Origin of the sequence: Mycolicibacterium grossiae (assembly GCF_008329645.1) — a bacterium.
Lineage (GTDB): Bacteria > Actinomycetota > Actinomycetes > Mycobacteriales > Mycobacteriaceae > Mycobacterium > Mycobacterium grossiae.
Window position 1 is genome coordinate 2,347,327 of the sequence record NZ_CP043474.1, and the last position, 114,268, is coordinate 2,461,594.

Consider the following 114,268-nt stretch of genomic DNA (forward strand, 5'->3'; position numbering starts at 1 on the left):
GGCGGGCGCCGGCCGTCGGACGCGTGAAACGGACGTATTCCTGACGTCTGCGTCAGCGCGGTGTCCGCCCGCGCCGCGGACGCGCTACATTCCGCTCGTGTGGTCCAGACGGGGGCTCTACGGGTTGGCGACCGTGGTCGCCGGAGGCTGCATCGCGCTCGGCGCCGGACACGGGGTCGCCGCCGCCGACGAGGGCGGTGGGTCATCGGCGTCCTCGGATTCGAAATCGACGTCCGCGGGATCGTCGGTCGGGTCGTCACCGGGAGCATCGGCAGCAGGGGCGTCGGCAGCAGGAGCGTCGCCGGCGACTGTCTCGTCGAGCATTGTGTCCGCCACTCCTTCGGGTTCGGAGTCTTCGGGTGCGGGGCCTGCAGAACCGGCAGCGTCACCGGCGTCCGCGGAGGCCGGCCGCGGGGGAGTGGCGAGCGAGGCGTCGGCCCGCGTCGACGGGCCGACGACGGCGGTCAGCGCCGCCACCGTCACCGTGCGCCGCGACGACGCCGAAACCTCGACGTCCTCGAGCACCCCGGCGGCCGGCGTGGATGCCGAGCCCGTCACCGAACCCGACGCCGCGCCACCGGCCGAGAAGCCGGTCATCGCACCCGTCGCCGCCGAGGAGCACGTGCCGGCCACCCAGCACGCCGCCGAGCCCGGCGACGCTGCGCCCGCCGCGGTCGCCGCATCCGAGCCCGTCGACGTCATCACCGTGGCCGCCACGACTGCCACGGCCGCCCGGTCCGCCGCCGCGGCACCCGCGGCCGCGCCGACCGCGTCCGCCCGGCCCGCACCGGGCCCCGTGGCGACGGCGATCATCAGCATCCTGTCGATCTTCGGCCTGCTGCCGAACGGCCCGCCGGTGCCCGTCGACGTCGTCGGGCTTCCCGTGCAACCGCAGCCCGGCACGTCGGCCACCGCGGGCGTCACCGGCGTCGTGGTCGGCAGTTCCAGCGTGGCGATCCCGGTCGGGTCGTCGACCTACACCGGCGGCGCCGACTGGTACTTCCCCACCCAGGCCGACGGCACGGTGCGCGCGCAGGGCGTGACCTGGCTGCAGCACGGCTTCCTCGGCTCGCGGACCTGGTACTCCGCGCTCGCGCAGCAGTTGGCCCAGCAGACCAACAGCGTCGTCGTCGTGACCGACGTCCCCTCCTTCGGCTTCTTCACCTGTGGTGGCTGCACGCTGAACTCGTCGGCTCTGCAGCAGGGCGTGGCGACGCTGTTCGCCGATCCGGATCGCGCCGCGTTGACCGCGAGCGCCGCCGCAGCGGGCTACCACGGCGTGCTTCCCGAAAGCTTCGTCCTCGCGGGGCACTCGGCCGGCGGCGGCCTCGCCACGGCCGCCGGCGGCTTCTACGTCGACGCCGTGCCGCCGAACGATGGCCGGCTCCTCGGCGTGGTGATGTTCGACGGGGTGTCGTCCAACGGCACCTTCGCCGACGCGGTGACCCGCCTGACGGCCCGGAACATCCCGGTGTACCAGATCGCCGCGCCGCCACAGCCGTGGAACGCCTTCGGTCAGACCACCAAGGATCTCGTCGCCGTGCGCCCCGGCGCCTTCGTGGGGACGGTGCTGGCCAACGGGTCGCACGTGGACTCGCTGATCGGCGGGTCGCCGATCGTGGACTTCGTCAGCCAGCTGCTCATCAGGCCCTCGCCGCCCGGCAACACGCAGGCGGTGTACACGCTGGCCACCGGATGGATCAACGACATGTACGCCGGCCGCGGGCCGGCCGACGGCGTGTACGGCACCTACGGCCAGCCCGGTCAGTACGTCACGCTCGGCCAGGCGGCCGGCGTCGTGCTCGGGCCGCCGCCGGTGGTGGACGTCGCGTCCTATCTCGGCACCTGGTACGAGGTGGGCAGCGTCAAGCAGTTCTTCTCGTTCGGCCTGGTGAACACGACCGCGCGCTACGACGCCAACCCCGACGGCTCCATCCGCGTCGAGAACTCCGGCGACGTCCTCGTCGACGGAGGACCGCCGGTCCGCATCGTCGGCACGGCGCTGCCGGTGGACGCCACCAACGCCAAGCTGAACGTGACCTTCTTCGGGCCGCCGTCGGCCACGCCGCCGGGCAACTACTGGATCGTCGACCTGGCGCCCGATTACCGATGGGCCGTGGTGACCGACTCGAGCGGTGGCAGCGGCTTCCTGCTCAGCCGCACGCGGACGGTGTCCGCTCAGCTGTACCGCGAACTGCTCGACCGGGCGTCGGTCGCGGGCGTCACGGGGCCGATCACCCGCACCGCGCAGCCGGCCGCCGAGCGCGAGGTCACCGCGGGCGCGTCGCCGCTCGTCGCAGTTCTCTGACCCCAGCGGCCACGCACCGAAGTCGACCCGAGGGGTTTGCGGCGACACTCCACAGGCAACAGGGCCTTAAGTCTTGACGGAAGGGGCTGCAGGGGCCACTCTGTTGGGCAGCATGTGTGATTGGTCGGAGGATGCCAGCCAGCATCTCGGAGCCGCTGCATGCCATGTTGAGGAATGCGCCGCGCTGCGCTATCGTTGGACGTTGCGCTGGCTGCATCCTGCCCACCTCACTCGCACCTGACACCGACTGGCCTGAGTTCTACTCAGCGACCTCGACGTGTGCCGTGTGTTCGAGTTGGTCGGTTTCAGTCAGCCGAACCGACGCAGATGAGCGGCCACGGTCCGGTTCTCCGGCATCGATAGTCGCATGAGGTGCTGGAAGGACGCATCTTGGCAGTCTCTAGCCAGAGCAAGTCAGTCGACAACAACAACTCCGTTCCCGGAGCACCCAACCGAGTCTCCTTCGCCAAGCTCCGCGAACCCCTCGAGGTTCCGGGGCTTCTCGACGTTCAGACCGACTCGTTCGAGTGGCTCATCGGGTCCGAGGCGTGGCGTCAGAAGGCCATCGAGCGTGGCGAGCCCAGCCCCAAGGGCGGCCTCGAAGAGGTGCTCGAGGAGCTGTCGCCGATCGAGGACTTCGCGGGCAACCTGTCGCTGACCTTCTCCGATCCGCGCTTCGACGAGGTGAAGGCCTCGGTCGACGACTGCAAGGAGAAGGACCAGACCTACGCGGCGCCGCTGTTCGTCACCGCGGAGTTCATGAACGCCGAGAGCGGCGAGATCAAGAGCCAGACGGTCTTCATGGGTGACTTCCCGATGATGACCGAGAAGGGCACCTTCATCATCAACGGCACCGAGCGTGTCGTCGTGAGCCAACTGGTCCGTTCGCCGGGCGTGTACTTCGACAAGACGAAGGACAAGGCCACCGAGAACGACCTCACCAGCGTGAAGGTCATCCCGGGCCGCGGCGCCTGGCTCGAGTTCGACGTCGACAAGCGCGCCACCGTCGGCGTGCGCATCGACCGCAAGCGCCGCCAGCCGGTCACCGTGCTGCTGAAGGCGCTCGGCTGGACCAACGAGCAGATCGTGGAGCGCTTCGGCTTCTCCGAGATCATGATGAGCACGCTCGAGAAGGACAGCACCGCGGGTCCCGACGAGGCGCTGCTGGACATCTACCGGAAGCTGCGTCCGGGCGAGCCGCCGACCAAGGAGTCCGCGCAGACCCTGCTGGAGAACCTGTTCTTCAAGGAGAAGCGCTACGACCTCGCCCGCGTCGGCCGCTACAAGGTCAACAAGAAGCTCGGTCTCAACCCCGATGCCCCGATCACCAGCTCCACGCTGACGCCGGAGGACATCGCGGCCACCATCGAGTACCTGGTGCGCCTGCACGAGGCGCCGCCGGACCAGACCCCGATGATGACCGCCCCCGGCGGCGTCGAGGTGCCGGTCGAGGTGGACGACATCGACCACTTCGGCAACCGTCGTCTGCGTACCGTCGGCGAGCTGATCCAGAACCAGATCCGCGTGGGCCTGTCCCGCATGGAGCGCGTGGTCCGCGAGCGCATGACCACGCAGGACGTCGAGGCGATCACGCCGCAGACCCTGATCAACATCCGTCCCGTCGTGGCGGCGATCAAGGAGTTCTTCGGCACCAGCCAGCTGTCGCAGTTCATGGACCAGAACAACCCGCTGTCGGGTCTGACCCACAAGCGCCGCCTGTCGGCGCTGGGCCCCGGCGGTCTGTCCCGTGAGCGCGCCGGCCTCGAGGTCCGTGACGTGCACGCCAGCCACTACGGCCGCATGTGCCCGATCGAGACCCCCGAGGGTCCGAACATCGGTCTGATCGGCTCGCTGTCGGTGTACGCGCGGGTCAACCCGTTCGGCTTCATCGAGACCCCGTACCGCAAGGTCGTCGACGGCGTCGTCACCGACGAGATCGTGCATCTGACCGCCGACGAGGAGGACCGCCACGTCGTGGCGCAGGCCAACTCGCCGCTGGATGGGACCGGCCGCTTCACCGAGGACCGCATCCTGGTCCGCCGCAAGGGTGGCGAGGTCGAGTACGTGTCGTCCGGCGAGGTCGACTACATGGACGTCTCGCCGCGCCAGATGGTGTCGGTCGCGACGGCGATGATCCCGTTCCTCGAGCACGACGACGCCAACCGCGCCCTGATGGGTGCCAACATGCAGCGCCAGGCGGTTCCGCTGGTGCGCAGCGAGGCGCCGCTGGTCGGCACCGGCATGGAGCTGCGTGCCGCGATCGACGCCGGCGACGTGGTGGTGTCCGCCAAGGCCGGCGTGGTCGAGGAGGTCTCCGCCGACTACGTCACCGTGATGGCCGACGACGGCAGCCGGCACACCTACCGGATGCGCAAGTTCGCCCGCTCCAACCACGGCACGTGCGCCAACCAGCGCCCGATCGTGGACTCGGGTCAGCGGGTCGAGGCCGGTCAGGTGATCGCCGACGGTCCGTGCACCGAGAACGGTGAGATGGCGCTGGGCAAGAACCTGCTCGTCGCCGTCATGCCGTGGGAGGGCCACAACTACGAGGACGCGATCATCCTCTCGCAGCGCCTGGTGGAGGAGGACGTCCTGACGTCCATCCACATCGAGGAGCACGAGATCGATGCGCGTGACACGAAGCTGGGCGCCGAGGAGATCACCCGGGACATCCCGAACGTCTCCGACGAGGTGCTGGCCGACCTCGACGAGCGCGGCATCGTCCGCATCGGCGCGGAGGTCCGCGACGGCGACATCCTGGTCGGCAAGGTCACGCCGAAGGGCGAGACGGAGCTGACTCCGGAGGAGCGCCTGCTGCGTGCCATCTTCGGCGAGAAGGCCCGCGAGGTCCGCGACACGTCGCTCAAGGTGCCCCACGGTGAGTCCGGCAAGGTCATCGGCGTCCGGGTGTTCTCCCGCGAGGACGACGACGAGCTGCCCGCCGGCGTGAACGAGCTGGTCCGCGTCTACGTGGCTCAGAAGCGCAAGATCTCCGACGGCGACAAGCTCGCCGGACGCCACGGCAACAAGGGCGTCATCGGCAAGATCCTGCCCGTCGAGGACATGCCCTTCATGCCCGACGGCACGCCGGTCGACATCATCCTGAACACCCACGGTGTCCCGCGTCGTATGAACATCGGCCAGATCCTGGAGACCCACCTCGGGTGGGTGGCCAAGGCCGGCTGGAACGTCGACGTCGCGAACGGCACCCCGGAGTGGGCGGGCAACATGCCCGAGCACATGCTCTCGGCGCCCGCCGACAGCATCGTCTCCACCCCGGTGTTCGACGGTGCGCGCGAGAACGAGCTGCAGGGCCTGCTGGGCTCGACGCTTCCGAACCGCGACGGCGACGTGATGGTCGACGCGGACGGCAAGTCGCAGCTGTTCGACGGACGTAGTGGCGAGCCGTTCCCGTACCCGGTGACGGTCGGCTACATGTACATCCTGAAGCTGCACCACCTGGTGGACGACAAGATCCACGCCCGCTCGACCGGTCCGTACTCGATGATCACCCAGCAGCCGCTCGGTGGTAAGGCGCAGTTCGGTGGTCAGCGGTTCGGTGAGATGGAGTGCTGGGCCATGCAGGCCTACGGCGCGGCGTACACGCTGCAGGAGCTCTTGACGATCAAGTCCGACGACACCGTCGGCCGCGTCAAGGTCTACGAGGCAATCGTCAAGGGCGAGAACATCCCCGAGCCGGGCATCCCCGAGTCGTTCAAGGTTCTGCTCAAGGAACTCCAGTCGCTGTGCCTCAACGTCGAGGTGCTCTCCAGCGAGGGCACCGCGATCGAGATGCGCGACACCGACGACGAGGACCTGGAGCGCGCTGCGGCGAACCTCGGAATCAATCTGTCCCGCAACGAGTCTCCGTCGGTCGAGGACCTGGCCTGACCTCATCGAGGTCGCGGCCAGCCTCCGTCCAGCCATAGATAGTTAGTTCCAAAATCCCGCAAGGGGAAAGGGAGTTACGTGCTAGACGTCAACTTCTTCGATGAACTCCGCATCGGTCTGGCGACCGCGGACGACATCCGCAACTGGTCCTACGGCGAGGTCAAGAAGCCGGAGACCATCAACTACCGCACGCTGAAGCCGGAGAAGGACGGCCTGTTCTGCGAGAAGATCTTCGGACCGACTCGCGACTGGGAGTGCTACTGCGGCAAGTACAAGCGCGTCCGCTTCAAGGGCATCGTCTGCGAGCGCTGCGGCGTCGAGGTCACTCGCGCCAAGGTGCGCCGCGAGCGGATGGGCCACATCGAGCTGGCCGCGCCGGTCACGCACATCTGGTACTTCAAGGGCGTGCCCAGCCGGCTCGGCTACCTGCTCGACCTGGCGCCCAAGGATCTCGAGAAGATCATCTACTTCGCGGCCTACGTCATCACCGACGTGGACAACGAGATGCGGCACAACGAGCTGTCGACGCTCGAGGCCGAGATGGTCGTCGAGAAGAAGGCCGTCGAGGACCAGCGTGACCTGGACCTGGCCGAGCGGAGCCAGAAGCTCGAGGCCGACCTGGCCGAGCTGGAGCGCGACGGCGCCAAGAGCGACGTGCGGCGCAAGGTGCGCGACGGTGGCGAGCGCGAGATGCGTCAGCTCCGGGACCGGGCCCAGCGCGAGCTGGACCGGCTCGACGAGATCTGGACGACGTTCACCAAGCTGGCTCCCAAGCAGCTGATCGTCGACGAGGTGCTCTACCGCGAGCTGCAGGACCGCTACGGCGAGTACTTCACCGGCGCCATGGGTGCGGAGTCGATCAAGAAGCTCATCGAGACCTTCGACATCGAGGCCGAGGCGGAGTCGCTGCGCGACACCATCAAGAACGGCAAGGGGCAGAAGAAGCTCCGTGCGCTCAAGCGGCTCAAGGTCGTCGCGGCGTTCCAGCAGTCCGGCAACTCGCCGCTCGGCATGGTGCTCGACGCCGTCCCGGTGATCCCGCCGGAGCTGCGCCCGATGGTGCAGCTCGATGGTGGCCGCTTCGCGACGAGCGACCTGAACGACCTGTACCGCCGCGTGATCAACCGCAACAACCGGTTGAAGCGACTGATCGACCTCGGCGCGCCCGAGATCATTGTCAACAACGAGAAGCGCATGCTGCAGGAGTCGGTGGACGCGCTGTTCGACAACGGCCGCCGCGGCCGTCCGGTCACCGGACCGGGCAACCGTCCGCTCAAGTCGCTGTCCGATCTGCTCAAGGGCAAGCAGGGCCGGTTCCGCCAGAACCTGCTCGGCAAGCGCGTCGACTACTCGGGCCGTTCGGTCATCGTCGTCGGCCCGCAGCTCAAGCTGCACCAGTGCGGTCTGCCGAAGCTGATGGCGCTCGAGCTGTTCAAGCCGTTCGTGATGAAGCGTCTGGTCGACCTGAACCACGCGCAGAACATCAAGAGCGCCAAGCGCATGGTGGAGCGTCAGCGTCCGCAGGTGTGGGACGTCCTCGAAGAGGTCATCGCCGAGCACCCGGTGCTGCTGAACCGCGCACCGACGCTGCACCGCCTGGGCATCCAGGCCTTCGAGCCGCAGCTGGTCGAGGGCAAGGCCATCCAGCTGCACCCGCTGGTCTGCGAGGCGTTCAACGCGGACTTCGACGGTGACCAGATGGCCGTGCACCTTCCGCTGAGCGCGGAGGCGCAGGCCGAGGCGCGCATCCTGATGCTGTCGTCCAACAACATCCTGTCCCCGGCGTCCGGCAAGCCGCTGGCCATGCCGCGTCTGGACATGGTGACGGGCCTGTACTACCTGACCACCCTCATCGAGGGCGACACGGGCGAGTACACGCCGGCCGCCAAGGATGCTCCGGAGGAGGGCGTCTACAGCAGCCCGGCCGAGGCCATCATGGCCCGCGACCTGGGTGCGCTGTCGGTGCGGGCGAAGATCAAGGTGCGCCTGACGCACCTGCGTCCGTCGGCCGCCAAGGAAGCCGAGCTGTTCGGCGACGAGGGCTGGAAGCCGGGCGACGCCTGGACCGCCGAGACCACGCTGGGTCGCGTGCTGTTCAACGAGCTGCTGCCGAAGGGCTACCCGTTCGTCGACGAGCAGATGCACAAGAAGGTCCAGGCCCGGATCATCAACGACCTGGCCGAGCGCTACCCGATGATCGTCGTGGCGCAGACCGTCGACAAGCTCAAGGACGCCGGCTTCTACTGGGCGACCCGCTCGGGTGTCACCGTGTCGATGGCCGACGTGCTGGTGCCGCCGCAGAAGCAGGAGATCCTGGAGCGGCACGAGGCCGAGGCCGACTCGATCGAGAAGCAGTACCAGCGCGGCAAGCTCAACCACGAGGAGCGCAACGGCGAGCTGGTCAAGATCTGGCAGAAGGCCACCGAAGAGGTCGGTGAGGCGCTCGAGGCGTACTACCCGTCCGACAACCCGATCATCACGATCGTGAAGTCCGGTGCCACGGGCAACCTGACCCAGACCCGCACGCTCGCAGGCATGAAGGGTCTGGTGACCAACCCGAAGGGCGAGTACATCCCGCGTCCGATCAAGTCCTCGTTCCGCGAGGGCCTGACGGTGCTGGAGTACTTCATCAACACCCACGGTGCCCGCAAGGGTCTGGCCGACACCGCGCTGCGTACCGCCGACTCGGGTTACCTGACCCGTCGTCTGGTGGACGTCAGCCAGGACGTCATCGTCCGCGAGACCGACTGCGACACCGAGCGCGGCATCGCCGTCACGCTCGCCGAGCAGGACGCCACCGGCGCCCTGATCCGGGACGCGCACGTCGAGACCGCGGCGTTCGCCCGCACCCTGGCCAGTGACGCGGTCGACGAGAACGGCACCGTGATCGTCGAGCGTGGCCACGACCTGGGCGACCCGGCGATCGACGCGCTGCTCGCGGCGGGGATCTCGCAGGTGCGGGTGCGTTCGGTGCTCACGTGCGCCAGCGCGGCCGGCGTCTGCGCGATGTGCTACGGCCGCTCGATGGCGACGGGCAAGCTCGTCGACATCGGCGAGGCCGTCGGCATCGTCGCCGCGCAGTCCATCGGTGAGCCCGGTACGCAGCTGACCATGCGTACCTTCCACCAGGGTGGCGTCACGGGCGGCGCCGACATCGTCGGTGGTCTGCCCCGTGTGCAGGAGCTGTTCGAGGCCCGCGTGCCGCGCAACACCGCGCCGATCGCGGACGTCTCGGGCCGGATCCGGCTGGAGGAGAGCGACAAGTTCTACAAGATCACGATCGTGCCGGACGACGGTGGCGAGGAAGTGGTCTACGACAAGATCTCTCGCCGCCAGCGCCTGAAGGTGTTCAAGCACGACGATGGCAGCGAACGCCTCCTGGCCGACGGTGACCACGTCGAGGTCGGCCAGCAGCTGATGGAGGGTTCGGCCAACCCGCACGAGGTTCTCCGCGTGCAGGGTCAGCGGAGCGTCCAGCAGCACCTCGTCAACGAGGTGCAGGAGGTCTACCGCGCCCAGGGTGTGTCGATCCACGACAAGCACATCGAGGTCATCGTCCGGCAGATGCTGCGTCGCGTCACGATCATCGACTCGGGCTCGACGGAGTTCCTGCCCGGCTCGCTGACCGAGCGTGCGGAGTTCGAGTCGGAGAACCGTCGCGTCGTGGCCGAAGGTGGCGAGCCCGCCGCCGGACGCCCGGTGCTGATGGGCATCACGAAGGCATCGCTGGCCACCGATTCGTGGCTGTCGGCGGCGTCGTTCCAGGAGACCACCCGCGTGCTGACCGATGCGGCGATCAACTGCCGCAGCGACAAGCTGCAGGGTCTGAAGGAGAACGTGATCATCGGCAAGCTGATCCCGGCCGGCACCGGCATCGACCGGTACCGGAACATCCAGGTGCAGCCGACCGAGGAGGCTCGGGCCGCCGCGTACACGATCCCGTCCTACGAGGATCAGTACTACAGCCCGGACTTCGGTCAGGCGTCGGGCGCTGCGGTGCCGCTGGACGACTACGGTTTCAGCGACTACCGGTAGCGACGACCGCTAGTTCGACGAGGAGGGCCCCCGCTTTCGAGCGGGGGCCCTTTCTCATTGGTGGGGTGTCACCGGGGCCGGCGACGGTGTCGGCGACCCGCCCTAGACTGGGCGGCGTGTTGATCGGCTCGCATGTGCACAACGACGACCCGCTGGCGGCCGCGGCCGCCGAGGACGCCGACGTCGTCCAGTTCTTCCTCGGCGACCCGCAGAGCTGGAAGAAGCCGAAACCGCGGGAGGACGCGGCGGCGCTCAAGGCGTCGTCGACCCCGCTGTACGTGCACGCGCCGTACCTGATCAACGTGGCGTCGGCCAACAACCGGGTGCGCATCCCGTCGCGAAAGATCCTGCAGGACACGTGCGATGCAGCGACCGAGGTCGGCGCCACCGCGGTGATCGTGCACGGTGGGCACGCCGACGACAAGGACACCGAGGCCGGTTTCGAGCGCTGGGTCAAGGCGCTCGACGCGCTGCAGACCGACATGCCGGTGTACCTGGAGAACACCGCGGGCGGCGATCACGCGATGGCCCGGCACTTCGACACCATCGCCCGGCTGTGGGACCGCATCGGCGACATGGGCATCGGCTTCTGCCTCGACACGTGCCACGCCTGGGCGGCGGGCGAGGCGTTGATCGACGCCGTCGAGCGGATCAAGGCGATCACCGGACGAATCGATCTGGTGCACTGCAACGACTCCCGCGACGCCTCCGGCTCGGGCGCCGACCGGCACGCCAACTTCGGCATGGGTCAGATCGACCCGCAGCTGCTCGTCGCGGTGGTGCGTGCGGCCGAAGCGCCGGTGATCTGCGAGACCTCCGACGAGGGCCGCAAGGACGACATCGCGTTCCTGCGGGACCACCTGGGCTGAGCGGACCTACAGCACGCTCTGGTTGCGGGCCGCTTCGATGGCGTCGTTCTCGGCGATGACGGTGACGACCGTCGACGCCGACGGCTTGGGCGTCCAATCCGGGTGGAAGAGGCCGAACGATCCCTCGACCGGATCGCCGTCGGCCCGGTCGACGAGCGTGTGGATGAACGCCGGGCCGGCGAAGCTCAGCGTCCGCCAGCCGCGCAGGAAGTCGCCGAGATAGGCCGCCTGGTTCTCGTCCGAGGCTTGCGAGGACGGCTGCCCGTACTCGGTCGCCCAGATCTTCTTGTGACCGTCGCCGTTGGCCACCATCAGCGCGTAGATGCGGTTCACCTGGTTGAGCGGTGACTCGTAGAGGTAGCCGCCCTGGGTGAACGGCGTCGTGTACTGGTACGGGTGGAACGACAGCGCGTCGAAGTACCCGGCCGCGCCCGCGGCGTACATCTCCGAGACGAAGCGCACCGGGTTCACCAGCAGGTTGCCCCAGTCGATCACCGAGCCGACGGACGCCGCGACGACGACCGCGTCCGGGTCGGCGGCCTTGATCGCCGGGTAGGCGGCCTTCAGCAGTTCGGTGTACTGCGCGGCGTTGGGCCCGGGCTGCCAGAAGTTGAACCCGTTGGGCTCGTTCCACACCTCCCAGGCCGTCACCTTGCCCTTGTAGCGGGCGGCCGCAGCGCCGGCGAATGCGGCGAACTGAGCGTTGTCCTTCGGCATTCCGGCCAGCGGCCAGGTGTTGTCGACGGCAGCCCACGTCGGCGTCGAGTTCAGCACGCCGAGCACCTTGATGTTGCGTGCCGCGGCGCTGGTGATGACGCGGTCGACGGCGCTCCAGTCGTTCCAGCCCTGCAGCGGTTGCACCGCGGCCCACGGCACCAGCACCCGCAGATCGGTGATGCCCAACGACTGCAGGGCGTCGAGCGCCGTGTCGATCTGCGCCTGGTCGTAGAACAGCAGATCGGGCACGTGGATCGCGACGCTGGTGGCGCGCTGGTCGACCGCGTTGGCGGCCGGCGGCACGATGGTGACCGACACCGTGGTCGTCGTCGACGCCCCGAGCTCGTCCTTGACCGCCACGGTGAAGGCGTCGGTGTCGACGCCGGGGGTGACCAGCGCGGTGTACCGGGCGTCGACGGTCGGGGTGTAGGTGAACGCGCCCGTCGCCGCGTCGACCTTGACGACGCCCTTGCTGGGACCGCTCGTCACGGTGTAGGTGAGCGCATCGCCGTCGGGGTCGGTAGCGGTGACTGTGCCGGTGACGGTACCGATGGCCGACGACGAACTACCCACGGCCGCAACGCCGGTGACCGGCGGCCGGTTGCCGACGGGGTTCGGCGTGATCGGAGCGGTCAGCGTGAAGGTCGCCGAGCCGCCGTAGCCGTCGGTCACGGTGACGGTGATGGCCTCCGCCTTGCTCGCCGCCGTGGCGTTCGGCGCCGACGCGGCATCGCGCGCCGCGGGCGTCGGCGTGTAGCTGAAGGTGGAGCCGTTGATCGACAGCGTGCCCTTGGTGGCGGTGGCCGCGGTGAACGTCAACGGGTCGCCGTCGCGGTCCACCGCGGTGAGGGTGCCCGTCACCGTCCCGGTCGAGGTGTTCACCTGGGTCACGGTGGCTGCGCCGCCGGTGGGTGCGGCGTTGGTGGGGCTGATGGCGACCGTCAGGCGGGTGGCGAGGGTTCCGCCGTGCCCGTCGGCGACCGTGACGGTGAAGGTGTCCTGCTTGTCGGCGGCGGTGGCGCCGAGCTTCTGCGCGGCGTGCCGGGCCGCGGCGGTCGGCGTGTAGGTGAACGCCCCGGTGGCCGTGAGGCTCACCGTGCCCTTGGTGGGTGCGACGGACTGGGTGTAGGTGAGGGCGTCGTTGTCGAGGTCGGTGCCCGTCACCGTGCCGGTGACGACGCCGGTGGTGGTGTTGGGGGCGCTCACGGTGGTGGTGACGGTGGGCACGCGGTTGGTCGGGCTGATGCCGACGGTGACGGTGGTCGTGACGACGCCGCGACGGCCGTCGTTCACGGTGACGGTGAACGCGTCGGTGGTCAGCGACGCCGGCGCACCGACCGTGGCCGCGTCGTGCCGGGCGGCGGCGGTCGGGGTGTAGGTGAATCCGCCGGCAGCCGTGAGGGTCACGGTGCCGCGGACGGGCTTGCCGGTGAGCGCGTAGGAGAGCGGGTCGCCGTTGGGGTCGGTGACGCCGAGGCTGCCGGTGACCGCACCGGTGGTCGGATTGGGGGCGCCGATCGTCGCGGTGCCGGCCACCGGCGCGGTGTTGCGGGCGGTCAGCGAGACGACGCGCAGGACGCCGGCGGCGCGGTCGGTCACGTACATCTCGGTGCCGTCGGCGCTGACGGCGCTGCCGGGGCGAGCACCGAGGTCGATCGTCGAGCTGGTCGCGACGGCGTTGAGGATGCCTCCGGTGGCCGTGGCGAATGCGCCGACGCGGCCGGCGGAGTCGGTGACGAACAGTGTGGTTCCGTCGCTGCTGACGGCGAGACCGACGGCGGCGAGCCCGCCGACCGGCATGACGCCGACGGTGGCGCGGGTCCTGGTGTCGACGACCGAGACCGTGCCGTCTTCGCCGCCGACGTAGAGGCGTGCGTTGTCGGGGCTGACGGTGAGCGAGGCGGCCCTGCCCGCCAGCCGCGTCACGGTGCTGGTCGTCGTGGCGGTGGGAGCGAAGGTCAGGATCGCGGTGCCGCCGGTGGGCGTGTCGGTGGTGACGTACACGCGGGTGTCGTCGGGGCTCGCGGCGATGCCGGTCGGGCGGTAGCCGGTGGGCAGCGTCGTCGTGGTGGCGACGGTGTTGGTGGCGGTGTTGACGCGGAGCACCCGGGCGCCGTCGTAGCTGGCGACGTACAGCGAAGCGCCGGTGCGGCTCAGCGTCATCGCGGTGGGCTTCGCCACGGCGAGGGTGGCCTTCACCGCGCCCGTCGCCGCGTCGAGCACCGTGACGGTGTTCTTCGTCGAACTCGACACGTAGAGCCGGGTGCCGTCCTGCTTGACCACCACGCCGTCGGGCGCGGCGCCGGCGGCGTAGGTGCCGAGCACCGTCGAGGTGACGGTGTCGATGACGGTGACGGTGCCCGCGTCCCGGTTGGTCACGAACGCACGGGTGCTGGTGGCGGCGACGGCGCCTGCGGGGACGCCGCGGACGTCGGTGCGCACCGCCAACGGCACCTCGCCGACCGGGATGTCGATGCGAACCGGCACCTTGTTGACGCCGTCGGAGACGGTGACCGTCATGGCGATGGTGTCGGCGTCGGGCGTGGCACCCGCGAGGATGCGCTGCGCCGCGGTGGGTGTGTAGGTGAAGGTCGCCGTGGTGGCGTCGAAGGTCAGCGTGCCGGCCGTCGGCCGGGTGGTCAGTGCAACCGTCGGCTTGACGCCCTCGGGATCGGTGGCCACGACCTTGCCGGTGATGGCGCCGGTCTGCGGGTTCACGGTGCCGAAGGTCCCGACGGCCGTCGGCGCCTGGTTGACGACGGCCGCGGCGACGACCTGCGTGGCGGCCACCCGCGCGGTGGGCGCCACGGTCGCGGTGGCGTCCGTGCCGACCTCGCGGCGGGCGGCGGCCAGGAACAGCCATGCGAGGGGCGATTCGGTCCAGCCGCGTTGCAGCGCCGAGAGCCACGACGACAGGGCAGGCGCGACGACGGCCTCGATCACGGAGACCTCGCGCACGGGGGCAGCGGCCACGACGGGAGCGGGAGTGGGGGCGGGTGCCACGGCGAGCGTGACCGGCGCGGTGGCGGCCGGGTTCGCCGCGGCCGTGCGGGTCTGCGGGGCGGCGGTCGTCGTGCCGGCGGTGGCCGTGGGACGCGGGGACGGCGCTGGGGACGACAGTGCTGAGGAGGACGGCGCCGAGGGGTTCTGCGCCGTGGACGGTGCCGTGGAACGTGCCGTGACGCTCGAGTCGTTCGACGTCGCCGTGGTGTGGTTGGACTTGGTGTTGGCAGTCGTGGTGTCGGCGGTGCCGTGGGTAGAGGTCTGCGCGCCACCGGAGTGCGACACCGTCACCCCCGGGGCGACGTGTTCCGACGATGCGGAGCCCGCGGCCGTGGTTCCGGCGGGCATGGTTCCGTCGGCGGTGGTCTCACGCGACGAACTGGAGCCCGACGCACCGGAGCCGGTCGCAGTCCCGGTCGCGTCCGCCGTGCCGGTCGGCTGTCCGGTGGCCGGCCCGCTGCCCGTGTTTCCGGTGGTGTCCGTGTCGTTGGCGCCGGCGTCGCCGCTCTGCGTCGAACTCGTCGTGCCGCCGGTCTCGGGGCTGGCCCAGGCCACTCCGGCCGGGGTGGCGATCGCCGTTCCTACGCCCAGTGCGACGGCCAGTGCGCCCACGCGGCCCACGAAATCCTTGTATTGCATCGTCTACGACCCCCATGTGCTCAGTAAGGGACCACACGCGGTCACGAAGGCGATGGCGTGCGGTGTGATGTGCGGGAAAGCGTTGACGTCTTCGTCAGTTTATCGCGTTGTGATGGTTGCTACAGGGGTCTTTCGTCACTTTGCTGAAGCCGCACTTCATGGATTAAGTGGCTGCTCAGAGAATCATCGATCAATAGCGGCGCATGCCTGATCTTGTTTGCCCTCCACGACGCGCCTCTCGACCTGCCGTCAGTGCCCCTCCCGACGCGCCGAACCAGAGCGTCACGTTGCTGGCGGCCGCCGCGCACGACGTGACGCTCCAGTTCGGCGGAGGGGACACGGCGGCAGGGCACGATTCGGTGACGTGAACACCGTCCAACCAAAGCCTTAACGGAGGGTTGACTACGCTCGGCCGGGGAATGTGCGGCACACGGCGCCGCTGCGGCGCTCCCCGTCCGAGAGGCTCGCGTGTCCACGATCGACGACCCGACGTCGATCGTCCTGCTGCCCGCTCGGGATGACGCCGAATCCCACGGCGAGGCGCGGGCGCGCCGGCTGCGCGTCGTGCGCTGGGTCGCGATCGTCGTCTGGGTGGCCGTGGTCGGCTACCGCACCGCCACCGACGGCTTCGCCTTCAACCGGGAGCTGCTGCTGGTCTACATCGCCTCCGGACTGTTGGCGGCGAGCATCGGTCAGGGCCGGCGCATGCTGTACGTCGTCCGGGACTGGCTGCCGTTCGCGCTGGTGCTGGTGGCCTACGACCTCAGCCGCGGTGCCGCCAACATCGTCGGCCGCCCGACGCTGTGGCACTGGCAGGCCGATCTCGACCGGTGGCTGTTCGGCGGAACGATGCCGACGGTGTGGCTGCAGGAACGCCTCAAGCTGCCGCAGCCACCGTGGTGGGAAGTGGTGATCAGCACGGTCTACATGTCGTTCTTCATCGCGCCCTACGTCATCGCCGCGGTGCTGTGGCTGCGCAACCGCGACGAGTGGAAGGCGTTCGTCACACTGTTCGTGGGACTCAACTTCGCCGCGCTCGTCGTCTACGCGATCGTTCCCGCCGCGCCGCCCTGGGCGGCGGCGCGCTGCACCGCGGGCGACGTCGACGGCGGCCCCTCGGGGCCCGGGTGCATGTTCCGTTCGGCGCGCGGGGTGCCCGACGGCGGCATCCTCGGCGCGATGCAGTCCAGCCAGGACGGGGCGAATGCGTGGGTCGAGCGCATCGTCACCCGCGGCTGGGGCAACCTGAATCTGCACTCGGCCGGGGCGCTGATCGACCAGGGGCAGGCGAGCGTCAACCTGGTGGCGGCCATCCCGTCCATGCACGCCGGGATGACCGCGGCCATCGCGGCGTTCCTCTGGCACCGGGTGCGTGCGCGGTGGCGTCCCCTGCTGGTGGCCTACGTCGCGATGATGGCGTTCACGCTCGTCTACACCGCCGAGCACTACGTCGTCGACATCCTGCTCGGCTGGGCGTTCGCGGCGGTGGCCGTCGTCGCGCTCCAGCGTTGGACGGTGTGGCGGCGTCGCCGGTCAGGTCAGGTAGACCTTGCGCAGCGTCTCGGCAACGGTCCAGACGGTGCGGGCGCCGGCCGCCAATCGGACGACGTCGCCGGGCCCGATCCGCAGCGTCGGGTCGCCGTCGGCGAACTCGATGGTCGCTGACCCGGACAGCACGACGAACACCTCGTCGGCCTCCACGTCGCTCATCGTGCCGGGCGTCATCTCCCAGATGCCGACGTCGAGGCCATGCCACTGCGCCAGGGACCGCACCGCGGTGTGCGGTGCACCGGCGATCGACTGCTCGGCCGGCACCGCCTCGTGGGTGAGCGGGAGGTCGGCGGCGTGGACGGCGGAGTTCGGCTGCACCGGCACAGTATGGCCGTGTTACGCATCTTGTGCGATTGTCGAAGAAATGTAACAGTGAGGCATGGCCGATACGCACGTCGTCACCAATCAGGTTCCGCCGCTGGAGGACTACAACCCCGCGACGTCCGCCGTCCTCACCGAGGCGCTCATCCGCGAGGGCGGCGAGTGGGGCCTCGACGAGGTGACCGAGCTGGGCGCGCTGTCGGGGTCGCGTCGCGCGCAGCGCTGGGGTGAACTCGCCGACCGCAACCGGCCGGTGCTGCACACCCACGACCGCTACGGCCATCGCGTCGACGAGATCGACTACGACCCGGCCTACCACGAACTGATGACCGTCGCCGTCGGCCACGGCCTGCACGCCGCGCCGTGGGCCGACGACCGCCCCGGCGCGCACGTCGTCCGCGCCGCGAAGACCTCGGTGTGGACGCCCGAACCGGGGCACGTCTGCCCGATCTCGATGACCTACGCCGTGGTGCCGGCCCTGCGGGCCAACGCCGCGCTGGCCGAGACCTACGAGCCGCTGCTCACCAGCCGTACCTACGACCCCGAGCTGAAGGTGCCCACGTCGAAGGCCGGCATCACCGCGGGCATGTCGATGACGGAGAAGCAGGGCGGCTCCGACGTCCGCGCCGGGACCACCGAGGCGATCGACAACGGCGACGGGACCTACACGCTGCGCGGACACAAGTGGTTCACCTCGGCACCGATGTCGGACGTGTTCCTGGTGCTGGCCCAGGCCCCGGGCGGGCTGAGCTGCTTCTTCCTGCCGCGGGTGCTGCCCGACGGAACCCGCAACCGGATGTTCCTGCAGCGCCTCAAGGACAAGCTCGGCAACCACGCCAACGCCTCCAGCGAGGTGGAGTACGACGGCGCGACCGCGTGGCTGGTGGGGGAGGAGGGCCGCGGCGTTCCGACGATCATCGAGATGGTCAACCTCACCCGCCTGGACTGCACGTTGGGCAGCGCCACAAGCATGCGCACCGGGCTGGCCCGCGCCACCCATCACGCCCAGCACCGCAAGGCGTTCGGCGCATACCTGATCGACCAGCCGCTGATGCGCAACGTGCTCGCCGACCTCGCGGTGGAGGCCGAGGCCGCGACGATGCTCGCGATGCGCATGGCCGGTGCCACCGACGCCGCGGTCCGCGGCGACCAGCGCGAGACGCTGCTGCGCCGCATCGGGCTGGCCGCCGCCAAGTACTGGGTCTGCAAGCGCGCGACCCCGCACGCGGCGGAGGCCATGGAATGTCTCGGCGGCAACGGCTACGTCGAGGACTCCGGCATGCCCCGGCTGTACCGCGAGGCGCCGCTGATGGGCATCTGGGAGGGCTCGGGCAACGTCAGCGCACTGGATACGTTGCGCGCCATGGTTACTCGGCCCGAGTGCATCGACGTGCTGTTCGACGAGCTGTCGGCCACGGCAGGCCAGGACGCCCGCCTCGACGCCCACGTGAGCGGGCTGCGGCAGTCACTCGGTGACATGGCCGACCCGGCGGCCGTGCAGTACCGCGCCCGCCAGACCGCCGAGGACATCTCGCTGGCGCTGCAGGGTGCGCTGCTGGTGCGCCACGGTCATCCGGCGGTGGCCGAGGCGTTCCTCGCGAGCCGGCTCGGTGGCCAGTGGGGCGGTGCATTCGGCACGCTGCCCGTGGGCCTCGACCTGGCGCCGATCATCGAGCGCGCGCTGGTGAAGGGATGACGCACGCGATCCGGCCGGTCGACTTCGACGACCTGAAGACCATGACCTATGAGGTGACCGACCGGGTCGCCCGCATCACCTTCAACCGCCCGGAGAAGGGCAACGCGATCGTCGCGGACACGCCGCTCGAACTGTCGGCGCTCGTCGAACGTGCCGACCTCGACCCGAACGTGCACGTGATCCTGGTGTCGGGGCGCGGCGAGGGGTTCTGCGCGGGCTTCGACCTGTCGGCCTACGCCGAGGGGTCGTCGTCGGCGGGCGGCGGCAATCCCTACCGGGACACCGTGCTCTCGGGCCGGGTGCAGGGCACCAACCACCTGCCCGACCGGCCGTGGGACCCGATGATCGACTACCAGATGATGAGCCGCTTCGTGCGGGGCTTCTCGAGCCTCATGCACTGCGACAAGCCGACGGTGGTCAAGATCCACGGCTACTGCGTGGCCGGCGGGACCGACATCGCGCTGCACGCCGACCAGGTGATCGCGGCCGCCGACGCCAAGATCGGCTATCCGCCGATGCGGGTCTGGGGTGTGCCGGCCGCGGGGTTGTGGGCGCACCGGCTCGGCGACCAGCGCGCCAAGCGGCTGCTGTTCACCGGCGACTGCATCTCCGGTGCCCAGGCCGCCGAGTGGGGCCTGGCCGTCGAGGCCCCGGAGCCGACGGACCTCGACGAGCGCACCGAACGCCTCGTCGCCCGCATCGCCGCGATGCCGGTCAACCAGCTCATCATGGCCAAGCTCGCGCTGAACACCGCGCTGCTGCAGCAGGGCGTGGCGACCAGCCGGATGGTCAGCACGGTGTTCGACGGCGTCGCGCGGCACACGCCCGAGGGGCACGCCTTCGTCGCCGAGGCGCGCGAGCACGGCTTCCGGGAAGCCGTCCGCAGCCGCGACGAGCCCTACGGCGACGCGGGGCGCCGCACGTCCGGGGTGTGAGCGTGGCCCGCTCGCTGACGCGCATGACCGCCCGGTCGGTGGTCCTGAGCGTCCTGCTGGGCGCGCATCCCGCGTGGGCGTCGGCGAGCGACCTGGTCCGTCTCACCGCCGACTTCGACATCCGCGAACCGACGCTGCGGGTGGCGCTGACCCGGATGGTCAGCGCCGGTGACCTGGTGCGCTCGGCCGACGGGTATCGGCTCTCCGACCGCCTGCTGGCCCGGCAGCGCCGGCAGGACGACGCGCTCGACCCGCAGCTGCGGCCGTGGGACGGCAGGTGGACCATGGTGGTCGTGACCAGCGTCGGCGACGGTGCCCGCACCCGCGCCGACACGCGAACGGCGTTGTCGGCGAAGCGGTTCGGTGAGCTGCGGGAGGGCGTCTGGTTGCGGCCGGCGAACCTCGACGTGAACCTCACCGGCCCGCTGGCCGGCCGGGTGCGGGTACTCGATTGCCGCGACGAGGACCCCGGCGACCTCGCCGTGCGGCTCTGGGATCTCGCCGGCTGGGCCGGCACCGGGCGACGCCTGCTCGCCGAGATGTCCGGTGCGACGGCGGTTCCCGACCGCTTCGTCACCGCAGCCGGCATCGTGCGGCATCTGCTCACCGATCCGGTGCTGCCCGGCGAGCTGCTGCCGCCGGACTGGCCGGGCGCCGCCCTGCGGGCGGCCTACCACGACTTCGCCGCCGAACTGGTCGCGCGGCGCGACGAGACACGACAGATGGAGACGACGTGACCGAACCCCAGGGCTCCCGCGGCGGTGTGCGCGTCGAACGCTCCGGCGCGGTGATGACCGTCATCATGAACCGCCCCGAGGCGCGCAACGCGGTCAACGGCCCGGCCGCCGCCGAACTGCACGCGGCGTTCGAGGCCTTCGACGCCGACGACTCCGCGTCGGTGGCCGTGCTGTGGGGCGACAACGGAACCTTCTGCGCCGGTGCCGATCTCAAGGCCTTCGGCACCCCGGACATGAACCCCGCGCACCGCACCGGGCCGGGGCCGATGGGGCCCACCCGGATGGTGCTGTCCAAGCCGGTGATCGCGGCGGTGAGCGGCTACGCCGTCGCGGGCGGTCTGGAACTGGCGCTGTGGTGCGACCTCCGGGTGGTGGAGTCCGACGCCGTCTTCGGCGTGTTCTGCCGCCGATGGGGCGTGCCGCTCATCGACGGCGGCACGGTTCGGCTGCCGCGCCTGATCGGGCACGGCCGTGCCATGGACCTCATCCTCACCGGCCGCCCGGTCGACGCGAAGGAGGCACTCGACATCGGGCTGGCCAGCCGCGTCGTGGCACCCGGGCAGGCGCGTGCGGCCGCCGAGGCGCTCGCCGCCGAACTCGCGGCGCTGCCGCAGCTGTGCCTGCGCAACGACCGGATGTCGGCGCTGGGGCAGTGGGGGCTCTCCGAGGCCGAGGCGATCGACGCCGAGTTCGCCAGCCTGCACCGCGTCTCGGCCGAATCACTCTCGGGGGCACGGCGTTTCGCCGACGGCGCCGGGCGGCACGGCGCCAAGGCGTGATCAGCCCTTCGTGACCGTGTTCCCCGAGCCACGGTCCTCGACCTTGGGGTCGCCGTCGCGGTAGGTCACGGTGTTGTTCAGGCCCACCACGCTGAGGCTGTCCTCGACCCGGTCCAGGGTGATCTTGTTGTCGGCGCCGCCGATGTTGACGCTGGCGCACGAGCCCTTGATGGTCAGCGTGTTGTTCGAGCCGCCGACGTTGAGCGACTTGCCGTCCGCGCAGTCGATGTCGGCCGTGGTGCCGAACGACCCGTAGTTGATCGTGTTGCCGATCTCGACCTGGGCGCCCGACGATCCGGCGGTCGCCGACGGCGTCGTCGTGTCCGAACTCTTGGCACCGCATCCGACGAGCCCCAAGGCCGCGGCGGTGATTCCCGTCGCGGCGAGCAGCATCCGGGTCTCGGCGCGCATGCGTGCCCCCTCGAGTGGTCGTCGGTGGCGTCAATTCGACGCCGCCGACAGACTACGCGGGAACGCGGTCGATGCGGTTCACCATGCCGAGCTCGCGTCCGCGGTCCCATACCGACGGCTCGCCGGAGTGGTAGTAGACGGTCTGGTCGGTGCCGTACACGACGATGTCGTGCACCACGTTGTCTACGATGATCACGTTCGCGGAGCCCTGCACGGCCACCGCCCAGCAGGATCCCTTGGCGGTGACGTAGTTGCCGGTGCCGGTGACGAACAGCGTCGAATCGTTGCAGTCGAGCGTCTGGTTGATGCCTTGGCCGGTGACGTGGGTGTCGCCGTTCTTCGCCTGGGCGACCGGTGCGCCTGCGGCCGCCGCGGCCAGCGCAGCCGCCGAGATCACCGCGGCCGTCGTCCGTCGCCGTCCTCGCGCGTCGCCCATCGTGCACCCCTGCCCGTCGCGTGCCCGGCCGGATCGGACGGGCAATTCCCGCAGCCTACGTCGCCCGTGCAGTGCTGCGTCGGGGTTCGCCGGACACCCGCTTCGGATCCGTCGCCCGCACCCGCCGTGCTGGGTAGCGTGTGCACGATGCGACGGCGGCGACCACGGGTGACCACGGCCGTGGCGGTGTGCCTGCCGCTGGTCGCCGCGGCGTGCGCGCAGACCGTCGGCGGCGAGGCGCAGCGCGCCCGGCCCGGCGCGCCCGACCCCGACCGCAGCTACGGCTACGTCGACGACCGGTGCGGGTTGCTGCAGGACGACACCGTCGCGGAGTTGCTGGCGGCCGACGACGTGGTCCGGCCGTACAGCGGCGCGGTGTGCCAGTACGTGTTGACGCGCGGTGACGGCCTCGTCGACGTCGTGTTCAGCTGGTTCGAATCCGGGACGCTGGACCGGGAACGCGCGCTGGCCAGCGAGCGCGGTGCCCGCGTCACCGATACCGACGTCGAACGGCACTCGGCGTTCACCGCGGCGGCCTCCGGCGGCGCGGGCGCGTGCTCGGCCACCGCGGCGGCCGGGACCGGTGTCGTCAGCTGGTGGGTGCAGTACCGGCCGGTGGGTGGCTCCGACGCCTGCGCGGCCGCCGAGAAGTTGTTGGCGGCCACGCTGTCGTCGGACATGTGATGCCGCCGCGGACCGTGGTGGGCGTGCTCGCGGCCGCCGCTCTCCTCGCCGGCTGCGGACCCCACGCCGACGACGAGGCGGCATCGGCGTCGGGCCCCGGCTACCGTGCGGCGGAGTGCAACGGCGTGACCGACGCCGACGTGACCCGCGTCGTCGGCACGACGCTGTTCACCCGCGTCGTCGACGGCGAGGCCGGCTGCTTCTGGCAGGAAAACACCGCCATTGGGTCGTTCGGCGTCGGCATGGGCATCTCGACGTGGTGGTACCGCGGCAGCGACCTGGACACCGAGCGCCGCCTCGAGCGCGACGTCGGCCGGCAACTCACCGAGTTGACCATGGCGGGCAACGCCGGCTTCTCCGCCGCCGACGACAACGCCTGCAGCGTCTACGTCGCCAAGGGCGCCGACGTGGTCACCTGGTCGATCCAGACGATGAACCCGGCGATGCTGCCCGACCTGTGTACGGTGGCGACCCAACTCGCCCAACTGAGCCAGGACCGGATGAACTGACCGGCGCGGCGTTAGAGTCATTCGTCAGACGAGTGGGCAGCAGTCCGCCACACACGTCCCCCGACCGAAGGACGCGACCGCGATGGCAGCTCGACCGGAGTCGGTCGCCGCGGGCGGTCGGCAAAAGGGTGCGGTGCGCACCACCAAGCTCAGCCGCGACGCGATCGTCAACGCCGCGCTGTCGTTCCTGGACCGCGAGGGCTGGGATGCGCTGACCATCAACGCGCTCGCCACGCAGCTCGGCACCAAGGGGCCGTCGCTGTACAACCACGTGCACAGCCTCGACGACCTGCGCAGAACCGTGCGGATGCGGGTCATCGACGACATCATCGGCATGCTCAACACCGTGGGGCAGGGGCGTACCCGCGACGACGCCGTCGTCACCATGGCGAGCGCCTACCGCAGCTACGCCCACCACCATCCCGGCCGCTACTCCGCCTTCACCCGCATGCCGCTGGGCGGCGACGATCCCGAGTACACCGCTGCCACCCGCGCCGCGGCCGGACCGGTCATCGCGGTGCTCGTCTCCTACGGGCTCGACGGCGAGAACGCGTTCTACTCGGCGCTGGAGTTCTGGTCGGCCCTGCACGGCTTCGTGTTGCTGGAGATGACGGGCGTCATGGACGACATCGACACCGATGCCGTCTTCACCGACATGGTGCTGCGGCTGGCCTCGGGCATGGAACGCCGCTGAGCGCTTGCGCGAAGCGCAGACTTCTCCGCTGAGCGCTTGCGCGAAGCGCAGACTTCTCCGCTGAGTGCTTGCGCGAAGCGAAGAGCTGTCCCGCTGAGCAGCGGTCCTGCTCTACCCGGTGACCTGCACCGACGGCACCGGCTAGACTCGCTTGCGGGTACCGCTGTCGCGCTTTGACCTGCGCCATGGCAGACGGGTATCGTGGTCGCTCGTGCCTGGCCAAGGCGCAGGCGGTCGCACCACCAGCCGCAGGCACACCTGACCGCCGGGCCCATTCGCATGTCCACCGCGCATCGACGAATCGATGGGCGAGCGCGTGCGACACGCCCGGTCGCGGGGTAAGCGTCGGGGCGGAAACCGCAGTACAGAGACTTGAACACACCGAAGATCGAGCAGTAACGAAGCAACACAGAAAGCCGGTACATGCCAACCATCAACCAGCTGGTCCGCAAGGGCCGCCGCGACAAGGTAGCCAAGGTCAAGACCGCGGCGCTGAAGGGCAGCCCGCAGCGCCGTGGCGTGTGCACCCGCGTGTACACCACCACCCCGAAGAAGCCGAACTCGGCGCTTCGCAAGGTGGCGCGCGTGAGGCTGACCAGCGCGGTCGAGGTCACCGCCTACATCCCCGGCGAGGGCCACAACCTGCAGGAGCACTCGATGGTGCTGGTGCGCGGCGGCCGTGTGAAGGACCTGCCGGGTGTGCGCTACAAGATCATCCGCGGCTCGCTCGACACCCAGGGTGTGAAGAACCGCAAGCAGGCCCGCAGCCGCTACGGCGCGAAGAAGGAGAAGAGCTGATGCCTCGCAAGGGACCCGCGCCCAAGCGCCCGTTGGTCAACGACCCCGTCTACGGGTCGCAGCTGGTCACCCAGCTGGTCAACAAGGTGCTGCTGGATGGGAAGAAATCGCTGGCCGAGCGCATTGTCTATGGTGCGCTCGAACAGGCCCGCGACAAGACCGGCACCGATCCGGTCGTCACCCTCAAGCGTGCGATGGACAACGTCAAGCCCGCTCTCGAGGTCCGCAGCCGCCGCGTCGGTGGCGCCACCTACCAGGTCCCGGTCGAGGTCCGTCCGGACCGCTCGGTGACCCTCGCGCTGCGCTGGCTGGTGAGCTTCTCCAAGCAGCGTCGCGAGAAGACGATGATCGAGCGCCTGGCGAACGAGATCCTCGACGCCAGCAACGGCCTGGGTGCCGCCGTCAAGCGACGCGAGGACACCCACAAGATGGCCGAGGCGAACCGGGCCTTCGCGCACTACCGCTGGTGACCGCGTCGCCCCGCGCGCGGAGCCGCGGAGCGGCGACCTTCGGCAGAGCCGCCGGGGCGTACACGAGAACAGCAACTACCAAGCGAAAGAGATGACTTCTGTGGCACAGAAGGACGTGCTGACCGACCTGACCAAGGTCCGCAACATCGGCATCATGGCGCACATCGACGCCGGCAAGACGACGACGACCGAGCGCATCCTCTACTACACCGGTATCAGCTACAAGATCGGCGAGGTGCACGACGGCGCCGCGACGATGGACTGGATGGAGCAGGAGCAGGAGCGGGGGATCACCATCACCTCCGCAGCCACGACGTGCTTCTGGAACGACAACCAGATCAACATCATCGACACCCCGGGTCACGTCGACTTCACCGTCGAGGTGGAGCGCTCGCTACGCGTGCTCGACGGTGCCGTCGCCGTCTTCGACGGCAAGGAGGGCGTCGAGCCCCAGTCCGAGCAGGTGTGGCGCCAGGCCGACAAGTACGACGTGCCGCGCATCTGCTTCGTCAACAAGATGGACAAGATCGGCGCCGATTTCTACTTCTCGGTGCGGACCATGGAGGAGCGCCTCGGCGCCAACGTGATCCCGATCCAGATCCCGATCGGCTCCGAAGGGGACTTCGCGGGCGTCGTCGACCTGGTCGAGATGAAGGCCAAGGTCTGGAGCGCCGAGGCCAAGCTCGGCGAGAAGTACGACACCGTCGACATCCCGGCCGACCTGGCCGAGAAGGCCGACGAGTACCGCACGAAGCTGCTCGAGGCCGTCGCCGAGACCGACGACGCGCTGATGGAGAAGTACTTCGGCGGCGAAGAGCTGACAGTCGAGGAGATCAAGGCCGCGCTGCGCAAGCTGACGATCAGCTCCGAGGCGTACCTGGTGCTCTGCGGATCGGCGTTCAAGAACAAGGGCGTGCAGCCCATGCTCGACGCCGTCATCGACTACCTGCCGTCGCCGCTCGACGTCCCGCCGGCCGAGGGCCACGTCCCCGGCAAGGAGGACGAGCTGATCACGCGCAAGCCGTCCACCGAGGAGCCGTTCTCGGCGCTCGCGTTCAAGGTCGCGACGCACCCGTTCTTCGGCAAGCTGACCTACGTCCGGGTGTACTCCGGCCGGGTCGACTCCGGCTCGCAGGTCATCAACTCGACCAAGGGCAAGAAGGAGCGGCTGGGCAAGCTGTTCCAGATGCACTCCAATAAGGAGAACCCGGTCGAGACCGCGTCGGCGGGCCACATCTATGCCGTGATCGGTCTGAAGGACACCACCACCGGTGACACCCTGAGCGATCCGAACCACCAGATCGTCCTCGAGTCGATGACGTTCCCGGATCCGGTCATCGAGGTGGCCATCGAGCCGAAGACCAAGAGCGACCAGGAGAAGCTGGGCACGGCCATCCAGAAGCTGGCCGAAGAGGACCCGACCTTCAAGGTGCACCTGGACCAGGACACCGGCCAGACCGTCATCGGCGGCATGGGCGAGCTGCACCTCGACATCCTCGTCGACCGCATGCGGCGCGAGTTCAAGGTCGAGGCCAACGTCGGCAAGCCGCAGGTGGCGTACCGCGAGACGATCCGTCGTCCCGCGCAGAACGTCGAGTTCACCCACAAGAAGCAGACGGGTGGCTCGGGCCAGTTCGCGAAGGTCATCATCAACCTCGAGCCGTTCGTCGGCGAGGACGGTGCCACCTACGAGTTCGAGAACAAGGTCACCGGTGGCCGCATCCCGCGCGAGTACATCCCCTCGGTGGATGCGGGCGCGCAGGACGCCATGCAGTACGGCGTGCTGGCCGGCTACCCGCTGGTCAACGTCAAGGTGACGCTGCTCGACGGCGCCTACCACGACGTCGACTCGTCGGAAATGGCCTTCAAGGTCGCAGGTTCGCAGGTGTTGAAGAAGGCCGCGCAGGCTGCGCAGCCGGTCATCCTGGAGCCCATCATGGCCGTCGAGGTCACCACGCCCGAGGACTACATGGGCGACGTGATCGGCGACCTGAACTCCCGCCGTGGCCAGATCCAGGCCATGGAGGAGCGCAGCGGTGCGCGCGTCGTCAAGGCGCAGGTGCCGCTGTCGGAGATGTTCGGCTACGTCGGCGACCTCCGGTCGAAGACCCAGGGCCGGGCCAACTACTCCATGGTGTTCGACTCGTACGCCGAGGTTCCGGCGAACGTGTCGAAGGAGATCATCGCGAAGGCCACCGGGCAGTAGCCCGGTTGCCTCGCGGCGAACCACAACTGCAAAAATCTCAACAGCAACAGCGATCAACCCTGCTTAAGTAAGAGCACCAACACAGTCCAGGAGGACACCACAGTGGCGAAGGCGAAGTTCGAGCGGACGAAGCCGCACGTCAACATCGGGACCATCGGTCACGTTGACCACGGCAAGACCACGCTGACGGCAGCAATCACCAAGGTTCTGCACGACAAGTACCCCGACCTGAACGAGTCGCGCGCATTCGACCAGATCGACAATGCGCCCGAGGAGCGTCAGCGCGGTATCACGATCAACATCTCCCACGTGGAGTACCAGACCGACAAGCGTCACTACGCCCACGTCGACGCCCCCGGTCACGCTGACTACATCAAGAACATGATCACCGGTGCCGCCCAGATGGACGGCGCGATCCTGGTGGTCGCCGCCACCGACGGCCCGATGCCCCAGACGCGCGAGCACGTGCTGCTGGCTCGCCAGGTCGGCGTGCCCTACATCCTGGTCGCGCTGAACAAGTCCGACATGGTGGACGACGAGGAGCTGCTCGAGCTCGTCGAGATGGAGGTCCGCGAACTGCTGGCCGCCCAGGACTTCGACGAGGACGCCCCGGTCGTCAAGGTGTCGGCGCTCAAGGCCCTCGAGGGCGACCCGCAGTGGGTCAAGTCCGTCGAGGACCTCATGGAGGCCGTGGACGAGTCCATCCCGGACCCGGTCCGCGAGACCGACAAGCCGTTCCTGATGCCCGTCGAGGACGTCTTCACGATCACCGGCCGCGGCACCGTGGTCACCGGTCGTGTCGAGCGCGGCGTGATCAACGTGAACGAGGAAGTCGAGATCGTCGGCATCCGCCCGACCACCACCAAGACCACGGTCACCGGTGTCGAGATGTTCCGCAAGCTGCTCGACCAGGGTCAGGCCGGCGACAACGTCGGTCTGCTGGTCCGCGGCATCAAGCGCGAGGACGTCGAGCGCGGCCAGGTCGTCGTGAAGCCCGGCACCACCACGCCGCACACCGAGTTCGAGGGCAGCGTCTACATCCTGTCCAAGGACGAGGGCGGTCGCCACACGCCGTTCTTCAACAACTACCGTCCGCAGTTCTACTTCCGCACCACGGACGTGACCGGCGTCGTGACGCTGCCCGAGGGCACCGAGATGGTCATGCCCGGTGACAACACCGACATCTCCGTCAAGCTGATCCAGCCCGTCGCCATGGACGAGGGCCTGCGGTTCGCCATCCGCGAGGGTGGTCGTACCGTCGGCGCCGGCCGCGTGACGAAGATCAACAAGTAAGTTCGGCTGCACGAAGCGGCGTCCACCTCCGGGTGGGCGCCGCTTTCGCGTGCCACGGGTGGTTCGCCCGTCCCGCGTGACGCGGAGCCGCTACGCTGCGCAGACCACCGCAACGGGAGGACCCGCATGGGCGAACCGGCCACGTCGGCCGACGACGGCGCACCCGGGGCGCTGGGTCCGTCGGGCGCGCGGTTCACCGTCCGCGCCTTCACCGACGTGGGCCTGCGCCGGCGCCGCAACGAGGACGCCGCGCTGGTGGGCGGCTGGCTCTGCCAGGCGCAGGAGGGCTCGCTCGTCACCATGGACTTCACGCCGTCGCCACCATTCGTGTGCGCCGTGGCCGACGGGATGGGCGGGCACGCCGGCGGTGACATCGCCAGCCGGGTCGCGTTGAGCGCCATCAGCGTCGACTACCGGCAGTGGCGCAGCGAAGCCGACGTGTCCCGCGCGCTGGGCGAGGTCAACGAGCAGGTACGCGCCGTCGGTGAGGAGGCGGACCTGCGGGGACTGGGCACCACGGTCGCCGGGTTGTGCTTCCTCGGTGACGGCCTGCTGGCCTTCAACGTCGGCGACAGCCGGATCTACGGCATCGCCGACGGCGTACCGACGCAGCTCTCGGTCGACGACTCGGTGTTCGACACCAATGGCAGGCCGACCAACGTGATCACCCAGTCGTTGGGACAGCCCGCGCCGATCCGTCCGCACGTGCTGGAACTGCCGTTGCGCGAGGGCACCTACCTGCTGTGCTCCGACGGCGTCAGCGGCCTGATGTCCGACGAGGAACTGCGCGCGACGGTCGCCTCGGCGGACCGTGCCGAGTGGGGCCGGCGCATCGTCGACACCGTGCGCGCCAACGGCGCCGACGACAACTTCACCTTCCTGATCGTGGACGTCGCCGCGCACTGATCCCCGCCCCTGTCGTATACCGCCCCACCGATTCCCGCAGAGTTGGGATCGGTAGGCGCCGTCCGGTTCTACTCTGACCTCGTCAAGTCGGCGGGTCGGACGAACGGAGCGTGGGGCGATGGTGTGGCGGTACGTGAAGGCGCAGCTGATGGTGCTGCTGTGCGGTGGCCTGGTGGGCCCGATCTTCCTGGCGGTGTTCTTCGCACTCGGTCAGGACGACCTGCTGAAATGGATGTTCTGGGTCGGTCTGCTCGTCACCGCCATCGACGTCCTCGTCGCGCTGGCGCTGGCCGGCTACGGCGCGCGGGCCGACGCGAAGACCACGATGCTGGAGACCGACGGCGTCATCGCGCTGGCGCAGGTCACCGGCATCGCCGAGACCCACACCCGGATCAACGATCAACCGCTGGTGCGTCTGACGCTGCGCATCGAGGGACCGGGGCTCGCGCCGTTCGAGACGCAGGACTCCGTGGTGGCTTCCGTGAGCCGGCTGCCGATGATCACGTCCCGCAGGCTGGTGGCCCTGGTGAACCCGGCCACCCAGGACTACCAGATCGACTGGAACAGAAGCGCTCTGGTGAGCGGGCTGATGCCGGCGCAGTTCACGCTGTCCGACGACAACCGCACCTACGACCTCACCGGCCAGGCTGCGCCGCTGCTGGAGATCATGCGGATCCTCAAGGCGCACGGCATCCCGATGGACGGTTCGATCGACATCCGCTCGAATCCAGCCGTGCGCCAGCAGGTGATGGCGGTCGTCCGCCATGCCGCCACGCAACAGGCGCCGGCCCCGGCGCCGGCCGGTGCTCCCGCCGGGGCGGCAACCGCGCCGCCGGCCGCGCCGCCGGTGACCACCCCGTCGGTGTCGACGTCGCAGCGACTGCAGGAACTGGAGACGCTGCGCGCGACCGGCGCGATCTCGGAATCCGAGTACGCCGCCAAACGGCAGCAGATCATCGCCGACCTCTGAGCGGACAGTACTAGAACACGTTCCAATTCGACTGCTAGCCTGTGGCCGGGCATGACGAAAGGACCGGCGATGGCGGCAGGCAACGGAACCCTCGAGGGACGGGTGGCATTCGTCACCGGTGCGGCACGTGGCCAGGGGCGGGCCCATGCGATCCGGCTCGCTCAGGAGGGCGCCGACGTCATCGCGATCGACATCTGCGGGCCCGTCTCCGACACCATCACCTACCCGTCGGCGACGCCGGAGGAACTGGCCGAGACGGTGGCGGCCGTCGAGGCGACCGGGCGCAAGGCGCTCGCCCGCGAGGTCGACATCCGCGACCTGCCCGCGCTGCAGCAGGTGGTCGCCGACGGTGTCGAGCAGTTCGGCCGGCTCGACGTGCTGGTGGCCAACGCCGGCGTGCTCAGCTGGGGACGCATGTTCGAGATGTCGCCCGAGCAGTGGGACACCGTCATCGACGTCAACCTCAACGGCACCTGGCGCACCGTGCGCGCCGTCGTGCCCGCGATGATCGAGGCCGACAACGGTGGGTCCATCATCATCGTCAGCTCGTCGGCCGGGCTGAAGGCGACGCCCGGCAACGGCCACTATTCGGCGTCGAAGTTTGGGCTCACCGCCATCACGAACGCGCTGGCGCTCGAAGTCGGCGAGTACGGCATCCGCGTCAACTCGATCCACCCGTACTCCATCAACACGCCCATGGTCGAACCCGAGGCCATGATGGAGGTCTTCAAGAAGTACCCGACGTTCCTGCACAGCTTCTCGCCGATGCCGCTCAAGCCGCGCGACCACGACGGCAAGCCCGGACTGCAGGAATTCATGACGCCCGAGGAGGTCTCGGACGTCGTCGCGTGGCTCGCCGCCGACGGCTCGGCCACCATCTCCGGATCGCAGATCGCCGTCGACCGCGGCACGATGAAGTACTGATCGGTCCTGCAGCTACGACGCGACGCTCGACTTCCTCGCAGAGACGTTCGCCTGAGTCAGCTCGCCGAGCACGGCCGCGAACTGGTCCACCGCCCAGTCGATCTCGTCGGCGGTGATCACCAGTGGCGGCGCGAAGCGCAGCGTCGACCCGTGCGTGTCCTTGACCAGGACGCCGTGGGCGGCCAACCGTAGGCTGACCTCCTTGCCCGAGCCGAGCCGCGGGTCGACGTCCACGCCGGCCCACAGCCCGCGGCCGCGCACGGCCAGGACGCCGTGACCGATCAGCGTTCGCAGCCGTGCGTGCAGCCGCTCGCCGAGACGCGTTGCGCGATCCTGGAACTCACCGGTGGCGAGCATGGCCACCACGGTGCTGCCGATCGCCGCGGCGAGCGGATTGCCGCCGAACGTGGAACCGTGCTCACCGGGGTGCAGCACGCCCAGCACGTCCCAGTCGGCCACCACGGCCGACAGCGGCAGCACGCCGCCGCCGAGCGCCTTGCCGAGCAGGTAGACGTCGGGTCGGACGTCCCAGTGGTCGCAGGCGAAGGTCCGTCCGGTGCGGGCCAGCCCGGACTGGATCTCGTCTGCGATGAACAGCACGTTGCGGTCGGTGCAGATGCGGCGCACGCGCGGCAGGAAGTCGTCGGGCGGCACGATGATGCCGGCCTCGCCCTGGATCGGCTCCAGCAGGACGGCGACGGTGCGCTCGTCGATCGCCGCGGCCAAAGCGTCGGCGTCACCGAACGGCACCGCCCGGAAGCCGGGGGTGTAGGGGCCGAAGCCGCGCCGCGCGGTGTCGTCGTCGGAGAAGCTGATGATCGTGGTGGTGCGGCCGTGGAAGTTGCCGTGCGCCACCACGACGTTGCCCTCCCCGGCGGGGACGCCCTTGACGTCGGTGCCCCACTTGCGGGCCACCTTGAGGCCGCTCTCGACGGCCTCGGCGCCGCTGTTCATCGGCAGCACCGCGTCCTTGCCGCAGAGCTCCGCCAGCGCGCGGCAGAACGGTCCGAGCCGGTCGGAGTGGAAGGCCCGGCTCACCAGCGTCACCGCGTCGAGCTGCGCGTGCGCGGCCACGATGACGGCGGGGTGGCGGTGGCCGAAGTTCACCGCCGAGTAGGCGGCCAGGCAGTCCAGGTAGCGCCGGCCCTCCACGTCGGTGATCCACGCACCGTCGGCCGAAGCGGCGACCACGGGCAGCGGTGCGTAGTTGTGGGCGGCGTAGCGGTCGTCGGTCGCGATCGCCGCCGCGGTGGCCGCGCCGGGGGCGGCCACGTCGTCGAGCACCGTCATCGGTACACCTCCATCGTGCAGCACTTCACCGAGCCGCCACCCTTGAGCAGCTCGGACAGGTCCACGCCGATCGGGACGAACCCCGCGTCGGCGAGTTGGGTGGCGAAACCCGTTGCCGCGGACGGCAATACGACGTGCCGGCCGTCGGACACCGCGTTGAGTCCCAGCACGTCGGCGTCGGCGTCGGCGACCTCGATGGCCGAGGGGAACAGCGTCCGAAGCACCATGCGGGATTCCCAATCGAAGGCCGGCGGGTAGTAGGCGACGGTGTCGTCGTCGAGGACCGCGAGCGCGGTGTCGAGGTGGTAGAAGCGCGGATCGACGAGCCGCAGGCTCACCACCGGCAGACCCAGCGCGGCGGCCACCTCGTCGTGGGCGGCGCGGTGCGTACGGAAGCCGTGACCGGCCAGCACGATCCGGCCGGCGATCAGCAGGTCGCCCTGTCCCTCGTTGACGTGGACGGTGTGGGCGAGGTCGAAGCCGCGGGCGGCGAGGAAGTCGGCCCAGGCGGCGGCCTCGGGTGCCCGCTGGGCGAAGGCGAAGCGCGCGACGACGGCCCGCCGGCCGTCGGCGTCCTCGACCGCCAGGGCGCCGTTGGCGGCGAAGACCATGTCGGGCAGGCCGGCGACGGGGTCGACGAGTTCGACGGTGTGCCCGAGGGATTCGTAGGTGTCGTGCAGTGTCCGCCACTGCCGCAGCGCGAGGTCGACGTCGACGGGCGTGGTCGGGTCCATCCACGGATTGATGGCGTACTGCACCGCGAAGTGGGTGGGGGCGGTCATCGCGTAGTGCCGCAGCCGTGCCCGCCGAACCGGCGCCGGGTCGACGTCGAACGGCGTGACCTCGGAGATCGTCATGCCATGACGATATGGAGGGCCCGCGGCGCAAGCAATCGCCACTCATTGCGTGTCGACCGCCGAACCGTTGCGCTCATGGGCAGAATACGGTGATTCGTTGCGCTGAGTGAAGGGTGTCGCCGTGGACCGTCTCGACGAGACCGACGAGGCGATCCTCGTCGAGCTGACCGACCATGCCCGGGCGACCTTCGCCGAGATCGGCCAGCGGGTGAACCTCTCGGCGCCCGCGGTCAAGCGCCGCGTCGATCGCATGCTCGACGCCGGGGTCATTCGAGGCTTCACCACGGTGGTGGACCGCAACGCCGTCGGCTGGACCACCGAGGCCTACGTGCAGGTGTTCTGCCACGGCACCATCGCGCCGGACGAACTCCGTCGAGCGTGGGCCGACATCCCCGAGGTGATCAGCGCCGCGACGGTCACCGGCACCGCCGACGCCATGCTGCACGTGCTGGCCCGCGACATGCGCCATCTCGAGGAGGCGCTCGAGCGCATCCGGGCGAGTGCGGACGTCGAGCGCAGCGAGAGCATCGTGGTGCTGTCGAACCTCATCGAGCGCGCGCGACCGTGAAGGGTGGCGCGCAACACTTGGGGCGCATCGTGTAAGAAAGCCCACGTGACTACAAGCGCAGGCATCGTCATCGTCGGTGGGGGACTGGCCGCCGCGCGGACGGCCGAACAGCTCCGGCGCGCCGACTTCTCCGGTGCCATCACGATCGTCAGCGACGAGGAGCACCTGCCCTACGACCGGCCGCCGCTGTCGAAGGACGTGCTGCGCGGCGAGGTCGACGACGTGCTGCTCAAGCCGGCCGAGTTCTACGCCGACAACGACATCACCCTGCGCCTGGGCTCCGCCGCGACCGCGCTGGACACCGACGCCCGGACGGTGACGCTCGCCAACGGCGAGGTGGTCGGCTACGACGAACTCGTCATCGCGACCGGTCTGCAACCCAAGCGCATCCCGTCGCTGCCCGACCTCGACGGCGTGCGGGTGCTGCGGACGCTCGACGAGAGCCTGGCGCTGCGGCAGCACGCCGGTTCGGTGCGCCGCGCCGTCGTCATCGGCGCCGGGTTCATCGGGTGCGAGGTGGCCGCGAGCCTGCGCAAGCTCGGCGCCGAGGTGACCATCGTCGAACCGCAGCCCGCCCCGCTCGCGTCGGTGCTCGGCCGCCAGATCGGCGAGCTGGTGGCCCGCCTGCACCGCGACGAGGGCGTCGACGTGCGGTGCGGCGTCGGCGTCTCCGGCGTCAGCGGCGAGGAACACGTCGAGAAGGTGCAGCTGTCTGACGGCACCGAACTCGACGCCGACGTGGTGGTGGTCGGCATCGGCTCCCGGCCCTCGACCGACTGGCTCGAGGGCAGCGGCGTCGAGGTGGACAACGGCGTCATCTGCGACGTGCATGGCCGCACCTCGATGCCCAACGTGTGGGCCATCGGCGATGTCGCGTCCTGGCAGGACGCGTCGGGACACCAGGTGCGCGTGGAGCATTGGAGCAACGTGGCCGAGCAGGCCCGCGTCATCGTGCCGGCGATGCTCGGCGGCGACGCACCGGACGTCGTCGTGGTGCCGTACTTCTGGAGCGACCAGTACGACGTCAAGATTCAATGCCTGGGGGAGCCGGAGGCCGACGACGTCGTGCACCTCGTCGAGGACGACGGCCGCAAGTTCCTGGCCTACTACGAGCGCGACGGCGTCGTGGTGGGCGTGGTCGGCGGCGGCATGCCCGGCAAGGTGATGAAGGCCCGCGCCAAGATCGCCCGCGGCGCCCCCATCTCCGACGTCCTCTAGAACTGGCCGACTCTAGAACTGGCCGACTCTAGAACTGGCCCAGGTAGAAGCGGTTGCCCTGGTCGTCGGTGCACAGCGCCGACAGGCCGTAGGACTGTTGCGAGGGTTCCTCGAGCACGGTGCCGCCGGCCTGGACGACCTCGGTGACGGCCGCCCCGATGTCGGTCACGGTCCACATCGGCACGGCGGCGGGCTGGTCGCTGCCGCCGGCGGCCCCGGACATCGGGCGGGCGTCGCGGACCTCCCAGCCGTCGTCGATTCGGCCCGGCGCGAAGGACCATCCGAGGACCCGGCCGTAGAACGCGCGGAACGCCGCGGAGTCGGCCACCAGGTACGTCAGATACGACAGCTCGCCGGGCCCCGCCCCGTTCAGTGCCGGCAGGGCCTCGGTGCCGGTCGGCTCGAAGACGGCGAACGCGGTGCCCGCCGGATCGGTGGCGTCGACCGTCGGCCCGTGCGGGGTCTGCTGGACCTCGCCGGCGTCGCCACCCGCCTCGACGATCGCGCGGCGCGCGGCCTGGACGTCGTCCACCGCGTAGCAGCAGAACAGCGTGGGCGGCCCCGGCATCGCGACGATGCCGAGGGGTGCGACGGTGTTGGTGACCCGCCGTGACGCCCGGTCGACTTCCCAGCCCAGGACGCGGCCGTAGAACGCCGCGGTGCGCTCGGGATCGGTCGTCCACACCGACGCGTAGCCGAGGTCGCCGTGACGGATCCGCTCGACCACGCGGACCGGTCCGCTGAGGATCCAGCGGTGCCCGAAGGGGTCGACGACGGCGGCGCTGCGGGCGCCGTGGGCATCGGCGGCGTCGCGTTCGACGGTGGCGCCGGCCGCCGCAGCGCGGGCCAGCGCGGCGTCGGCGTCGTCGACCTCGAGCACCAGACTCACCGAGACCGCCTGCGGTGCAGGGGCACTCAGCCCCAGCTCCGGAAACTCGTCGGCGAGGTACAGCGTGCCGCCGGCCAGCGCCAGTTCGGCGTGCCCGATGCGTCCGTCCGGCATGCGGATCGGCTCGTCGGCGAGCGCCGCGCCGAACGCGTCGGCGTACCAGGCGATGGCGTCGGCGGCGCCGCGCACCGCGAGGTACGGCAGCGCGGCGGGGCGGGGCACCAGCGCGGCGGTGCGGGCGAGATCGGCGAGCGCGGCGTCGGTTCCGGCCATGGTGAGGTCTCCTGTCGTCGGGAGGGACAGCGCGGACTGCAGGCGGGCCCGCAACCGGGCGGCGAAGGCGGGGTCCGGGTCGACCGGGGTGTCACCGTCGCGCAGGACGGCGAGGGGATCGCGGCCGTCGGCGTTCATCGGTCACCTCCGGGGTATTCGTGGCGAAACGCGCGGCGCGCGCGCACCAGCAGCGCCTCGGTGGCGTGCACGGTGCGGCCGAGCAGCTCCGCGCACTCCGGCACCGAGCGGTCGTCGAGGTAGCGCAGCGACAGCACCGCCCGGTGCTGCTCGGGCAGCCGCGCCAGCACGCTCTCGGCCACCAGCCGGTCGAGTTCGGCGTCCCAGCCGTCGTCGGCGGCCGCGTCGGGTGGTTCGGCCACCGGCACGGTGAACCGGTGCGCGCCGCGGCGGTAGTGATCGGCCAGCTTGTGCCGGGCGACGCCGATCAGCCACGGGACGGTGATCGGTGGCGGCGCGGGTCTGCGGGCGGCGTCCATCGCCGCCAGGAACGTCTCGGAGGTCAGGTCCTCGGCCGTGCCGCGGTCCCGGCAGCGCCGGACGAAGTAGCCGTACACCGACGGCAGCGCCTCGTCGTACAGCGCCAGCAGGGCCCGCGGCCCGTCGGGGGAGTCCGTGTCGCCGCGCACACCCTCATCGTCGCCGCGGCGCCCCGAACTCCGACGCCCCTTTTCGCGATTTCGGCGCGCCAACCGTTCCTCAGCGACGGATAGCGCGCCGAAATCACCGGTCAGAGGTGGTCGAGGCCGTCGCCGACGGTGTCGAAGGCGTGGCCGAGGGCCTCGGGCAGCGACACCGACTCGTCGGCCAGCCAGTGGCCGTAGGCCGACAGCGCGACGCCCAGCACCGTCCACGCGACGGTCTGCGGCACCAGCGCGGACACCGGGACCTCCAGCCGGCAGGCGACGAACTCCGCCACCACGGCCCGCCAACCCGCGTACATCGTCATCGAGTAGGCCTGCAGCGCGTCGGTCTCGAGGATCACCCGCATGCGCTGTCGGTGGCGCGCGGTCTCGGCGGCGTCGAAGTCGTTGAACGCCAACAGCGTCGACCGCAGTGCGGCGCGCACCCCGACGTCGGCGGGGACGGCGCCCAGCAGGTCGCGCATGTGGTTCAGGTGGGCGTTGAAGTCGCCCCACGGGATCGCGTTCTTCGACGGGTAGTAGCGGAACAGCGTGCGCCGCGCGATGCCCGCGGCCTCGGCGACGTCGTCGACGCTGACCTCGTCGAAGCCGCGCTCGGCGAACAGGGCGAGCGCGACGTGCGTGATGTCGTCGCCCGTGGTGGAGCGGCGGCGGCCGACGCGCGGCGCCACGTCACCGGCGGCGGGGCCGCGGCGCGGCGGAGAACTCGGCACGGCACCACCCTTCCATTACGGCACTCGATGCCATATTCTTGCGATCTCGATCACAATCGTCTCGCACCGCGGTGCGGGTCACGGCCGAAAGGGTGAAAGCCATGGAGCAGGAGCAGACCACCGCCGAGCAGGACCTGGTCACCGAGAGCCTCGTCGAAGAGGTGTCGATCGACGGCATGTGCGGGGTCTACTGACCGTGTCCGCCCCCACCATCGTGGTGGACTTCGATCCCGAGGCCGGCTGGCGGCTGCACCACCAGGTGGCGGTGCGGCCGGAGCCGTTCGGGGCGCTGCTGTACCACTTCGGGACGCGCAAGCTCTCGTTCCTGAAGAACCGCACCATCGTCGAGGTGGTCCAGTCCCTCGACGACCACCCCGACGCCCGGTCCGCCCTGCGGGCCGCCGGCATCGACGACGCCGGGCAGGCGCCGTACGTGCACGCACTCGGGGTACTGGTGTCCTCGCACATGCTGGTCCGCAAGGGAGAGTCATGACCGCCGTCGTTCCGGTACCCCGCCTGGTCGACCAGTTCGAGCGCGGCCTCGACGCGCCCATCTGCCTGACGTGGGAACTGACCTACGCCTGCAACCTGTCGTGCGTGCACTGCCTGTCGGCCTCGGGCCGGCGCGACCCGCGCGAGCTGACCACCCAGCAGTGCAAGGACGTCATCGACGAACTCGAGCGCATGCAGGTGTTCTACGTCAACATCGGTGGCGGCGAACCGACTGTGCGGTCGGACTTCTGGGAACTGGTCGACTACGCGACCGCCCACCACGTCGGGGTGAAGTTCTCCACCAACGGCGTCCGCATCACGCCCGAGGTGGCGGCGAAGCTGGCCGCCAGTGACTACGTCGACGTACAGATCTCGCTCGACGGCGCCACCGCCGAGGTGAACGACGAGGTGCGCGGGCCGGGTTCGTTCGCGATGGCGATCCGGGCGCTGGAGAACCTCGCGGCGGCGGGCTTCGCCGACGCGAAGATCTCGGTGGTGGTCACCCGTCACAACGTCGACCAGCTCGACGACTTCAAGGCGCTCGCCGACCGCTACGGCGCGACGTTGCGAATCACGCGGCTGCGTCCCTCGGGCCGCGGTGCCGACGTGTGGGATGAGCTGCACCCCACCGCCGCTCAACAGAAGCAGCTCTACGACTGGCTGGTGGCCAAGGGTGAGCGCGTGCTGACCGGCGACTCGTTCTTCCACCTGTCGGGCCTCGGCGAACCGGGTGCGCTGGCCGGGCTGAACCTCTGCGGCGCAGGCCGGGTGGTCTGCCTGATCGACCCCGTCGGTGACGTCTACGCCTGCCCGTTCGCGATCCACGAGAAGTTCCTCGCCGGAAACGTCCTCACCAGCAACGGCTTTGCCGACGTCTGGCAGAACTCGGAGCTGTTCCGGGAGCTGCGCGAGCCGCAGTCGGCGGGCGCGTGCAGCGGCTGCGGCCACTACGACGCCTGCCGCGGCGGCTGCATGGCCGCCAAGTTCTTCACCGGTCTGCCGCTGGACGGGCCGGATCCCGAATGCGTGCAGGGCTACGGCGAGCCCGCGCTGGCGCTCGAACGCGACAAGCCCAAGCCGAGCGTCGACCACTCGCGTTCCGCGGGCCGCGCCAAGGGCCCGGTCCCGCTGACGCTCCTCACCGTCCCACCCAAGAAGACCCCACCCCAGAAGTTCTGCAACGAAAGTCCGATCTGACATGGCCCGCGACACCTGGTTCGAAACCGTGGCGATTGCCCAGCAGCGCGCGAAGAAGCGTCTGCCGAAGTCCGTCTACGGTGCGCTCATCGGCGGCAGCGAGGCCGGCCTCACCGTCAACGGCAACAACGCGGCGTTCAACGAACTGGGCTTCGCGCCGCACGTCATCGGCGCGCTGGAGAAGCGTGACCTCGCGACGACCGTGATGGGACAACAGGTTTCGCTGCCGGTCCTGATCTCGCCGACCGGCGTGCAGGCCGTGCACCCGGACGGCGAGGTGGCGGTCGCGCGTGCCGCGGCCGCCCGCGGCACCGCGATGGGGCTCTCGTCGTTCGCCAGCAAGCCGATCGAGGAGGTCATCGCCGCCAACCCGAAGCTGTTCTTCCAGCTCTACTGGCTCGGCGACCGCGACGCCGTCGCCGCCCGGGTCGAGCGGGCCCGCGCGGCCGGCGCGGTGGGTCTGATCCTCACCACCGACTGGAGCTTCAGCCACGGCCGGGACTGGGGCAGCCCCAAGATCCCGGAGAAGATGGACCTCAAGACGATCATCAAGCTCTCCCCGGAGGGTCTAGTGCGGCCGCGCTGGTTCGTTCAATGGGCCAAGACGCTGCGCCCGCCGGGCCTGTCGGTGCCCAACCAGGGCGCCGCCGGCGAGGCCGGCCCGGCGTTCTTCGAGGCCTACGGGCAGTGGATGTTCACACCACCGCCCACCTGGGAGGACGTCGCCTGGCTCGCCGAGCTGTGGGGCGGCCCCCTGATGCTCAAGGGCGTCATCCGCGTCGACGACGCCAAACGCGCTGTCGACGCCGGAGTCTCGGCGATCTCGGTGTCCAACCACGGCGGCAACAACCTCGACGGCACGCCGGCGTCCATCCGGGCGCTCCCGGCCATCGCCGGGGCCGTCGGCGACCAGGTCGAGGTGTTGCTCGACGGCGGCGTGCGGCGCGGCAGCGACGTGGTCAAGGCCCTCGCGCTGGGCGCCCGGGCGGTCATGATCGGCCGCGCCTACCTGTGGGGGCTGGCTGCCGAGGGCCAGACCGGCGTGGAGAACGTCCTCGACATCCTCTCCGGCGGCATCGACTCGGCGCTGCGGGGGCTCGGCAAGGCCTCGGTGCATGATCTGACCCCTGCCGACGTCCTCATCCCGGAGGGCTTTACTCGCACCCTGGGAGCGTGACGACGCGCCCCGCGTCTGGGGCGAACGAGGCGGACGGGACAGCCGTGGTGGCCTCACCTGCGGGTCGGGAAACGACCCGAAATCCGGTGGGGTCGGTACGCCAACAATCGGCGCACGACAGGTGAATTCGGCCTACCATCGGCGGGTGGCCCATCCCAGTCAACTCGGGGGAACGACGTCGAGGCAGGTCAGCACCCTGGTTCCCGCGTTGCTCGTTCCCGTCGGATCGACCGAGCAGCATGGGCCGCACCTTCCGCTGGACACCGACACCCGCATCGCGGTCGCGGTCGCCGGCGCCGTCACCGACCACCTGACGGGCGACTGGCTACTCGCCCCGGCGGTGAGCTACGGCTCGAGCGGTGAGCACCAGGACTTCGCCGGCACCGTGTCCATCGGCACCGAGGCGCTGCGGCTGCTGCTCGTCGAGTTCGGCCGTTCGGCCTGCCAGTGGGCGTCGCGGGTGGTGTTCGTCAACGGCCACGGCGGCAACGTCGAGGCGCTCGCGGCGGCCGTGGGGCTGTTGCGGGAGGAGGGCCGCGACGTCGCCTGGACGCCGTGCGGCGTCCGCGGCGGCGACGCGCACGCCGGCCGCACCGAAACGTCTGTATTGCTACATATTTCGCCCGAGGACGTCTGGCTCGACGCCCGTGTTCCCGGCAATGACGCGCCACTCGCCGAGTTGCTGCCCCGTCTGCGGCGCGGCGGCGTGGCGGCCGTCAGCCCCAGCGGCGTGCTCGGCGACCCGATGGCCGCCACCGCCGCGGAGGGCGAGGACGTGCTGGCCGAGATGGTGGCCGGCGCCGCACGCGCCATCACGGCGTGGCGGCCCGACGCGCGCGGGATGCTGGCGTGACGGGCCCTCGCCTGCCCGATGGCTTCGCCGTGCAGGTCGACCGGCGGGTCCGCGTGCTCGGCGAGGGCGCCGCGCTGCTGGGCGGTTCCCCGACGCGCTTGCTGCGGCTGGCCCCGGCGGCGCAGACGATGCTGCGCGGCGGCCGGCTCGAGGTGCGCGACGCCCAGAGCGCGCAACTGGCACGCACCCTGCTCGACGCGACCGTGGCGCATCCCCGCCCCGCCACCGGGCCGTCGCACCGCGACGTGACCGTCGTGATCCCGGTGCGGGACAACCTCTCCGGCGTGCAGCGGCTGGTGCGATCGCTGCGCGGGATGTGCGTCGTGGTGGTCGACGACGGGTCCGTGGTGCCGGTCCGCACCACCGACTTCGACGGCGTGGTCGGCGACCTGCGGGTGCTGCGGCACAGCAGCAGCAGGGGACCGGCCGCGGCCCGCAACACCGGGGCGGCGGCGTGCGGCACCGAGCTGGTCGCGTTCCTGGACTCCGACGTAGTGCCGCGGCGTGGCTGGCTCGAGGCGCTGCTGGGGCACTTCTGCGATCCGGCGGTGGCGCTGGTGGCGCCGCGCATCGTGGCGCTGCGCGAACCCGACGGCATGATCGGCCGGTACGAGGCCGTCCGCTCGTCGCTCGACCTCGGCCACCGCGAAGCCCCGGTGCTGCCGTTCTCCCCGGTCTCCTACGTGCCGAGCGCAGCGATGATCTGCCGTCGCCGGGTGCTGCACGAGGTGGGCGGGTTCGACGAGTCGTTGCGCTCCGGCGAGGACGTCGATCTGTGCTGGCGCTTCCACCAGGTGGGGGCACGGCTGCGCTACGAACCCATTGCGCTGGTGGGACACGACCACCGCACCCACGTGCGGGAGTGGTTGTCGCGCAAGGCCTTCTACGGGGCATCGGCGGCGCCGCTGTCGCAGCGGCATCCGGGCAAGACGGCACCGCTGGTGATCTCCGGATGGACGCTGCTGGTGTGGCTGCTGCTGGCGATGGGCTCCGGCGTCGGGTACCTGCTGTCGACGGTCGCGGCGGTCATCACCGGCCGGCGCATCGCCAAGGCGCTCAGCGCGGTGGACACCGAACCGCGCGAGGTCGCCGCGGTGGCGGCGCGCGGGCTCTGGTCGGCGGCGCTGCAGCTGGCGTCGGCCATCTGCCGGCACTACTGGCCGGTGGCCCTGGTCGCCGCGCTGGCGTTCCGGCGGTGCCGGCAGGTGGTGCTGGTCGCCGCGGTCGTTGACGGCGTGGTCGACTGGGCCACCCGCCACGGTGACGCCGGTGACGACGGCCAGCGGCTCGGGTTGATCACGTACCTGGCGCTCAAGCGCCTCGACGACATCGCGTACGGTCTCGGACTGTGGACCGGGGTGGTGCGCGAACGTCATTTCGGCGCGCTGAAACCTCGGATCCGCACCTGACGGACGTGGCTGCCGATGTGCTGATCGTCGGTGCCGGCAGCGCCGGTTGCGTTCTGGCCGAACGACTCTCCGCCGATCCGGACTGCCGCGTGCTGGTGGTCGAAGCCGGCCCCGGCCTCTCGGACCCGGGGGTGGCGGCACAGATCAGCGACGGTCTGCGGCTGCCGATCGGCGACGCCAGCTCCGTGGTGCGCCGGTACGCGACGACGTTGACCGAGGACCCGCTCCGCCCGGCGGTGCTGATGCGCGGGGCCGTGGTCGGCGGCTCGGGCGCAGTCAACGGCGGCTACTTCTGCCGTGGCCTGCCCGCGGACTTCGCCGCCTGGCAGATGCCGGGCTGGTCATGGGACGACGTCCTCCCGCACTTCCGGGCCATCGAGACCGACCGCGACCACGGCGGGCCGCTGCACGGCGACGCGGGGCCCATGCTGATCCGCCGGGTGACCGACCTCGAGCAGGGCGCCGTCGCGTTCGTGGAGGCGGCGCGGGCGCTCGGCTACCCATGGATCGAGGACCTCAACGGCGTCAGCCCCGATGCGCCGCCCCGGCCGGGAGTCGGTGCAGTACCGCTCAACATCGACCGCGGCACCCGGGTCGGACCCGGCGGCGCCTTCCTCGCACCGGCCGCGCACCGGCCGAACCTGCGGGTGCTCGACCGCACCGCGGTGCACCGCATCCGGATCTCCGGCGGCCGGGCGACGGGCGTCGACTGCGTCGGTCCCGACGGCGCCCGGACGCTGACGGCGGACCGCATCGTGCTCTCGGCGGGGGCCATCGGCAGCGCACACCTGCTGCTGCTGTCCGGCGTGGGGCCCGCGGCGGACCTGCGGGCCCTCGACGTGCCGGTGCATGCGGACCTGCCGGTGGGGGCGCGGTGCGTCGACCACCCCGAGTGGGTGCTGCCCGTCGACTGGCCGGCCGCCCCCGGGCGTCCGCCGCTGGAGGCCGTCCTGGTGACCGACGGTCTCGAGATACGGCCCTACACCACGGGTTTCGGTGCGATGACCGGCGGACCGGAGCACCCCGAGGACCGCCCGCACCTCGGGGTGACCCTGACCCGGCCGCGGGCCCGGGGCCGCATCCGGCTGCGCTCGGCGGATCCCGGTGTCGCGCCGCGCATCGAGCACCGCTACGACACCGAACCCGACGACGTGGCCGCGCTGACCGCCGGGGCCGACCTCGCGCACGACCTGGCCGGTACGGGTTATGCGGCGCGACAGGCGCATTGGTCGACATCGCAACACCTGTGCGGATCGGCGCCGTTGGGCGAGGTGCTCGACGAGCGCTGCCGGGTGCTCGGCGTCGGCGGGCTCTGGGTGGTGGACGGGTCGATCATGCCCGACATCACCAGCCGCGGACCGCACGCCACGATCGTCATGATCGGAAGTCGGGCAGCGGAATTCGTCAGTGCGTGACCGTGGATGACCGGCGGTCGAGCAGCCGGCGCACGAACCGCAACTGGCGGCCGTCGCGTCCGGGCGCCCACAACGCGATCACGGCGGCCGCTGCCACGATGACGCCGGCCAACACCACCAGCGACGCATTCATCGACTCGAGGAACGCCACCCGTGCCAGGTCGGCGAGTCGGGGACCGGCCGGGCCGAGCCGTTCGGACACGGCGAGCGCCTGGGCGAGCGAGTCGGTGGCCGGTCCGCGCACCGACTCCGGGAGGTCGGCCAGGCGGGGACCCAGTGCGGTGCCGTAGTGCGCGGCGAGAATGGAGCCGGCCACCGCGATGCCGAGCGCGGCGCCGATCTCGCGGGTGGCGTCGTTCACCGCCGAGGCGACGCCCTGCTTCTCATCGGGCACGGCACCCATCACCGCCGACGTGGTTGGCGCCGTGCACAATCCGATGCCGGTGCTCATGACGAGCAGCGGCCAGGCCACCGCGAGGTAGTCCGAGTCCACCTCGAGCAGCCGCATGCAGAACAGACCCGCGGCCAGCAGCACCAGACCCACCGTCAGCACCAGCCGCAGCCCCACCCGCGGCAGGTACCACTCGTTCGTGGCGCTGAGTACCAGCACCGGCCCGATCAGCGGTGCGATGGCGAACGCCGTGTGCAGTGCGCTGTAGCCCATCACCAGCTGGATGTATTGGATCGCCACGAAGAAGAAGCCGAAGTTGGCGAAGAACAGGATGGTGATGCCGACGGCTCCGGTGGCGAAGTCCGGCCGTCCGAACAGCCGGACGTCGAGCAGGGGATGGGGGAGGCGCAGCTGCACGAACGCGAAGGCCGCGGCCATCGCGACTCCCGCCGCGATGCAGCCCCACACCAGGGGGTGAGTCCACCCGCGCACCGGCGCCTCGACGATGCCGAAGACGAAGATCGCGACCGCACCCCCGATGAGCGCGGCGCCGCGCCAGTCCAGCGGCGTGGCGTTCTCGTCGCGCGACGAAGAGACGGTGAGGGTCAGTACGAAGAGCACCGCGGTGGCACCGGCGAAGGTCCAGAAGATCGACTGCCAGGCGAAGGCGTGCAGCAGCAGACCCGAGCCGATGAAGCCGAACACCGCACCCGAGCCGACCACCCCCGCCCAGATGCCGACCGCCTTGTTGCGCTCCTGGCGCGGGTAGGCCGCGGTCAGCAAGGACAGCGTGGCGGGCATGATGAACGCCGCCCCCGCACCCGCCACGGCGCGCGCGGCGATGATCTGCATCGGGCTGTCGAACACCACCGGGGCGAACGACGCGACCGCGAAGATGGCGAGGCCGCACAGCAGCGCACCGCGCCGGCCGTAGCGGTCGCCGAGGGCTCCGGCGGGCAGCAGTAGGCACGCGAGCACCAGCGTGTATCCGTCGACGACCCAGGTGAGCTGCGCCTGCGTGGCGGCGGTGTCCACGGCGATGTCGCCGAGGGCGGTGTTGAGCGCGATCATCGACGACACGACGAGGCTGACGTCGAGGCAGGCCACGATCAGCAGCCACAGCCGGGCGCGCGAGGAGAGAGCCGCCATGGCGGCGTCGGTAGGCTGGTCGGGCGGAGCGAGTGCGTCGGCCACGTGGGGATCCCTCCGCCGATGCGATACTTCCAAGACACGCCGTCTTGATGCGAGACTAACAGTCTTGTTTCCCGTCGCGAAGGGATTCAAACCGATGTCCGCTGGCCGCACCGATCCTCGGCCGGCGCGCTCCCGGGCGCGCCTGCTCGACGCGGCGACGGCACTGCTCAGCGCCGGCGGTCCCAGCGCGGTCACGGTCGACGCCGTCACCCGCGCCTCGAACGTCGCGCGGGCGACGCTCTACCGACACTTCCCGAGCGGCAACGACCTGCTGGCCGCCGCGTTCCACGCGTTGATCCCGCCGGCGCCCACCCCGCCCGACGACGGTTCGCTGCGCGACCGCCTGGTGGCGCTGGTCCGTGCCCAGGCCGCCCTGATCGCCGAGGCGCCGGTCAGCATCGCCGCGATGTCCTGGCTGGCGCTCGGCGGCGACATGGAACAGCTGCCGTGGGGACGCGGCCGGGCGACGGCGGAGAGTCGCGAGGTGCAGACGCTGCGCGAGCGCGTCGCCGAGCAGTACGCCGCGCCCTTCGACGCGATCCTGGACAGCCCCGACGCCGTCGCGGTGCTCGGCGAGGTCGACCGGACCCGTGCCGCGGCGCTGCTCCTGGGGCCGATCGTGCTGGGCAAGCTCAGCACGCTGCCCGACTTCGACTACTCCGACATCGCCGAGGTGGCCGTGGACGGCTTTCTGGCCACCCACGCCCGTCCGCGCGGCGGGACTACCGCAGCGAGTACCGAATCGGCAGGTGCTTGAGCCCACCGACGAACGTCGTCGCGGTCAGTTCCGGCTCGCCGGCCAGTTCGATCGCGTCGAGACGGGGGAGCAGCTCGGTGAAGAGGCTGTTCATCTCCATCCTCGCCAGCGCCGCGCCCAGGCAGAAGTGCACGCCGTAGCCGAACGAGAGGTGCTTGTTGGGGTCGCGGCCCACGTCGAAGCGGAACGGCTCGTCGAAGATCTCCTCGTCGCGGTTGCCCGACACGTACGCGAGGTACACCGAGTCGCCCTTGGCGATCGGCACGCCGCGCACCTCGGTGTCCTCGGCCGCGGTCCGCATGAACTCCTTGACCGGCGTCGACCAGCGGATCATCTCCTCGACCGCCGTGCCCATCAGGCCCGGGTCGCGGCGCAGCCGCTCGCGTTCGCCGGGATTCGCGATCAGCGCGTGCAGGCCGCCGGAGATGGCGTCCTTGGTGGTGTCGTGGCCGGCGCTCGCGACGATGACGTAGTAGGAGACGGTGTCCATGTCGCTCAGCGGCCCGCCGTCGACGCGGCCGTTGGCGATCGCCGAAGCGAGATCGTCGGTCGGGGTCTCCCGGCGCGACGCGGTCAGGCGGGAGAAGTAGTCGAAGAAGTCGGCCAGCACCGCGAGCATGTCCTCGGGTGTCTTGCCGCGCTGGAACTCCTCGTCGTCGCCGCCGAACATCTCCTGGGTCAGCATGTGCATGCGGCCGTAGTCCTCCTCGGGCAGGCCGAGCAGCGACATGATCACGTACAGCGGGAACTGGACGGCGATGTCGGTGACGAAGTCGCATTCCGGGCCGATGTCGCGCATCTGGTCCACGTAGCGCTTGGCCAGCTCGTCGACGCGCAGCTTCAACGCCCGCATCGCCTTCGGCCGGAACCAGTCGGCGCCGATCGCGCGCACCTTGCGGTGGTGCGGATCGTCCATGTGGATCAGCGTGCGCAGGCCGATGCCCGCCTCCAGCTGGGCCTTCAGTACGTCGTCGGCCTCGGCCGTCGCGAGCAGCGGCCGCGGCTCGGACAGGAACAGATCGTTGGCCCGCTCGACCGCCATGATGTCGGCGTGCCGGGTGATCGCCCAGAACGGCCGGTACGGCGGATTGTCCACCCACGCAACGGGTTCGTGCGCCCGCAGATGGCTCAGCGCCGCGTGCAGCCGAGCGTCGTCGGCGTACGCCGACGGGTCTGCCAGGACCTTGGCCGCTTCGTCCATCGTGGGGGTGCTCATGACGACTCCTCGCTCTGCGCCGGGGCTGTTGACGCGTGTCGAGTGGAGCTTAGGAGCCGCCCGGCGGCGCGATGGCCGGATTGCGGGAATCGCCGCCGGGCGCCGCTGGCCTAGGCTCGGCGGTCGTGACCCCACTGCGGATCGGCCGGCTCACGATGGTCGTGGCCGCCTGCGTGGCGCTGATCCTCGGCTGCGGCCGAGAGACCGCCGCGCCGGCCACGCCACCGGCCGACCCGGCCGTGGTTCAGACCGCGGGTGGGTCCGTGCGCGGCGTGGTGGCCGACGACCACCGCTTCTTCGGCGGTCTGCCGTATGCCGCACCGCCGGTGGGCCCGCTGCGCTGGCAGCCGCCCGCGCCCGCCGCCCCGTGGCCGTCCGAGCGCGACGCCACGAAGCTCGGGCCGCGCTGCATCCAGGACATCGGCGACCTCGAGATGGGCAGGCAGACCGACGAGGACTGCCTGACGCTGAACGTGTGGACCCCGCCGGTGTCGACCAACCCGCGCGCGGTCCTGGTGTGGATCCACGGCGGCGCCTTCATCAACGGCAGCGGCGGCATCTACGACTCGCGCTGGCTGGCCACCCGCGGCGACGTCGTCGTCGTGACGCTCAACTACCGGCTCGGCGCGCTGGGCTTCCTCGCCCACCCCGCCCTCGGCGCGCCCGGCGCCGTCGGCAATTACGGGCTGGCCGACCAGCAGGCTGCGCTGCGCTGGGTGCACGACAACATCGCGGCCTTCGGCGGCGATCCCGACCGGGTCACGATCGCCGGCGAATCCGCGGGCGGCATGTCGGTGTGCGCGACCACCTCGTCGCCCCCGGATCGGCGGGACTGTTCCGGGCCGCCATCATCCAGAGCGGGCCGTGCCAGGCACAGCTGGCGCTCCCGGAGGCCGAACGCATCAGCATCGACTACGCACGCGACGCCGGCTGCGCGGACCCCGCGACCGCGGCCGCCTGCCTGCGGGCACTGCCGGTCAACCGGCTGCGCGACCCGGTGCGCTACTACCGGATCGGCGAGGACGCGCTGTCCGGGCCGGTGACCGGTAGCGCCGAGCTGCCCCGGGACCCGATGGCCGCGCTCGCGGCCGGCGACGCCGCGCGCGTCCCGGTGCTGATCGGCAGCAACCGCGACGAGTTCACGCTGTTCATGGCCCTGCAGTACCTCCGCGGCGAGGAGCTGGCCGGTGCGGACTACCCGCGCGTGCTGGCCGAGACGTTCGGCGGCCGCGACGCCGGCGCGGTCGCGGCGCGGTATCCGCTCGACCGCTTCGGTGGCAGCGCGCCGCTCGCCTACTCCGCGGCGGTCACCGACGCGGCGTTCGCCTGCGTCGACGCGCGCCTCGTCGACGACCTGGCACCGCATGCGCCGGTCTACGCCTACGAGTTCGACGATCCGCGCGCGCCGGCGCCGGAACCCTTCTACACGCTGCCGTTCCCGGTGGGCGCCAGCCACTCACTGGAGCTGCGCTACCTGTTCGACGTGGGCGGCGCGCGCCCGTTCACACCGGCCCAGCAGGTGCTGTCCGACCAGATGCTCGACTACTGGAGCGCGTTCGTCCGCGACGGCGAACCCGCCGTCGACGGCCTGCCGGAGTGGCCCCAGGCCTCCGACGGGCGGCGCCTGATCCTGCGACCGGAGGCCATCGGGGTGGCCGACGACTTCGCTCGCGTGCACCAGTGCGAGTTCTGGACGGGCATTCGACGCTGACTGCCCCGCCTTTCGCTCACCGCTGACCAGGCATTGCGCGCATTCGAGGTTTGCCGATCGGCGGTTCGGGCTACGGTCCGGCGACGGCCCGGCAGTGGCGCCGGGCGACGAGGGGACGGGACACGGATGGCGGGCACGGTGGAGGCACTGTGGACCTACGTCGACGAACACCGCGCGCAGCTCCTGTTCGACAGCTACCAGCACGTCAGCGCCGTCGTGCAGAGCGTGCTGATCGCCACCGTCATCGGCGTGGCGATCGGCGTCGCCGCCTACCGCAGCCGCTGGGCGTCCGACCTCGCGACCACGACGTCGAGCGTCATCCTGACGGTCCCGGCCTTCGCGCTGCTCGGTCTGCTGATCCCGCTGTTCGGTCTCGGCGTCATCACCAGCGTCACCGCGCTGGTGCTGTACTCGCTGCTGCCGATCATCCGGAACACCATCGTCGGCCTCAATGCCGTCGACCCCGCGCTCATCGATGCGGCGCACGGCATCGGCCTGAGCCGCCTGCAGACGCTGCGCCGGGTGGAGCTGCGCCTGGTGTGGCCGTCGATCCTGTCCGCGATGCGGCTGTCCACCCAGATGTCGATGGGCGTGCTGGCGATCGCGGCGTACGTCAAGGGGCCGGGGCTGGGCAACCTCATCTTCGCCGGCCTCGCGCGGGTCGGCAGTCCCACCGCGCTGCCGATGGCGCTCACCGGCACCCTGCTCATCGTCATCCTCGCGCTCGCGCTCGACGCGGCGCTGGTCCTGCTCGGCCGCCTCACGACGTCGAAAGGCATTCAGTGACAACCTCCGCCGCGACCCTCCCCGCCCCGTCCGACGGACCCACCGGCGTCCGCATCCTGCTCGACCACGTGTCCAAGGTCTATCCCGGCTCGGACTCGCCGGCGGTCGACGACGTCTCGCTGGACATCCCCGCCGGCGAGATCGTGGTGTTCGTGGGCCCGTCGGGCTGCGGCAAGACCACGACGATGCGGATGATCAACCGGCTCAGCGAGCCCACCTCGGGCCGCGTGCTCATCGGCGACGAGGATGCGCTGTCCATCAAGCCGACCCAGCTGCGCCGGTCGATCGGGTACGCCATCCAGCAGGCGGGGCTGTTCCCGCACATGACCATCCGGCAGAACGTCGGCCTGGTGCCGGGCCTGCTGAAGTGGAGCCGCAAGAAGATCGACGAGCGCGTCGACCAACTGCTCGACACCGTCGGTCTGGAACCCCGCCAGTACGCCGAGCGCTACCCGCGGCAGCTGTCCGGCGGCCAGCAGCAGCGCGTCGGCGTGGCCCGCGCGCTGGCCGCCGACCCGCCGGTGCTGCTGATGGACGAGCCGTTCGGCGCCGTCGACCCCATCACCCGCAGCGCGCTGCAGGACGAGCTGCTGCGCCTGCAGGGCGAACTCGGCAAGACCATCGTGTTCGTCACGCACGACTTCGGCGAGGCCGTGAAGCTGGGGGACCGCATCGCCGTCCTCGGCCCGAAGTCGGCGGTGCTGCAGTACGACACCCCGCAGACGATCCTCGCCAACCCCGCCGACGAGACCGTCGCCGGCTTCGTCGGGTCGGGCGCCTCGCTGCGCCAGCTCGGACTGCTGCGGGTCGAGGACGTCGCCCTGCGGACGCATCCCTCGGTCCGCGAGGACGACGGGGTGGACGCGGTGCGCGCCGCGCTGGCAGGCAGCGAGTTCGACTGGGCCGTGGTGCTCGACGCGCGGGACCGCCCGGTGAGCTGGGTGCGCGAGAGCGAACTCGCCCACGCGAACGCGCTCGCCGACGTCACCGAGCACCTCGACGTCGTCAGCACCCGCGCCACGCTCGAGGACGCGCTGGAGGCCATCCTCGCCGAGCAGCACGCGTCGGCCGTGGTCGCCGACGCCGAGCACCGCTACGCCGGCGTCGTCACCCTGGACACGCTCATCGACACCATCACCCGGCTGCGCAGCGAGGCGACGCACGAGGAAGCCGGCCCGACGGCGGAGCAGACCGGCCCGTGACCGCCACCGACACCACCTCCGGCACCGCCACCGCGGTACGGGGCCGCGCCGAGCGGCTCCGGCTGCTGATCCAGCCCGCCCTGGTGCTGGTCGTCGGTGCCGCCGTGGTGTTCTGGGCGTTCGACCGCGACCTCACCGCCACCCAGCAGGAGAACGTCAACGCCGCGAACGTGGCCCTGTTGATCTGGCAGCACCTGCTCATCACGGCCGCGGTCACCGTGATCGTGCTCGCCGTCGGGGTGCCGCTCGGCGTCCTGGTCACCCGGCCGGGTGCCCGGCGGTTGCGGCCGCTGGTGGTCGGCATCGCCAACGTCGGCCAGGCGGCGCCGGCCATCGGCCTGCTGGTGCTGCTGTTCCTGCTCACCGCGACGACCGGCTTCTGGATCGGCGTGCTGCCGATCGCGCTGTACTCGCTGCTCCCGGTGCTCTCCAGCACCATCCTCGGCATCGACGAGGTGGACGAGGCACTGGTCGACGCCGGCCGCGGGCAGGGACTGTCGCGCCGGTCGCTGCTGCTGCGGGTCGAGCTGCCGCTCGCGGTGCCCTACATCCTGGCCGGCCTGCGCACGTCGCTGGTGCTGGCCGTCGGCACCGCCACGCTGTCGTTCCTCGTCAACGCCGGCGGGCTCGGCATCCTCATCGACACCGGCTACAAGTTGCAGGACGACGTGACGCTGATCCTTGGCAGCGTGCTCGCGGTGTGCCTGGCACTGCTGGTCGACTGGCTGGGCGGCCTGGCCGAGTACTTCCTCAACCCGAAGGGGCTGCGATGACCCGGGCGGGCCTGCGGGCGGTGCTCGCCGCGGTGTGCGCGGTGGGACTGGTGGGGTGCGGGCTGGGCTCCGGCAGCAGCGTCCCGCTGCGCGTCGGACCCGGCTCCATCCAACCGACGCCCGGCCTGAAGGGCGTCGAGATCACCGTCGGCTCGAAGGAGTACACCGAACAGGTCATCCTCGGCTACGTCCTGGAGTACGCGCTCTCGGCCGCCGGCGCCGACGTCCGCGACCTCACCGGGATCGTGGGTTCCCGGTCCACCCGGGAGGCGCAGCTGTCCGACCAGGTCGACGTCGCCTACGAGTTCACCGGCAACGCCTGGATCAACTACCTCGGCCACGAGCTGCCGATCCCCGACACCCGCAAGCAGTTCGAGTCCGTGCGCGACGAGGACTTGGCCCGCAACGACATGGTGTGGTTGGAACCGGGTCCGATGGACGACACCTACGCGCTCGCCGCCAGCACGGCGACCATCGACCGGACCGGGGTGCGCACGCTCTCGCAGTACGCCGACCTGGTGCGTCGCGACCCGGCGGCGGCACGCACCTGCGTGGACACCGAATTCCGGGCGCGCCAGGACGGCTTCCCCGGCATGGCCGCGGCCTACGGCTTCGACGCGGCCCGCGCGCAGACGCCGATCCTGCAGGTCGGCATCATCTACCAGGCCACGGCCGACGCCACGCAGTGCGACTTCGGCGAGGTGTTCACCACCGACGGGCGCATCGCCGCGCTCGACCTGACGGTGCTCACCGACGACAAGCAGTTCTTCGCGCACTACAACCCGTCGGTCACCATGAAGCGGTCCTTCTTCGAGGCGCACCCCGAGATCGCGGAGGTGACGGCCCCGGTGACCGCGGCGCTGACGAACGAGGCCATCATCGAGATGAACAAGCAGGTCGACGTCGACGGCCGGGACCCGAGCGTGGTGGCCCGGGACTGGATGGTCGCGAAGGGCTTCGTCACGGCCGAATGACGGCTCCCGGGGGCCGGCGCGCGGACGACTGCGCCGCTGGTCACGGGATTTGGCCGAGGGCAGATCGTCAGGCATACTGTTCGGGTTGCCTGCAGCCGGGACGTACCCTCACGGGTCCGCCGGGCACAGGCATGCGACCAGCACCCGTACGGGTGCATCCGGTCCCCACCTCGAGCGTGACGGATTTCCGACGCGGACGAGTGTGCGCGCGGGCGACACACCCGAGCGCGGGGGTCGGTGAACCACAGACAGGAAAACAGCGGCGGCACAGCTGCGCGCGACCGGGTTCCTCCCGGCGTGCCGGCGACACCAGGCCCATAAGGGTCCACCGAGTGTGGGCCACGAACAGTGAGGTAGGAGAAGCGTGGCGGGACAGAAGATCCGCATCAGGCTGAAGGCCTACGACCACGAGGCGATCGACGCCTCTGCGCGCAAGATCGTCGAGACGGTCACCCGGACGGGCGCGAGCGTGGTCGGCCCGGTGCCGCTGCCGACCGAGAAGAACGTGTACTGCGTCATCCGGTCCCCGCACAAGTACAAGGACTCGCGGGAGCACTTCGAGATGCGCACGCACAAGCGCCTCATCGACATCCTCGACCCGACGCCGAAGACCGTGGACGCTCTCATGCGCATCGATCTGCCGGCCAGCGTCGACGTGAACATCCAGTAGGAGAACCAGAACTCATGGCACGCAAGGGAATTCTGGGCACCAAGCTGGGCATGACGCAGGTGTTCGACGAGAACAACCGGGTCGTCCCGGTCACGGTCGTCAAGGCCGGCCCCAACGTGGTGACCCGCATCCGCACGACCGAGCGCGACGGCTACAGCGCCGTCCAGCTCGCCTACGGTGAGATCAGCCCCCGCAAGGTGACCAAGCCGGTCACCGGTCAGTACGCCGCCGCGGGCGTCAACCCGCGCCGCCACCTCGCCGAGCTGCGGCTCGACGACGAGGCCGCCGCCGCGGAGTACGAGGTCGGCCAGGAGCTGACCGCCGAGATCTTCGCCGACGGCACGTACGTCGACGTGACCGGCACCAGCAAGGGCAAGGGCTTCGCCGGCACGATGAAGCGGCACGGCTTCCGCGGCCAGGGCGCAGCCCACGGCGCGCAGGCCGTGCACCGGCGCCCCGGCTCGATCGGTGGCTGCGCCACCCCGGGTCGCGTCTTCAAGGGCACCCGCATGTCGGGCCGCATGGGTAGCGACCGCGTCACCACGCAGAACCTGAAGGTGCACAAGGTCGACGCCGAGAACGGCGTCATCCTGATCAAGGGCGCCATCCCCGGCCGCAACGGCGGACTCGTCGTGGTTCGCAGCGCGATCAAGCGAGGTGAGAAGTAATGGCCAAGTCCATCGACGTTCGTACCCCGGGCGGTTCGAGCGAGGGCAGCGTCGAGCTGCCCGCCGAGCTGTTCGACGTGGAGCCGAACATCGCTCTGATGCACCAGGTGGTGACCGCGCAGCTCGCGGCCGCCCGCCAGGGCACGCACTCGACCAAGACCCGCGGTGAGGTCTCCGGCGGCGGCAAGAAGCCGTACCGCCAGAAGGGCACCGGCCGCGCCCGTCAGGGTTCGACCCGCGCACCGCAGTTCACCGGTGGTGGCACGGTGCACGGACCCAAGCCGCGCGACTACAGCGAGCGGACGCCCAAGAAGATGATCGCCGCCGCGCTGCGCGGTGCGCTGTCCGACCGGGCCCGCAACGACCGGATCCACGCGGTCACCGAGCTGATCAGCGGCCAGACGCCGTCGACCAAGGAGGCCAAGGCCTTCCTGGGCAGCCTCTTCGCCGATCGCACGCCCGGACGGCACAAGGTGCTCGTCGTCATCGGGCGCACCGACGAGGTGGGCACCCGCAGCGTGCGCAACCTGCCCGGCGTGCACGTCATCTCGCCGGACCAGCTCAACACGTACGACGTGCTCAACGCCGACGACGTGGTGTTCAGCGTCGAGGCGCTCAACGCCTACATCGCGCGGGCGAGCAAGACCAAGGAAGAGGTGTCGGCCTGATGGCTACCGTGACCGATCCCCGCGACATCATCCTGGCCCCGGTCATCTCCGAGAAGAGCTACGCCCTGATCGAGGACAACGTGTACACGTTCGTCGTGCACCCGTCCTCGAACAAGACGCAGATCAAGATCGCGATCGAGAAGATCTTCGACGTCAAGGTCGACTCGGTGAACACGGCCAACCGGCAGGGCAAGCGCAAGCGCACCCGCACCGGCTACGGCCAGCGCAAGGGCACCAAGCGCGCCATCGTCACGCTGGCCGCGGGCAGCAAGCCGATCGACCTCTTCGGAGCGCCGGCCTGACGGGCCCGCGAAGGACTTAGGAAGACTTAGAGATGGCTATTCGCAAGTACAAGCCGACGACCCCGGGTCGCCGCGGTTCGAGCGTCTCGGACTTCGCCGAGATCACCCGGTCGACGCCGGAGAAGTCGCTCGTCAAGCCGCTGCACGGCACCGGTGGCCGCAACGCGCACGGCCGCATCACCACCCGGCACAAGGGTGGCGGCCACAAGCGTGCGTACCGCGTGATCGACTTCCGTCGCCACGACAAGGACGGCGTCGACGCCAAGGTCGCGCACATCGAGTACGACCCCAACCGCACCGCGAACATCGCGCTGCTGCACTACCTGGACGGCGAGAAGCGCTACATCATCGCGCCGCAGGGTCTGCGTCAGGGCACGATCGTGGAGTCGGGCGCCAACGCCGACATCAAGCCGGGCAACAACCTGCCGCTGCGCAACATCCCCGCCGGTACGGTCATCCACGCCGTGGAGCTGCGCCCGGGCGGCGGCGCCAAGCTGGCCCGCTCCGCCGGCGTCAGCATCCAGCTGCTCGGCAAGGAGGGCACCTACGCGGCCCTGCGCATGCCCTCGGGTGAGATCCGCCGCGTCGACGTGCGCTGCCGCGCCACCGTCGGCGAGGTCGGCAACGCCGAGCAGGCGAACATCAACTGGGGCAAGGCTGGCCGCATGCGGTGGAAGGGCAAGCGCCCCACCGTCCGCGGTGTCGTGATGAACCCGGTCGACCACCCGCACGGTGGCGGCGAGGGCAAGACCTCCGGTGGTCGCCACCCGGTCAGCCCGTGGGGCAAGCCCGAGGGCCGCACCCGCAAGCCCAACAAGCCGAGCGACAAGCTCATCGTCCGACGCCGGCGCACCGGCAAGAAGCGCTAGGTAGGAGCCACCGATGCCACGCAGCCTGAAGAAGGGCCCGTTCGTCGACGACCATCTGCTCAAGAAGGTCGACGTCCAGAACGAGAAGAACACCAAGCAGGTCATCAAGACCTGGTCGCGTCGTTCGACCATCATCCCCGACTTCATCGGTCACACCTTCGCGGTCCACGACGGCCGCAAGCACGTGCCGGTGTTCGTCACCGAGGCGATGGTCGGGCACAAGCTGGGCGAGTTCGCCCCCACCCGCACCTTCAAGGGTCACATCAAGGATGACCGGAAGGCCAAGAGGCGCTAAATGAGTACCACGATCGAATACCCGTCCGCGCAGGCCGTCGCCCGCTACGTGGGCATCTCGGCCAGCAAGGCGCGCCGCGTCATCGACCTGGTCCGCGGCAAGAGCGTCGAGCAGGCGCTCGACATCCTGCGGTGGGCACCGCAGCAGGCCAGCGAGCCGGTGGCGAAGGTCATCGCCAGCGCTGCGGCCAACGCGCAGAACAACGACGGCCTGGACCCGACGACGCTCGTCGTCGCGGCGATCTACGCCGACGAGGGCCCGACGGCCAAGCGCATCCGGCCGCGCGCCCAGGGGCGTGCGTACCGGATCCGCAAGCGCACCAGCCACATCACGGTGATCGTGGAGAGCCGGCCCGCCAAGGACGGCCGCGGCCGGGGCGCAACCGGCGCCACCGCGTCCGCCGCCCGTGCGCGCCGCGCCCAGGGCAGCAAGGCCGCCGCCAAGAAGGCGGACACCACCGCGCCCGAGACCGCCGATTCGAAGGGAGGCTCGGAGTAGTGGGCCAGAAGATCAACCCGCACGGCTTCCGCCTCGGCATCACGACCGACTGGAAGTCCCGCTGGTACGCCGACAAGCAGTACGCGGACTACGTCAAGGAGGACGTGGCGATCCGCCGTCTGCTGGCCACCGGTCTGGAGCGCGCCGGCATCGCCGACGTGGAGATCGAGCGCACCCGCGACCGGGTCCGCGTCGACATCCACACCGCGCGTCCGGGCATCGTGATCGGCCGCCGCGGCACCGAGGCCGACCGCATCCGCGCCGACCTGGAGAAGCTCACCAAGAAGCAGGTGCAGCTGAACATCCTCGAGGTGAAGAACCCCGAGAGCCAGGCGCAGCTGGTGGCCCAGGGCGTGGCCGAGCAGCTGAGCAACCGCGTCGCGTTCCGCCGTGCCATGCGCAAGGCGATCCAGTCGGCCATGCGCCAGCCCAACGTCAAGGGCATCCGCGTGCAGTGCTCGGGCCGTCTCGGCGGCGCCGAGATGAGCCGCTCGGAGTTCTACCGCGAGGGTCGGGTGCCGCTGCACACGCTGCGTGCGGACATCGACTACGGCCTCTACGAGGCGAAGACCACCTTCGGCCGCATCGGCGTCAAGGTGTGGATCTACAAGGGCGACATCGTCGGTGGCAAGCGCGAGCTGACCGCCGCCGCGCCCGCCGGCGCCGACCGGCCGCGTCGCGAGCGTCCGTCGGGCACCCGCCCGCGTCGCAGCGGTGCCTCGGGTACCACGGCGACCAGCACCGACGTCGGCCGCGCGGCCACCGAGGAAGCTCCTGCCATCGCCGAGGCGACGGTGGGCACCGAGGCGGCCGCGGGAACCGCAGAGAACACGGAGAGCTAGTCATGCTGATTCCCCGCAAGGTCAAGCACCGCAAGCAGCACCACCCCAAGCAGCGTGGGCTCGCCAGCGGCGGGACCTCGGTCAGCTTCGGTGACTACGGCATCCAGGCCCTCGGCCATGCCTACATCACCAACCGGCAGATCGAGTCGGCGCGTATCGCCATCAACCGGCACATCAAGCGTGGCGGCAAGGTGTGGATCAACATCTTCCCGGACCGTCCGCTGACCAAGAAGCCCGCCGAGACCCGCATGGGTTCCGGTAAGGGTTCGCCGGAGTGGTGGGTCGCCAACGTCAAGCCCGGCCGCATCCTGTTCGAGCTGAGCTACCCGGACGAGAAGACCGCGCGCGAGGCCCTGACCCGCGCGATCCACAAGCTGCCGATCAAGGCACGCATCGTTACCAGAGAGGAGCAGTTCTGATGGCAGTGGGAACCTCGCCTGGCGAACTGCGCGAGCTGACCGACGACGAGCTGACCAGCCGTCTGCGCGAGTCGAAGGAAGAGCTGTTCAACCTTCGCTTCCAGATGGCCACCGGGCAGCTGGCGAACAACCGTCGGCTCCGCACGGTGCGACAGGAGATCGCACGGGTATACACCGTGCTGCGGGAACGTGAGTTGGGTCTGGCCGCCGGACCCGGAGGTGAGGATTCGTAATGGCCGAGACCGAGAAGGGGCCCAAGCACACGCCCCGTACCGAGAAGCCGCGTGGACGTCGCAAGACGACCATCGGCTACGTGGTGAGCGACAAGATGCAGAAGACCATCGTCGTCGAGCTGGAGGATCGCAAGAGCCACCCGCTGTACGGCAAGGTCGTCCGCACCACCAAGAAGGTGAAGGCGCACGACGAGAACGGCATCGCCGGCGTCGGTGACCGCGTCTCCCTGATGGAGACCCGGCCGCTGTCCGCGACCAAGCGGTGGCGTCTGGTCGAGGTGCTCGAGAAGGCCAAGTAGCCACTCGACGAACGTAGAAGCCCCCGTGCGCAGTGCGCACGGGGGCTTTTCGCGCGGAGGTGACTTTGGTCCCTTTTTTGACGTATACGTCACTTCTTGAGACTTTTCGTCTCATTACAACTTTGCCAGCGGCGAACGCTCACTACCATCACGCCCTGTGAGGATGTTGACCCCGAATGTGCTGCGCGTCGTCTCCGTCGGGTGCGCGAGCGCGTTGCTGTTCGCCGCGCCATCGCTGCCCGCGTGGGCGGAACCCGCTCCGGGAGGCCAGGTTGCCGACGCCCCCACCCTGGGGTTGACGTCGCTGGGCGTCAACGCCGACCTGTCGCTCTACGGCGCCGAGGGCACCCAGACCCTGACCATCCCGGTGCCGTCCGGACTGGCGCCCGCGGCCCTCAACGCCGTCGTCGAACTCCCGCCCACGGTGGGATCCGGCGTGCTGACGGTGTCGCAGGACAACCGCACGATCTCGCGCGTGCCGCTGCCCGTCGAGGACCGCGCGCCGATCTCGATCCCGCTGGCGGGCGCGGAGGTCGAGGGCAATGCCGTCAGCCTGGTGTTGCGCAGCAACCTGCTGCCGCGCGACGGCGCCTGCCTCTACGACACGACCACCCCGCTGCGGCTCACCGAGGCGGCGGTCGGCTACACCGGCGTCGAGCAGGCGCCGCGCGCCGTCGCCGACTTCCTGCCGCCGATCCTGCAGAAGCTCACCATCTTCGTCCCCGCGGCGCCGTCGCAGTCCGAGACCGATGCGGCCGTCCGGCTCACCACCGCCGTGATCGCCCGCTACGGCCAGCAGAACACCGACGTCGACCTGCAACCGTTGCCCGCCGACGCCACGACGCCGCCCGCACCGTCACAGCCGTTCGAACGCCAGGTCGTCATCCGCGAGGGCGGTGACGTCGGCCTCGTGCTGCAGAACGGCGAGGGCGTGCCCGCCCTCGAGATCAGCGGCGGCGGCAACGAACTCATCAACCAGACCCGCCTGCTGAGCAGCAACCTGTCGACGCTGGCGCTGGCCTCCAAGGCCATCGCCGGGCCGCTGACCAGCAGCCCGCGGCTGCCCGGCAACGAGGTCACCATCCGGCAGCTCGGCCAGCCCGGGGTCAACGCGACCGCGCTGGAGCCACAGGTGTCGGTCAACCTCGACCAGACGCGGCTGGGTCGCCCGTCCGGGGACATCCGCGTGCACCTGAAGGGGTCCTACACGCCGCTACCGTCGGTCGTCGGGGGACAGGTGGTCGCCACCGTCGGCGGCCAGGCCGTCGACCGTTGGCCCACCGACGGCACCGGCATCATCGACCGCTGGGTGGCCGTGCCGAACGAGCTGCGAACCCGTTACGTCAACCTCGACGTCGCCGTCGACATCGCCGGAAACACCGGCGGCTGCGGCGAATTCCAGCCGGTCGAGCTGATCATCGACGGCGCCACCACGGTGCAGAGCGTTCCGGCCTCCCCGCCGGTGCCCGACGGCTTCGAATCCCTGCCGCAGGCGCTGCTGCCCAAGACCACCATCGGCGTCACGCCGGAATCGTTCGCCGACGCCAGCCGGGCCGTCACGATCGCCGAGGGCCTGCAGCGGCTCGGCCCGCTGCCGCTGGACACGACGGTGGTGCCCATCGACGACGCCGTGGGCACGGCTGGTCCGCTGGTGCTGATCTCGGCCGACGGCTGGTCGGATCGGCGCGTGACGCTTCCGGTGGCCGGTGACGGCAACGACGAGCTGACCGTTGCCGGCGGCGACGGTGGCGACCCGGCGACCGTGACGCTCGAGCCCGGCCTCAAGTTCGGGTCGCTGCAGACGGTCTACGACGGATCGCGGACCGTCCTCGTCGCGACGTCCAACGGCGATGCCGCACAACTCGACTCGCTGCTGGAGTACCTCGACACCGACCCGGACCGGTGGTCGGCGCTGCGCGGCGACGCCGTGGTGTCCGCCCCCGACCGCGACCCCGTCACGGTGCGGGCCGACGCCGCGCAGGCGGCCGCGCAGTCCGACGGCGGTCCGGCGACGAGCCCGCTGGTCTGGGTGGCCGTGGCCGTCGGTGTCCTCGTCGTCCTCGGGCTGCTCGCCTGGCTGCTGTCGCGCCGTCGCCATCGCCGGAATCCGGCCGCACCGTGACCGCGACGGCGTCCGAGGACGTCGAGTCAGCCGCCACCGCGGAGGAGCCGCGCACCAGCCGGTTCTACGCGTTCCTCGGACACCCGTACACCCGGGTGTCGCTGCGGTGGCTGCTCATCGTCGCGTTGACGCTCGTCGCGTTCTGGCCGTCGCTGGTGAGCCTCTACGACAGCACGCGGGGCAACAGCCTCAACGGCTACGTCTGGCTGGTGCCGCTCGCCGGCGTCCTCGCCGCGCAGGGCGTCGCGCGGCGGCCACGCACCCAACTGCCCATCCACGACCGGCAGACCGACGTGATCGTCGGCGTGATGGGTCTGGTGTTCGCCCTGCTGCTCTGCGGCGTCCTGACGCGGCGTTACGGCATGTGGTTCCAGCTGGTGCGCTTCGACCTGCTCGGCATGTGGGTCTTCGTCTTCAGTTGCGCCATCGTCCTGTTCGGGCTGCGGCCGGCCGGCCGGTACCTCGGCGTGTGGGTGCTCACGCTGATGGTCTTCACGCTGCCCTACCAGATCGTGGTGATCGTGCTCGGCGGCAGCAGGCTCGCCGCCGGCGCGGTGGCGCTGATCATCGCGGGGTGGGCGACGGCACTCGCGGTGGGCCGCACGACGCGCCGCGCCCTGGTGGGCGCCGGGCTCGCGTGGGCCGTCGGTCTGGCCGTCCTGCTGGTCATCAACTTCCGGTTCCCGTCCGCCCCGGTGTTCGTGTACCAGGCCGTCCCGACGCTCACCGCCATCGTGCTCGTCGCCTGCGTCATGTTCGCGTTCGCCCGGCGCGGCGGCCGGATGCGCACCGCGTCGCGGGCGGTGGCCTCGCCGGCCACCACCAACGTCTGGCGGGTGGTGCCGCTGCTGGTGGCGGTCGCCGCGGTGCTCACGCTGGTCAAGCTGCCTGCCCAGGGCACCCCACCGTCGATGCGATTCGACGCCCTCGAGATCACCGGCCCGCTGGTGGCACCCGCCGGCTGGCGGCTCGCCGAGACCGAGGAATACCCGTGGGTGAAGCGGCTGCACGGCAAGTCCGCGATGCTGACCCGCCAGCGCATGGTCGCCGACGTCGGAAACCCGCAGTGGGACAAGCTGTCCCGGCCGCGGACCGTGATCGTCGACAACGTCTACACCCAGCGGCCGTTCTCGTTCTTCGTCTATCCCGCCAAGGTGCTCTACGACGTGACCGCCACCCGGCTGAGTCAGGTCCGCCGCGTGGACCTCGGCTACGGCGTGATCGGCGAGCTGATGTCCGGCGTCGATGACAACCTGCACGTCACCTGGAACATGCTGCAGTGGACCTGGCTCAACCGCGACCGTGCGCAACGGATCCTCGTCTTCACCGTCGACAACCACGACGACGACGCCCCGTTCCCGGAGCCGTCGGGGGCGCTGCTCCCCACGTTGAACACGCTGCTGACGGTCCTGTTCCGAGGGAACTCCGCCGTCGACGACACCAACCCGGAATTCAAGGACGCCGACCTGCTCGAGGTCTTCGGCCGCGACATCGTCGCCGCGCAACTGCGTCCGCTGGGCCTGGCGCCCGCGAGCCAGGTCGCGGCGCCGTGACCTACGCCGTCGACGACCTCACCACCGCCGAGCAGGACCGCGCCCTGCACCGCGCGATCAACGGGCTGCGTGACGACGACCCGCTGAGTTCGGCGGCCGTGCCGATCATGGGCTGGCAGAAGGCGGCGCTCGCGGTGGTGGCCGTGGTGATCCTCGGCTGCGGGATCCTCTCGCCGATGGGCACCGTCGTCGGACTGATCGGCATCTGCACCTTCGGCTACGTGTGCACCATGGCCGACCGCGTGCTCATCTTCCGACGCGGCCTGGCGGCGCGGCCCATCGTCGTGAGCGACGAACGCGCACGGGCCATTCCGGACGCCGACCTGCCGCCGTACACGATCCTGGTGCCCGCCTACAACGAGCCGGAGGTCGTCGACGACCTGCTGGCGGCGATGGCGGCGCTGGAGTATCCGCGGGAGAAGCTGCAGATCCTGCTGCTGCTCGAAGCCGACGACGACGTCACGATCACCGCCGCGAAGCGGTGCAAGGACTCCGAGGCCATCACCATCGTGCTGGTGCCCCCGGCCGAGCCGCGGACCAAGCCGAAGGCGTGCAACTACGGGTTGCAGTTCGCCACCGGCGAGATCGTCACGATCTACGACGCCGAAGACCTGCCGGAGCCGCTGCAGCTGCGCCGGGTCGTCGCCGCCTTCGCCGACCTGCCCGAGGACGTCGCCTGCATCCAGGCCAGGCTGGCGTACCACAACGGCCACCAGAACATGCTGACCGGCTGGTTCACCGCCGAGTACGGACTGTGGTTCGGCTACCTGCTGCCCGGGCTGATGAGCACGGAGTCGCCGATCCCGTTGGGCGGCACGTCCAATCACCTCAAGCACCCGGTGCTCGACAAGATCGGCGCGTGGGACCCGCACAACGTGACCGAGGACGCCGACCTGGGGTTGCGGATCTCCGCGTCGGGCTACCACACCGCCGTCGTCGACTCGGTCACCCTCGAAGAGGCCAACAGCGACCCGATCAACTGGATACGGCAGCGCTCCCGGTGGTACAAGGGGTACCTGCAGACCTGGCTGGTGCACATGCGCCGGCCGCTGGCGCTGGTGCGCACGATCGGTGTGCGCAACTTCATCCGGTTCAACCTGGTCCTCGCCGGCACCCCGATCGTCGCCGTCCTGAACCTGGCTTTCTGGCTCATCACCGCCATGTGGTTCCTCGGGCAACCCGAACTCATCGGCGCGGTGTTCCCGGCGTTCATCTACTTCCCGGCGCTCATCGCGCTGGTCTTCGGCAACTTCGCGACGCTGTACATGAACATGATCGCGCTGCGCGAGGACGACCGCTCCGACCTGCTGGGCGCCGCGCTCACCGTGCCGCTGTTCTGGCTCATGATGAGCATCGCCGCGGCGAAGGGCACCTACCAGTTGATCCGCAATCCGTCGTACTGGGAGAAGACCTTCCACGGGCTGTCCGAGAAGCCGGCCGACGACGGCGATCCCCCCGGATGAGCGCGCTGAGCGACCGCAGGCTGAAGACGCTGGCCTATGTGGGCTCGCTGGCGGTCTACCTGGCCGTCGGGTACTGGCTGCAGGTGCGGCACGGCTTCATCCTCGGCGATGCCCTCTCCCGGGTGTCGGCCGCGCAGAGCGTGTTGTTCAGCCGCGACCCGCACCTGGCGGCCATCGGCTTCATCTTCACCCCGCTCACGGCGATGCTCCAGCTTCCGCAGATAGCGCTCAGCCCGCTGTGGCCGGCGCTGGCCGACCGCGCCTTCGCGGGCTCCATCATGTCGTCGGTCTTCATGGCCGGCGCCGTCGTGCAGGTCCTGTCGATAGGCAGCGACCGCGGCCTGCCGCGCGGCTACACCGTCGCGATCGCCGCGCTGTTCGCCCTCAACCCGATGATCGTCTTCTACGGCTCCAACGGCATGAGCGAGGCGCCGTTCGTCTTCTTCACCACCTGGGCGGTGCGACGCCTCATCGCCTGGATGATCGACGACGACGTACACCACCTGATCGCCGCGGGCGGCATCGCGATGGGCCTGTCCTACCTCACCCGGTACGACGCCGTCGGCTGCATCGCCGCCGCGGGCGTCGTCGTCTTCGTCACCACCTACCTGCGCGCGCCGGCCGCACCGCGGTGGCGCCGCGCGCTGCTCGACCTGCTGTTGGTGAGCGGACCGGGGCTCGCCGCGTTCATCGGCTGGGCCGTGACGAGCTGGCTGATCACGGGACAACCGTTCGCCCAGTTCACCTCCCAGTACGGCAACAGCGCGATCCTGCAGCAGACCGGTCAGCCGGCCGAACACTTCGGCGCCGGCCTCGTCTTCGCGGCGACGTGCGTGACGCTGCTGGCGCCGACCCTCGTGCCGCTGGCGGTGTGGGCGGGCGTCGTGCGCTGGCGACGGCCGTACGGATCGACGGTGGTGGTGCCGCTGGCGCTGTTCGGTGCGGTGCTGGCGTTCCAGGCGTACACGTATGCGTCCGGGTCGACCTTTCCGTTCCTGCGGTTCTACATCGCGGCGGTGCCGATGGCCGCGGTGTTGGCGCTGCTCGCGGTGCCCGAAGGTGCGTTCGCCCGCCCGAAGCGGCGTGGGAAATACGCACCGCCGCAGACGGTTTCGCGACCGCCACGGCGACCGTGGCTGGCCTACGCCCCGGTGGCCCTGGTCTTCGCCGTGACCGTGCCGTCCGCCGCCCACGCGATGACCCTGCCGCGGTACGCGCCGCAGGAGTACGCGCTCGCCTCGGTGCTGGCTCCCGATGCGGACGACCGCTCGGACCGCGGGGCCGTGGAGCGGCGCATCGCCGCGAGTTTCTCCACCGAGCGCGACATCGCCCGGTATCTCGACGCGCTGAACCTGCCGGACAGTTCGGTGATCGTCGACACCGTCTTCGGTTTCGCGGTCGTCGCCGCCTCGCAGCGGCCCAGGACGTTCGTCGTCCCGTCCGACCCCGACTTCACCGAGCTGCTCAACGATCCCGTTGGTCATGGCGTCGAGTACCTGCTGGCCGTGCCGCCCGAGGGGCGCGGTGTGTCGGACGCGCTCAACACGCGCTATCCCACGCTGTACGCCACCGGCGCCGACGTCTCGACGTTGGAACTGGAGATCCCCAACGACGGAGACAGCCAGCCGACGTGGCGGCTGTACCGGGTCGACGAACCGGGGCCGGCAGACGCGCGCGCCACACGTCGGTGATCCGTCGTTGATCTTGACGTCCGATGTGCACCGCGGGGCCACCTGGCCGGTGTAATCTCCGGCCATCCCGTCGAGCCCGAGGCGGGGTGGACGGGATGAGGCGTGATGACGGACGAGAAGACTCCGAAGACCTCGCGCGGCTTCGCCGGCAGGATCGCCCTCGACATCCGGGACTCCGAGCCCGACTGGGGCCCCTACGCCGCGCCGACCGCACCGCCGGGCGCGCCCAACGTCCTGTACCTGGTCTGGGACGACACCGGCATCGCCACCTGGGACTGCTTCGGCGGCCTGGTCGAGATGCCCGCGATGCGGCGACTGGCCGAGCGCGGCGTGCGGTTGAGCCAATTCCACACCACCGCACTGTGTTCCCCGACCCGGGCCTCGCTGCTGACCGGGCGCAACGCCACCACGGTCGGCATGGCCACCATCGAGGAGTTCACCGACGGGTTCCCCAACTGCAACGGTCGCATCCCCGCCGACACGGCGCTGCTGAGCGAGGTGCTCGCCGAGCGGGGTTACAACACCTACTGCGTCGGCAAGTGGCATCTCACGCCGCTCGAGGAGTCGAATCTCGCGGCGACGAAGCGACATTGGCCGTTGAGTCGCGGATTCGAGCGGTTCTATGGCTTCATGGGTGGCGAGACCGACCAGTGGTATCCCGAACTGGTCTACGACAACCATCCGGTCGCCCCGCCCGCGGGGCCCGAGGACGGCTACCACCTGTCCAAGGACCTCGCCGACAAGACCATCGAATTCATCCGCGACGCCAAGGTCATCGCGCCGGACAAGCCGTGGTTCACCTACCTGTGTCCCGGCGCCGGGCACGCCCCGCACCACGTGTTCGCGGAGTGGGCCGACCGCTACGCCGGCACCTTCGACATGGGGTACGAGCGGTACCGCGAGATCGTGCTGGCGAACCAGAAGGACCTCGGCATCGTGCCGCCGGAGACCGAATTGTCGCCGGTGAACCCGTATCTCGACGTCACGGGGCCGAACGGTGAACCGTGGCCGCTGCAGGACACCGTGCGTCCCTGGGACGAACTGAGCGACGACGAGAAACGCCTCTTCGCCCGCATGGCCGAGGTGTTCGCCGGCTTCCTGTCCTACACCGACGCGCAGATCGGCCGCATCCTGGACTACCTCGAGGAGTCCGGCCAGCTCGACGACACCATCGTCGTCGTCATCTCCGACAACGGCGCCAGCGGGGAGGGTGGGCCCAACGGCTCGGTCAACGAGGTGAAGTTCTTCAACGGCTACGTGGACACCGTCGAGGAGGGGCTGCGCTTCTTCGATTCCCTCGGCGGCCCGCAGACCTACAACCACTACCCGATCGGGTGGGCCATGGCGTTCAACACGCCCTACAAGCTGTTCAAGCGCTACGCATCGCACGAGGGCGGCATCGCCGACACCGCAATCGTGTCCTGGCCGAACGGGATTCGCGCGCACGGCGAGATCCGCGACCACTACGTCAACGTCTGCGACGTGACCCCGACGATCTACGACCTGCTCGGCATCACGCCACCCGAGGAGGTCAACGGCATCGCGCAGAAGCCGCTCGACGGCACCAGCTTCCGCGCGGCACTGGACGACGCGGCCGCCGACACCGGCAAGCGCACGCAGTTCTACTCGATGCTCGGCACCCGGGGCATCTGGCATGACGGCTGGTTCGCCAACACCGTGCACGCCGCCAGCCCGGCCGGCTGGTCGCACTTCGACGACGATCGCTGGGAGCTGTTCCACATCGCCGCCGACCGCAGCCAGTGCCACGACCTCGCCGCCGAGCACCCGGAGAAGCTCGAGGAGCTGCAGCGGCTGTGGTTCGCCGAGGCCGAGAAGTACAACGGGCTGCCGCTGGCCGACCTCAACGTGTTCGAGACGTTCCTGCGGGAGCGGCCCTACCTGGTGCGCGACCGCAAGACCTTCGTCTACTACCCGGACACCGCCGAGGTCGGCATGGGTGCGGCCGTCGAACTGCGCGGCCAGTCCTTCTCCGTGCTGGCCGAGGTAACGGTCGACGCCGCCGGCGCCGAGGGCGTCGTCTACAAGCAGGGCGCCGGGCACGGCGGCCACGTGCTGTTCCTGCGCGAGGGCCGGCTGCACTACGTCTACAACTTCATGGGCGAGGAGGAGCAGCTCGTCGCCGCCGACGATCCCGTGGCGCTCGGGGCGCACGTGCTCGGCGTCCGCTACGACCGCACGGGCACCGTCGAGGGCAGTCACACCCCGCTGGGCGACGTCTCGCTCTACGTCGACGGCCAGGTGGTGGCCACCCGCGCGGGCGTCCGCACCCACCCCGGCAGCTTCGGGCTCGCCGGGGGCGGCGTCGCGGTGGGCCGCAACGCCGGCCAGCCGGTGTCGACGGCCTACGAGGCGCCGTTCCGCTTCACCGGCGGACGCATCGCCCAGGTCGTCGTCGACGTGTCGGGGGAGCCCTACCTCGACGTCGAGGCGGAGTTCGCCCGAGCCTTCGCCAAGGACTGACCGCCGCCGACGTCGGCATTCGCGGCGAGCGCCCGGCGTCGTCGCAGGTGAGACGATTTGGTCCGCGAGGGCCGCTCACCTACTATGTAGGGGTTGCCTTGGGCAGACCTCGGCTGCCGTGGAGTTCGGTGCGTTCAGCACGGTACTCGTCGGAAGCCCTGCGTGCCCTTCGGCAACGAGAACCGCGTACGTCGAGCCGTTTCGTGCTGCCCGCCGTGCCGTGACATGCAAGTAATCGAGGAGATCGAGTGATTCAGCAGGAATCGCGGCTCAAGGTCGCCGACAACACGGGTGCCAAGGAGATCTTGTGCATCCGCGTGCTCGGCGGCTCGTCGCGGCGCTATGCCGGCATCGGCGATGTCATCGTGGCCACCGTCAAGGACGCCATCCCCGGTGGCAACGTGAAGCGTGGCGACGTGGTGAAGGCCGTGGTCGTCCGCACCGTCAAGGAGCGCCGCCGTGCCGACGGCAGCTACATCAAGTTCGACGAGAACGCGGCCGTGATCATCAAGGCCGACAACGATCCGCGCGGCACCCGCATCTTCGGCCCGGTCGGCCGCGAGCTGCGCGAGAAGCGCTTCATGAAGATCGTCTCGCTCGCCCCGGAGGTGTTGTAAGTGAAGGTGCACAAGGGTGACACCGTGCTGGTGATCTCCGGCAAGGACAAGGGAGCCAAGGGCAAGGTCATCGAGGCCTACCCGACCCGGGACAAGGTCCTCGTCGAGGGCGTCAACCGGATCAAGAAGCACACCGCCCAGTCGGCGAACGAGCGTGGCGCGTCCTCGGGCGGCATCGTCACGCAGGAGGCGCCCATCCACGTGAGCAACGTGATGGTCGTGGACTCCGACGGCAACCCGACCCGGATCGGCTACCGCTTCGACGAGGAGACCGGCAAGAAGGTCCGCGTGTCGAAGCGCAACGGCAAGGACATCTGAGATGACGACCGCAGAGAAGGTTCAGCCCCGGCTGAAGCAGCGCTACCGCGACGAGATCCGCACCGCGCTCAACGACGAATTCAAGTACGCCAACGTCATGCAGATCCCCGGCGTGGTCAAGGTGGTCGTCAACATGGGCGTCGGTGACGCCGCCCGCGACGCCAAGCTGATCAACGGCGCGGTCAACGACCTCGCGCTGATCACCGGCCAGAAGCCGGAGATCCGCCGGGCCCGCAAGTCCATCGCGCAGTTCAAGCTGCGCGAGGGCATGCCCATCGGCGCCCGCGTGACGCTGCGCAACGACCGCATGTGGGAGTTCCTCGACCGCCTGGTGTCGATCTCACTGCCCCGTATCCGCGACTTCCGCGGCCTGTCGCCCAAGCAGTTCGACGGCAACGGCAACTACACCTTCGGGCTGAACGAGCAGTCGGTGTTCCACGAGATCGACGTGGACTCCATCGACCGGCCCCGAGGCATGGACATCACCGTCGTCACCTCGGCGACGACCGACGACGAAGGCCGGGCGCTGCTGCGCGCACTCGGCTTCCCGTTCAAGGAGAACTGAGCAGATGGCAAAGAAGGCTCTGGTCAACAAGGCCAAGAAGAAGCCGAAGTTCGCGGTGCGGGCCTACACCCGCTGCAACCGGTGCGGTCGTCCGCACGCGGTGTTCCGCAAGTTCGGCCTCTGCCGGATCTGCGTGCGCGAGATGGCCCACGCCGGCGAGCTGCCGGGCGTGCAGAAGTCCAGCTGGTAACCCACCGGCGAGCGCTCGCGCCCCTGCGCTGAGCACCAAGCGAACTAGACCCCATTGAGAACAGCATTGCGGCAGGCCCCACAGGCTCCTGAGGGAACCGCCGCGAGAAAGGTGAGCCGGTTGTCATGACGATGACTGACCCGATCGCAGACTTCTTGACGCGTCTGCGCAACGCCAACTCGGCGTATCACGACGAGGTGACGCTGCCCCACAGCAAGATCAAGGCGAACATCGCCGAGATCCTCAAGGCCGAGGGCTACATCACCGACTTCCACACCGAGGACGCCCGCGTGGGCAAGTCCCTGGTGGTTCAGCTCAAGTACGGCCCGAGCCGTGAGCGCAGCATCGCGGGCCTGCGCCGGGTGTCCAAGCCCGGCCTGCGGGTGTACGCGAAGTCGACCAATCTGCCGCGGGTGCTGGGTGGCCTGGGCGTGGCGATCATCTCCACGTCCTCCGGTCTGCTCACCGACCGTCAGGCGCAACGACAGGGCGTGGGCGGCGAAGTCCTCGCGTACGTCTGGTAGCGGGATAGGGGAGTAGAGACCATGTCGCGCATTGGCAAGCAACCGGTCCCGGTGCCCACCGGGGTCGACGTCACGATCGACGGCCAGAACGTGTCGGTGAAGGGGCCCAAGGGCACCCTGGAACTGGCCGTGGCCGAGCCGATCTCGGTGACCCGCAACGACGACGGCGCCATCGTGGTGGCCCGTCCGGACGACGAGCGGCGCAACCGCTCGCTGCACGGGTTGTCCCGCACGCTGGTGGCCAACCTCATCACGGGTGTCACCGAGGGCTACACCACCAAGATGGAGATCTTCGGCGTCGGTTACCGCGTCGTGCTCAAGGGCAACAGCCTCGAGTTCGCGCTCGGCTACAGCCACCCCGTGGTGATCACGGCGCCCGAGGGCATCACGTTCGCGGTGGAGACGCCCACCAAGTTCTCGATCACCGGTATCGACAAGCAGAAGGTCGGTCAGATCTCGGCGAACATCCGCCGCCTGCGCCGCCCCGACCCGTACAAGGGCAAGGGCGTTCGCTACGAAGGCGAGCAGATCCGCCGCAAGGTCGGAAAGACAGGTAAGTAGAAATGCCCGCTACTGGAGCAAGCACGACGACCGACAAGCGCAAGCCCGTCGGTCAGAACATCTCCGAGACCCGTCGGACCTCGCGCCTCCGCCGCCACGCGCGGCTGCGCAAGAAGGTCGCCGGCACCACGGAGACCCCGCGCCTGGTGGTCAACCGCTCCTCGCGGCACATCCACGTCCAGCTGGTCGACGACTCGCAGGGCGTCACCGTCGCGGCGGCCTCGTCCATCGAGGCCGACGTGCGTGCCGTCGAGGGCGACAAGAAGGCCCAGAGCGTCCGCGTCGGTCAGCTGATCGCCGAGCGCGCCAAGGCCGCCGGCATCGAGACCGTGGTGTTCGACCGCGGCGGCTACACCTACGGCGGCCGCATCGCCGCGCTGGCCGACGCCGCGCGTGAAGGCGGGCTGAAGTTCTAATGACGATCAACGAGAGGACTGCATGATGGCCGAGCAGGCTGGCGCCGCTCCGGCGCAGGACAATCGCGGCGGCGGTCGCGGAGACCGCGACGGTCGGGGTCGTCGTGACGACCGCGGTGGCCGTAGCGGCCGCGACGGCGGCGACAAGAGCAACTACCTGGAACGCGTCGTCACGATCAACCGCGTCTCCAAGGTCGTCAAGGGTGGTCGGCGCTTCAGCTTCACCGCCCTGGTGATCGTCGGTGACGGCAACGGCATGGTCGGCGTCGGCTACGGCAAGGCCAAGGAAGTCCCGGCCGCCATCGCCAAGGGCGTCGAGGAGGCCCGCAAGGGCTTCTTCCGCGTGCCGCTGATCGGCGGGACCATCGTCCACCCGGTGCAGGGCGAGGCCGCTGCGGGCGTCGTCATGCTCCGCCCGGCGAGCCCCGGTACCGGCGTCATCGCCGGTGGTGCGGCGCGTGCGGTGCTGGAGTGCGCCGGCGTGCACGACATCCTGGCCAAGTCGCTGGGCAGCGACAACGCGATCAACGTGGTGCACGCCACCGTGGCCGCGCTGAAGCAGATCCAGCGTCCCGAGGAGGTGGCGGCCCGTCGCGGCCTGCCCATCGAGGACGTCGCCCCCGCCGGCATGCTCCGTGCACGCCGCGAGGCCGAGACGGTGGCCGCGGCCGCCGCACGTGAAGGAAGCGCATAGTCATGGCCGAACTCAAGATCACCCAGGTGCGCAGCACCGTCGGTGCGCGCTGGAAGCAGCGTGAGAGCCTGCGCAGCCTCGGACTGAAGAAGATCCGTCAGTCCGTGGTCCGCGAGGACAACCCGCAGACGCGCGGACTCATCAAGTCCGTGCACCACCTCATCGAGGTCGAGGAGGTCGCCCAGTGAGCGTCATCAAGTTGCACGACCTGAAGCCCGCCCCCGGTTCGAAGACCGCCAAGACCCGCGTCGGACGCGGTGAGGGCTCCAAGGGCAAGACCGCCGGTCGCGGCACCAAGGGCACCGGCGCCCGCAAGAACGTCCCGGTGGGCTTCGAGGGCGGCCAGATGCCGATCCACATGCGCCTGCCGAAGCTCAAGGGCTTCCGCAACCGGTTCCGCACCGAGTACGAGGTCGTCAACGTCGGCGACATCGGCAAGCTGTTCCCGCAGGGCGGCACGGTCGGCATCGACGAGCTGGTGGCTGCCGGCGCCGTGCGCAAGAACACGCTGGTGAAGGTCCTCGGCGACGGCAAGCTGTCCGTCAAGGTCGACGTCACCGCGCACAAGTTCAGCGGTAGCGCCCGCGAGAAGATCACCGCCGCAGGCGGCTCCGCCACCGAAGCCTGATTGGCGGCTCCGCCACCGAAGCCTGATTGGCGACGCTTCAAGCACTACCGAGAATGCCCCCGGCGACATCGCCGGGGGCATTCTCGTATCCGGGGCGACGAATCGCTTCCAGGGAGCGCAGCTGGAGCATCGGTAGGCTCGCGGCATGCTCAGCCTGCTGTCCGGCGTCCCCGGCATCGACGACCTCCGCGCGCTGGCGCGCAAGGCGGACACCGCCCGCCACCACGGCGTCCCCAAGGGGTGCGTGCTCGAATTCGACCTGCAGGCCGTGCCGAACGAGACCGGCGGCTTCGACCCCATGGCACTGCTGTCCGGCGGCCGCCCGCTGCTGCTGCGCGAGGCCGTGGCGGCCCTGCACCGCGCCGCCGACGACGACCGCGTCGCCGGCCTGATCGCCCGGATCCAGCTTCCGGCCGCGGCGGCGGGACCGGTGCAGGAACTGCGCGCGGCCGTCGCCGCGTTCAGCGCGGTCAAGCCGTCGCTCGCCTGGGCCGAGACCTACCCCGGCACCAAGTCCTACTACCTGGCCTCGGCGTTCTCCGAGGTGTGGATGCAGCCGTCGGGCACCGTCGGTCTCGTCGGCTTCGCCACCAACGCGCTGTTCCTGCGCGACGCCCTCGACAAGGCCGGCGTGCAGGCGCAGTTCGTGGCGCGCGGGGAGTACAAGTCCGCCGCCAACCTGTTCACCCAGGACGCCTACACCGATGCGCACCGCGAGGCCGACACCCGGCTCATCGAGAGCCTGCACGGCCAGGTCCTCGCCGCGGTCGCCGCCTCGCGCGGGCTCGCGCCGGACGCGGTCGACGCGCTCGCCGACCGGGCCCCGCTGCTACGCGACGCCGCCGTCGAGGGCCGCCTGGTCGACCGCATCGGCTTCCGCGACGAGGCCTACGGCCGCATCGCCGAGCTGGCGTCTCCCGGATCGGCCGAACCCGGAGACGGCGACTCGGGTGCCGACGTGCCGCCCCGGCTCTTCCTCGCCCGCTACGCCAGGGCGCAGGGACCGACGCCGCCCAGCCTGCCCGGAAGGGCGGGCAAGCCCACCATCGCCGTCGTGACGTTGCACGGACCGATCGTCAGCGGCCGCGGCGGCCCGCAGCTGTCGCCGCTCGGCACGTCCAGCGCGGGCGGCGACACCATCGCCGCCGCGTTGCGGCAGGCCGGCGCCGACGACGCGGTGGCCGCGGTCGTCCTCCGGGTCGACAGCCCCGGTGGCGCCGTCACCGGCTCGGAGACGGTGTGGCGGGAGGTGGCGCGGTTGACGGCCGCCGGCACCCCGGTGGTCGCGTCGATGGGCGCCGTCGCCGCGTCCGGCGGCTACTACGTGTCGATGGCCGCCGACGAGATCGTCGCCAACCCCGGGACCATCACGGGATCGATCGGGGTGGTGACCGGCAAGCTCGTCGCGCGCGACCTCAAGCGGCGTCTCGGCGTCGGGTCGGATGCGGTGCGCACGAACGCCAATGCCGATGCCTGGTCGATCGATGCGCCGTTCACCGACGAGCAGCAGGCGCACGTCGAGGCAGAGGCCGACCTCTTCTACACCGACTTCGTCGAGCGGGTGGCCGCCGGGCGCGGCATGACGGTCGAAGCCGTCGACGCGGTCGCCCGGGGCCGGGTGTGGACCGGCGCCGACGCCCTCGAACACGGGCTGGTCGACCAGCTCGGTGGCCTGCGCACCGCCGTCGACCGGGCGAAGGCGCTCGCCGGGATCGACGCCAATGCGGACGTCAAGCTCACGTACCTGCCCGGCTCGTCGGTGCTGGACGTCCTGCGGCCCAAGGCGTCCTCGCAGCCGGCGGCGGCGTCGCTGTCCGTCGCCGTCGGCGCCCTGCTCGGCCGTACCGTGGCCGGCGTCGTCAACCAGGCCGAGCGGTCACTGTCCGGCACGACGGCGCTGTGGCTGGGCGACGTGCGCTCCTAGCCGTAGGGGTTTCCCCGATTCCTCGCCCGGGCCGGGCCGCATAGTGTCGTGAACACGAGTCGTGGCGTCCGCCGGGGGGACGAGCGCCACAAGGAGTGAGTGTCGACGAACACGGCACTGCCGGACCTCGGCTCGCACGTGGGGGAGTAGCGAGCCGAGGTCCGCCTTGCGTTCGGGGGTCAGCCCAGTCGGGCGCGTACGTAGCTCAGATCACCGAACGCCGCGCTCATTGCGTCGTCGGGGAAGTCGAAGCCATTCGCCTCGTGGGCGTCGCGGGCCGCGGCCGCGGTGACCGTCCAGCCCTTGCCGGTGAGGTAGTCGATGACGTTGTGCCGGTCACCGTGGTACACCAGGTCGCCCATCTCGATGTCCGAGCCCATCTCCTTCATCCGGTCGGTCAGCGCCTTCGCGCGGTCGCCGAGGAAGGCGTCGATGTCGGGCACGTACTCGGTGGCCAGGCTGCTCCCGGGTGCGGAGAGTTCGGTGATGAGGTCGAACAACCGGTCCTGCGCGTCCGACGGCAGATAGATGAGCAGGCCCTCGGCGCTCCACGCCGTCGGCTGCGACGGGTCGAACCCGGCCTCGCGCAGGGCGGCCGGCCAGTCCTCGCGCAGGTCGATCGCCACGGTGCGATGCGTGGCGGTGGGAGAGGCGCCGAGCCCTTCGAGCGTCGCGGTCTTGAACGCGATCACCTCCGGCTGGTCCACCTCGTAGACCGTCGTGCCGGCCGGCCAGGCGAGCCGGTAGCCGCGGGCGTCCAACCCGGCGGCGAGGATCACGGCCTGGCGCACCCCGGAGGCCGCGGCGTCGAGGAACATCTGGTCGAACCACCGAGTGCGGACCGCCATGCCCTCGGCGGCGCGCCGTACCGTGAATGCCGGGTCGAGGTCGGCGAAGTCGACGTCGCCGTCGAGCATGCGGACGAAGAAGTCCGCCCCGACGGCGCGGACCAGCGGTTCGGCCCACGGGTCGTCGATCATGCCCTCGCGGTGCCCGAGTGCGCGCTGCGCGGCGACCATCGTCGCGGTCGCGCCGACGCTCGAGGCGAGGTCCCAGCTGTCACCTTCGGTACGTGCCATGGCGTGCTCCGTTCTAGTCCAGTGTCGCGGTCAGGTAGCCGGAGTTCGCACCGAGCGACTCCAGTTCGTCGGTGGGCTGGTCGAAGCCGTTGCGCGCGAACGCGTCCCGGCCGGTGAGGATGTCGGTGCGCCAGCCCTTGCCCTCGAGGTAATCGGCGGCGCCGTGGCGCTCGCCGAGGTAGAACAGCTCTGCGAGATTGATCTGCGAGCCGAGGCGGCGGGACCGTTCGGTGAGCTGTTCGGCCCAGTCGTCGGGCAGGCCGGTCATGTCCATGTGCTCGGTGGCGAGCCGGCTGCCGGGCGCCGACAGCGCGGTGATCTCGTCGAACAGCCGGTCCTGCGCCTCGGGCGGCAGGTACACTAGCAGTCCCTCGGCGATCCAGGCGGTGGGGGCGGACGGATCTAAGCCGGCCGCGCGCAGCGCCGCGGGCCAGTCCTCGCGCAGGTCGATGGCGACGGTGCTGCGCTCGGCGGTCGGCTCGGCACCGAGATCGGCCAGCGTGCGGGTCTTGAACTCGATGACCTCCGGCTGGTCGATCTCGTACACCGTGGTGCCCGCCGGCCAGGGCAGCCGGTAGGCGCGGGTGTCCAGACCGGAGGCCAGGATCACGGCCTGCCGGACGCCGTCGCGCGCGGCGTTGACGAAGAAGTCGTCGAAGAAGCGGGTGCGCACGGTGATCTGCTCGGTGACGGTGCGGTGGCTGAAGCCTGAGTCGGCATCGGTGGCCTGCAGGACGTCGCCGTCGATGAGGGCGATGAAGTGCTCGACGCCGACGGCGCGCACCAGCGGCTCGGCCCAGGGGTCGGCCAGCAGCGGGTCCGGTCCCTTCGAGGCGACGGCACGCGAGGCGGCGACGGCGGTCGCGGTGGCTCCCACGCTGGACGCCAGGTCCCAGCTGTCCCCGTCGTGTCGTGCGGTGTCGTGTCGTGCGGTGTCGGTCATGACGCTCCTTGGTCCTTGATGGCGGTGATGGCGACGGAGCCGCGCATGGTGTTCAGAACGTCGGCGTCCGTCCAGGCGCGGCCGTAGTGGGCGAAGACCTCCGGTCGCGTGCGGCCGGACACCGACCACCCCAGATCGGTGAGGTAGTCGGCGACCGGGTGGCGGTCACCGGAGTAGACGAGGCCGGAGAGGTCCACGTCGAAGCCGTGCTCGCGCCAGCGCTCGTTCATCTCCTTGGCGCGGTCGGCGAGGATGGCGCCGCCGTCGGGGTGGTACTCGGTGGCGAGCCGGCTGCCCGGCGCGGACAGCTCGGTGACGAGGTCGAAGAGCCGGTCCTGCGCGTCGGGCGGAAGGTAGATGAGCAGTCCCTCGGCGCTCCAGGCGGTGGGGACGGACGCGTCGAACCCGGCGGCGCGCAGGGCGGCGGGCCAGTCGTCGCGCAGGTCGACGGCGACGGTCCGGCGGTCGCACGTCGGAGTGGCCCCGATGTCGGCCATGGTCGCCGACTTGGCGTCGATCACTCGGGGCTGGTCGAGTTCGAAGACCGTGGTGGGCTCGTCCCACGGCAGCCGGTAGGCGCGGGAGTCGAGGCCGGACGCCAGGATGACGGCCTGCCGGACGCCCGCGCGCGACGCGTCGAGGAAGAAGTCGTCGAAGAAGCGGGTGCGCACCGCCATCACGTCGGTGATGAGCCGCGCCGCACCGCCGTCGTCCTCGCCGGCGGGGACCCTGCCGTCGATCAGCCGGGTGAAGAAGTCGTTGCCGACTGCGCGCACCAGCGGCTCGGCATAGGGATCGGTGATCAGGGCGTCGGGTTCGCGCGACGCGAGCGCCCGTGCTGCGGCCACCATGGTGGCCGTGGCGCCGACGCTCGAGGCGAGGTCCCAGCTGTCGTCGTCCTGGCGCATCGCACCGACCCCCGATCGATTAGTTAGCTGCTTTAACGACTAGTGCCGACTGTACGCCCCGAAACTGAACGTTGGCTGACTCCGGGCCGAGCGGCGTCGTGCGGGTGGGCCGAGTAGGGGTGGTCTGTTGGTGAGTCGATCACTGTTACTCTCGTAGACTGTTTGACGCGCGACTTCGCAGGCCCGTGAGCCGGTGACAGGAACGCGCAGGACGTGACCCCACAGCGCTGGTCGGACCAGCCCGTTTAGCACGCCGCGCTCGACCCGGCTGCGCAGGAGGAAGAGTGCTCTCGGCTTTCATCTCGTCGCTGCGGACGGCCGACCTCAGACGCAAGATCCTCTTCACCCTCGGCATCGTCATCCTCTACCGGGCCGGGGCCTCGCTGCCCTCCCCGGGGGTGAACTACCCCAACGTGCAGAAGTGCATCGAGCAGGTCAGCGGCGGTGATTCCGCCCAGATCTACTCGCTGATCAACCTCTTCTCCGGTGGCGCGCTGCTGCAGCTGTCGGTCTTCGCGGTCGGCGTGATGCCCTACATCACCGCGAGCATCATCGTGCAGCTGCTCACCGTGGTCATCCCGCGCTTCGAACAGTTGCGCAAGGAAGGCCAATCCGGCCAGGCCAAGATGACGCAGTACACCCGCTACCTGGCGATCGCGCTCGCCGTCCTGCAGGGCACCTCGATCGTGGCGCTGGCCGCCAACGGCGGCCTGCTGCAGGGCTGCACGCTGGACATCATTCAGGACTCCGGCATCTTCACCCTCGTCGTCATCGTCCTGGTGCTGACCGCGGGCGCGGCGCTGGTCATGTGGATGGGCGAGCTGGTCACGGAGCGTGGCATCGGCAACGGCATGTCGCTGCTGATCTTCGCCGGCATCGCGGCCCGCATCCCGGCCGAGGGCCAGACCATCCTCGAGGGCCGTGGCGGCGTCGTCTTCACCCTCGTCTGCGTCGCGGCGCTGATCATCATCGTCGGGGTGGTCTTCGTCGAGCAGGGCCAGCGCCGCATCCCGGTGCAGTACGCCAAGCGCATGGTGGGCCGCAAGATGTACGGCGGCACGTCCACCTACCTGCCGCTGAAGGTCAACCAGGCCGGCGTCATCCCGGTCATCTTCGCCTCGTCGCTGATCTACGTGCCGCAGTTGGTCACCCAGCTGATCCGCAGCGGCAGCACCGACCCCGGCAACGGGTGGTGGGACAAGTTCGTCGCGAACTACCTGACCAACCCCGCCAGCCCGGTGTACATCGCGATCTACTTCGGCCTCATCGTGTTCTTCACGTACTTCTACGTGTCGATCACCTTCAACCCCGATGAGCGCGCCGACGAGATGAAGAAGTTCGGTGGCTTCATCCCCGGCATCCGCCCCGGCAAGCCCACCGCCGACTACCTGCGCTACGTCCTGTCCCGCATCACGCTTCCGGGCTCGATCTACCTCGGCGTCATCGCCGTGCTCCCGAACCTGTTCCTCGAGCTGGGCAACTCGGGCTCGATCCAGAACCTGCCGTTCGGTGGCACCGCGGTCCTGATCATGATCGGCGTCGGCCTCGACACGGTGAAGCAGATCGAGAGTCAGCTGATGCAGCGCAACTACGAAGGCTTCTTGAAGTGAGAGAGAGTTGGGGACGTTGAGAATCGTTTTGCTGGGGCCGCCGGGGGCGGGCAAGGGCACGCAGGCCGAGAAGCTCGCCGAGAAGCTGGGCATCCCGCACATCTCCACCGGTGACCTCTTCCGCCACAACATCAGCAACGAGACCGAGCTGGGTCTCGAGGCCAAGAAGTACCTCGACGCCGGTGACCTGGTCCCCGCGACGCTGACCAACGCGCTGGTCGACGACCGGCTCGACGACGACGACGCCGGTGCGGGCTTCATCCTCGACGGCTACCCGCGCTCCGTGGAGCAGGCCGAGGCGCTCGCCGAGATGCTCGCCAAGCGCAACCTGTCCCTCGACGCGGTGGTCGAGTTCCGCGTCTCCGAGGACGAGCTGCTGAACCGGCTGAAGTCGCGTGGCCGCGCCGACGACACCGAGGACGTCATCCTCAACCGCATGAAGGTCTACCGCCAGGAGACCGCGCCGCTGCTCGACTTCTACTCCGACGAGCTGAAGACCGTGGACGCCATCGGCAGCCTCGACGAGGTGTTCGCGCGCACCCTGCAGGCGCTCGGGCGCTGACGTGATCGGCCTGCCCGGGCTGCGTGGGCGCAAGGTCGTCCCGCAGCGCACTCCCGGTGAACTCGACGCCATGGCGGTGGCCGGGGCGCTGGTGGCCGCGGCCCTTCGGGCGGTCCGAGCGGCCGCCGTGCCCGGCGCGTCGACGCTCGACCTCGACCGGGTCGCCGAAGCGGTGATCCGGGACGGCGGCGGCGTGCCGTCGTTCTTGGGCTACCACGGCTACCCGGGGTCGATCTGCTCGTCGGTCAACGACCGCGTCGTGCACGGCATCCCCACCGCCGACGAGGTCCTCGCGGCCGGCGACCTGGTCTCCATCGACTGTGGCGCCATCGTGGACGGCTGGCACGGCGACTCGGCGTTCACCTTCGGCGTCGGCACGCTGATCGACGCCGACGCCAACCTGTCCGAGGCCACCCGGCTGTCGATGGAGGCGGGCATCGCGGCGATGGTGCCCGGCAACCGGCTGACCGACGTCTCGCACGCCATCGAGAACGGCACGCACGACGCGGAGCAGCGCCACGGCCGCAGCTACGGCATCGTCGCGGGCTACGGCGGCCACGGCATCGGCCGCGAGATGCACATGGATCCGTTCCTGCCGAACGAGGGCGCCCCCGGCCGCGGCCCGTACCTCGCACCCGGGTCGGTGCTCGCCATCGAACCGATGCTCACCCTCGGCACGTCGCGCACCCGGGTGCTCGACGACGACTGGACCGTCGTCACCACTGACGGCTCCCGCGCCGCGCACTGGGAGCACACCGTCGCCGTCACCGACGACGGCCCGCGCATCCTCACCCTCTGACGACGTCCCGTGCGGTAGGACTAGGCGTGCCCACCAACGATCCGCCGGCCAAGCCGGACCCGGTCGCGCTGGCGCGGGCCAACTGGGAGCGCGCCGGCTGGGCCGACGTCGCCGACGGCATGGTCGCGGTGACCTCGGTGATGCGGGCCCATCAGATTCTGCTTGCCCGCGTGGAGAACGCGCTGCGACCGTACGATCTGAGCTTCTCCCGCTTCGAGCTGCTGCGGCTGCTGGCGTTCACGCGGTCCGGGGCCCTGCCGATCACCAAGGCGTCCGACCGACTGCAGGTGCACGTCACCAGCGTCACCCACGCGATCCGCCGGCTCGAGGCCGACGGCCTGGTCGAGCGGACGCCGCATCCCACCGACGGCCGGACGACGCTGGTGCGGCTGACCGACCTGGGCCGCTCGACCGTCGAGGACGCCACCGCGACGCTCAACGCCGAGGTCTTCGCCGACATCGGCATCCCCGACGCGTCGTCGCGCACGCTGGCCGCCGCCATCGAGGCGCTGCGCCACCACGCCGGTGACTTCTAGCCCTCGTCCTCCTAGCCCGGAGACGGCAGGGGAATCGTGGCGGTCACCGTGGTGCCGGCGCCGGGCCGGGAGCGGATGTTGAGCCTCCCGCCGACGATCTCGGCGCGTTCGGCCATCGACAGCAGCCCGTAGCCGCCCATCTCGTCACCGCCGAGCGGGTTGGCGAAGGTATCGAAGCCGACGCCGTTGTCGACGATCTCCAACCGCGCGACCGCCGGCGCATCGCCGGCCGCCACGGCGAACACCAGCCGGGCGTGCGACGCACCCGAGTGCTTCACGACGTTCTGCAGGCACTCCTGCGCGATGCGGTACAGCGCCAGCTCGACGTGGTCGGGCAGCCGGGTCTCGGCGACGTCGACCTCGACGGCCACCTGCGGGATGGACCGCGCCAGGCTGGCCAGCCCGCCGGCGAGGCCGAGGTCGTCGAGCACCGGCGGGCGCAGGCCGCTGATCGCCGCGCGTGCCTCGCCGAGCGTCAGGGCCACCAGCTCACGGGCCAGCGTCAGCTGCTCGGCGGCTGCGGGGAGGTCGCGGATCTCGTCGCTCATGGCGCGGGCGGCCGCGTCGAGGCGGTAGGACAGCGTGACGAGCCGCTGGCTGATGCCGTCGTGGATGTCGCCGGCCAACCGGCGCCGCTCGAGTTCCTGGGCCTCGATGACCTGCTCGACGAAGTTCTCGTGCGCCCGTTCCCGGGCGACGAGCTGCCGGTGCAGGCGGGCCTGGTGCATCGCACCGGCGATGAGCCGGCCGATGACCAGCAGCAGCTCCACGTCGCGCGCGGCGAACTCGCGGCGGGCCACGGTGTGCACGTTCAGCACGCCCACCAGCCCGCCGGGGTCGGTCTCCATCGGCACCGACACCATCGAGGTGAAGTCCGAGCCGCGCAGGGACTCGAACGGCCGGTATCGCGGATCGGACTCCTTGTCGGCGATGATCACCACCGGCTCGCGGTGGCTGGCCACCCACCCGGACACGCCCTCGCCCAGCGGCAGCCGGATCTTGCCGGCTTGCTCGTCGAACGGCGGCGTGGCGCCGGTCAGCGTGAGCGAGCGCTCGGTGTCGTCGAGGACGTGCACGAAGCACACGTCGGTCGCGGTCGCCGCGGTGATCATCCGCGCGGCGGCCGCGGCGAGCGGCTCCACGCCCGGCCCGCTCGACGCGGCCCGGATCAGCTCGCGCAGCAGCGCCAGTTCGCGGTCGGCGGTGAGCACCTCACCATGCACACCGGTCACTGGAAGATCCCCTCGCGCAGCGCCGTGGCGGCGGCGCCCGTGCGGTCGGCGACGCCGAGCTTGCGGTAGATCGACCGCAGATGGGTCTTCACGGTCTCGTCGCCGATCACCAGCTTGGTGGCGATGCCCTTGTTCGACAGGCCGTTCACCACGCAGGACAGGATCTCGCTCTCGCGCTGGGTGAGACCGTGACGGGCACCGGGCCAGAACTCGTCGCGCTGCAGGCGGGCCGCGGTGTCCACCGCGCGGGCCGCCATGCCGGGGTCGATGGCCGTCTCGCCGCGGTGGACGAGTTCGAGCTGGCGGACCAGGTCGTCGCTGCCGATGCTCTTCAGCAGATAGCCCGACGCGCCGACGCGCAGCGCCTGGAAGAGGTACTGCTCGTCGTCGTAGACCGAGAGCATGACGACCTTGCGGCCGGGGTTGCGGCCGCGCAGTTCGGCGCACAGGTCGAGCCCGCTGGCGCCCTGCATGCGCACGTCGCACAGCACGATGTCGGGGTCGACGTCGTCGACGACGCGCAGGGCCCGTTCGGCGCCGACGGCCTGCCCCACGACCTCCACGCGGTCGGCGAACGTCGTCAGCATCGCCTTGAGGCCCTCGATGACCATCTCGTGGTCGTCGACCAGCATGAGCCGGACCGGGGCGGACGCCATGCGATCACCCTATGGCCGCGACCACCGCCTCCGGTTCAAGATGGCGCCGGTCGGGGGGGATGGATCCACCGTCGGAATCCCCCGGATGGGGGAGGCCCGCCGGTGTGACGTACGCCACTGTGGGCGCATGGGGAGTGACTGTGCGACGCGGACGTTCTGGTGGGACGCCGGACGGCCCGCGGGTGCGGCGGCGAATGACCTCGGCGCGGTGGTGTTCGACCTCGACGGCGCGCTCGCAGACATCGAGCGTGACGGGCAGCGGGTGGCCTTCAACGCGGCGTTCGCGGCGCACGGACTCGACATCGTCTGGTCGGTGGCCGAGTACGGCCGGCTGGTCTGCATTGCCGACGAAGGACGTCGCGTCGCCTCGGCGCTGCGCCGCCGCGGCTACGGGCGGATCAGCGCCGAGATCGCCGCGCACGTCTCCCGCACCAAGAGCGAACTCTTCGAGGCGTCGGTGCTCGGCGGTGACGTCACCCCGCGCGCGGGCCTCGAGGACCTCGTCAACAGCCTGTACTTCGCCCAGATCCCGGTCGCGGTGATCAGCCGCGGTGCACGGTCGTGGGTGGAGCCGCTGGTGCGCCAGCTGCTCGGTGACGGCATCGCCGACACCGTCGTCACGCCCGACGACATGACCCGCCCCGGTCCCGAACCCGACCTGCACGGCCAGATGCTGTCCGAACTCGGGCTGGCGCCGGAGAGCGTGCTCGCGGTGGCCGGCACCGCGGTCGGCTTCCGCGCCGCCCGTGCCGCGAAGCTCGCCACCATGGTGGTGACCACCGGCTACTCTCGCGGCGCCGACTACGCCGGCGCCGCCGACGTGCGCACCGGCTACGACGGCCTGCTCGCCGCGGACTGTCAGTGGCTGCACCGCCGCTGGCAGACCAACCGCTGAGGGTCAGTTACCGCGGATCGCCTCGATGACGGCGCTGAAGTCCTTGTCCGCGTGGTCCTTGGCGAACGCCGCGTAGATCTCGGCGGCGTGCGTGCCGAGCGGCGCGGACGATCCGCTGGAGGCGACGGCGTCCATCGCGAGCCCGAGGTCCTTGTGCATGAGCGCGGTGGCGAACCCGGGCCGGAAGTCGTTGTTGGCCGGCGACGTCGGGACCGGTCCGGGCACCGGGCAGTTGGTGTGCACGGCCCAGCAGTTGCCGGTGGCGCCGGTGATCACGTCGAACAGCGACTGCGCGGGCAGGCCCAACTTCTCGGCGAGGACGAATGCCTCGCCGATCGCGATCTGTTGCACGGCCAGCACCATGTTGTTGCACAGCTTGGCGGCCTGGCCCGCTCCGGACGCGCCGCAGTGGATCACCTTGCCCGCCATGGGGTCCAGCACCGGGCGGGCGCGCTCGACCGAGGATGCCTGGCCGCCGACCATGAACGCCAGCGTGCCGGCGGTGGCGCCCTTGATGCCGCCGGACACCGGGGCGTCGATCTGCTCGACCCCGGCCGCGGTCGCGTCGGCGTTGATGGCGCGGGCGTCGTCGACCGAGATCGTCGAGGTGTCGATGAACAGTGCGCCGGCCGTCGCGGCGGGCAGCACGTCGGCGTAGCAGCGTTTCACGATGTCGCCGTTGGGCAGCGACGTGATCACCACGTCGGCGCCGGTGACCGCCTCGGTGCCGGCGTCGAACGCGGTGACGCCCTTCTCGCGGGCGGCGTCCCGAGACGCCGCCACCGGGTCGAAGCCGCGGACGGTGTGGCCCGCGGCGACGAGGTTGGCCGCCATGGGCCCGCCCATGTTGCCCAGACCGAGGAAGGCGATGGTCGACATGTCTGTACTCCCGTCTAGGACGCCCGGGCCCGGGCGGCAGCGCTGCGGCCGATGACGACGCGCATGATCTCGTTGGTGCCCTCGAGGATCCGGTGCACCCGCAGGTCGCGGACGATCTTCTCCAGGCCGTACTCGTCGAGGTAGCCGTAACCGCCGTGCAGCTGCAGCGCCTGGTCGGCGACGGTGAAGCACGCGTCGGTGACGTAGCGCTTGGCCATCGCACACAGTTCGACCTTGTCCGGATGGTCCTCGTCGAGCGCCGTCGCCGCGCGCCACAACAGGTTTCGCGACGTCTCCAGCGCGGTCGCCATGTCGGCGAGGGCGAACCGGATCGTGGGCTCGTCGAGCAGTGCACCGCCGAACGCGACGCGGTCGCGCAGGTAGCTCAGCGTCTTGTCGTAGGCGGCCTGTGCTCCGCCGAGCGAGCACGCCGCGATGTTGATCCGGCCGCCGTTGAGGCCGTTCATCGCGATGCCGAAGCCGCTGCCCGCCCCGTCGGGGCCGCCGAGCATGGCGTCGGCGGGGATGCGGGCACCGTCGAGGATCACCTGTGCGGTGGGTTGGGCGTTCCAGCCCATCTTGGCCTCGTTGGGGCCGAAACTCAGCCCCGGCGTGCCCTTTTCGACGATGAACGCCGAGATCCCGCGCGGGCCGCTTTCCGGCTCGCCGGTGCGGGCCATGACGACGTAGACGTCGGACACGCCCGCGCCGGAGATGAACTGCTTCACGCCGTCGAGCACCCAGTGGTCGCCGTCGCGGACCGCACGGGTCCGCAGCGCGCTCGCGTCCGACCCGGCGCCCGGTTCGGTGAGGCAGTAGCTCGCGATCGACTCCATCGACGCGAGTCGGGGGACCAGCGACTTCCGTTGCTCGGCAGTGCCGTAACGGTCCACCATCCACGTGCACATGTTGTGGATGGACAGGAACGCCGCCACCGTCGGATCGGCGTAGGACAGTGCCTCGAAGATGCGCACGCCGTCGAGGCGACGCAGGCCGCTGCCGCCGACGTCCTCGGCGCAGTAGACCGCGGCCATGCCCAGTTCCGCCGAGGCGCGCAACACGTCGGTCGGGAAGTGCTTGGTGGCGTCCCATTCCAGGGCATGCGGTGCAATGCGCTTGGCGGCGAAGTCCGCCGCCGTCTCGGCGATGACGCGTTCGTCGTCATCGAGTCCGTGCAGGTTCACGCGCGGGCTACTTCATGGTGGGGATCGAGAACTCGGCCCCGTCCTTGATGCCCGACGGCCAGCGCGAGGTCACCGTCTTGGTCTTGGTGTAGAACTGGATCGACGCGGGGCCGTGCTGGTTGAGGTCGCCGAAGCCGGACCGCTTCCAGCCGCCGAAGGTGTGGTACGCCACCGGAACCGGGATCGGCACGTTGACGCCGACCATGCCCACCTGGACGTTGGCCACGAAGTCGCGGGCGGCGTCGCCGTCGCGGGTGAAGATCGCCACGCCGTTGCCGTACTCGTGCCGAGACGGCAGCGCCAGGGCCTCCTCGTAGTCCTTCGCCCGCACGATGCACAGCACCGGGCCGAAGATCTCGTCGGTGTAGATGCTCATATCGGTGGTGACGTGGTCGAACAGCGTGGGCCCGATGAAGTAGCCGCCCTCGAGGCTCGCGTCACCGAACTGGAGGTCGTCGCTACCGCGGGTGCGCCCGTCGACCACGATGTCCGCCCCCGCCTCGACGCCGGCGTCGATGTAGCTGCGGACGCGCTGCAGTGCGGCCTCGGTGACCAGCGGACCGTAGATGGCCTTGGGGTCCAGGCTGTGGCCGACGCGCAGCTCGGCGACGCGCTCGGCGAGCCGGGCGCGCAGACGGTTCGCGGTCTCCTCGCCGACCGGGACGGCGACGCTGATGGCCATGCACCGCTCGCCGGCGCTGCCGTAGCCGGCGCCGATGAGGGCGTCCACGGCCTGGTCGAGGTCGGCGTCCGGCATGATGATCATGTGGTTCTTCGCGCCGCCGAAGCACTGCGAACGCTTGCCGTTGGCCGCCGCCGTCGCGTAGATGTACTGCGCGATGTCGGAGCTGCCGACGAATCCGACGGCCTGGATCTCGGGATGCTCCAGGATGGCGTCGACGGCCTCCTTGTCGCCCTGCACCACCTGGAAGACGCCCTTGGGCAGACCGGCCTCGAGGAACAGTTCGGCGAGCCGCACCGGCACCGACGGGTCGCGCTCGGACGGCTTGAGGATGAAGGCGTTGCCGCACGCCAGCGCCGGACCGGCCTTCCACAGCGGGATCATGGCCGGGAAGTTGAACGGCGTGATGCCGGCGACGACGCCGAGCGGCTGGCGCAGCGAGTACACGTCGATCCCGGTGCCGGCGCCTTCGGTGTACTCGCCCTTGAGCAGGTGCGGGATGCCGATGGCGAACTCGATGACCTCGACGCCGCGCTGGATGTCGCCCAGGGAGTCCTCGAACGTCTTGCCGTGCTCCAGGGACAGCAGTTCGGCGAGTTCGTCGCGGTGCTGGTTCACCAGGTCGACGAAGCGCATCATCACCCGGGCGCGCCGCTGCGGGTTCCAGGCCGCCCACTCCTTCTGCGCGACGGCGGCGCCGGCCACCGCCGCGTCGACGTCGGCGCGGCTGCCCAGGACCACCTGGGCCTGGACCTCGCCGGTGCTCGGGTTGAACACGTCGGCGGTGCGGTCCGACGAGCCCGCGGTGCGCTGGCCGTCGATGAAGTGCGGGATCTGCGTGGTCATGATGGGCCCCTCTCGGCGAATACTAGGAAATCCTAGTAATTGGCCGCACGCGTCCGCAAGGGTTCTGCTACCAGACGCGCACCCAGTCGATGAGCATCGTCGCGGGGTACGTACCGCCGCTGGGATCCCCGCCGCCCGAGCCCGCGACCGCGAGATCCAGGACGGGCGACAGCGTGAAGCCGGGATCGTTGAACTGCCAGTCCGGCAGCGCGTGCGCGGCGACGGTGAAGTAGGGCTGCGCGCCGTCGACGTAGTCGCGCCAGAACCGCATGCCGGCCTCGTCCCAGGTGACGCGCCAGGTGTGCCAGGCGTCGTCCACCGAGATGGTCTGGCTGACGTGCTCGCCGCCGTTGAGCTTCGCGTGCACGGCGGTGCCCGGCGCCCAGCTGCCGTTGCCGTACCACTCCATGACGTCGACCTCGCCGCCGTTGACGGGGTTGTCGTTGGACAGGTACCACGCGGGCCAACTGCCGGGGGTGAGGCAGTCGAGCTTGATCCGCGCTTCCCAGGTGTGCCCGATGCCGCCGTAGAAGGTGCTGAACACCTTGCCGCTGTAGAACGTGTCCCCGTCCTTCGCGGCGCGGAAGACGAGGTGGGAGTTGCCGTCGACGTAGACGTTGCGGCGGTCGTCGCGGTACTGGCCGACGCGGCCCGGCTGCTCCCAAAAGGTGGGGTCCTGCATCGACTCCCTGGCCTTCGCGACGAGCCACTTCGACGGATCGGGAGCCGAGCCGGCCGGACCGTCGAACTCGTCGGCGAACAGGTACTTCGGCGGTGCTGCCAGCGACCGCGGCGCGGTGGCCAGTCCCGCGGCGGCGACGAGCCCCGCCCCGGTCAACGACAGCAGGTCACGGCGATTGAGAGAGCCCACGACCTCTCATGCAAGACCGATCGCCGTTCGCGCGCAACCGGATTCGCCGCTGCCGTGTCACGGGACCGCGCCACCAACGGTCGCCGCGGGCCGTGGAACAGCGCCGATGGCTCCGCGCTGTGAATCTGCTGGGAATTCGCGCGCTACCCGCGCGGCGTCAGACCCAGCGGACCGGCCAGCTCGCTCAGCGTCGGCAGCAGCGCGTCCTCGCCGCCGAGCACCTGCACGGCCACGTGGTCGGCGCCCGCGTCGAGGTGCTCGGTGAGACGTGCCGCGATCGCCTCGGCCGTGCCGTGCGCCACCACGGCGTCGATCAGCTTGTCGCTGCCGGGCTTGTTCACGTCGTCGTCGGTGAACCCGAGCCGCTTCCAGTTGTTCACGTAGTTGCTCAGGTTCAGGTAGAAGTCGACGGTGTCGCGGCCGACCTTGCGGGCCTGCTCGACGTCGGTACTCAGGACCACCTTGTGCTCCGGGGCGAGGAACACGGTGTTGCCGAGCAGGTTTCGCGCCTGTCCGGTGTGCTCGGGCGTGGTCAGGTACGGGTGCGCGCCCGCGCTGCGGCGCGCGGACAGTTCCAGCACCTTGTGGCCCAGCGCGGCGAGCACCCGCCGGCTCGTCGGCACCTTGGCGGCGTCGAGGGCGTCCAGGTATTCGACGAGCACGTCGTAGGGCTTGCGGTACTCCTCGGTGTGCTCGGGGTGTCCGATGCCCACGCCCAGCAGGAACCTGCCGGGGTGGGCGTCCTCGACGCGGTGGTAGGACTCGGCCACCTCGCCGGCTTCGGCGGTCCACACGTTCACGATGCCGGTAGCCACCTGCAGCGACTCGGTGGCCTCCAGCAGCGGCTCCACGAAGTTCAGGTCACCGGCCGGTGAGCCGCCGACCCAGAGCGCGCCGTACCCCAGCTTCTCGATCTCGGCGGCCTGCTCGGGCGTCGGGGCCCCGAACGTCCAGACGCCGACGCGGCCGAGGTCGGGCTTGAGGGACACGGATTCGGTCACGGTGCAGTCCTCCTGGGTCAGCGGAGCCCGAGCGGTCCGGCGAGTTCCGTCAGCGCGGGCACGAGGTGGTCGGGTCCAGTCAACACCTGCACGGGCACGTGGTCGGCGCCGGCGTCGAGGTGCGCCCGCAGCCGGGCCGCGATCTCGTCGGTGGTGCCGTAGGCGATCACGGCGTCGAGCAGCGCGTCGCTGCCGGGTTTGGCGACGTCGGCGTCGGTGAAGCCGAGCCGCTTCCAGTTGTTCAGGTAGTTCGCGAGGTCGAGGTACACGGCCAGCGCCTTGCGGCCAATGGCGCGGGCCTGCTCGGCGTCGGTGGTCAACACCACCTTGTGCTCGGGCGCGATGAACGCGTCGGGGCCGACGAGGTCGCGCGCCGACGCGGTGTGCTCCGGGGTGGTGAGGTACGGGTGGGCGCCGGCGCTGCGCCGGGCGGCCAGCTTGAGCACCTGCGGGCCGAGCGCGGCGACCACCACGCGATCGGCGGGTACGTCGTGCTGCCCGAGCTGGTCGAGGTAGTCGACGAGCGCGTCGTAGGGCTTCTTGTACTCGGTGTGCGCCTCGGGGTGGCCAACGCCGATGCCGAGGATGAAGCGGCCCGGGTAGGTGGCCTCGAGGCGGTGGAACGACTCGGCGACCGGGCCGGCGGCCGCGGTCCAGATGTTGACGATGCCCGTGGCCACCGCGATGGTCTCGGTGACCTCGAGGATGGGGTCTACCCAGTCGAGTTCGGCGGGCGGCGACCCGCCGGCCCAGATGGCGCCGTAGCCGAGCGCCTCGATGTCGCGGAGCTGCTGCGGACTCAGGGTGCGGAACTGCTCGTAGTGACCGAAGACGCCGAACGGGCCGAGGCTGGGTTTCGTCATGTCCGGGTCAACCCCCGCCGCAGCGGGGGGTATTCCGTTCCGCTCGTCGAGAGCGGGACTATTCCGTTCCCGCGGCGGCCAGCTCGCCCGGCGTCGGCGTCACCGGCGCGGGTGCCTGCAGCGGCAGCGTCACGATGAACCGGGTGTCGCCGGGCGTGCTCTGCACGCGCATGTTGCCGTTGTGCTTCTCCACCACGATCCGCCAGGCCAGGTCGAGCCCGAGCCCGGTGCCCTTGCCGAAGGGCTTGGTGGTGAAGAACGGCGTGAAGATGCGGTCGATGATGTCCTCGGAGATGCCGGGCCCGTCGTCGCAGATCTCGACGCGCACCATCTCGTCGTTCTCCCGCGAGGTGCGGATGGTCAGCGTGCCGTGGCCGTCCATCGCCTGGATCGCATTGTCGATGAGGTTGGTCCACACCTGGTTGAGATCGCCCGGGTAGCAGAGCAATTCGGGCAGCGTCTTGTCGAGGTCCTTGACGATCGTGACGGGCCGGCCCTTGCCCTGGTGGCCGATGGTGTCACCGAACATCATGATCGTGCTGCGCAGCAGCTCGTGCACGTTGGCGCTCTGGTAGGCGCCGCGGTCCATCTGGGAGTACTGCTTGGCGTCGGCGAGCAGCGCCGAGATGCGCTTGCTGGCCTCGGCGATCTCGTTCATCCGCAGCTCGGTGTCGATGGTGTACTTCAGCCAGCCGAGCGCGCCCTGCAGCGAGGCGGTGGCGTCGACCTCGTCGACCGAGGCGAGGATGCGCTCCAGCCAGTCGGTGTCCAGGCCGGCCTCGACGAAGGTCGGCGCGTAGTCCCACGCGCCGATGATGTCGTGATCCTCCAGCCAGTCGCCGATGGCGTCCTCGCGGTCGGAGGACTCCAGCGCCGACAGCTCGACGGTCTTGTACTTGGCGACCTGCTCGGCGACCTCGTCCTGAATGCTCACCAGCACCCGCAGCGCCTCGGGACTGAACTTCCCGTCGGCCAGCATGGCGAGCTTGTGCCGCATCTTGCCGACCGTCTCACGCAGGTCGGCGGTCGCGCGGGCGGTGGCCGCGGCCGGATTGTTGAGCTGGTGGGTGAGACCCGCGGTGATGGTGCCCAGCGCCAGCAGCTTCTCGCGCTGGCCGATGATCTGGCTCTGCCGGCGGCCGCCCACCATGTGGCCCTCGAGCAGGTGCACGGCCATCGGGAACTGCGAGCGCATGAACTGCGCGAAGGCGTCCGCGTCGAGCACGAAGAAGCGCGACGGCTTCGTCAGCCGCACCGACGCCTGATAGGTGTGCTCCTCGCCGGGGACGTAGGCCGACCACGCGCCGCAGTAGACGCCGCGCTGCGAGGTCCGGTTGGTCTGGATGTCGACGCCGCCCGACCGCTTGGTCATGATCAGCTCACCGTCGAGCATCACGTAGAAACACGTCGCCGGATCGCCCTCGGTGCACAGCGGACCCTCGGGGAAGGTCTCGATGCCGCCGTCGGCGCACAGCATGTCGAGCTGCTCGTCGCTCAGGTGCTCGAAGAGAAACAGCGTGCGGAGCTCGTCGCGTACGCACTGCTCGCCCATGGTCGTCCTCTCGAGTCCCTCGTCAGGCTTCCGCCAGGTAGCGGTGCACCAGCATCACTGCCATCGATCCCTCGCCGACCGCGGCCGCCACGCGCTTGGCGGACTCCGATCGCACGTCTCCCGCCACGAACACCCCGGGGACGCTCGTCTCGAGGTGGTGCGGCGGACGGTCCAGCGTCCATCCGACCTTGTCGCGCAGATCCGGCCCCGACAGGATGAAGCCGTAATCGTCGCGGGCTATTCCCGCCTCCTCGAGCCAGTCCGTGCGCGGCTGTGCGCCGATGAAGCAGCACATCCGGTCGCAGCTGACCTTTTCGCTCTCGCCGGTCTGCTTGTTGTTCAACAACAGTCCGGTCAAGTGGCCATCCTCGCCGCAGACTTCAGTCACCTCAGTGCAGTTTCGAATTCGTATATTCGGCATCTGCTCGATCTGTTGAATCAAGTAGTAAGACATCGAGTCCTCGATGCGCGGACCACGACAGAGGATTGTCACCGACTTGGCTTTCTCCGCCATCTTCATGGCCGCTTGACCGGCAGAATTAGCGGCGCCGACGATGTAAACGTCCTCGCCCTCGCACTCCGAGGGGTCGGATACCGACGCGCCGTAGTAGACGCCTCGGCCGACGTAATTCACCTCATCGAGTTGACGGCACCCGCTCACAGGAAGTTCGCGGTACTCGACACCAGTCGCCAATATGATCGCTCGAGCGCCGATCGTGCTGTGATCTTCGAACTTGATGGTGCGCGCGGCCCCAACCTCACCCGCATTGAGACGGATCGCCTCGCGAGTAGTTATCACTTCGGCGCCAAATCGTTCGGCCTGCCGGCGAGCAGTCAGCGTAAGTGCAGTCCCCGAGACACCGTTCTCAAATCCGAGGTAGTTCTCGATGCGGGAGCTTCTGCCCGCCTGCCCACCGGTGGTGGCGCGTTCGATAAGCACCGTCTTCAAACCCTCAGAAGCTCCATACACGGCGGCGGCCAGACCGGCCGGGCCACCGCCGATGACGGCCAAGTCGTACATCTCCAACGATGGTTCGGTTGACAAGCCGAGCAGTTCGGCCAATTGAGGATCGGTTGGTTCTACGAGTTTCTCGCCCTTCTCGGTGATGACGACGGGCAGGTGAAGGCCGTCGAGGCCGGCAGCGTCTAGCAGTTGCCGTCCCTTCGGTTCATCTGCGGCTAACGCTTTGAACGGGTAACCATTGCGCGCCAGGAATTGGCGCACTTCCCAGGACCTCGGGTTCCAGCGGTGCCCGATGACCTTCGTGTACGGCATGCCGCGGTCGCCGATGGCGCGCCACTCCTCGAGGAGTCCGTCGATCACCGGGTAGAGCTTCTCCTCCGGCGGGTCCCACGGCTTGAGCAGATAGTGGTCGAGGTCGACGACGTTGATGGCGTCGATCGCGGCGTGGGTGTCGGCGTAGGCGGTGAGCAGCACCCGCCGCGCGAGCGGGAACACGTCCATCGCCTTCTCGAGGAACTCGATGCCGCTCATCTGCGGCATGCGGTAGTCGGCGACGAACACCGCGACGGTGTCACCGCGCAGCTTGAGTTCCTTGAGCGTGTCGAGCGCGTCGGCGCCGGACTCCGCGCGCACGATGCGGTACCGCTCGCCGTAGTGCCGACGCAGGTCGCGCGCGACGGCACGGGACACCGCGGGATCGTCGTCGACGGTGAGGATCGCAGGCCGACGGGGCTGGTGTTCAGGTCCGCTCATCACGTATGAGTATGCGCTGGCTGTCCAATCGATATCGGTCCATCCCGCGCGTTCTCCCCAGGGCGAACGCTCGTAGACTCCCCCGGCGTGACCGTTCTCGAATTCTCCGACTCGATCGTCGTCGCGCGTGACCCGCAGGAGACCTACGCGCTGGTCTCCGACGTCACGAAGATGGGCGATTGGAGCCCGGTGTGCAAGGCCTGCTGGTGGGACGATCCGGCCGCCGGCGCGCAGCCGGGCGCGTGGTTCACCGGACGCAACGTCACCGACGAGCGCACCTGGGAGACCCGCAGCCAGGTGGTGGCCGCCGACCCCGGCCGCGAGTTCACCTGGGAGGTCAACGACGGCTGGGTGCGCTGGGGCTTTCACCTCGAGCCCGAGGACGACGGGGCGACGCGGCTGACCCAGGCGTGGCACTTCCTGCCGAAGGGCATCGCCGGCTTCGGCGAGAAGTACGGCGACCTGGCCGCCGACGAGATCCAGAAGCGCAGCGACGCCGCGCTGAGCGGCATCCCCGTCACCCTCGCGGCCATCAAGGCCGCCGCCGAGGCGCGCTGAGCCGGAATGCGCTCCATCGCGCGCGACCGTCGGTAGGCTGGCAGGGACGCGGCGCCGCGCGGCGCTGAACCCTCGCGAAACGCGATTTTGGGCAGACCGCGTCTGCGAGTAGCATGGACCAACGGTGCGGCTTCCGCGCCGACTTCCTGCGTGCTCTGTCTGCTGGACCTTGGGAACTCACCCGAACCGGCTCACGTTCTTAGTCGGATCGAAGGCTGCGCCGCAACGGGCGTAACCGCATACGAAACCGAAAGCAAGGATCGCCAGACAGCATGGCCAAGAAAGACGGTGCCATCGAGGTCGAGGGCCGCGTGGTCGAGCCTCTGCCCAATGCGATGTTCCGCATTGAGCTGGAGAACGGTCACAAGGTGCTCGCCCACATCAGCGGCAAGATGCGGCAGCACTACATCCGCATCCTGCCCGAGGACCGGGTCGTCGTGGAGCTCTCCCCGTACGACCTGTCCCGGGGCCGCATCGTGTACCGGTACAAGTAACCCACGTCCGCATCAACGACATCCGGTGACGTGCACTCGCGCGCGTCCCGACCAGAACACGAAGGATCGACACAGCCGTGAAGGTGAACCCGAGCGTCAAGCCGATCTGCGACAAGTGCAGGGTGATCCGCCGGCATGGGCGGGTCATGGTGATCTGCTCCGATCCCCGCCACAAGCAGCGGCAGGGCTGACCAGAGTTCCTCTGGCGCCCGCGTAGTACCCCACAACTGAATGCAGACCTCCCAGTACCACCGAGCGAATGCGTCGCTCGTACACGTCCGGCACGGAGGCCGGACCCCGAACGGGGAACGGACTGGGATCAGACCTCCGCTTAGAGAAGGAATCACTGCCTGATGGCACGCCTCATGGGCGTCGATCTCCCGCGCGACAAGCGCATGGAGATCGCGCTGACCTACATCTACGGCGTTGGCCGTACGCGCTCCCAGGAGATCCTGGACGCCACCGGCATCAGCCGGGACCAGCGCAGCAAGGACCTCACCGACGACCAGGTGACGCAACTGCGCGACTACATCGAAGGCAACCTCAAGGTCGAGGGTGACCTCCGCCGCGAGGTGCAGGCCGACATCCGTCGCAAGATCGAGATCGGTTGCTACCAGGGCCTGCGCCACCGTCGTGGCCTGCCCGTGCGCGGACAGCGCACCAAGACCAACGCGCGTACCCGCAAGGGCCCGAAGCGCACCATCGCCGGCAAGAAGAAGGCCAGGTAATCCCGGATGGCACAGGCAAAGAAGGGCGGCACCGCCGCCAAGAAGGGTCAGAAGACCCGCCGCAGGGAAAAGAAGAACGTTCCCCACGGCGCCGCTCACATCAAGAGCACGTTCAACAACACCATCGTCTCGATCACCGATCCCCAGGGCAACGTCATCGCCTGGGCGTCGTCGGGACACGTCGGCTTCAAGGGCTCGCGCAAGTCGACGCCGTTCGCCGCCCAGCTGGCCGCCGAGAACGCCGCCCGCAAGGCCCAGGAGCACGGTGTCAAGAAGGTCGACGTGTTCGTGAAGGGCCCGGGTTCGGGCCGTGAGACCGCCATTCGCTCGCTGCAGGCCGCCGGCCTCGAGGTCGGTGCCATCTCCGACGTCACGCCGCAGCCGCACAACGGTTGCCGTCCGCCGAAGCGGCGCCGGGTCTAGGAACAAGGAGAACCAGAACTCATGGCTCGTTACACCGGACCCGTCACCCGCAAGTCGCGCCGTCTGGGCGTCGACCTCGTCGGTGGAGACCAGTCCTTCGAGAAGCGCCCCTACCCGCCCGGCCAGCACGGCCGCGCGCGGATCAAGGAGAGCGAGTACCGCCAGCAGCTGCAGGAGAAGCAGAAGGCCCGCTTCTCCTACGGCGTGATGGAGAAGCAGTTCCGTCGCTACTACGAGGAAGCGGTGCGTCAGCCCGGCAAGACCGGTGACAACTTGCTCCGCATCCTCGAGAGCCGGCTGGACAACGTCGTGTACCGCGCCGGCCTGGCCCGCACGCGTCGCATGGCGCGCCAGCTGGTCAGCCACGGACACTTCCTGGTCAATGGCGTCAAGGTCGACATCCCCAGCTACCGGGTGTCGCAGTACGACATCATCGACATCAAGGAGAAGTCGCTCAACACGCTGCCGTTCGAGCTGTCCCGGCAGACCGCGGGTGAGCGTCCGATCCCGTCCTGGCTGCAGGTCATCGGCGAGCGCCAGCGCGTCCTCGTCCACCAGCTGCCCGAGCGTGCGCAGATCGACGTGCCGCTCACCGAGCAGCTCATCGTCGAGCTCTACTCGAAGTAGTAGGGCCCCATCCCGGGCCGTCGTCCGACGGCCCGGGTCACTTACCGGCATCAAATAGCGGGTGCCGAGAAGGAGATAGAGAAACATGCTGATCTCTCAGCGACCCACCCTGTCCGAGGAGAGCCTGGCCGACAACCGGTCCAAGTTCGTCATCGAGCCCCTGGAGCCGGGCTTCGGTTACACCCTCGGCAATTCGCTGCGGCGCACGCTGCTGTCGTCCATCCCGGGCGCGGCAGTCACCAGCATCCGCATCGACGGGGTGCTGCACGAGTTCACCACCGTGCCGGGTGTCAAGGAAGACGTCACCGACATCATCCTGAACCTCAAGGCGCTCGTCGTGTCCTCCGAGGAGGACGAGCCGGTCACCATGTACCTGCGCAAGCAGGGCCCGGGCGCCGTCACCGCCGGTGACATCGTCCCGCCGGCCGGCGTGACGGTGCACAACCCGGACATGCACATCGCGACGCTGAACGACAAGGGCAAGCTCGAGGTCGAGCTGGTCGTCGAGCGCGGCCGCGGTTACGTCCCGGCCGTGCAGAACAAGGCCTCCGGCGCCGAGATCGGCCGCATCCCGGTCGATTCCATCTACAGCCCCGTGCTCAAGGTGACCTACAAGGTGGAGGCCACCCGCGTCGAGCAGCGCACCGACTTCGACAAGCTGATCCTCGACGTCGAGACCAAGAACTCGATCAGCCCGCGTGACGCCCTGGCCTCGGCCGGCAAGACGCTGGTCGAACTCTTCGGTCTGGCACGGGAACTCAACGTCGAGGCCGAGGGCATCGAGATCGGACCCTCGCCCGCCGAGGCCGATCACATCGCCAGCTTCGCGCTGCCGATCGACGACCTGGAACTCACCGTCCGGTCGTACAACTGCCTCAAGCGCGAGGGTGTGCACACCGTCGGCGAGCTGGTCTCGCGGACGGAGTCCGACCTGCTGGACATCCGCAACTTCGGCCAGAAGTCCATCGACGAGGTGAAGATCAAGCTGCACCAGCTCGGTCTCTCGCTGAAGGACAGCCCGGCCACGTTCGACCCGTCCGAGGTCGCCGGCTACGACGTCGCCACCGGCACCTGGAACAGCGATGCTGGCTACGACCTGGACGACAACCAGGACTTTGCCGAAACCGAACAGCTCTAGGCGCGAAACCGAACAGCTCTAAGAGCTTCCGTCCCGGCCCTACCTAGTACGGGGGTCGGCCCCTTCCAAAGGAGATAGTCGCAATGCCCAAGCCCACCAAGGGCGCCCGTCTCGGCGGGTCGTCGTCGCACCAGAAGGCGCTGCTGGCCAACCTGGCCACGTCGCTGTTCGAGCACGGCCGCATCAAGACGACCGAGCCGAAGGCGCGGGCACTGCGGCCCTACGCGGAGAAGCTCATCACCCACGCCAAGAAGGGCACGCTGCACAACCGGCGTGAGGTGATGAAGAAGATCCGCGACAAGGACGTCGTGCACGTGCTGTTCGCCGAGATCGGTCCGTTCTTCGCCGACCGCAACGGCGGCTACACCCGGATCATCAAGGTCGAGAACCGCAAGGGCGACAACGCACCCATGGCGGTCATCGAGCTGGTCCGGGAGAAGACCGTCACCTCGGAGGCCGAGCGTGCCCGCCGCGTGGGCGGCTCGCAGAAGACCGAGCAGCCGGTCGTCGCCGCCGCGGCGCCGCAGGCATCGGTCGAGCCGGAGGCCGCCGAGGGCCCGACGGAGAGCGAGTCGGTCGAGGACGCCACGGCTGCATCGACTGAGGCCGAATCCACTGATGCCGCTACCGAAGCCGAGGCCACCGAGGCCGAGGTGCCGGCCGACGCGGACGCCGATGAGGCGGCCGCCGAGGACGCCGACAAGGCCGACGACGCCAAGTAGTCACGCCATGGACGAACCCGCCATCGATTCCGGTGGCGGGTTCGTTCGTTCTCCTGACGCTCCGGATCACGCTCCCGTCGCTCCGCTCGCCCCGGATCACGCTCCCGTCGCTCCGCTCGCCCTGGTCCGTCTGCGCCTCGACGTCGCCTACGACGGCACCGACTTCGCCGGCTGGGCGACCCAGGCCGGGCAGCGCACCGTCGCCGGCGTGATCGACGACGCGCTGTCGACGATCTTCCGCACGCCGATCGTCACGCGCGCGGCGGGTCGCACCGACACCGGCGTGCACGCCACCGGTCAGGTCGCGCACGTCGATGTCCCCGCCGACGCTATCCCGCTGGCCTACCCCCGCACCCGACGCGCAGGCGAACCCGAATTCCGGCCGCTGGTGCGGCGATTGGCGAAGCTGCTCACTCCGGACGTCCGGATCCGCGACGTCGTCCGCGCGCCCGACGGCTTCGATGCCCGCTTCTCGGCGTTGCGCCGGCACTACGAATACCGGCTGTCCACGGCGCCCTACGGCGTCGAACCCGCTCTGGCGCGCTTCGTCGCGCCGTCGAACCGGCCGCTGGACGTGGCCGCGATGCAGGCGGCGGCGTCGGTTCTGGTCGGGCTCAACGACTTCGCGGCATTCTGCCGCCCGCGTGCCGGCGCGACCACGATTCGCGATCTGCAGCGCTTCGACTGGGTGCGCGACGGCGACATGCTGACCGCGTACGTCACGGCCGATGCGTTCTGCTGGTCGATGGTGCGATCGCTGGTCGGTGCCGTCCTGGCCGTCGGTGCGGGACGCATGCCGCCGGAGCGCTGCGCCGGCTTCCTCGGCGCGACGGCGCGGTCGAGTGCCTTCGCGGTTGCCCCGGCGCGGGGCCTGACGCTGGTCGGCGTGGACTACCCGCCCGACGAGGAACTCGGCGCGCGCATCGCGGTGACGCGGGATCTGCGGACCGCGGACGAGGTGGAGCGCTAGCGGCATACCACCGGGCACTGACGTTTTTAGGTGTTGGTGCAGGGGTTGTGCACAGTGGTGCGTTCATCCCCAGGCGGGGTGTTCGGGGGCGGTGGTGACGGCTTCTGCGCCATAGATTCGAATATGTGTTCGATGCGTTGGTGGCTGAGGTGGCCGTTGCCCGGGGTGTGGGGGAGCGGTTGCGGGCGCAGGCGCGGTTGGAGAACGCGGTGTGTGCGGCGCGGTTGTCGTCGATGGCCGATCTGCTCGATCGGGCGTATGCGGTGTCGGGGTCGGCGGCACGCGAGCAGTGGCGGTGTGACAACTGGTCGTCGGTGTGCGCGCAGATCGGCGCGGCTCAGTGCCTGACTGCGGGGCGGGCCAGCGGCTTTTTGACCACGGCGGTGACGTTGCGGGAGCGGCTGCCGAAGGTGGGGGCACTGTTCGCCGAGGGTTCGATCTCTTATCCGTTGGTGCGGGCGATCTGCACGCGCACGGCGTTGGTGACCGACGCGGCGGCGGTGCGGGCCATCGACGCGGAGTTGGCCGCCGAGGTGGCCGGGTGGGGCGCGACGTCGGTGGAGCAGACCGAGCGCGACATCGATGCCCTGGTGTTGCGTCACGATCCGTATGCGGTGCGGCGGACCCAGGACGCCGCCCGCGGCACCCGGGTGAGCGTGTACACCGACACCGCCAACGGGGTGGCCTACGTGGACGCGACCGTCGACGCCGCTGACGGGGCGGCGTTCGATGCGCGGGTGGATCGGCTGGCGCGCACGGTGTGCCCGCGCGATCCCCGCACGCTGGATCAGCGGCGTGGCGCGGCGCTGGGGGCGTTGGGGTTCGGGTGGGACCGGTTGCCCTGCCTGTGCGAGCACCCCGACTGCGCGGCCGCCACCCGGCCCGCCGGTGGTGGGGTGGTCATCCACGTCATCGCCCACGCCGACGCCCTCGACGACACCCCGCGCACGCCGGAACCCACACCCACGCCCGCACCGACACCCCACCCCGAGCCCGCACCGGTGCCCACCGGGGACCTGACCACCCAGCGGCGCGGCCTCAGCGGCCCGACCCCGCCGATGCTGTCGAAACCATTGAGCAGCTACACCCTCGACGGTGTCATCGCCGAGGTGAGCGCCGATCCCGGCCAACACACTCCCGCCTCACCGGGAATCATCCTGGGCGGGCCGGTGCTGCCCGGACCGGTCATCGCCCGCCTGGCAAAGCACGCCACGGCCACCCCGCTGACCTACCCCGCGCAAGGCCCACCCGAACCGCGCTACCGGCCCTCACACGCACTGGCCGCGTTCATCCGTGCCCGCGACCTGACCTGCCGAGCCCCCGGCTGCGCCCGCCCAGCCACCGCCTGCGAGATCGACCACGTCATCGCCTGGCCCCACGGACCGACCGCGGCGGCCAACCTGGCCTGCCTGTGCACCGAACACCACCTACTCAAGACCTTCTGGCCCGGCTGGTCCTACCGCCTGGACCCCGACGGCACCGCCACCTGGACCGACCCCACCGGCCTGACCGCCACCACCCACCCCGGCAGCCGCCACCTCTTCGCCGACCTCACCACACCGGCCGCACCCCTCACCACGAAAGGCACCCCACCGGCCAAGCACACCGCCGGCCTCACCATGCCCCGCCGCACCCACACCCGCACCCAAACCCGACACCAACGCATCGCCGACGAACGCCGACGCAACACCCCCTGGGCCGAGCACTACCTCCGCGCCCAGATACCGCCGTTCTAGACGCGTCCGGCGACGAAGTCGGCCGCCTGATTCACCATGCCGGCTTCGATGTACGCGGGCGCCAGATGATCCGGCCAGTTGTTGCGCCAGGTGTCCGGATCGGCGGGGTTGCAGATCGGGTCGGCGCCGTGACACAGCTCGATCGTGCGCTCGCGGTAGACCGGGTTGAAGTTGGTGATGGGCCCAATCCAGGCGCTGCCGTTGCCGAACAGGGCCACCGCGGCGATGTGCTGTTCGGCCTCGGGCGGCATCGGCTTGTCGAAGCCGAAGAACGGGAAGGGCAGGGCCAGCGCGACGTCGGTGACGGCGGCGCCCAGCGAGTAGCCGCCGAGCACGATGCGGGTGTCCGGGCAATTGGACATGGTGTCCTGCACGCGCTGGCTCATGTCGTTGGCGCCGACGTCGATCTGGTTGTCGGCGGGGTAGCGCACCGCATACAGGTTGACGTTCTTGCTCGTCTTCTTGCGCAGCGCGCCGACGAAGGCGTTGCCGATCTGTCCGGCGCCCACCGGCTCGATGCGGCCGCGCGCGAAGATCACCTCGACGGCGGGACAGGCCGCGGAGGCGACGGGCGCGAGCGAGGGCGACGCGATGGTGGGCACGAGGAGGAGGGCGCTCGCGACGAGCGCGATCACGAACGTGGCGGCGACGTGGCGGCGGAGCACGGCACCGATGCTAGCGGAGCGCGTTGACGTCACCGTCGGTTCCTGAGAAGGACCTGGGAGACCTACAGCAGCCCGGCGATGAAGCCGGCAGCCTGGTCGGTGGGTCCGCCGGCGTAGGCGCGATGTGCGGCAACGTTCTCGCCGTCGGTCTGGCACACCGGGTCACCGGGGTTGCACAGGTCGATGGACCGACCGCCCCACACCGGGCTGGTGGTGAGCGGCAGCCCGAGCTTCGCGGACGGATTGCCGAACACCGCGATGCCGGCGACGAAGTCCGGCGTGTTCGGCGGCAACGGGTTGGTGAAGCCGACGGCCGGGATCGGCACGGCGCTGATCACGTCGACCACGGCGGCGCCTTGCGAATACCCGCCCAGCACCAGTCGGGTCGTGGGGCAGGCGCCGATCATGTACTGGATGTGCGCGCTCGCGTCGTTGGCGCCGTTCGCGGCGGCCAGGAAGTCGTAGCTCGCGGGGTAGTTCACCGCATAGGCCCCCACCGAGCGTCCGCCGACCTTGCCGCGCAGCGCATCCACGAACGATCCGCCGACCAGGCCCAGGCCCGGCGCCTCGGTGGTGCCGCGGGCGAACACGACCTCGATGTCGGGGCATCCCTCGGCGGAGGCGGCGGCGGGCGCGACGAGCGCGCCTCCGGCGGTCAGCGTCGCAGTGGAGAACACGACGGCGAGGCGTCGCACGAGGTCACGGAACACACCACATGCTAACGCATAGCCAGGCTAAACGAGCCTTGCTACGAATGCGGCGGCCTGCGGAATGAACTCCGAGGTCTCGTAGTGGGTGTGCGCAAACGGATTGCGGCCGCGCGAGCAGATCGGGTCGCCGTCGCTGCACAGATCGATGGACCGGCCGGCGAACACCCCGGCGCTGTTCAGCGGCAGGCTGAACTTCGCCGACGGGTTGCCGAACACCGCGACCGCGGACACCATCGCGTCGAGGTTCGTCGGCAGTGGCGGCGCCGAACCGACGTCCCCGATGCGGTTGCCGAGCGGCGGCACGCCGGCCAGCATGTCGATCGCGGCGGCGCCCTGGGAGTACCCGCCTAGCACCACGCGGGTGTTCGGGCAGGTGGCGGCCAGTGTGGCGATGCGGGCGCTGGCGTCGTTGGCGCCGTCGGCGGCGGTGAGGAAGTCGTAACTCGCGGGGTAGTTGAGCCCGTAGGACGAGACGGTCCTGCCGCCCACCTGTGGGATCAAAGCATCGACGAGCGCCTGACCGACGCGGCCGATGCCGGGCGGCTCACTGGTGCCGCGGCCGAAGATGACCTCGATGTCCGAGCACGGCGGTTCGGCGTTGGCGGGGGAGGCGGTGAGGATGGCGGCTGCCGAGACGAGCACGGACAGGGCCGCGGCCAGACGCAACGTCGTTCTACGCACGGTCACGCCTGCATCCTCACATACGCGTGTCAACTCCGCCGAATGCTTTGCTCGACGTGCGGAGGGTCGACGGGCGTCTCGGGAAACGAGGCTTGGGCGACCTTCTCCGTACGGTCGCCCAGCCGGGCGAGAGCGAGGCCGGCGAGCACCACGAAGCCGCCGATCGCCTGCATTGGCGTCATCGCCTCGCCGAGCAGTGCCCACGCGGCGAGGACGGCGAAGAGCACCTCGGCCAGCCCGACGAGCGAGGCGAAGCGCGGACGCAGCCGGGCGATGCCCATGATGCCGAGCGTGTAGGCGATGGCGGTCGGGATGAGCGCCAGCAGCACCACCGGCACGATCCACGACGTCGTCCAACCGGCGATCACCGCGTCGTTGGCGGTGAACGTCAGCGGCATGATGCCGGTGACCCCCAGCGTGCCGACGGTCACGGCGCCCACAACCAGGCCGGCGGCGGCCAGCGTGACCGGGTCGAGCCCGTCGCCGTCGTCGGTGCTGACCTTGTCCGACATCAGGAAGTAGCAGGCGGCGCAGACCGCGGCGCCCAGACCCCATGCCACGCCGACGAGGTTGACGTGCGCGCCGGCGAAGACGTCGAGGACGGCCATGATGCCGACGATCGCGAGACCGACGCCGCCCAGCACCAGGTTGCCCGGCCGGCGGCGCGTGGTGGCCCAGAGCCAGCCGACGACCAGCAGCGGCGAGGTGTACTCGAGCAGCAGCGCCACACCGACCGACAGGTGCGATACCGCGTTGTAGTAGCAGAGCTGTGCGCCGGCGATCGGGGCGAAGCCGTAGGCGATCACGGTCTTGGCGTGGCGGCACGCCTCGCGCACCCATCCCGGCCGCACGACGGTCGCGAACACGGCCATCGCCAGGGCGCCGGCCGCGAGGCGGGCCGTGACGGCGGCGGTCGGCGTCCAGCCGGCCTCCATGAGCGACTTGGCCAACGGTCCCGACATGCCGAACGCCAGGGCCGAGCCGATCGCGAACAGCAGTCCGGAACGGAAGTGGTCCGTCGCCGGCGTGTGGTCGAGTTGCGCGGTCATGACACCTCCACGGATTCGCCCGACCTCGTCTCCGACCGCGTCGTCAGGAATGTCAGGAGTAAAATAATGATTGGTCATGACGCTATCGCCGAAGGGAGTCATGAGTCAAATGCTTTTCACTCATGACACGGAACTCACGTTGCGTGCCGCCTGTGTGCTGATCAACAGCGACCGGGTCGACGGCGAGCAGCTCGGGGACATGGCGGCACTCGACGCCTACCTCGACGGTTTCGGCTGGACCGGCCGTCGTGACTCCGACGACGCCGAACTCGAGTCCGTGCACGCGCTGCGTCGCCGCCTCGGCAAGGTCTGGGACGTCGCCGACGACGAGGAGCGCGCCGTCGGTCAGGTCAATGCCCTGCTGAGCGACACCCGGGCGATGCCCTGGCTGACCCGCCATCCCGAGATGCCGGACTGGCACCTGCACCTGGCGTCGATCCACGACCCGCTGTGGCAGCGGATGGGCGCCGAGATGGCGATGGCACTCGCCGACCTCATCCGCGGCGGCGATCTGCGCCGGCTCAAGATCTGCGCGGCTCCGGACTGCGACGCGGTGCTGGTCGACCTGTCCCGCAACCGGTCCCGCAGGTTCTGCGATACCGGCAACTGCGGCAACCGCCAGCACGTCGCCGCGTACCGGGAGCGGCAGCGCGACGGCGAGAAGGACTCCTAGCCCGAACATTTCGCGTCCTGACCGGTGCTCCACGGCCACTAGGGTCGAACCGGGGGGACGATGGCTCACGAGGCGACCTGGGTTCGGGTCAGCGCACAGCGGTTCGCCGCGCGCCGCATGGAGCACGCCCTGGTGCGCCGCGACGTCGGACTGTACGACGACCCGATGCGCGCCCACACCCAGGCGCTGCTGTGTGGCGGTCTGCTCGGCGCCGTCGTGGTCGTCGTCTGCGTGGTGCTCTCGTTCGTCGCGCCGCGGGGTGACCTCGGGGCCTCGCCCATCGTGCTCGTCCGCGAGTCCGGGGCGCTGTACGTGCGGGTCGGCGACGTCTGGCATCCCGCCCCCAACCTCGCGTCGGCGCGGCTGATCGCCCGTACTCCGGCCGATCCGACGGTGGTGGGCCAGGAGGCACTCGACCGCGTACGGCGGGGACCGCGACTCGGCATCCCCGACGCCCCGGCGAGTCTGGGGGAGCCGGCGACCTGGCCGGAATGGACGGTGTGCGACGGCGCCGAGACGACGGTGCTGGCCGGCGTCGACGCCACGTCCGGCTTCGACCCGGCACGCACCGTGCTGGTCACACCCCGCGGTGAAGCGATCGCCGAGACGTTCCTCCTGCGTGCCGGACACCGGTCGCGGGTCGACCTGCGCGAGCCTGCGGTCGTCCGGGCCTTGCGTCTCGACGGCGTGACGCCGGTGCCGGTGTCGCGGGCGCTGCTGGACACCGTCCCGGAGACCGCCCCGATCAGCGTGCCGCGCATCGCCGGTGCGGGCAGCGCCGGTCCGCTCGGCGTGCGGGTGGGAAGCGTCGTGCAAGTCGCCGGCCTTGGCGGCACCGACCTCTACGTCGTGCTGCGCGACGGCGTGCAGCGCATCGGCGTCGTGGCCGCCGACGTCATCCGCTTCGCCTACGCGGCATCGACGAGCGCGATCCCGAGTGTCGCACCGGATGCGATCGCCGCGACCGCCGTCGTCGACCGGCTGGCACTGGACTCACTACCCGACCACGCCACCGACGTCGTGGGACAACGTGATTCGGTAACCGTCTGTGCGCGCTGGCGGGCCGACGGCCCGGCGACGACGGTTCTCGTCGGCGCCGGACTGGATGCCGACACCACGCCGCTCGCGCAGGCCGACGGGGCGGGCCCGCGCGTCGACCGGGTGGCCCTGCCGCCGGGGCGGCACGCCTACGTCACCGCGACGCGAATCCTCGGCGGCGACGACGCCGGCCCGCGCTACCTCGTCACCGACACCGGGACCATCCACGGCGTCGGCGGCGACGACGCCGCACGGGCACTGGGGCTGGCCGAGACGCCCACCGCCGCGCCGTGGCCCGTCCTCGCCTGGCTACCGCGCGGACCCGAACTCGGCGTCGACCGGGCCGCCGTCGCTGGCGCGGCCGCGGCGCCGTGACCATCGCGCGGCCGCCGCGGCCACGGCCAGGCACGCCGCCACGCCGCCGAACGCCACGGTCCGCGACCGCGTCGCCGGCGCCCCGGGTGCGGTCGGCACCAGCACGGCCACCGCGGCGGCCGGCGGCGGGGACGGCGCCGCACCGCTGACGGCGGCCAGCGGGTCGACGACGCCGTGGCCGACGCGCGGGTCCCAGCCGGCAGGCGGCCGCACGGCGGTGTCCTCGAGCCGCTGCATCACCTGCCGTGCCGTGAGGTGCGGTGCGCGCGAACGGATCAGCGCCGCGACCGCGGACACCACGGGCGCGGCATAGCTGGTGCCCGACAGCGGTGCCGACCCGCCGGGCGTCACGCCGGTCAGCGCGTCGCCGTCGGGCGCGAGCGACAGCACCTCGCGTCCGACCGCCGCCACGTCCACCCACGGCCCGGCGAGTGTGAAGTCCGACGGCCGCCCATCACGGTCCTCCGAGCCGACGGTGAGCACGTAGTCGTCGTACCAGGCCGGGCTGACGACCACCTCGACGCCGGCCCAGTCCGGAGGGCCGGTGACCGGATTGCGTCCGTCGCAGCCGTCGACACCGCCGGTGTTGCCCGCCGCCGCCACCACGACGGCGTTCTTGACGTCGACGGCGTAGGCCAGCGCCGCGCCCAGCGCCCCGTCGGCGAGGCCGTCGCCCGCGGGGGCGCAGGCCGCCGTCGAGACGTTGATCACCGTGGCGCCCGCATCCGCCGCGGCACGCACCGCACGGGCGAGGGTCAGGACGTCGCCGACGCCCGTGCCGGTGTCACCGACCTGACGAAACATCCTGCTGGACTGCCGGATCGCCAGGATGTCGGCGTCCGGCGCGATGCCGGCGAAAGCCTCGCCGTCGGGCGCCGCGCCGATGATTCCGGCCACCACCGTCCCGTGGCCGTCGCAGTCCGAGGTGCCGTCTCCAGTCGACACGAAGTCGCCGCCGGGCCGTAACCGGGGCAGCAGGCGATGCCGCGCGACGCCGGTGTCGATGACCGCGACCGTCTGACCGGCGCCACGCGACAACTGCCACAGCGCGTCGCGTTCGGCGCGGGGCAGCTGCGGGCGTCCCGGCTCCGCGGTGCCGCCGGAGCGGCAGGCGTCGACCTGTTCGGTGCGGCCAGGCGGCGAGGGCGGACCCGGCGCGGGCAGCGCCGCGCCGTCGACCACCGGCGGCACGGTCGCCGACGCCGGCGGCACCGGTGCGGCGACGAGCAGCACCACTCCCGCCAGCGCGGCCAGGCGCGCGGTCACGACGGATGCCAACCCCGCGCTGCGGCGTACACGCCGCACACCCAGCACGCCGTCGGCAGGACCGTGGCCAACGCGCCCCACTCGACGACGTCGAGCGCACGGTGGCCGACCGCTCCCGCGGTGCCCCCGACCGATGCCAGCGCCACCGCGACGACGAGCGCGGCGGCGGCGACGTAAGCAGCGTCGTCCGGCCAACCGGCCACCGCGCCGGCGAGAGCCGTTGTCGCGCAGCAGTATGCAGCCACGACCAACGCAGTGCGACGCCCGTGGTCGGCGTGCACGCGCCGTCGCAAACCCACGGCGACGGCGAGGACGGCGACGAACGCCACGGCGGCCGCCGCCGAGCCGGTCCCGTGCGTCGCGAGCGCGACCGTCACCCCGCCGGCGGTCACGGCCACGGCGCTGCCCGCGACCAAGCCGTCGAGCACGCCGTGCGCGCGGATCGCGGCGCGGCCCACGTCCGCCCCCATCCGTCCCGGGTGCAACCCGGTGATCGCGGCGGCCAGTCGCGCCGCCGCGCCCAGCGTCATTAGCGCCGTCACCGCCAGCACGGCGCCGAGCGTGGCGGTGGGCTGCGGCCACGCCGTGACGACCCCCGCGGCGACCGCCACCGGAGACGCGCATGCCGCTACCGCCACCCACGCGGCGCGCGCTCCGTGGCGCCGGATGAGCAGCACGGCCAGCACCGCCGCCACCGTGGCGCCCAACAGGACGTTGGGCGGTGCCGGGCCCGCGGGCACGGCGAGCGCACCGCTCGCGGCACCGAGTGCTGCCGCCGCGCAGCCCGACGGAACACCGCCCTGCGCAACGGCCCTCGCGGTCACCGCGCACGCCGCGAACGCGGCGGCGAGCAGCGCCACCCAGCGACCCTGCGCGGGCATCCCGGCGACGACCACCGCCACCGCGGCGACGACCATCGTGGCCGTGCCGCCCCAGCCCGACGGCGGGCGCGCGACGTCCGGCGCCGTCGCAGCCACCGTACGCGGCGGATCCCAGCTGCGCGGCAACACCGGAGCCGGCACGTCGACGGCGAGCACCAGGATGTCACCGTCGCGGACGTCGTTGTCCCGCAGCGTCGCCGTGTCGTCGACGGGCGCGCCGGCCAGGTCGGCCAGGCGCCACCGCACGCCGTGTGCGGTGGGTGCCCGACCCGCGAGGTCGACCACGGTCGGCAACAGCTCGGCGACGGCGACGCCGGAGGGCAGCGCGACGTCCACCGTGGTGGCGTCCCCGTCGTCGACGTGAATCGACAATCGGCACAACGACATCGAGTACCCCCCAGTCACGCACTCAGCTCCCCGACCGACACGCTAACCGACGCCGGGGACACTCGTGCGCACCAAAGTCGGTGGAACCGAATGGGTGCGCGCTGCGTCCAAGCAGTCGATGGAACTCATACGTCCCGGCCGCCTGCCGGGCCCGCCGATCGACGAGGGCGACGTCGTGCTCGACGCGCCACCGGAGTTGCCGCGCGCGACGCCCACCAGCCCGCTGGCCCGCGTGCTGCCCGTGGTGATGCTGGTCGCGGCGCTCGGCATGGCGGCGCTGTTCCTCACCTCGGGGCAGGCCTCGCGCGGACCGCTGGCGCTGCTGCTCCCGGTGATGATGGGCGTCTCGGCGCTGGGATCGGTGGCCTACGGCATGCGCGGCACGCGGCGGGTCGCCGAACTGCAGGAGTCGCGCGCGACCTACCTGCGCTACGTCGACGCGGTCGACGACGCTGTCGCGAGAACCGCCGAGCGGCAACGGGTTCGGGAACACTGGGAACACCCCGACCCGCGGACGCTGTGGTCCGTGGTGGGTGGCCGACGGACCTGGGAGCGCCGGGCTGCCGACCCGGACTTCTGCCACGTCCGCATCGGCCTGGGTCACCGGCCGCTGAGCACCACGCTGGTGCCGACGCCGCGGCCCGACGGCGACCCGCTGACCGCCGCCGCCGTCGAGCGGCTCACCGCCGAGCGGGCGACCGTCGCAGAGCTGCCGGTGACGGTCGACCTGCGCGCGCACGGCCGGCTGACGTCGTCGCGGGATCTCGCGCGGGCGCTGCTGTGCCAGCTGGCGGTCTTCCACCATCCCGCCGACGTCCGGATCCGCGGACCGCTGACGCCGGAATGGGACTGGCTCAAGTGGCTGCCCCACCAGCGCGACGCGGGCGCCCGCCAGACCGCCGCCGCCCACACCGTCGTCGTGATCGACGGCGGTCCCGTGCCCGACGACGCCGACGACGTCACGGTGCTGGCCATCGCGGACCACGACGACCCGTGGCCGGCGGTCGTCAGCCTCGACGCGCTGTCGCGCCCGGCGGCGCTCGCGTGCGCGCGTCGACTGGCGGCGCTCGATCCGTACGGTGCCGCGCGGCTCGCAACGGCGCCGCGCTGGGCCGACCTGGTCGGCGTCGGCGATCCCGCGCGCCTCGACCCGGTGCTCGCCTGGCGGCCCCGGCTGGGCCGGTCACGGCTGCGCGTCCCGATCGGCGTCACCGACGACGGTCGGCCCGTGGACCTGGATCTCAAGGAGGCGGCGCACGGCGGGATGGGGCCGCACGGGCTGTGCATCGGCGCGACGGGCTCGGGCAAGTCCGAATTGCTCCGCACGCTGGCGCTCGGCCTGGTGGCCACCCATTCGCCGGATGCGCTGAACCTCGCGCTGATCGACTTCAAGGGCGGCGCAACGTTTCACGGCTTCGAGGGGCTGCGGCACGTCGCCGCGGTCATCACCAACCTCGCCGACGAGGCCCACCTCGTCACCCGGATGCGCGACGCGCTGTCCGGCGAGATGACCCGCCGCCAGGAACTGCTGCGCACGTCGGGCGCGTTCGCCGGCATCGCCGACTACGACCGGGCCCGCGCCGCCGGGGTGGCCCTGCCGCCGCTGCCGGTCCTGCTCATCGTGGTCGACGAGTTCTCCGAGTTGCTGACCCAGCAGCCCGACCTCGCCGAACTGTTCGTGGCGATCGGCCGGCTGGGACGCTCGCTCGGCATGCACCTGCTGCTGGCCAGCCAGCGCCTCGACGAGGGCCGACTGCGCGGGCTGGAGTCGCACCTGTCGTACCGGATCGCGCTGAAGACGTTCTCGGCCGCCGAATCACGCGCGGTGCTCGGCAGCACCGACGCCCACACCCTGCCGCACCGGCCCGGCCTGGCCTACCTCAAGACCGCCGACGGCGATCTCACCCGGTTCCGCGCCGCCTACGTCTCCGACGGCGTCGAGGTCGACGACGGCGCCTCAGCCCGATCAGCCCGGCCCACGCTGTTCACCGCGGCTCCGCCTGCCGACGGAGAAGCGGTCCGACGCAGCGCCGACACCGTCCTCGCCACCGTGCTGAGCCGCCTCGCCGGACGGGGGCGGCCCGCGCACCGGGTGTGGTCGCCGCCGCTCGACGCCGCACCACCGCTCGGGACGCTGCTCGACGATGCCGGCCTGCCCGACCTCGTCGTGCCGATCGGTCTGCTGGACAAGCCCTTCGAGCAACGCCGCGACGTCCTGATCGCCGATCTGCGTGGCGCGGGCGGCAACGTGGCGGTCGTCGGCGGACCGCGCTCGGGCAAGACCACCGCCGTGCTGACACTGCTGCTCGCGCTCGCCGCGCGGCACGCCGCCCGCGACGTGCGCATCTACGCGCTGGACTTCGGGGACGGCGCGCTCGGCGCGACGGCCGCGCTGCCGCACGTGGGCGCCGTCGCCGGCCGGTCTCGACCGGCGCTGGCACGCCGCATCGTCGGATACGTCGAACAGCTGGTGCGGCAGCGGCAGACCGATGGGGGCGACGACGGCGGCCACGTCCTGCTGGTGGTGGACGGCTGGGCCGCTGCACGGCGCGACGTCGACGGGCTCGAGGAGGCCGTCACGGCGCTCGCCGGGCACGGCCTCGCCGTCGGCGTGCACGTCGTCCTCACCACCGCGCGATGGGCGGACCTGCGTCCCGCGCTCAAGGACCAGCTCGCCACCCGCATCGAGCTACGCCTCGGTGACCCCGCCGAATCGGAGTTGCACCGGATCGCCGCACGCACGCTCGCCGACCGGCCTGCCGGCCACGGCATCACCCGCGCCGGGCACGAATTCGTCGTCGCGACACCGCAGCTGGGGGACGGGGACGAGGTCGACCGTGCCTTCGCCGCGGTGGCGGAACGCTCGGTGCGCGAGCACGGCCCGTGGCGCGCGCCCCGCGTCCGGCTACTGCCCACCCGCGTCGACTACGTCGACGTGAGCGGCGCCCCCGCCGGCGCCGTCCCGTTCGGCATCGGCGACGCCGAGCTGTTACCCGTGGCCCTCGACGTCTCGCGGCACCCGCACCTGCTGGTCCTCGGCGACGGCGGGTGCGGTCGCAGCGCGGTGTTGCGCACGGTGCTGCGCGGCGTCGGAGGAGGGCGCCTCCTCGTCGTCGATCCGCGCCGCACGCACCTCGGCCTCGTCGACGGCCCCGACGTCGCGTACGCCACCTCGGCCGCCGTCGCCCGCGACCACGTCGACGCGCTGGCCGCACTGCTGCGAACCCGGCTGCCCGGGCCGGAGGTCAGCCAGCGGCAGCTGCGCGACAGGTCCTGGTGGAGCGGTCCCGAGGCGTGGGTGGTCGTCGACGACTACGACCTGCTGGCCGACGCGGCCACCGGCAATCCGCTGTCCGGCCTGACCGAGCTGCTGCCGCACGCCGTGGACGTCGGGCTGCACGTGATCCTCGCGCGCCGTGCCGGCGGCGCGGCCCGCGCGATGTTCGACCCGGTGCTGTCGCGGCTGCGCGACCTCGGTGCCGCGGGCTTCGCGATGAGCGCCCGGCCGGACGAGGGCCCGCTGTTCGGCTCCGTGCGTCCCGCCGCTCAGCCGCCCGGGCGGGGCACCCTGGTGCGGCCGGGACATCCCGATCAGCTGGTGCAGGTGGCGTGGACGGATCCGCCATGACACGCGAGCACACGGCGCGGGTGGCGGTGACGGGGGACGCGGTGACGGTGCGGCGCGGGGACGCACCGCACGACACCGTGCCGCGGACCGACACGCCGTCCGCGGACATCGAGACCGTGCTGCACCTCGTCGGCGACGCGATGCGCGTCGCGATCGACGACCCGTCCGGCGACCTCGTCGACGAGCTGACGAACCGGCTGCGGCGGCGGTGCGTCGACGTGCACCGGGTGGGTTCACAGGAATCGGAGCCGGAGCAGCCGCGGCGTCGGAAGTGCTTGGCGCCGACGGGCATCGGCGTCGCGTCGGTCGCCGTGATGGCTCTGGTCGGCGCGGTGACCTCGGTGGGCGACGCGCCCGCCGCGCCGCGCACCTGGCTGGTGGAGGGCAGGATCACCGTCGAGGTGCCGGCCGGGTGGCGGACCGAACGCATCACCGGCGGCCCGGGCGCGGCGCGGGTCCAGGTCACGTCGCCGACCGACCCGGCCGTCGCCCTGCACGTCACGCAGTCGCCGATCCCGGCCGGGCAGCCGCTGCCCGTGGCGGCCGACGTCGTCCGCGCCGCGCTCGACGAGCAACCAGACGGCGTCTTCAGCGACTTCCAGCCGGCGACCACGGTCGCGGAGCGCCCGGCGATCGTCTACCGCGAGAGCCGGCCGGACCGGCGCATCGACTGGACGCTGGTGCTGACCACCCGCACCCGCATCGCCATCGGCTGCCAGGGAGCCGGCGAGGACTGTGTGCACGCCGTGCGCACCGCGCGCGAGGTCGTCCCATGAATTCGATTCGCCGACAACGGAACCGAACGGCGCGCCGCTGCGTCCAAGTATGCAGACCACCGACCAGACCTTCCAGGAGGACGGCATGACCACCCCGCACGGTGCAGCACTGACCACCGATCTCGACCTGATGACCGCCGTCGCCCACCGCATCGATGCCCGCAACGACGAGGTGCGCGGCATGCTCGCGTCCTTCATCGGCCAGATGACGGCCGTGCCGTCCTCGGTCTGGGGTGGCGTGGCCGCCGCCCGTTTCGTCGAGGTGGTCGACCGGTGGAACGCCGAGTCGCTCACCCTGCACTCGGCGCTCGCCCGCATCGCCGAGACCATGCGCGGCAACGAGCGCACGCTACGCGCGGCCGGCGAGGCGCACGCGCACACCATCGCCGCGTCCGCGGCATCCCTGTAACCCGACCCGCACCCACGAGATGGAGCACCCATGGACCCGGTTCTGTCCTACGACTTCGACCAGATCGAGTACACCGTCCGACAGCAGATCCACGCCACGTCGGCCCGGTTCAACGCTGCACTGGATGACCTGCGCACCCAGATCGCGCCGCTGACCGCCGTGTGGACGCGCGAGGCCGCCGCGGCCTACGCCGTCGAGCAGGCCCGGTGG

Annotated in this window: 112 protein-coding genes and 2 pseudogenes (2 of these 114 running past the window's edge); 83 read left to right on the top strand and 31 right to left on the bottom strand. The window is 70.5% G+C overall.

Features of this window, described 5'->3' with window-relative positions:
- A protein-coding gene (locus tag FZ046_RS11185; RefSeq protein WP_070351362.1) for a methyltransferase domain-containing protein crosses the window boundary here: on the top strand, positions 1–27 show its 3' end. The gene continues 729 nt to the left of window position 1, outside the view; only the last 27 of its 756 coding nucleotides appear in the window; the start codon falls outside the window, past its left edge; its stop codon occupies positions 25–27.
- Between the two features lie 90 nt (positions 28–117).
- Here the strand turns inward: FZ046_RS11185 and FZ046_RS27850 are convergent, their stop codons facing one another.
- On the bottom strand, positions 118–324 hold the full coding sequence (locus FZ046_RS27850) for a hypothetical protein (RefSeq protein ID WP_070351363.1): 207 nt from the start codon (positions 322–324) through the stop codon (positions 118–120).
- Between the two features lie 94 nt (positions 325–418).
- Here FZ046_RS27850 and FZ046_RS11190 point away from each other — a divergent pair, with 94 nt between their 5' ends.
- The 4 genes from FZ046_RS11190 to FZ046_RS11205 all read left to right on the top strand — a co-directional run bounded on the left by FZ046_RS11190 (position 419) and on the right by FZ046_RS11205 (position 11,103).
- Positions 419–2,308: a lipocalin family protein gene (locus FZ046_RS11190; protein WP_246182965.1), complete on the top strand. Its 1,890-nt coding sequence runs from the start codon at positions 419–421 to the stop codon at positions 2,306–2,308.
- Positions 2,309–2,680: 372 nt separating this feature from the next.
- A complete protein-coding gene (gene rpoB, locus FZ046_RS11195; RefSeq protein WP_070352565.1) occupies positions 2,681–6,199 on the top strand; it encodes a DNA-directed RNA polymerase subunit beta in 3,519 nt (1,172 codons plus the stop codon).
- 78 nt (positions 6,200–6,277) lie between these two features.
- Complete coding sequence (locus tag FZ046_RS11200; protein WP_070352564.1) at positions 6,278–10,234, top strand: DNA-directed RNA polymerase subunit beta'; 3,957 nt, start codon at positions 6,278–6,280, stop codon at positions 10,232–10,234.
- 116 nt (positions 10,235–10,350) lie between these two features.
- On the top strand, positions 10,351–11,103 hold the full coding sequence (locus FZ046_RS11205; RefSeq protein ID WP_070352563.1) for a deoxyribonuclease IV: 753 nt from the start codon (positions 10,351–10,353) through the stop codon (positions 11,101–11,103).
- A 6-nt stretch (positions 11,104–11,109) separates the two neighbouring features.
- Here the strand turns inward: FZ046_RS11205 and FZ046_RS11210 are convergent, their stop codons facing one another.
- Positions 11,110–15,435, bottom strand: a complete 4,326-nt coding sequence (locus FZ046_RS11210) for a cadherin-like domain-containing protein (RefSeq protein WP_125939695.1) — start codon at positions 15,433–15,435, stop codon at positions 11,110–11,112.
- A gap of 522 nt (positions 15,436–15,957) precedes the next feature.
- Between FZ046_RS11210 and FZ046_RS11215 the strand changes: the two are divergent.
- Positions 15,958–16,995 (top strand): annotated as a pseudogene (locus tag FZ046_RS11215) (phosphatase PAP2 family protein); the annotation flags it as partial.
- On the opposite strand, the gene FZ046_RS27855 reads toward FZ046_RS11215, so the two are convergent.
- Positions 16,996–17,331 carry a cupin domain-containing protein gene (locus tag FZ046_RS27855; protein ID WP_125939694.1) on the bottom strand — a complete coding sequence of 112 codons (336 nt, stop codon included), beginning with the start codon at positions 17,329–17,331 and terminating at the stop codon, positions 16,996–16,998. It lies immediately after the preceding pseudogene.
- Positions 17,332–17,392: 61 nt separating this feature from the next.
- On the opposite strand from FZ046_RS27855, the gene FZ046_RS11225 reads away from it, so the two are divergent.
- Genes FZ046_RS11225 through FZ046_RS11240 form a run of 4 tightly spaced genes read left to right on the top strand, consistent with a single transcriptional unit; the run spans position 17,393 to position 21,481 of the window.
- Positions 17,393–19,030, top strand: a complete 1,638-nt coding sequence (locus FZ046_RS11225; RefSeq protein WP_070352561.1) for an acyl-CoA dehydrogenase family protein — start codon at positions 17,393–17,395, stop codon at positions 19,028–19,030.
- Positions 19,027–19,965, top strand: a complete 939-nt coding sequence (locus FZ046_RS11230) for a crotonase/enoyl-CoA hydratase family protein (protein WP_070352560.1) — start codon at positions 19,027–19,029, stop codon at positions 19,963–19,965. Before FZ046_RS11225 ends, FZ046_RS11230 begins: the two co-directional genes overlap by 4 nt.
- Before the next feature lie 23 nt (positions 19,966–19,988).
- Positions 19,989–20,702 carry a PaaX family transcriptional regulator C-terminal domain-containing protein gene (locus tag FZ046_RS11235; RefSeq protein ID WP_070352578.1) on the top strand — a complete coding sequence of 238 codons (714 nt, stop codon included), beginning with the start codon at positions 19,989–19,991 and terminating at the stop codon, positions 20,700–20,702.
- A 53-nt stretch (positions 20,703–20,755) separates the two neighbouring features.
- Positions 20,756–21,481 carry a crotonase/enoyl-CoA hydratase family protein gene (locus tag FZ046_RS11240; protein ID WP_246183029.1) on the top strand — a complete coding sequence of 242 codons (726 nt, stop codon included), beginning with the start codon at positions 20,756–20,758 and terminating at the stop codon, positions 21,479–21,481.
- On the opposite strand, the gene FZ046_RS11245 is transcribed toward FZ046_RS11240, so the two are convergent.
- Both FZ046_RS11245 and FZ046_RS11250 read right to left on the bottom strand, forming a co-directional pair.
- Entirely contained in the window at positions 21,482–21,892 is a 411-nt protein-coding gene (locus FZ046_RS11245; protein WP_070352559.1) for a DUF3060 domain-containing protein, read from the bottom strand.
- Between the two features lie 52 nt (positions 21,893–21,944).
- Positions 21,945–22,328 (bottom strand): DUF3060 domain-containing protein, encoded by a 384-nt coding sequence (locus tag FZ046_RS11250; RefSeq protein ID WP_070352558.1) that lies wholly within the window; start codon positions 22,326–22,328, stop codon positions 21,945–21,947.
- Between the two features lie 147 nt (positions 22,329–22,475).
- Here FZ046_RS11250 and FZ046_RS11255 point away from each other — a divergent pair, with 147 nt between their 5' ends.
- The 10 genes from FZ046_RS11255 (at position 22,476) to FZ046_RS11300 (ending at position 31,782) form a co-directional block, all read left to right on the top strand.
- A complete protein-coding gene (locus FZ046_RS11255) occupies positions 22,476–23,012 on the top strand; it encodes a DUF3558 domain-containing protein (protein WP_176749526.1) in 537 nt (178 codons plus the stop codon).
- Entirely contained in the window at positions 23,012–23,521 is a 510-nt protein-coding gene (locus FZ046_RS11260) for a DUF3558 domain-containing protein (protein ID WP_070352576.1), read from the top strand. The genes FZ046_RS11255 and FZ046_RS11260 overlap by 1 nt, the downstream gene beginning before the upstream one ends.
- An 82-nt stretch (positions 23,522–23,603) precedes the next feature.
- Positions 23,604–24,215 (top strand): TetR/AcrR family transcriptional regulator, encoded by a 612-nt coding sequence (locus tag FZ046_RS11265; protein WP_070352557.1) that lies wholly within the window; start codon positions 23,604–23,606, stop codon positions 24,213–24,215.
- 423 nt (positions 24,216–24,638) lie between these two features.
- Positions 24,639–25,013, top strand: coding sequence for a 30S ribosomal protein S12 (gene rpsL / locus FZ046_RS11270; RefSeq protein WP_019514018.1), 375 nt, complete (start codon positions 24,639–24,641; stop codon positions 25,011–25,013).
- Complete coding sequence (gene rpsG / locus FZ046_RS11275) at positions 25,013–25,483, top strand: 30S ribosomal protein S7 (protein ID WP_059101330.1); 471 nt, start codon at positions 25,013–25,015, stop codon at positions 25,481–25,483. Before rpsL ends, rpsG begins: the two co-directional genes overlap by 1 nt.
- 100 nt (positions 25,484–25,583) lie before the next feature.
- A complete protein-coding gene (fusA, locus tag FZ046_RS11280; protein ID WP_099045870.1) occupies positions 25,584–27,689 on the top strand; it encodes an elongation factor G in 2,106 nt (701 codons plus the stop codon).
- A gap of 102 nt (positions 27,690–27,791) precedes the next feature.
- Entirely contained in the window at positions 27,792–28,982 is a 1,191-nt protein-coding gene (gene tuf / locus FZ046_RS11285) for an elongation factor Tu (protein ID WP_070352555.1), read from the top strand.
- Positions 28,983–29,108: 126 nt separating this feature from the next.
- Positions 29,109–29,888 (top strand): PP2C family protein-serine/threonine phosphatase, encoded by a 780-nt coding sequence (locus tag FZ046_RS11290; protein WP_083298138.1) that lies wholly within the window; start codon positions 29,109–29,111, stop codon positions 29,886–29,888.
- Positions 29,889–30,006: 118 nt separating this feature from the next.
- Entirely contained in the window at positions 30,007–30,858 is an 852-nt protein-coding gene (locus FZ046_RS11295) for an SHOCT domain-containing protein (protein ID WP_070352554.1), read from the top strand.
- A 69-nt stretch (positions 30,859–30,927) separates the two neighbouring features.
- Positions 30,928–31,782 carry a mycofactocin-coupled SDR family oxidoreductase gene (locus FZ046_RS11300; RefSeq protein ID WP_070352553.1) on the top strand — a complete coding sequence of 285 codons (855 nt, stop codon included), beginning with the start codon at positions 30,928–30,930 and terminating at the stop codon, positions 31,780–31,782.
- 12 nt (positions 31,783–31,794) lie between these two features.
- On the opposite strand, the gene rocD is transcribed toward FZ046_RS11300, so the two are convergent.
- Together rocD and ddaH are read right to left on the bottom strand one after the other, a co-directional pair.
- The gene (gene rocD / locus FZ046_RS11305; protein WP_070352552.1) at positions 31,795–33,072 is read right to left on the bottom strand and encodes an ornithine--oxo-acid transaminase; all 1,278 of its coding nucleotides are present in this window, start codon (positions 33,070–33,072) and stop codon (positions 31,795–31,797) included.
- On the bottom strand, positions 33,069–33,929 hold the full coding sequence (gene ddaH / locus FZ046_RS11310) for a dimethylargininase (RefSeq protein WP_070352551.1): 861 nt from the start codon (positions 33,927–33,929) through the stop codon (positions 33,069–33,071). Before ddaH ends, rocD begins: the two co-directional genes overlap by 4 nt.
- Positions 33,930–34,050: 121 nt before the next feature.
- On the opposite strand from ddaH, the gene FZ046_RS11315 reads away from it, so the two are divergent.
- Together FZ046_RS11315 and FZ046_RS11320 are read left to right on the top strand one after the other, a co-directional pair.
- Positions 34,051–34,497 carry an Rv2324 family transcriptional regulator gene (locus FZ046_RS11315; RefSeq protein WP_070352574.1) on the top strand — a complete coding sequence of 149 codons (447 nt, stop codon included), beginning with the start codon at positions 34,051–34,053 and terminating at the stop codon, positions 34,495–34,497.
- Positions 34,498–34,500: 3 nt separating this feature from the next.
- The gene (locus FZ046_RS11320; protein WP_407664458.1) at positions 34,501–35,715 is read left to right on the top strand and encodes an NAD(P)/FAD-dependent oxidoreductase; all 1,215 of its coding nucleotides are present in this window, start codon (positions 34,501–34,503) and stop codon (positions 35,713–35,715) included.
- A 28-nt stretch (positions 35,716–35,743) separates the two neighbouring features.
- Here FZ046_RS11320 and FZ046_RS11325 read toward each other — a convergent pair whose 3' ends face one another.
- The 3 genes from FZ046_RS11325 to mftR form a co-directional block, all read right to left on the bottom strand.
- Positions 35,744–37,015: a VOC family protein gene (locus FZ046_RS11325; protein WP_070352549.1), complete on the bottom strand. Its 1,272-nt coding sequence runs from the start codon at positions 37,013–37,015 to the stop codon at positions 35,744–35,746.
- Positions 37,012–37,524 (bottom strand): RNA polymerase sigma factor, encoded by a 513-nt coding sequence (locus tag FZ046_RS11330; protein ID WP_070352548.1) that lies wholly within the window; start codon positions 37,522–37,524, stop codon positions 37,012–37,014. The genes FZ046_RS11325 and FZ046_RS11330 overlap by 4 nt, the downstream gene beginning before the upstream one ends.
- 101 nt (positions 37,525–37,625) lie before the next feature.
- A complete protein-coding gene (gene mftR, locus FZ046_RS11335) occupies positions 37,626–38,252 on the bottom strand; it encodes a mycofactocin system transcriptional regulator MftR (protein WP_070352547.1) in 627 nt (208 codons plus the stop codon).
- 101 nt (positions 38,253–38,353) lie between these two features.
- On the opposite strand from mftR, the gene mftA reads away from it, so the two are divergent.
- The 7 genes from mftA to mftG all read left to right on the top strand — a co-directional run bounded on the left by mftA (position 38,354) and on the right by mftG (position 44,795).
- Positions 38,354–38,446: a mycofactocin precursor MftA gene (gene mftA, locus FZ046_RS11340; RefSeq protein ID WP_070352573.1), complete on the top strand. Its 93-nt coding sequence runs from the start codon at positions 38,354–38,356 to the stop codon at positions 38,444–38,446.
- A gap of 2 nt (positions 38,447–38,448) precedes the next feature.
- Positions 38,449–38,745 (top strand): mycofactocin biosynthesis chaperone MftB, encoded by a 297-nt coding sequence (gene mftB / locus FZ046_RS11345; RefSeq protein ID WP_070352546.1) that lies wholly within the window; start codon positions 38,449–38,451, stop codon positions 38,743–38,745.
- Positions 38,742–39,941 (top strand): mycofactocin radical SAM maturase, encoded by a 1,200-nt coding sequence (mftC, locus tag FZ046_RS11350; protein ID WP_070352545.1) that lies wholly within the window; start codon positions 38,742–38,744, stop codon positions 39,939–39,941. The genes mftB and mftC overlap by 4 nt, the downstream gene beginning before the upstream one ends.
- A gap of 1 nt (position 39,942) precedes the next feature.
- Positions 39,943–41,118, top strand: coding sequence for a pre-mycofactocin synthase MftD (gene mftD, locus FZ046_RS11355; RefSeq protein WP_070352544.1), 1,176 nt, complete (start codon positions 39,943–39,945; stop codon positions 41,116–41,118).
- Between the two features lie 121 nt (positions 41,119–41,239).
- Positions 41,240–41,971 (top strand): mycofactocin biosynthesis peptidyl-dipeptidase MftE, encoded by a 732-nt coding sequence (gene mftE, locus FZ046_RS11360; RefSeq protein WP_070352543.1) that lies wholly within the window; start codon positions 41,240–41,242, stop codon positions 41,969–41,971.
- Positions 41,968–43,380, top strand: a complete 1,413-nt coding sequence (mftF, locus tag FZ046_RS11365) for a mycofactocin biosynthesis glycosyltransferase MftF (RefSeq protein WP_070352571.1) — start codon at positions 41,968–41,970, stop codon at positions 43,378–43,380. Before mftE ends, mftF begins: the two co-directional genes overlap by 4 nt.
- A 5-nt stretch (positions 43,381–43,385) precedes the next feature.
- Complete coding sequence (gene mftG / locus FZ046_RS11370; RefSeq protein ID WP_070352542.1) at positions 43,386–44,795, top strand: mycofactocin dehydrogenase MftG; 1,410 nt, start codon at positions 43,386–43,388, stop codon at positions 44,793–44,795.
- On the opposite strand, the gene FZ046_RS11375 is transcribed toward mftG, so the two are convergent.
- The gene (locus FZ046_RS11375) at positions 44,785–46,380 is read right to left on the bottom strand and encodes an MFS transporter (RefSeq protein ID WP_407664459.1); all 1,596 of its coding nucleotides are present in this window, start codon (positions 46,378–46,380) and stop codon (positions 44,785–44,787) included. The genes mftG and FZ046_RS11375 overlap by 11 nt on opposite strands.
- Positions 46,381–46,474: 94 nt before the next feature.
- On the opposite strand from FZ046_RS11375, the gene FZ046_RS11380 reads away from it, so the two are divergent.
- A complete protein-coding gene (locus FZ046_RS11380; protein ID WP_070352570.1) occupies positions 46,475–47,137 on the top strand; it encodes a TetR/AcrR family transcriptional regulator in 663 nt (220 codons plus the stop codon).
- Here the strand turns inward: FZ046_RS11380 and FZ046_RS11385 are convergent.
- Entirely contained in the window at positions 47,103–48,353 is a 1,251-nt protein-coding gene (locus tag FZ046_RS11385; RefSeq protein ID WP_070352541.1) for a cytochrome P450, read from the bottom strand. The two genes, FZ046_RS11380 and FZ046_RS11385, sit on opposite strands and share 35 nt — an antisense overlap.
- A gap of 155 nt (positions 48,354–48,508) precedes the next feature.
- On the opposite strand from FZ046_RS11385, the pseudogene FZ046_RS11390 reads away from it, so the two are divergent.
- The 32 genes and pseudogenes from FZ046_RS11390 (at position 48,509) to sppA (ending at position 75,309) form a co-directional block, all read left to right on the top strand.
- Positions 48,509–50,064, top strand: a pseudogene (locus FZ046_RS11390) (carboxylesterase/lipase family protein).
- Positions 50,065–50,190: 126 nt separating this feature from the next.
- The gene (locus FZ046_RS11395) at positions 50,191–50,850 is read left to right on the top strand and encodes an ABC transporter permease (protein ID WP_246182966.1); all 660 of its coding nucleotides are present in this window, start codon (positions 50,191–50,193) and stop codon (positions 50,848–50,850) included.
- Positions 50,847–52,052 carry an ATP-binding cassette domain-containing protein gene (locus FZ046_RS11400; RefSeq protein WP_070352540.1) on the top strand — a complete coding sequence of 402 codons (1,206 nt, stop codon included), beginning with the start codon at positions 50,847–50,849 and terminating at the stop codon, positions 52,050–52,052. The genes FZ046_RS11395 and FZ046_RS11400 overlap by 4 nt, the downstream gene beginning before the upstream one ends.
- Positions 52,049–52,825 (top strand): ABC transporter permease, encoded by a 777-nt coding sequence (locus FZ046_RS11405; protein WP_070352539.1) that lies wholly within the window; start codon positions 52,049–52,051, stop codon positions 52,823–52,825. Before FZ046_RS11400 ends, FZ046_RS11405 begins: the two co-directional genes overlap by 4 nt.
- On the top strand, positions 52,822–53,799 hold the full coding sequence (locus FZ046_RS11410) for a glycine betaine ABC transporter substrate-binding protein (RefSeq protein ID WP_070352538.1): 978 nt from the start codon (positions 52,822–52,824) through the stop codon (positions 53,797–53,799). Before FZ046_RS11405 ends, FZ046_RS11410 begins: the two co-directional genes overlap by 4 nt.
- A gap of 364 nt (positions 53,800–54,163) precedes the next feature.
- A complete protein-coding gene (gene rpsJ / locus FZ046_RS11415) occupies positions 54,164–54,469 on the top strand; it encodes a 30S ribosomal protein S10 (RefSeq protein ID WP_003883485.1) in 306 nt (101 codons plus the stop codon).
- A 14-nt stretch (positions 54,470–54,483) separates the two neighbouring features.
- A complete protein-coding gene (gene rplC / locus FZ046_RS11420; protein WP_070352537.1) occupies positions 54,484–55,137 on the top strand; it encodes a 50S ribosomal protein L3 in 654 nt (217 codons plus the stop codon).
- Entirely contained in the window at positions 55,137–55,805 is a 669-nt protein-coding gene (gene rplD, locus FZ046_RS11425; protein WP_070352536.1) for a 50S ribosomal protein L4, read from the top strand. Before rplC ends, rplD begins: the two co-directional genes overlap by 1 nt.
- On the top strand, positions 55,805–56,107 hold the full coding sequence (gene rplW / locus FZ046_RS11430) for a 50S ribosomal protein L23 (RefSeq protein ID WP_070352535.1): 303 nt from the start codon (positions 55,805–55,807) through the stop codon (positions 56,105–56,107). The genes rplD and rplW overlap by 1 nt, the downstream gene beginning before the upstream one ends.
- 32 nt (positions 56,108–56,139) lie before the next feature.
- A complete protein-coding gene (gene rplB / locus FZ046_RS11435) occupies positions 56,140–56,976 on the top strand; it encodes a 50S ribosomal protein L2 (RefSeq protein ID WP_070352534.1) in 837 nt (278 codons plus the stop codon).
- Between the two features lie 13 nt (positions 56,977–56,989).
- On the top strand, positions 56,990–57,271 hold the full coding sequence (rpsS, locus tag FZ046_RS11440; protein WP_010908582.1) for a 30S ribosomal protein S19: 282 nt from the start codon (positions 56,990–56,992) through the stop codon (positions 57,269–57,271).
- Positions 57,272–57,769: a 50S ribosomal protein L22 gene (gene rplV, locus FZ046_RS11445; protein ID WP_070352533.1), complete on the top strand. Its 498-nt coding sequence runs from the start codon at positions 57,272–57,274 to the stop codon at positions 57,767–57,769.
- The gene (gene rpsC / locus FZ046_RS11450; RefSeq protein WP_070352532.1) at positions 57,769–58,611 is read left to right on the top strand and encodes a 30S ribosomal protein S3; all 843 of its coding nucleotides are present in this window, start codon (positions 57,769–57,771) and stop codon (positions 58,609–58,611) included. Before rplV ends, rpsC begins: the two co-directional genes overlap by 1 nt.
- A gap of 2 nt (positions 58,612–58,613) precedes the next feature.
- Positions 58,614–59,030 (top strand): 50S ribosomal protein L16, encoded by a 417-nt coding sequence (rplP, locus tag FZ046_RS11455; protein ID WP_070352531.1) that lies wholly within the window; start codon positions 58,614–58,616, stop codon positions 59,028–59,030.
- Positions 59,030–59,263: a 50S ribosomal protein L29 gene (rpmC, locus tag FZ046_RS11460; protein ID WP_070352530.1), complete on the top strand. Its 234-nt coding sequence runs from the start codon at positions 59,030–59,032 to the stop codon at positions 59,261–59,263. Before rplP ends, rpmC begins: the two co-directional genes overlap by 1 nt.
- On the top strand, positions 59,263–59,562 hold the full coding sequence (gene rpsQ / locus FZ046_RS11465) for a 30S ribosomal protein S17 (protein ID WP_070352529.1): 300 nt from the start codon (positions 59,263–59,265) through the stop codon (positions 59,560–59,562). The genes rpmC and rpsQ overlap by 1 nt, the downstream gene beginning before the upstream one ends.
- Positions 59,563–59,725: 163 nt before the next feature.
- Positions 59,726–61,684, top strand: coding sequence for a hypothetical protein (locus tag FZ046_RS11470; protein ID WP_070352528.1), 1,959 nt, complete (start codon positions 59,726–59,728; stop codon positions 61,682–61,684).
- Positions 61,681–63,237, top strand: coding sequence for a hypothetical protein (locus FZ046_RS11475; RefSeq protein WP_070352527.1), 1,557 nt, complete (start codon positions 61,681–61,683; stop codon positions 63,235–63,237). Before FZ046_RS11470 ends, FZ046_RS11475 begins: the two co-directional genes overlap by 4 nt.
- Positions 63,234–64,700, top strand: a complete 1,467-nt coding sequence (locus tag FZ046_RS11480; RefSeq protein ID WP_246182967.1) for a glycosyltransferase — start codon at positions 63,234–63,236, stop codon at positions 64,698–64,700. Before FZ046_RS11475 ends, FZ046_RS11480 begins: the two co-directional genes overlap by 4 nt.
- On the top strand, positions 64,697–66,391 hold the full coding sequence (locus tag FZ046_RS11485) for an ArnT family glycosyltransferase (RefSeq protein WP_070352525.1): 1,695 nt from the start codon (positions 64,697–64,699) through the stop codon (positions 66,389–66,391). Before FZ046_RS11480 ends, FZ046_RS11485 begins: the two co-directional genes overlap by 4 nt.
- Positions 66,392–66,496: 105 nt before the next feature.
- On the top strand, positions 66,497–68,872 hold the full coding sequence (locus FZ046_RS11490; protein ID WP_070352524.1) for an arylsulfatase: 2,376 nt from the start codon (positions 66,497–66,499) through the stop codon (positions 68,870–68,872).
- A 248-nt stretch (positions 68,873–69,120) separates the two neighbouring features.
- The gene (rplN, locus tag FZ046_RS11495; RefSeq protein ID WP_003883432.1) at positions 69,121–69,489 is read left to right on the top strand and encodes a 50S ribosomal protein L14; all 369 of its coding nucleotides are present in this window, start codon (positions 69,121–69,123) and stop codon (positions 69,487–69,489) included.
- Positions 69,490–69,807, top strand: coding sequence for a 50S ribosomal protein L24 (gene rplX / locus FZ046_RS11500; protein ID WP_070352523.1), 318 nt, complete (start codon positions 69,490–69,492; stop codon positions 69,805–69,807).
- 1 nt (position 69,808) lies between these two features.
- A complete protein-coding gene (rplE, locus tag FZ046_RS11505) occupies positions 69,809–70,372 on the top strand; it encodes a 50S ribosomal protein L5 (protein ID WP_070352522.1) in 564 nt (187 codons plus the stop codon).
- Between the two features lie 4 nt (positions 70,373–70,376).
- Positions 70,377–70,562, top strand: a complete 186-nt coding sequence (locus FZ046_RS11510) for a type Z 30S ribosomal protein S14 (protein ID WP_070352521.1) — start codon at positions 70,377–70,379, stop codon at positions 70,560–70,562.
- A 125-nt stretch (positions 70,563–70,687) separates the two neighbouring features.
- The gene (rpsH, locus tag FZ046_RS11515) at positions 70,688–71,086 is read left to right on the top strand and encodes a 30S ribosomal protein S8 (protein WP_070352520.1); all 399 of its coding nucleotides are present in this window, start codon (positions 70,688–70,690) and stop codon (positions 71,084–71,086) included.
- A 21-nt stretch (positions 71,087–71,107) separates the two neighbouring features.
- The gene (gene rplF / locus FZ046_RS11520; protein ID WP_070352519.1) at positions 71,108–71,647 is read left to right on the top strand and encodes a 50S ribosomal protein L6; all 540 of its coding nucleotides are present in this window, start codon (positions 71,108–71,110) and stop codon (positions 71,645–71,647) included.
- Between the two features lie 2 nt (positions 71,648–71,649).
- Positions 71,650–72,063 (top strand): 50S ribosomal protein L18, encoded by a 414-nt coding sequence (rplR, locus tag FZ046_RS11525; protein ID WP_070352518.1) that lies wholly within the window; start codon positions 71,650–71,652, stop codon positions 72,061–72,063.
- Positions 72,064–72,088: 25 nt separating this feature from the next.
- Positions 72,089–72,757 carry a 30S ribosomal protein S5 gene (gene rpsE / locus FZ046_RS11530; protein WP_170292427.1) on the top strand — a complete coding sequence of 223 codons (669 nt, stop codon included), beginning with the start codon at positions 72,089–72,091 and terminating at the stop codon, positions 72,755–72,757.
- A gap of 2 nt (positions 72,758–72,759) precedes the next feature.
- Positions 72,760–72,945 (top strand): 50S ribosomal protein L30, encoded by a 186-nt coding sequence (gene rpmD, locus FZ046_RS11535; RefSeq protein ID WP_070352516.1) that lies wholly within the window; start codon positions 72,760–72,762, stop codon positions 72,943–72,945.
- A complete protein-coding gene (gene rplO, locus FZ046_RS11540) occupies positions 72,942–73,385 on the top strand; it encodes a 50S ribosomal protein L15 (RefSeq protein ID WP_070352515.1) in 444 nt (147 codons plus the stop codon). Before rpmD ends, rplO begins: the two co-directional genes overlap by 4 nt.
- Positions 73,386–73,530: 145 nt before the next feature.
- Positions 73,531–75,309, top strand: a complete 1,779-nt coding sequence (gene sppA / locus FZ046_RS11545) for a signal peptide peptidase SppA (protein WP_070352514.1) — start codon at positions 73,531–73,533, stop codon at positions 75,307–75,309.
- Between the two features lie 179 nt (positions 75,310–75,488).
- On the opposite strand, the gene FZ046_RS11550 is transcribed toward sppA, so the two are convergent.
- Genes FZ046_RS11550 through FZ046_RS11560 form a run of 3 tightly spaced genes read right to left on the bottom strand, consistent with a single transcriptional unit; the run spans position 75,489 to position 78,239 of the window.
- On the bottom strand, positions 75,489–76,388 hold the full coding sequence (locus FZ046_RS11550; protein ID WP_070352513.1) for an SAM-dependent methyltransferase: 900 nt from the start codon (positions 76,386–76,388) through the stop codon (positions 75,489–75,491).
- 13 nt (positions 76,389–76,401) lie between these two features.
- Positions 76,402–77,331: an SAM-dependent methyltransferase gene (locus FZ046_RS11555; RefSeq protein WP_070352512.1), complete on the bottom strand. Its 930-nt coding sequence runs from the start codon at positions 77,329–77,331 to the stop codon at positions 76,402–76,404.
- The gene (locus FZ046_RS11560) at positions 77,328–78,239 is read right to left on the bottom strand and encodes a class I SAM-dependent methyltransferase (RefSeq protein ID WP_070352511.1); all 912 of its coding nucleotides are present in this window, start codon (positions 78,237–78,239) and stop codon (positions 77,328–77,330) included. The genes FZ046_RS11555 and FZ046_RS11560 overlap by 4 nt, the downstream gene beginning before the upstream one ends.
- Before the next feature lie 284 nt (positions 78,240–78,523).
- Between FZ046_RS11560 and secY the strand changes: the two genes are divergently transcribed.
- From secY to FZ046_RS11580, 4 genes are read left to right on the top strand one after another with little or no spacing between them, the layout of a single operon-like run.
- The gene (secY, locus tag FZ046_RS11565; RefSeq protein ID WP_070352510.1) at positions 78,524–79,849 is read left to right on the top strand and encodes a preprotein translocase subunit SecY; all 1,326 of its coding nucleotides are present in this window, start codon (positions 78,524–78,526) and stop codon (positions 79,847–79,849) included.
- A gap of 16 nt (positions 79,850–79,865) precedes the next feature.
- The gene (locus FZ046_RS11570; RefSeq protein WP_070352509.1) at positions 79,866–80,411 is read left to right on the top strand and encodes an adenylate kinase; all 546 of its coding nucleotides are present in this window, start codon (positions 79,866–79,868) and stop codon (positions 80,409–80,411) included.
- Between the two features lies 1 nt (position 80,412).
- Entirely contained in the window at positions 80,413–81,210 is a 798-nt protein-coding gene (gene map, locus FZ046_RS11575; RefSeq protein WP_070352508.1) for a type I methionyl aminopeptidase, read from the top strand.
- 26 nt (positions 81,211–81,236) lie between these two features.
- On the top strand, positions 81,237–81,746 hold the full coding sequence (locus tag FZ046_RS11580) for a MarR family transcriptional regulator (RefSeq protein WP_070352507.1): 510 nt from the start codon (positions 81,237–81,239) through the stop codon (positions 81,744–81,746).
- Between the two features lie 11 nt (positions 81,747–81,757).
- Here FZ046_RS11580 and FZ046_RS11585 read toward each other — a convergent pair whose 3' ends face one another.
- Both FZ046_RS11585 and FZ046_RS11590 read right to left on the bottom strand, forming a co-directional pair.
- Entirely contained in the window at positions 81,758–82,978 is a 1,221-nt protein-coding gene (locus FZ046_RS11585; RefSeq protein ID WP_407664460.1) for a GAF domain-containing sensor histidine kinase, read from the bottom strand.
- Positions 82,975–83,634 (bottom strand): response regulator, encoded by a 660-nt coding sequence (locus FZ046_RS11590; RefSeq protein ID WP_070352506.1) that lies wholly within the window; start codon positions 83,632–83,634, stop codon positions 82,975–82,977. Before FZ046_RS11590 ends, FZ046_RS11585 begins: the two co-directional genes overlap by 4 nt.
- Positions 83,635–83,761: 127 nt before the next feature.
- Between FZ046_RS11590 and FZ046_RS11595 the strand changes: the two genes are divergently transcribed.
- Complete coding sequence (locus tag FZ046_RS11595) at positions 83,762–84,529, top strand: HAD family hydrolase (RefSeq protein ID WP_070352505.1); 768 nt, start codon at positions 83,762–83,764, stop codon at positions 84,527–84,529.
- 3 nt (positions 84,530–84,532) lie between these two features.
- Here FZ046_RS11595 and mmsB read toward each other — a convergent pair whose 3' ends face one another.
- The 8 genes from mmsB to FZ046_RS11635 all read right to left on the bottom strand — a co-directional run bounded on the left by mmsB (position 84,533) and on the right by FZ046_RS11635 (position 94,124).
- Positions 84,533–85,408, bottom strand: a complete 876-nt coding sequence (mmsB, locus tag FZ046_RS11600; protein WP_070352504.1) for a 3-hydroxyisobutyrate dehydrogenase — start codon at positions 85,406–85,408, stop codon at positions 84,533–84,535.
- Between the two features lie 14 nt (positions 85,409–85,422).
- Positions 85,423–86,592, bottom strand: a complete 1,170-nt coding sequence (locus FZ046_RS11605; RefSeq protein ID WP_070352503.1) for an acyl-CoA dehydrogenase family protein — start codon at positions 86,590–86,592, stop codon at positions 85,423–85,425.
- Between the two features lie 7 nt (positions 86,593–86,599).
- Positions 86,600–88,120 carry a CoA-acylating methylmalonate-semialdehyde dehydrogenase gene (locus tag FZ046_RS11610; RefSeq protein ID WP_070352502.1) on the bottom strand — a complete coding sequence of 507 codons (1,521 nt, stop codon included), beginning with the start codon at positions 88,118–88,120 and terminating at the stop codon, positions 86,600–86,602.
- A 67-nt stretch (positions 88,121–88,187) separates the two neighbouring features.
- Positions 88,188–88,991 carry a glycoside hydrolase family 16 protein gene (locus FZ046_RS11615; protein WP_070352501.1) on the bottom strand — a complete coding sequence of 268 codons (804 nt, stop codon included), beginning with the start codon at positions 88,989–88,991 and terminating at the stop codon, positions 88,188–88,190.
- A 143-nt stretch (positions 88,992–89,134) separates the two neighbouring features.
- Complete coding sequence (locus tag FZ046_RS11620; protein ID WP_070352500.1) at positions 89,135–89,992, bottom strand: LLM class F420-dependent oxidoreductase; 858 nt, start codon at positions 89,990–89,992, stop codon at positions 89,135–89,137.
- A gap of 17 nt (positions 89,993–90,009) precedes the next feature.
- On the bottom strand, positions 90,010–90,855 hold the full coding sequence (locus tag FZ046_RS11625) for an LLM class F420-dependent oxidoreductase (RefSeq protein WP_070352499.1): 846 nt from the start codon (positions 90,853–90,855) through the stop codon (positions 90,010–90,012).
- A gap of 58 nt (positions 90,856–90,913) precedes the next feature.
- Positions 90,914–92,407, bottom strand: coding sequence for an ATP-binding protein (locus FZ046_RS11630; protein WP_070352498.1), 1,494 nt, complete (start codon positions 92,405–92,407; stop codon positions 90,914–90,916).
- Between the two features lie 22 nt (positions 92,408–92,429).
- Positions 92,430–94,124, bottom strand: coding sequence for a response regulator (locus FZ046_RS11635; protein WP_070352497.1), 1,695 nt, complete (start codon positions 94,122–94,124; stop codon positions 92,430–92,432).
- 87 nt (positions 94,125–94,211) lie between these two features.
- On the opposite strand from FZ046_RS11635, the gene FZ046_RS11640 reads away from it, so the two are divergent.
- The 10 genes from FZ046_RS11640 to FZ046_RS11685 all read left to right on the top strand — a co-directional run bounded on the left by FZ046_RS11640 (position 94,212) and on the right by FZ046_RS11685 (position 101,520).
- Entirely contained in the window at positions 94,212–94,682 is a 471-nt protein-coding gene (locus FZ046_RS11640; protein ID WP_070352496.1) for an SRPBCC family protein, read from the top strand.
- 272 nt (positions 94,683–94,954) lie between these two features.
- Positions 94,955–95,176: a translation initiation factor IF-1 gene (infA, locus tag FZ046_RS11645; RefSeq protein ID WP_003418601.1), complete on the top strand. Its 222-nt coding sequence runs from the start codon at positions 94,955–94,957 to the stop codon at positions 95,174–95,176.
- Positions 95,177–95,253: 77 nt separating this feature from the next.
- Positions 95,254–95,367: a 50S ribosomal protein L36 gene (rpmJ, locus tag FZ046_RS11650; RefSeq protein ID WP_003879483.1), complete on the top strand. Its 114-nt coding sequence runs from the start codon at positions 95,254–95,256 to the stop codon at positions 95,365–95,367.
- Positions 95,368–95,529: 162 nt separating this feature from the next.
- Positions 95,530–95,904 carry a 30S ribosomal protein S13 gene (gene rpsM, locus FZ046_RS11655; protein WP_070352495.1) on the top strand — a complete coding sequence of 125 codons (375 nt, stop codon included), beginning with the start codon at positions 95,530–95,532 and terminating at the stop codon, positions 95,902–95,904.
- A gap of 6 nt (positions 95,905–95,910) precedes the next feature.
- Entirely contained in the window at positions 95,911–96,327 is a 417-nt protein-coding gene (gene rpsK / locus FZ046_RS11660; RefSeq protein ID WP_019512358.1) for a 30S ribosomal protein S11, read from the top strand.
- 21 nt (positions 96,328–96,348) lie between these two features.
- Positions 96,349–96,954, top strand: a complete 606-nt coding sequence (gene rpsD, locus FZ046_RS11665; protein ID WP_070352494.1) for a 30S ribosomal protein S4 — start codon at positions 96,349–96,351, stop codon at positions 96,952–96,954.
- Positions 96,955–97,039: 85 nt separating this feature from the next.
- Positions 97,040–98,092 carry a DNA-directed RNA polymerase subunit alpha gene (locus tag FZ046_RS11670; protein WP_070352493.1) on the top strand — a complete coding sequence of 351 codons (1,053 nt, stop codon included), beginning with the start codon at positions 97,040–97,042 and terminating at the stop codon, positions 98,090–98,092.
- Positions 98,093–98,175: 83 nt separating this feature from the next.
- The gene (gene rplQ, locus FZ046_RS11675; RefSeq protein ID WP_070352492.1) at positions 98,176–98,814 is read left to right on the top strand and encodes a 50S ribosomal protein L17; all 639 of its coding nucleotides are present in this window, start codon (positions 98,176–98,178) and stop codon (positions 98,812–98,814) included.
- 7 nt (positions 98,815–98,821) lie between these two features.
- Positions 98,822–99,784, top strand: coding sequence for a tRNA pseudouridine(38-40) synthase TruA (gene truA / locus FZ046_RS11680; RefSeq protein ID WP_083298135.1), 963 nt, complete (start codon positions 98,822–98,824; stop codon positions 99,782–99,784).
- Positions 99,785–99,924: 140 nt separating this feature from the next.
- A complete protein-coding gene (locus FZ046_RS11685) occupies positions 99,925–101,520 on the top strand; it encodes an HNH endonuclease signature motif containing protein (RefSeq protein ID WP_246182968.1) in 1,596 nt (531 codons plus the stop codon).
- Here FZ046_RS11685 and FZ046_RS11690 read toward each other — a convergent pair.
- The 4 genes from FZ046_RS11690 to FZ046_RS11705 all read right to left on the bottom strand — a co-directional run bounded on the left by FZ046_RS11690 (position 101,517) and on the right by FZ046_RS11705 (position 104,625).
- Positions 101,517–102,185 (bottom strand): cutinase family protein, encoded by a 669-nt coding sequence (locus tag FZ046_RS11690; protein ID WP_083298636.1) that lies wholly within the window; start codon positions 102,183–102,185, stop codon positions 101,517–101,519. The two genes, FZ046_RS11685 and FZ046_RS11690, sit on opposite strands and share 4 nt — an antisense overlap.
- A 62-nt stretch (positions 102,186–102,247) precedes the next feature.
- A complete protein-coding gene (locus tag FZ046_RS11695; protein WP_070356396.1) occupies positions 102,248–102,895 on the bottom strand; it encodes a cutinase family protein in 648 nt (215 codons plus the stop codon).
- Between the two features lie 24 nt (positions 102,896–102,919).
- Positions 102,920–103,582, bottom strand: coding sequence for a cutinase family protein (locus FZ046_RS11700; protein ID WP_246182969.1), 663 nt, complete (start codon positions 103,580–103,582; stop codon positions 102,920–102,922).
- Positions 103,583–103,605: 23 nt separating this feature from the next.
- A complete protein-coding gene (locus tag FZ046_RS11705; RefSeq protein ID WP_070356395.1) occupies positions 103,606–104,625 on the bottom strand; it encodes an EamA family transporter in 1,020 nt (339 codons plus the stop codon).
- A gap of 109 nt (positions 104,626–104,734) precedes the next feature.
- Here FZ046_RS11705 and FZ046_RS11710 point away from each other — a divergent pair, with 109 nt between their 5' ends.
- The gene (locus tag FZ046_RS11710; RefSeq protein ID WP_070356394.1) at positions 104,735–105,298 is read left to right on the top strand and encodes a CGNR zinc finger domain-containing protein; all 564 of its coding nucleotides are present in this window, start codon (positions 104,735–104,737) and stop codon (positions 105,296–105,298) included.
- 60 nt (positions 105,299–105,358) lie between these two features.
- Complete coding sequence (gene eccB, locus FZ046_RS11715) at positions 105,359–106,711, top strand: type VII secretion protein EccB (RefSeq protein ID WP_070356393.1); 1,353 nt, start codon at positions 105,359–105,361, stop codon at positions 106,709–106,711.
- Here the strand turns inward: eccB and mycP are convergent.
- Together mycP and eccD are read right to left on the bottom strand one after the other, a co-directional pair.
- Entirely contained in the window at positions 106,646–107,977 is a 1,332-nt protein-coding gene (gene mycP / locus FZ046_RS11720; RefSeq protein ID WP_246182970.1) for a type VII secretion-associated serine protease mycosin, read from the bottom strand. The two genes, eccB and mycP, sit on opposite strands and share 66 nt — an antisense overlap.
- On the bottom strand, positions 107,974–109,230 hold the full coding sequence (gene eccD / locus FZ046_RS27860) for a type VII secretion integral membrane protein EccD (protein ID WP_070355992.1): 1,257 nt from the start codon (positions 109,228–109,230) through the stop codon (positions 107,974–107,976). The genes mycP and eccD overlap by 4 nt, the downstream gene beginning before the upstream one ends.
- A gap of 109 nt (positions 109,231–109,339) precedes the next feature.
- Between eccD and eccCa the strand changes: the two genes are divergently transcribed.
- The 4 genes from eccCa to FZ046_RS11745 form a co-directional block, all read left to right on the top strand.
- Positions 109,340–112,873: a type VII secretion protein EccCa gene (eccCa, locus tag FZ046_RS11730; RefSeq protein ID WP_407664461.1), complete on the top strand. Its 3,534-nt coding sequence runs from the start codon at positions 109,340–109,342 to the stop codon at positions 112,871–112,873.
- Positions 112,870–113,649, top strand: coding sequence for a type VII secretion-associated protein (locus tag FZ046_RS11735; protein WP_125939843.1), 780 nt, complete (start codon positions 112,870–112,872; stop codon positions 113,647–113,649). The genes eccCa and FZ046_RS11735 overlap by 4 nt, the downstream gene beginning before the upstream one ends.
- An 85-nt stretch (positions 113,650–113,734) precedes the next feature.
- Complete coding sequence (locus tag FZ046_RS11740) at positions 113,735–114,058, top strand: WXG100 family type VII secretion target (RefSeq protein WP_070355994.1); 324 nt, start codon at positions 113,735–113,737, stop codon at positions 114,056–114,058.
- 30 nt (positions 114,059–114,088) lie between these two features.
- On the top strand, positions 114,089–114,268 hold the 5' portion of the coding sequence (locus FZ046_RS11745; RefSeq protein WP_070355990.1) for a WXG100 family type VII secretion target. Its footprint extends 117 nt past the window's final position; the window shows 180 of its 297 coding nt (coding positions 1–180); the start codon lies at positions 114,089–114,091; its stop codon lies beyond the right edge, outside the window.

What these genes read in the sequence shown, in the direction of transcription:
- FZ046_RS27850 (WP_070351363.1), bottom strand. Translation starts at nt 324, where the DNA reads ATGCTCGACGAGACAGTCGCCGGCGACGCTCCTGCTGCCGACGCCCCT.
- FZ046_RS11225 (WP_070352561.1), top strand. Translation starts at nt 17,393, where the DNA reads ATGGCCGATACGCACGTCGTCACCAATCAGGTTCCGCCGCTGGAGGAC.
- FZ046_RS11230 (WP_070352560.1), top strand. Translation starts at nt 19,027, where the DNA reads ATGACGCACGCGATCCGGCCGGTCGACTTCGACGACCTGAAGACCATG.
- FZ046_RS11235 (WP_070352578.1), top strand. Translation starts at nt 19,989, where the DNA reads ATGACCGCCCGGTCGGTGGTCCTGAGCGTCCTGCTGGGCGCGCATCCC.
- FZ046_RS11240 (WP_246183029.1), top strand. Translation starts at nt 20,756, where the DNA reads ATGACCGTCATCATGAACCGCCCCGAGGCGCGCAACGCGGTCAACGGC.
- FZ046_RS11245 (WP_070352559.1), bottom strand. Translation starts at nt 21,892, where the DNA reads ATGCGCGCCGAGACCCGGATGCTGCTCGCCGCGACGGGAATCACCGCC.
- FZ046_RS11250 (WP_070352558.1), bottom strand. Translation starts at nt 22,328, where the DNA reads ATGGGCGACGCGCGAGGACGGCGACGGACGACGGCCGCGGTGATCTCG.
- FZ046_RS11255 (WP_176749526.1), top strand. Translation starts at nt 22,476, where the DNA reads ATGCGACGGCGGCGACCACGGGTGACCACGGCCGTGGCGGTGTGCCTG.
- FZ046_RS11260 (WP_070352576.1), top strand. Translation starts at nt 23,012, where the DNA reads ATGCCGCCGCGGACCGTGGTGGGCGTGCTCGCGGCCGCCGCTCTCCTC.
- FZ046_RS11265 (WP_070352557.1), top strand. Translation starts at nt 23,604, where the DNA reads ATGGCAGCTCGACCGGAGTCGGTCGCCGCGGGCGGTCGGCAAAAGGGT.
- rpsL (WP_019514018.1), top strand. Translation starts at nt 24,639, where the DNA reads ATGCCAACCATCAACCAGCTGGTCCGCAAGGGCCGCCGCGACAAGGTA.
- rpsG (WP_059101330.1), top strand. Translation starts at nt 25,013, where the DNA reads ATGCCTCGCAAGGGACCCGCGCCCAAGCGCCCGTTGGTCAACGACCCC.
- FZ046_RS11290 (WP_083298138.1), top strand. Translation starts at nt 29,109, where the DNA reads ATGGGCGAACCGGCCACGTCGGCCGACGACGGCGCACCCGGGGCGCTG.
- FZ046_RS11295 (WP_070352554.1), top strand. Translation starts at nt 30,007, where the DNA reads ATGGTGTGGCGGTACGTGAAGGCGCAGCTGATGGTGCTGCTGTGCGGT.
- FZ046_RS11300 (WP_070352553.1), top strand. Translation starts at nt 30,928, where the DNA reads ATGGCGGCAGGCAACGGAACCCTCGAGGGACGGGTGGCATTCGTCACC.
- rocD (WP_070352552.1), bottom strand. Translation starts at nt 33,072, where the DNA reads ATGACGGTGCTCGACGACGTGGCCGCCCCCGGCGCGGCCACCGCGGCG.
- ddaH (WP_070352551.1), bottom strand. Translation starts at nt 33,929, where the DNA reads ATGACGATCTCCGAGGTCACGCCGTTCGACGTCGACCCGGCGCCGGTT.
- FZ046_RS11325 (WP_070352549.1), bottom strand. Translation starts at nt 37,015, where the DNA reads ATGAACGCCGACGGCCGCGATCCCCTCGCCGTCCTGCGCGACGGTGAC.
- mftA (WP_070352573.1), top strand. Translation starts at nt 38,354, where the DNA reads ATGGAGCAGGAGCAGACCACCGCCGAGCAGGACCTGGTCACCGAGAGC.
- mftC (WP_070352545.1), top strand. Translation starts at nt 38,742, where the DNA reads ATGACCGCCGTCGTTCCGGTACCCCGCCTGGTCGACCAGTTCGAGCGC.
- mftD (WP_070352544.1), top strand. Translation starts at nt 39,943, where the DNA reads ATGGCCCGCGACACCTGGTTCGAAACCGTGGCGATTGCCCAGCAGCGC.
- FZ046_RS11380 (WP_070352570.1), top strand. Translation starts at nt 46,475, where the DNA reads ATGTCCGCTGGCCGCACCGATCCTCGGCCGGCGCGCTCCCGGGCGCGC.
- FZ046_RS11385 (WP_070352541.1), bottom strand. Translation starts at nt 48,353, where the DNA reads ATGAGCACCCCCACGATGGACGAAGCGGCCAAGGTCCTGGCAGACCCG.
- FZ046_RS11395 (WP_246182966.1), top strand. Translation starts at nt 50,191, where the DNA reads ATGGCGGGCACGGTGGAGGCACTGTGGACCTACGTCGACGAACACCGC.
- FZ046_RS11410 (WP_070352538.1), top strand. Translation starts at nt 52,822, where the DNA reads ATGACCCGGGCGGGCCTGCGGGCGGTGCTCGCCGCGGTGTGCGCGGTG.
- rplC (WP_070352537.1), top strand. Translation starts at nt 54,484, where the DNA reads ATGGCACGCAAGGGAATTCTGGGCACCAAGCTGGGCATGACGCAGGTG.
- rplD (WP_070352536.1), top strand. Translation starts at nt 55,137, where the DNA reads ATGGCCAAGTCCATCGACGTTCGTACCCCGGGCGGTTCGAGCGAGGGC.
- rplW (WP_070352535.1), top strand. Translation starts at nt 55,805, where the DNA reads ATGGCTACCGTGACCGATCCCCGCGACATCATCCTGGCCCCGGTCATC.
- rplB (WP_070352534.1), top strand. Translation starts at nt 56,140, where the DNA reads ATGGCTATTCGCAAGTACAAGCCGACGACCCCGGGTCGCCGCGGTTCG.
- rpsS (WP_010908582.1), top strand. Translation starts at nt 56,990, where the DNA reads ATGCCACGCAGCCTGAAGAAGGGCCCGTTCGTCGACGACCATCTGCTC.
- rplV (WP_070352533.1), top strand. Translation starts at nt 57,272, where the DNA reads ATGAGTACCACGATCGAATACCCGTCCGCGCAGGCCGTCGCCCGCTAC.
- rplP (WP_070352531.1), top strand. Translation starts at nt 58,614, where the DNA reads ATGCTGATTCCCCGCAAGGTCAAGCACCGCAAGCAGCACCACCCCAAG.
- rpmC (WP_070352530.1), top strand. Translation starts at nt 59,030, where the DNA reads ATGGCAGTGGGAACCTCGCCTGGCGAACTGCGCGAGCTGACCGACGAC.
- rpsQ (WP_070352529.1), top strand. Translation starts at nt 59,263, where the DNA reads ATGGCCGAGACCGAGAAGGGGCCCAAGCACACGCCCCGTACCGAGAAG.
- FZ046_RS11470 (WP_070352528.1), top strand. Translation starts at nt 59,726, where the DNA reads ATGTTGACCCCGAATGTGCTGCGCGTCGTCTCCGTCGGGTGCGCGAGC.
- FZ046_RS11485 (WP_070352525.1), top strand. Translation starts at nt 64,697, where the DNA reads ATGAGCGCGCTGAGCGACCGCAGGCTGAAGACGCTGGCCTATGTGGGC.
- FZ046_RS11490 (WP_070352524.1), top strand. Translation starts at nt 66,497, where the DNA reads ATGACGGACGAGAAGACTCCGAAGACCTCGCGCGGCTTCGCCGGCAGG.
- rplE (WP_070352522.1), top strand. Translation starts at nt 69,809, where the DNA reads ATGACGACCGCAGAGAAGGTTCAGCCCCGGCTGAAGCAGCGCTACCGC.
- FZ046_RS11510 (WP_070352521.1), top strand. Translation starts at nt 70,377, where the DNA reads ATGGCAAAGAAGGCTCTGGTCAACAAGGCCAAGAAGAAGCCGAAGTTC.
- rpsH (WP_070352520.1), top strand. Translation starts at nt 70,688, where the DNA reads ATGACGATGACTGACCCGATCGCAGACTTCTTGACGCGTCTGCGCAAC.
- rplF (WP_070352519.1), top strand. Translation starts at nt 71,108, where the DNA reads ATGTCGCGCATTGGCAAGCAACCGGTCCCGGTGCCCACCGGGGTCGAC.
- rplR (WP_070352518.1), top strand. Translation starts at nt 71,650, where the DNA reads ATGCCCGCTACTGGAGCAAGCACGACGACCGACAAGCGCAAGCCCGTC.
- rpsE (WP_170292427.1), top strand. Translation starts at nt 72,089, where the DNA reads ATGGCCGAGCAGGCTGGCGCCGCTCCGGCGCAGGACAATCGCGGCGGC.
- rpmD (WP_070352516.1), top strand. Translation starts at nt 72,760, where the DNA reads ATGGCCGAACTCAAGATCACCCAGGTGCGCAGCACCGTCGGTGCGCGC.
- sppA (WP_070352514.1), top strand. Translation starts at nt 73,531, where the DNA reads ATGCTCAGCCTGCTGTCCGGCGTCCCCGGCATCGACGACCTCCGCGCG.
- FZ046_RS11550 (WP_070352513.1), bottom strand. Translation starts at nt 76,388, where the DNA reads ATGGCACGTACCGAAGGTGACAGCTGGGACCTCGCCTCGAGCGTCGGC.
- FZ046_RS11555 (WP_070352512.1), bottom strand. Translation starts at nt 77,331, where the DNA reads ATGACCGACACCGCACGACACGACACCGCACGACACGACGGGGACAGC.
- FZ046_RS11560 (WP_070352511.1), bottom strand. Translation starts at nt 78,239, where the DNA reads ATGCGCCAGGACGACGACAGCTGGGACCTCGCCTCGAGCGTCGGCGCC.
- FZ046_RS11590 (WP_070352506.1), bottom strand. Translation starts at nt 83,634, where the DNA reads ATGGCGTCCGCCCCGGTCCGGCTCATGCTGGTCGACGACCACGAGATG.
- FZ046_RS11595 (WP_070352505.1), top strand. Translation starts at nt 83,762, where the DNA reads ATGGGGAGTGACTGTGCGACGCGGACGTTCTGGTGGGACGCCGGACGG.
- mmsB (WP_070352504.1), bottom strand. Translation starts at nt 85,408, where the DNA reads ATGTCGACCATCGCCTTCCTCGGTCTGGGCAACATGGGCGGGCCCATG.
- FZ046_RS11610 (WP_070352502.1), bottom strand. Translation starts at nt 88,120, where the DNA reads ATGACCACGCAGATCCCGCACTTCATCGACGGCCAGCGCACCGCGGGC.
- FZ046_RS11625 (WP_070352499.1), bottom strand. Translation starts at nt 90,855, where the DNA reads ATGACGAAACCCAGCCTCGGCCCGTTCGGCGTCTTCGGTCACTACGAG.
- FZ046_RS11630 (WP_070352498.1), bottom strand. Translation starts at nt 92,407, where the DNA reads ATGGGCGAGCAGTGCGTACGCGACGAGCTCCGCACGCTGTTTCTCTTC.
- FZ046_RS11635 (WP_070352497.1), bottom strand. Translation starts at nt 94,124, where the DNA reads ATGAGCGGACCTGAACACCAGCCCCGTCGGCCTGCGATCCTCACCGTC.
- infA (WP_003418601.1), top strand. Translation starts at nt 94,955, where the DNA reads ATGGCCAAGAAAGACGGTGCCATCGAGGTCGAGGGCCGCGTGGTCGAG.
- rpsM (WP_070352495.1), top strand. Translation starts at nt 95,530, where the DNA reads ATGGCACGCCTCATGGGCGTCGATCTCCCGCGCGACAAGCGCATGGAG.
- rpsK (WP_019512358.1), top strand. Translation starts at nt 95,911, where the DNA reads ATGGCACAGGCAAAGAAGGGCGGCACCGCCGCCAAGAAGGGTCAGAAG.
- rpsD (WP_070352494.1), top strand. Translation starts at nt 96,349, where the DNA reads ATGGCTCGTTACACCGGACCCGTCACCCGCAAGTCGCGCCGTCTGGGC.
- FZ046_RS11670 (WP_070352493.1), top strand. Translation starts at nt 97,040, where the DNA reads ATGCTGATCTCTCAGCGACCCACCCTGTCCGAGGAGAGCCTGGCCGAC.
- rplQ (WP_070352492.1), top strand. Translation starts at nt 98,176, where the DNA reads ATGCCCAAGCCCACCAAGGGCGCCCGTCTCGGCGGGTCGTCGTCGCAC.
- truA (WP_083298135.1), top strand. Translation starts at nt 98,822, where the DNA reads ATGGACGAACCCGCCATCGATTCCGGTGGCGGGTTCGTTCGTTCTCCT.
- FZ046_RS11705 (WP_070356395.1), bottom strand. Translation starts at nt 104,625, where the DNA reads ATGACCGCGCAACTCGACCACACGCCGGCGACGGACCACTTCCGTTCC.
- FZ046_RS11710 (WP_070356394.1), top strand. Translation starts at nt 104,735, where the DNA reads ATGCTTTTCACTCATGACACGGAACTCACGTTGCGTGCCGCCTGTGTG.
- eccB (WP_070356393.1), top strand. Translation starts at nt 105,359, where the DNA reads ATGGCTCACGAGGCGACCTGGGTTCGGGTCAGCGCACAGCGGTTCGCC.
- FZ046_RS11735 (WP_125939843.1), top strand. Translation starts at nt 112,870, where the DNA reads ATGACACGCGAGCACACGGCGCGGGTGGCGGTGACGGGGGACGCGGTG.
- FZ046_RS11740 (WP_070355994.1), top strand. Translation starts at nt 113,735, where the DNA reads ATGACCACCCCGCACGGTGCAGCACTGACCACCGATCTCGACCTGATG.